The 95,074-nt window shown below is 71.6% G+C and carries 90 protein-coding genes and 1 tRNA gene; 30 read left to right on the top strand and 61 right to left on the bottom strand.

The genetic code is table 11. The annotated features are described in order from the left end of the window. Positions 1–83: 83 nt before the first annotated feature. Complete coding sequence (locus ACFWPT_RS06995; RefSeq protein WP_380480131.1) at positions 84–1,508, bottom strand: choice-of-anchor A family protein; 1,425 nt, start codon at positions 1,506–1,508, stop codon at positions 84–86. A 284-nt stretch (positions 1,509–1,792) separates the two neighbouring features. On the opposite strand from ACFWPT_RS06995, the gene ACFWPT_RS06990 reads away from it, so the two are divergent. The 3 genes from ACFWPT_RS06990 (at position 1,793) to ACFWPT_RS06980 (ending at position 4,098) form a co-directional block, all read left to right on the top strand. Next, a complete protein-coding gene (locus ACFWPT_RS06990) occupies positions 1,793–2,500 on the top strand; it encodes a 4'-phosphopantetheinyl transferase superfamily protein (RefSeq protein ID WP_063347417.1) in 708 nt (235 codons plus the stop codon). Positions 2,501–2,654: 154 nt separating this feature from the next. Further along, positions 2,655–3,137, top strand: coding sequence for a DUF2269 family protein (locus ACFWPT_RS06985; protein WP_063347418.1), 483 nt, complete (start codon positions 2,655–2,657; stop codon positions 3,135–3,137). 124 nt (positions 3,138–3,261) lie between these two features. Beyond that, complete coding sequence (locus tag ACFWPT_RS06980) at positions 3,262–4,098, top strand: helix-turn-helix domain-containing protein (RefSeq protein ID WP_380480129.1); 837 nt, start codon at positions 3,262–3,264, stop codon at positions 4,096–4,098. Between the two features lie 7 nt (positions 4,099–4,105). On the opposite strand, the gene ACFWPT_RS06975 is transcribed toward ACFWPT_RS06980, so the two are convergent. The 6 genes from ACFWPT_RS06975 to ACFWPT_RS06950 form a co-directional block, all read right to left on the bottom strand. Beyond that, a complete protein-coding gene (locus tag ACFWPT_RS06975) occupies positions 4,106–4,549 on the bottom strand; it encodes a hypothetical protein (protein ID WP_380425983.1) in 444 nt (147 codons plus the stop codon). Positions 4,550–4,704: 155 nt separating this feature from the next. Then, positions 4,705–5,589: an amidohydrolase family protein gene (locus tag ACFWPT_RS06970; RefSeq protein WP_380480127.1), complete on the bottom strand. Its 885-nt coding sequence runs from the start codon at positions 5,587–5,589 to the stop codon at positions 4,705–4,707. Continuing rightward, positions 5,586–7,220 (bottom strand): acyl-CoA dehydrogenase family protein, encoded by a 1,635-nt coding sequence (locus tag ACFWPT_RS06965; protein ID WP_380480125.1) that lies wholly within the window; start codon positions 7,218–7,220, stop codon positions 5,586–5,588. Before ACFWPT_RS06965 ends, ACFWPT_RS06970 begins: the two co-directional genes overlap by 4 nt. Then, positions 7,204–7,899: a TetR/AcrR family transcriptional regulator gene (locus ACFWPT_RS06960; protein WP_380480123.1), complete on the bottom strand. Its 696-nt coding sequence runs from the start codon at positions 7,897–7,899 to the stop codon at positions 7,204–7,206. Before ACFWPT_RS06960 ends, ACFWPT_RS06965 begins: the two co-directional genes overlap by 17 nt. Positions 7,900–8,047: 148 nt before the next feature. Continuing rightward, positions 8,048–9,538 (bottom strand): S28 family serine protease, encoded by a 1,491-nt coding sequence (locus ACFWPT_RS06955; RefSeq protein WP_380480121.1) that lies wholly within the window; start codon positions 9,536–9,538, stop codon positions 8,048–8,050. A gap of 243 nt (positions 9,539–9,781) precedes the next feature. Continuing rightward, the gene (locus ACFWPT_RS06950) at positions 9,782–10,696 is read right to left on the bottom strand and encodes a serine protease (RefSeq protein ID WP_380343765.1); all 915 of its coding nucleotides are present in this window, start codon (positions 10,694–10,696) and stop codon (positions 9,782–9,784) included. 225 nt (positions 10,697–10,921) lie between these two features. Here ACFWPT_RS06950 and ACFWPT_RS06945 point away from each other — a divergent pair, with 225 nt between their 5' ends. Further along, positions 10,922–11,797 (top strand): metallophosphoesterase, encoded by an 876-nt coding sequence (locus ACFWPT_RS06945; protein ID WP_063347425.1) that lies wholly within the window; start codon positions 10,922–10,924, stop codon positions 11,795–11,797. Positions 11,798–12,004: 207 nt separating this feature from the next. Here ACFWPT_RS06945 and ACFWPT_RS06940 read toward each other — a convergent pair whose 3' ends face one another. After that, the gene (locus ACFWPT_RS06940; protein ID WP_380480139.1) at positions 12,005–14,512 is read right to left on the bottom strand and encodes an ATP-dependent Clp protease ATP-binding subunit; all 2,508 of its coding nucleotides are present in this window, start codon (positions 14,510–14,512) and stop codon (positions 12,005–12,007) included. A 630-nt stretch (positions 14,513–15,142) separates the two neighbouring features. Here ACFWPT_RS06940 and ACFWPT_RS06935 point away from each other — a divergent pair. Further along, positions 15,143–16,186 carry a DUF4365 domain-containing protein gene (locus tag ACFWPT_RS06935; protein WP_380480119.1) on the top strand — a complete coding sequence of 348 codons (1,044 nt, stop codon included), beginning with the start codon at positions 15,143–15,145 and terminating at the stop codon, positions 16,184–16,186. A gap of 413 nt (positions 16,187–16,599) precedes the next feature. Here the strand turns inward: ACFWPT_RS06935 and ACFWPT_RS06930 are convergent, their stop codons facing one another. After that, positions 16,600–17,751 (bottom strand): hypothetical protein, encoded by a 1,152-nt coding sequence (locus ACFWPT_RS06930; protein ID WP_380480117.1) that lies wholly within the window; start codon positions 17,749–17,751, stop codon positions 16,600–16,602. Between the two features lie 610 nt (positions 17,752–18,361). On the opposite strand from ACFWPT_RS06930, the gene ACFWPT_RS06925 reads away from it, so the two are divergent. Next, a complete protein-coding gene (locus ACFWPT_RS06925) occupies positions 18,362–18,508 on the top strand; it encodes an integrase (protein ID WP_380480115.1) in 147 nt (48 codons plus the stop codon). A gap of 65 nt (positions 18,509–18,573) precedes the next feature. Here the strand turns inward: ACFWPT_RS06925 and ACFWPT_RS06920 are convergent. After that, a tRNA-Val gene (locus tag ACFWPT_RS06920) sits at positions 18,574–18,645 on the bottom strand. 168 nt (positions 18,646–18,813) lie between these two features. Between ACFWPT_RS06920 and ACFWPT_RS06915 the strand changes: the two genes are divergently transcribed. Further along, a complete protein-coding gene (locus tag ACFWPT_RS06915; protein ID WP_380480137.1) occupies positions 18,814–20,175 on the top strand; it encodes a hypothetical protein in 1,362 nt (453 codons plus the stop codon). A 70-nt stretch (positions 20,176–20,245) separates the two neighbouring features. Then, entirely contained in the window at positions 20,246–20,476 is a 231-nt protein-coding gene (locus ACFWPT_RS06910) for a zinc ribbon domain-containing protein (protein ID WP_063347431.1), read from the top strand. 16 nt (positions 20,477–20,492) lie between these two features. On the opposite strand, the gene ACFWPT_RS06905 is transcribed toward ACFWPT_RS06910, so the two are convergent. The 3 genes from ACFWPT_RS06905 to ACFWPT_RS06895 form a co-directional block, all read right to left on the bottom strand. Continuing rightward, a complete protein-coding gene (locus ACFWPT_RS06905) occupies positions 20,493–21,368 on the bottom strand; it encodes an HAD family hydrolase (RefSeq protein WP_380480113.1) in 876 nt (291 codons plus the stop codon). Next, complete coding sequence (locus ACFWPT_RS06900) at positions 21,368–23,830, bottom strand: phosphoribosyltransferase (RefSeq protein ID WP_380480111.1); 2,463 nt, start codon at positions 23,828–23,830, stop codon at positions 21,368–21,370. Before ACFWPT_RS06900 ends, ACFWPT_RS06905 begins: the two co-directional genes overlap by 1 nt. A 164-nt stretch (positions 23,831–23,994) precedes the next feature. Then, the gene (locus tag ACFWPT_RS06895) at positions 23,995–25,191 is read right to left on the bottom strand and encodes an HpcH/HpaI aldolase/citrate lyase family protein (RefSeq protein ID WP_380374934.1); all 1,197 of its coding nucleotides are present in this window, start codon (positions 25,189–25,191) and stop codon (positions 23,995–23,997) included. Between the two features lie 373 nt (positions 25,192–25,564). Between ACFWPT_RS06895 and ACFWPT_RS06890 the strand changes: the two genes are divergently transcribed. Further along, positions 25,565–26,758, top strand: coding sequence for a TerD family protein (locus tag ACFWPT_RS06890; RefSeq protein WP_380480109.1), 1,194 nt, complete (start codon positions 25,565–25,567; stop codon positions 26,756–26,758). Between the two features lie 99 nt (positions 26,759–26,857). Here ACFWPT_RS06890 and ACFWPT_RS06885 read toward each other — a convergent pair whose 3' ends face one another. Beyond that, positions 26,858–27,604, bottom strand: coding sequence for a hypothetical protein (locus ACFWPT_RS06885; protein WP_063347436.1), 747 nt, complete (start codon positions 27,602–27,604; stop codon positions 26,858–26,860). 373 nt (positions 27,605–27,977) lie between these two features. Between ACFWPT_RS06885 and ACFWPT_RS06880 the strand changes: the two genes are divergently transcribed. Then, positions 27,978–29,141, top strand: a complete 1,164-nt coding sequence (locus ACFWPT_RS06880) for a DUF2637 domain-containing protein (protein ID WP_380480107.1) — start codon at positions 27,978–27,980, stop codon at positions 29,139–29,141. A 70-nt stretch (positions 29,142–29,211) separates the two neighbouring features. On the opposite strand, the gene ACFWPT_RS06875 is transcribed toward ACFWPT_RS06880, so the two are convergent. The 5 genes from ACFWPT_RS06875 to ACFWPT_RS06855 all read right to left on the bottom strand — a co-directional run bounded on the left by ACFWPT_RS06875 (position 29,212) and on the right by ACFWPT_RS06855 (position 33,300). Continuing rightward, positions 29,212–30,312, bottom strand: coding sequence for a DUF475 domain-containing protein (locus ACFWPT_RS06875; protein WP_380480105.1), 1,101 nt, complete (start codon positions 30,310–30,312; stop codon positions 29,212–29,214). Positions 30,313–30,469: 157 nt separating this feature from the next. Then, positions 30,470–31,048, bottom strand: coding sequence for a TerD family protein (locus ACFWPT_RS06870; protein ID WP_063347439.1), 579 nt, complete (start codon positions 31,046–31,048; stop codon positions 30,470–30,472). Positions 31,049–31,325: 277 nt separating this feature from the next. Beyond that, complete coding sequence (locus tag ACFWPT_RS06865) at positions 31,326–31,901, bottom strand: TerD family protein (protein ID WP_380374940.1); 576 nt, start codon at positions 31,899–31,901, stop codon at positions 31,326–31,328. A 208-nt stretch (positions 31,902–32,109) separates the two neighbouring features. After that, complete coding sequence (locus ACFWPT_RS06860; protein WP_380430457.1) at positions 32,110–32,568, bottom strand: peroxiredoxin; 459 nt, start codon at positions 32,566–32,568, stop codon at positions 32,110–32,112. Between the two features lie 291 nt (positions 32,569–32,859). Next, complete coding sequence (locus ACFWPT_RS06855; protein WP_063347441.1) at positions 32,860–33,300, bottom strand: DUF3052 domain-containing protein; 441 nt, start codon at positions 33,298–33,300, stop codon at positions 32,860–32,862. Positions 33,301–33,817: 517 nt separating this feature from the next. On the opposite strand from ACFWPT_RS06855, the gene aceE reads away from it, so the two are divergent. Then, on the top strand, positions 33,818–36,568 hold the full coding sequence (gene aceE / locus ACFWPT_RS06850) for a pyruvate dehydrogenase (acetyl-transferring), homodimeric type (RefSeq protein WP_380374941.1): 2,751 nt from the start codon (positions 33,818–33,820) through the stop codon (positions 36,566–36,568). Positions 36,569–36,766: 198 nt separating this feature from the next. Here aceE and ACFWPT_RS06845 read toward each other — a convergent pair whose 3' ends face one another. Next, the gene (locus ACFWPT_RS06845) at positions 36,767–38,371 is read right to left on the bottom strand and encodes an MFS transporter (RefSeq protein WP_380480102.1); all 1,605 of its coding nucleotides are present in this window, start codon (positions 38,369–38,371) and stop codon (positions 36,767–36,769) included. A 215-nt stretch (positions 38,372–38,586) separates the two neighbouring features. On the opposite strand from ACFWPT_RS06845, the gene ACFWPT_RS06840 reads away from it, so the two are divergent. The 9 genes from ACFWPT_RS06840 (at position 38,587) to ACFWPT_RS06800 (ending at position 50,393) form a co-directional block, all read left to right on the top strand. Beyond that, positions 38,587–39,276, top strand: coding sequence for a TetR family transcriptional regulator (locus ACFWPT_RS06840; RefSeq protein ID WP_063347444.1), 690 nt, complete (start codon positions 38,587–38,589; stop codon positions 39,274–39,276). A 187-nt stretch (positions 39,277–39,463) separates the two neighbouring features. Continuing rightward, on the top strand, positions 39,464–40,768 hold the full coding sequence (locus ACFWPT_RS06835) for a sensor histidine kinase (protein WP_380480100.1): 1,305 nt from the start codon (positions 39,464–39,466) through the stop codon (positions 40,766–40,768). Beyond that, positions 40,765–41,439: a response regulator transcription factor gene (locus ACFWPT_RS06830; RefSeq protein ID WP_063347446.1), complete on the top strand. Its 675-nt coding sequence runs from the start codon at positions 40,765–40,767 to the stop codon at positions 41,437–41,439. The genes ACFWPT_RS06835 and ACFWPT_RS06830 overlap by 4 nt, the downstream gene beginning before the upstream one ends. Before the next feature lie 195 nt (positions 41,440–41,634). Next, positions 41,635–42,762 (top strand): alpha/beta hydrolase, encoded by a 1,128-nt coding sequence (locus ACFWPT_RS06825; protein WP_380480098.1) that lies wholly within the window; start codon positions 41,635–41,637, stop codon positions 42,760–42,762. Between the two features lie 39 nt (positions 42,763–42,801). Beyond that, the gene (locus tag ACFWPT_RS06820) at positions 42,802–44,031 is read left to right on the top strand and encodes an acyltransferase (protein ID WP_380343806.1); all 1,230 of its coding nucleotides are present in this window, start codon (positions 42,802–42,804) and stop codon (positions 44,029–44,031) included. Between the two features lie 253 nt (positions 44,032–44,284). Beyond that, positions 44,285–46,216, top strand: coding sequence for a galactose oxidase-like domain-containing protein (locus ACFWPT_RS06815; protein WP_380480095.1), 1,932 nt, complete (start codon positions 44,285–44,287; stop codon positions 46,214–46,216). Between the two features lie 37 nt (positions 46,217–46,253). After that, positions 46,254–48,575 carry a Dyp-type peroxidase gene (locus tag ACFWPT_RS06810; RefSeq protein ID WP_380480093.1) on the top strand — a complete coding sequence of 774 codons (2,322 nt, stop codon included), beginning with the start codon at positions 46,254–46,256 and terminating at the stop codon, positions 48,573–48,575. Between the two features lie 96 nt (positions 48,576–48,671). Next, positions 48,672–49,019, top strand: a complete 348-nt coding sequence (locus ACFWPT_RS06805; protein WP_063347451.1) for an MmcQ/YjbR family DNA-binding protein — start codon at positions 48,672–48,674, stop codon at positions 49,017–49,019. Positions 49,020–49,178: 159 nt separating this feature from the next. Then, on the top strand, positions 49,179–50,393 hold the full coding sequence (locus ACFWPT_RS06800; RefSeq protein ID WP_380480091.1) for an alpha/beta hydrolase: 1,215 nt from the start codon (positions 49,179–49,181) through the stop codon (positions 50,391–50,393). 20 nt (positions 50,394–50,413) lie between these two features. Here ACFWPT_RS06800 and ACFWPT_RS06795 read toward each other — a convergent pair whose 3' ends face one another. After that, a complete protein-coding gene (locus tag ACFWPT_RS06795) occupies positions 50,414–51,397 on the bottom strand; it encodes a helix-turn-helix transcriptional regulator (protein ID WP_380480089.1) in 984 nt (327 codons plus the stop codon). Between the two features lie 101 nt (positions 51,398–51,498). Between ACFWPT_RS06795 and ACFWPT_RS06790 the strand changes: the two genes are divergently transcribed. Further along, the gene (locus ACFWPT_RS06790) at positions 51,499–52,077 is read left to right on the top strand and encodes a TIGR03086 family metal-binding protein (RefSeq protein ID WP_380480087.1); all 579 of its coding nucleotides are present in this window, start codon (positions 51,499–51,501) and stop codon (positions 52,075–52,077) included. Between the two features lie 52 nt (positions 52,078–52,129). On the opposite strand, the gene ACFWPT_RS06785 is transcribed toward ACFWPT_RS06790, so the two are convergent. Both ACFWPT_RS06785 and ACFWPT_RS06780 read right to left on the bottom strand, forming a co-directional pair. After that, the gene (locus ACFWPT_RS06785; protein ID WP_380374956.1) at positions 52,130–53,143 is read right to left on the bottom strand and encodes an aldo/keto reductase; all 1,014 of its coding nucleotides are present in this window, start codon (positions 53,141–53,143) and stop codon (positions 52,130–52,132) included. 101 nt (positions 53,144–53,244) lie between these two features. Then, complete coding sequence (locus ACFWPT_RS06780) at positions 53,245–53,721, bottom strand: MerR family transcriptional regulator (protein ID WP_363370032.1); 477 nt, start codon at positions 53,719–53,721, stop codon at positions 53,245–53,247. A gap of 122 nt (positions 53,722–53,843) precedes the next feature. On the opposite strand from ACFWPT_RS06780, the gene ACFWPT_RS06775 reads away from it, so the two are divergent. Next, positions 53,844–54,677 (top strand): serine hydrolase domain-containing protein, encoded by an 834-nt coding sequence (locus ACFWPT_RS06775; protein WP_380480084.1) that lies wholly within the window; start codon positions 53,844–53,846, stop codon positions 54,675–54,677. A gap of 27 nt (positions 54,678–54,704) precedes the next feature. Here ACFWPT_RS06775 and ACFWPT_RS06770 read toward each other — a convergent pair whose 3' ends face one another. Then, positions 54,705–55,481, bottom strand: coding sequence for a pirin family protein (locus ACFWPT_RS06770; RefSeq protein ID WP_159398417.1), 777 nt, complete (start codon positions 55,479–55,481; stop codon positions 54,705–54,707). 228 nt (positions 55,482–55,709) lie between these two features. Here ACFWPT_RS06770 and ACFWPT_RS06765 point away from each other — a divergent pair, with 228 nt between their 5' ends. From ACFWPT_RS06765 to fabF, 5 genes are all read left to right on the top strand, one after another. Next, complete coding sequence (locus ACFWPT_RS06765) at positions 55,710–56,885, top strand: CdaR family transcriptional regulator (protein ID WP_063347457.1); 1,176 nt, start codon at positions 55,710–55,712, stop codon at positions 56,883–56,885. 90 nt (positions 56,886–56,975) lie between these two features. After that, positions 56,976–57,926, top strand: coding sequence for an ACP S-malonyltransferase (locus tag ACFWPT_RS06760; RefSeq protein WP_380480082.1), 951 nt, complete (start codon positions 56,976–56,978; stop codon positions 57,924–57,926). Further along, entirely contained in the window at positions 57,923–58,954 is a 1,032-nt protein-coding gene (locus tag ACFWPT_RS06755) for a beta-ketoacyl-ACP synthase III (protein ID WP_350878134.1), read from the top strand. The genes ACFWPT_RS06760 and ACFWPT_RS06755 overlap by 4 nt, the downstream gene beginning before the upstream one ends. Before the next feature lie 82 nt (positions 58,955–59,036). Next, complete coding sequence (locus tag ACFWPT_RS06750; RefSeq protein WP_063347460.1) at positions 59,037–59,285, top strand: acyl carrier protein; 249 nt, start codon at positions 59,037–59,039, stop codon at positions 59,283–59,285. Positions 59,286–59,465: 180 nt separating this feature from the next. Continuing rightward, positions 59,466–60,731: a beta-ketoacyl-ACP synthase II gene (gene fabF, locus ACFWPT_RS06745; protein ID WP_063347461.1), complete on the top strand. Its 1,266-nt coding sequence runs from the start codon at positions 59,466–59,468 to the stop codon at positions 60,729–60,731. Between the two features lie 106 nt (positions 60,732–60,837). Here the strand turns inward: fabF and ACFWPT_RS06740 are convergent, their stop codons facing one another. Continuing rightward, a complete protein-coding gene (locus ACFWPT_RS06740) occupies positions 60,838–61,332 on the bottom strand; it encodes a DUF3145 domain-containing protein (protein ID WP_063347462.1) in 495 nt (164 codons plus the stop codon). A gap of 351 nt (positions 61,333–61,683) precedes the next feature. After that, a complete protein-coding gene (locus ACFWPT_RS06735; protein WP_380374965.1) occupies positions 61,684–62,709 on the bottom strand; it encodes an NADP-dependent oxidoreductase in 1,026 nt (341 codons plus the stop codon). A 105-nt stretch (positions 62,710–62,814) separates the two neighbouring features. Here ACFWPT_RS06735 and ACFWPT_RS06730 point away from each other — a divergent pair, with 105 nt between their 5' ends. Continuing rightward, on the top strand, positions 62,815–63,279 hold the full coding sequence (locus ACFWPT_RS06730; RefSeq protein ID WP_380374967.1) for a MarR family winged helix-turn-helix transcriptional regulator: 465 nt from the start codon (positions 62,815–62,817) through the stop codon (positions 63,277–63,279). 138 nt (positions 63,280–63,417) lie between these two features. After that, complete coding sequence (locus ACFWPT_RS06725; protein ID WP_363370020.1) at positions 63,418–64,959, top strand: LCP family protein; 1,542 nt, start codon at positions 63,418–63,420, stop codon at positions 64,957–64,959. Between the two features lie 22 nt (positions 64,960–64,981). Here ACFWPT_RS06725 and ACFWPT_RS06720 read toward each other — a convergent pair whose 3' ends face one another. The 19 genes from ACFWPT_RS06720 to ACFWPT_RS06630 all read right to left on the bottom strand — a co-directional run bounded on the left by ACFWPT_RS06720 (position 64,982) and on the right by ACFWPT_RS06630 (position 81,689). Next, complete coding sequence (locus tag ACFWPT_RS06720) at positions 64,982–65,890, bottom strand: 1-aminocyclopropane-1-carboxylate deaminase/D-cysteine desulfhydrase (RefSeq protein ID WP_380374969.1); 909 nt, start codon at positions 65,888–65,890, stop codon at positions 64,982–64,984. 24 nt (positions 65,891–65,914) lie between these two features. Continuing rightward, positions 65,915–66,565, bottom strand: a complete 651-nt coding sequence (locus ACFWPT_RS06715) for a response regulator transcription factor (protein WP_208869068.1) — start codon at positions 66,563–66,565, stop codon at positions 65,915–65,917. A 4-nt stretch (positions 66,566–66,569) separates the two neighbouring features. After that, the gene (locus ACFWPT_RS06710; protein ID WP_380374982.1) at positions 66,570–67,853 is read right to left on the bottom strand and encodes a sensor histidine kinase; all 1,284 of its coding nucleotides are present in this window, start codon (positions 67,851–67,853) and stop codon (positions 66,570–66,572) included. After that, positions 67,850–68,599: an ABC transporter permease gene (locus ACFWPT_RS06705; protein WP_063347468.1), complete on the bottom strand. Its 750-nt coding sequence runs from the start codon at positions 68,597–68,599 to the stop codon at positions 67,850–67,852. Before ACFWPT_RS06705 ends, ACFWPT_RS06710 begins: the two co-directional genes overlap by 4 nt. A gap of 45 nt (positions 68,600–68,644) precedes the next feature. Continuing rightward, on the bottom strand, positions 68,645–69,547 hold the full coding sequence (locus tag ACFWPT_RS06700) for an ABC transporter ATP-binding protein (protein ID WP_063347469.1): 903 nt from the start codon (positions 69,545–69,547) through the stop codon (positions 68,645–68,647). Positions 69,548–69,780: 233 nt separating this feature from the next. Beyond that, positions 69,781–70,425 (bottom strand): GPP34 family phosphoprotein, encoded by a 645-nt coding sequence (locus ACFWPT_RS06695; protein WP_380374973.1) that lies wholly within the window; start codon positions 70,423–70,425, stop codon positions 69,781–69,783. A 37-nt stretch (positions 70,426–70,462) separates the two neighbouring features. Then, positions 70,463–70,690 carry a hypothetical protein gene (locus tag ACFWPT_RS06690; protein WP_380340998.1) on the bottom strand — a complete coding sequence of 76 codons (228 nt, stop codon included), beginning with the start codon at positions 70,688–70,690 and terminating at the stop codon, positions 70,463–70,465. Between the two features lie 9 nt (positions 70,691–70,699). Beyond that, positions 70,700–71,653 carry an SPFH domain-containing protein gene (locus ACFWPT_RS06685; RefSeq protein WP_063347471.1) on the bottom strand — a complete coding sequence of 318 codons (954 nt, stop codon included), beginning with the start codon at positions 71,651–71,653 and terminating at the stop codon, positions 70,700–70,702. An 830-nt stretch (positions 71,654–72,483) separates the two neighbouring features. Then, complete coding sequence (locus ACFWPT_RS06680) at positions 72,484–72,804, bottom strand: hypothetical protein (protein WP_380480079.1); 321 nt, start codon at positions 72,802–72,804, stop codon at positions 72,484–72,486. 23 nt (positions 72,805–72,827) lie between these two features. Continuing rightward, entirely contained in the window at positions 72,828–73,721 is an 894-nt protein-coding gene (locus ACFWPT_RS06675) for a DUF6349 family protein (RefSeq protein WP_380480077.1), read from the bottom strand. A gap of 9 nt (positions 73,722–73,730) precedes the next feature. Further along, positions 73,731–74,321, bottom strand: coding sequence for a hypothetical protein (locus tag ACFWPT_RS06670; RefSeq protein WP_380480075.1), 591 nt, complete (start codon positions 74,319–74,321; stop codon positions 73,731–73,733). After that, on the bottom strand, positions 74,318–74,878 hold the full coding sequence (locus ACFWPT_RS06665) for a hypothetical protein (protein WP_380480073.1): 561 nt from the start codon (positions 74,876–74,878) through the stop codon (positions 74,318–74,320). Before ACFWPT_RS06665 ends, ACFWPT_RS06670 begins: the two co-directional genes overlap by 4 nt. A 62-nt stretch (positions 74,879–74,940) precedes the next feature. Next, positions 74,941–75,381, bottom strand: a complete 441-nt coding sequence (locus ACFWPT_RS06660) for a hypothetical protein (RefSeq protein WP_380480071.1) — start codon at positions 75,379–75,381, stop codon at positions 74,941–74,943. A 17-nt stretch (positions 75,382–75,398) separates the two neighbouring features. Beyond that, entirely contained in the window at positions 75,399–76,262 is an 864-nt protein-coding gene (locus tag ACFWPT_RS06655) for a hypothetical protein (protein WP_380480069.1), read from the bottom strand. Between the two features lie 58 nt (positions 76,263–76,320). Next, entirely contained in the window at positions 76,321–77,157 is an 837-nt protein-coding gene (locus ACFWPT_RS06650; protein WP_380480067.1) for a hypothetical protein, read from the bottom strand. 324 nt (positions 77,158–77,481) lie between these two features. After that, the gene (locus ACFWPT_RS06645) at positions 77,482–77,877 is read right to left on the bottom strand and encodes a hypothetical protein (RefSeq protein ID WP_380480065.1); all 396 of its coding nucleotides are present in this window, start codon (positions 77,875–77,877) and stop codon (positions 77,482–77,484) included. A gap of 186 nt (positions 77,878–78,063) precedes the next feature. Beyond that, positions 78,064–79,383, bottom strand: a complete 1,320-nt coding sequence (locus ACFWPT_RS06640) for a UDP-glucose dehydrogenase family protein (RefSeq protein ID WP_380480063.1) — start codon at positions 79,381–79,383, stop codon at positions 78,064–78,066. A 73-nt stretch (positions 79,384–79,456) separates the two neighbouring features. Continuing rightward, a complete protein-coding gene (locus ACFWPT_RS06635) occupies positions 79,457–79,894 on the bottom strand; it encodes an NUDIX domain-containing protein (protein WP_380480061.1) in 438 nt (145 codons plus the stop codon). A 28-nt stretch (positions 79,895–79,922) separates the two neighbouring features. Further along, on the bottom strand, positions 79,923–81,689 hold the full coding sequence (locus ACFWPT_RS06630; RefSeq protein ID WP_380480059.1) for an asparagine synthetase B family protein: 1,767 nt from the start codon (positions 81,687–81,689) through the stop codon (positions 79,923–79,925). 329 nt (positions 81,690–82,018) lie between these two features. Between ACFWPT_RS06630 and ACFWPT_RS06625 the strand changes: the two genes are divergently transcribed. Then, positions 82,019–83,413 (top strand): sporulation protein, encoded by a 1,395-nt coding sequence (locus ACFWPT_RS06625; protein ID WP_380480057.1) that lies wholly within the window; start codon positions 82,019–82,021, stop codon positions 83,411–83,413. Between the two features lie 106 nt (positions 83,414–83,519). On the opposite strand, the gene ACFWPT_RS06620 is transcribed toward ACFWPT_RS06625, so the two are convergent. The 16 genes from ACFWPT_RS06620 to ACFWPT_RS06545 all read right to left on the bottom strand — a co-directional run bounded on the left by ACFWPT_RS06620 (position 83,520) and on the right by ACFWPT_RS06545 (position 95,006). Beyond that, positions 83,520–84,098, bottom strand: coding sequence for a DUF6262 family protein (locus ACFWPT_RS06620; RefSeq protein WP_380480055.1), 579 nt, complete (start codon positions 84,096–84,098; stop codon positions 83,520–83,522). Further along, on the bottom strand, positions 84,095–86,605 hold the full coding sequence (locus ACFWPT_RS06615) for a tyrosine-type recombinase/integrase (RefSeq protein WP_380480053.1): 2,511 nt from the start codon (positions 86,603–86,605) through the stop codon (positions 84,095–84,097). The genes ACFWPT_RS06620 and ACFWPT_RS06615 overlap by 4 nt, the downstream gene beginning before the upstream one ends. Beyond that, complete coding sequence (locus tag ACFWPT_RS06610; RefSeq protein ID WP_380480050.1) at positions 86,602–87,693, bottom strand: tyrosine-type recombinase/integrase; 1,092 nt, start codon at positions 87,691–87,693, stop codon at positions 86,602–86,604. The genes ACFWPT_RS06615 and ACFWPT_RS06610 overlap by 4 nt, the downstream gene beginning before the upstream one ends. Positions 87,694–87,826: 133 nt before the next feature. Beyond that, entirely contained in the window at positions 87,827–88,543 is a 717-nt protein-coding gene (locus ACFWPT_RS06605) for a hypothetical protein (RefSeq protein ID WP_380480048.1), read from the bottom strand. Positions 88,544–88,641: 98 nt separating this feature from the next. Beyond that, on the bottom strand, positions 88,642–89,238 hold the full coding sequence (locus ACFWPT_RS06600; RefSeq protein WP_380480046.1) for a hypothetical protein: 597 nt from the start codon (positions 89,236–89,238) through the stop codon (positions 88,642–88,644). Then, entirely contained in the window at positions 89,238–89,891 is a 654-nt protein-coding gene (locus ACFWPT_RS06595; RefSeq protein WP_380480044.1) for a hypothetical protein, read from the bottom strand. The genes ACFWPT_RS06600 and ACFWPT_RS06595 overlap by 1 nt, the downstream gene beginning before the upstream one ends. Positions 89,892–89,916: 25 nt before the next feature. Then, positions 89,917–90,267 carry a hypothetical protein gene (locus ACFWPT_RS06590; protein ID WP_380480042.1) on the bottom strand — a complete coding sequence of 117 codons (351 nt, stop codon included), beginning with the start codon at positions 90,265–90,267 and terminating at the stop codon, positions 89,917–89,919. Positions 90,268–90,341: 74 nt separating this feature from the next. Beyond that, complete coding sequence (locus tag ACFWPT_RS06585; protein ID WP_380480040.1) at positions 90,342–90,689, bottom strand: hypothetical protein; 348 nt, start codon at positions 90,687–90,689, stop codon at positions 90,342–90,344. A gap of 63 nt (positions 90,690–90,752) precedes the next feature. Beyond that, positions 90,753–91,463, bottom strand: coding sequence for a hypothetical protein (locus tag ACFWPT_RS06580; RefSeq protein WP_380480038.1), 711 nt, complete (start codon positions 91,461–91,463; stop codon positions 90,753–90,755). A 55-nt stretch (positions 91,464–91,518) separates the two neighbouring features. Further along, a complete protein-coding gene (locus tag ACFWPT_RS06575) occupies positions 91,519–91,797 on the bottom strand; it encodes a hypothetical protein (RefSeq protein WP_380480036.1) in 279 nt (92 codons plus the stop codon). 129 nt (positions 91,798–91,926) lie between these two features. Next, on the bottom strand, positions 91,927–93,039 hold the full coding sequence (locus tag ACFWPT_RS06570; protein WP_380480034.1) for a PP2C family protein-serine/threonine phosphatase: 1,113 nt from the start codon (positions 93,037–93,039) through the stop codon (positions 91,927–91,929). A 30-nt stretch (positions 93,040–93,069) separates the two neighbouring features. Further along, positions 93,070–93,210 (bottom strand): hypothetical protein, encoded by a 141-nt coding sequence (locus tag ACFWPT_RS06565; protein ID WP_380480032.1) that lies wholly within the window; start codon positions 93,208–93,210, stop codon positions 93,070–93,072. A 26-nt stretch (positions 93,211–93,236) separates the two neighbouring features. Next, positions 93,237–93,710, bottom strand: coding sequence for a hypothetical protein (locus ACFWPT_RS06560; RefSeq protein ID WP_380480030.1), 474 nt, complete (start codon positions 93,708–93,710; stop codon positions 93,237–93,239). Next, positions 93,707–94,162, bottom strand: a complete 456-nt coding sequence (locus ACFWPT_RS06555) for a hypothetical protein (RefSeq protein ID WP_380480028.1) — start codon at positions 94,160–94,162, stop codon at positions 93,707–93,709. Before ACFWPT_RS06555 ends, ACFWPT_RS06560 begins: the two co-directional genes overlap by 4 nt. 160 nt (positions 94,163–94,322) lie before the next feature. After that, positions 94,323–94,625, bottom strand: a complete 303-nt coding sequence (locus tag ACFWPT_RS06550) for a hypothetical protein (protein ID WP_380480026.1) — start codon at positions 94,623–94,625, stop codon at positions 94,323–94,325. Between the two features lie 75 nt (positions 94,626–94,700). Continuing rightward, positions 94,701–95,006 (bottom strand): hypothetical protein, encoded by a 306-nt coding sequence (locus ACFWPT_RS06545; protein WP_380480024.1) that lies wholly within the window; start codon positions 95,004–95,006, stop codon positions 94,701–94,703. Positions 95,007–95,074 lie beyond the last annotated feature (68 nt).

The raw sequence follows: 95,074 nt of genomic DNA, 5'->3' as shown, positions 1-95,074 counted from the left end.
GCCCAGGCCGCCCGGTCGAGGTCGACGCGGGCGGCCTGGGCCGTTGTTGTGGTTGCTCGGGTGTTCCTTGCCCCGGGCAGGGCCTAGCTGTGGCGGCCGCGACGGCGGGCGGCCAGGACGGCGAGACCGCCGAGGCCGAGCAGGCCGACGCCGGCCAGGCCGAAGACCATCGGGGCGTTGCCCGCACCGGTGGAGGGCAACTCACCACCGCCACCGGGGTGGTGGCTGGTCGGGTGCTCGGACGGGTGGTGGCTGGTCGGGGCCGGGCCCGAGCTGGACGGACTGGCCGTGGGCGACGAGGACGGGGACGACGACGGCGAGGAAGACGAGGAGGAAGAGGGCGAAGAGGAGGGCGAGGAAGACGGGGACGACGACGGCGAGGTGGACGGCGAAGAAGACGGGGACGACGACGGCGAGGTGGACGGCGACGGGCTCGGCGTCGTCTGGCAGTCCGGCAGGTCCCCGTCGAACGGGTAGCTGTGGATCTCGTAGCCGCCGGTGCCGGTGTGGATCAGGTTGCCCGCGAGGTACACCCGGCCGTTCATCCCGGGCTGGGCGATGGTCGTGGTGCCGCCCGGGTTGCCGGCCAGGACCGAGCCCTGGAACTGGGCGCTGCCGAGGATCTGCGCCGAGGTCGCGGTCGGGAAGTTGTACATCAGCTTCGACCGCATGTCGGTGGTCTGGTCCCCGGCCAGGCCGGTGCCCGTGTAGGTGTTGATGATCGGGCTGTCCCCGAGCATGTTCACCACGACGGTGGCTCCGGCCGGGATGTTGTCGAAGACCAGTCCGATCTGCCCGCCGCTCGGCGAGGCGAGGTTCTGGGTGACGTTGAAGACCTGCTTCAGGCTGGTCCCGTCGCCGGTGAAGGTCGCCTGGCTGGAGGAGATGTCGACGGTGCCGGTCGCGGTGGCCTTCCCGACGCAGTCGGAGATCTCCTCGATCTGGGTGAGCACCGTCTGGTACGGGGCGGCGGCGTTCGGGTCCTGGATCGCCTGGCCGGTGGGGTCGATGCTGACGGTGCCGGTGACGCTGCCCGCGTGGCGCAGGTTGCCGAAGGCCGGGCCGTGGGAGTCGCTCCCGCCGATCAGGATCGAGTTGCCGGTCACGACGTCGACGTTGCCGCCGGTGGTGACGAAGTCGCTGCCGTTGGGCGGCACGACGCGCGAGCCGACGCCGACGACGCCCATGTTGTAGATGCCGCCGCCGTTCTTCTCGACGGTCAGGTTCCCCAGCGTGACGATCTTGCCCTCGGCCTCCGCGGCGCGACCGGTCACGGTGTAGTTGCCACCGGTGAAGACGTTGATGCTGGCGTCCCGGCCGGGGAAGTCGCCGTTGTTCGGCGGCGGCCAGGTGGCGGGGCAGTCGGGGCCCGTGCAGGCGCCCAGCGGCGGGGCGAGCGGAGCAGCCGAACCGACCGTCAGCACGGCCGCCAGCGGCAGCGCCGCGACGACGGTCGCCACGGCGACCCGGACGGTCCGACGCCTGCGGGTGGCGGGTTCTCTTCTCACGGCGGTCGTTCTGTGATCCGGCGTACCGGTGCCCTGACCCATCGACACATTCCTCCGCGCATAGGAAAAAGAGCAGGCGCGCATAACCTGCCCCGTTCGTACCATCTGCTGGCGATCCCGCAGATCCGGGACATCCAACCTCAAATCGGGCGATTCCTACCCTACAGATCTTCAGATCCGATCCGAAAATCCACCGCGCGGCGCAGCGGTCCCCTCCCACCGGCCCTGCCCGGGCGACCTCCGCGCCGCCCCCGCCCGACGTCCGCGCCCGTTAGGTTGGAGCAATGACCTCCGAGGCCCAGGACCAGAGCACGCCGCTCGTCGCCGTCGCGTCCGCCGACGCCGTACTGCGGCACCCCGAAGCGGGCGAGCACCTGCTCACCCCCCTCGAACGCGAGCGCGCCGCACGCTTCCGGCACGAGTCCGGGCGGATCGACTTCACCGCCGGCCACGTGCTGGTCCGGCTCTGCGCCGCCCGGCTGCTCGACGTCCCGGCGGCCTCGCTCACGCTCGCCCAGCAGTGCCCGGACTGCGGCCTGGCCGACCACGGCAAGCCGTACCTGCCGGACCACCCCGAGGTGCACGTGAGCCTGTCGCACACCCGGGGTGTGGTCGCGGCCGGAGCGGGCCACCAGCCGGTCGGGGTGGACGTCGAGCTGGCCGCGCGCGGCGGATCGCTGGGCGCGGTCGCCCGCCGGGTGCTCTCCCCCGCCGAACTGCGCCTGGTCGAGGCGGCACCGGAACCGGACCAGGCGTTCCTGCGGCTGTGGGTGCGCAAGGAGTCGCTGATCAAGATCGGGCGGGCCACCCTGGACACCCTGGCCTCCGTCGACCTGTCCGACCTGCCCCTGGACGTCCCGCCCGGCGCCCCGCTGCGCAGCCGCCACCAGGACCTGCACCTGCTCGACTGGGCCGACCCGGAGCACGGCGCCGCCGTCGCGGCGGTCAGCACCGCCGCGCCGAGGATCGTCCAGCTGACGACGGCGGGCTGAACAGGGCGGAGCACTGCAGTCCTGCGAAACGAGCACGCCCACCCGCGCGGCGGGCCCCCGGATAAGCGGTGTTAGCGTGCCTGATCGCGGGCGCGCCGCCACCGGACGCCCGTCGCACCAGCTGCCCACCGCCGGATTTAAGGGTGTCCCCGCCATGGCCAAGTTCCTGCTGAGCCTGCACGTCCTCGCGTCGGTCCTGTTCATAGGCCCGGTCGCGGTGGCCGTCAGCATGTTCCCGCGCCGGGCCAAGGCCGCGCTGGCCGGCGGGCCGGACCAGGCCTCGGACGCGGGCGTGCTGCGGATCCTGCACCGGATCACCCAGGTCTACGCCCTGCTGGGGGTCGCGGTGCCGGTGATGGGCATCGGCCTGGCCCAGGTGATGGACGTGCTCGGGCAGTCCTGGATCATCGTCTCGATGGTGCTCACCGCGATCGCCGCGCTCTCGCTGCTGCTCTTCGTCCTGCCCGGGCAGCAGGCCGCGGTGGACGCGCTCGGCGCCGACACCGCACCGGAGCAGCACGCCAAGGCCGTCCAGGGCCTGCGGCTGCTGCCGATGACGGCCGGGGTGTTCAACCTGCTGTGGGCGGTGGTCGTGGTGCTGATGGTCATCCGGCCGGGGTCGAGCACCGGCGTCTGAGCCGGACCCCCGAAGCCGTACCGAACGAAAAGCTCCACCGCCCAGCCGTGCCACCCGAATCCACGCCGACCGGGCCGGAAGGCCCTCTCCCCCGGGGCGGGCCCGGTCCAGTACCGTCCTGGCCATGACGATCATGGCGGGCATGGGCAGCCCGACGGGTACCGGAGTCGGACCGCTGCTGCGCGGCTGGCGCGAACGGCGCCAGCTCAGCCAGCTGCAACTGGCCCTGCGGGCGGACTCCTCGACCCGGCACCTCAGCTTCGTCGAAAACGGCCGGTCCCGCCCGAGCCGGGAGCTGGTGCTGCGGCTCGCCGAACACCTGGACGTCCCGGTCCGCGAGCGCAACACCCTGCTGCTCGCGGCCGGCTACGCCCCGCACTTCCCCGAGACGCCACTGGACGACCCGTCGATGGACGCGCTGCGCGGCGGCCTGGAGCGGCTGCTCGCCGCCCACGACCCGTACCCGGCGCTGGTCGTCGACGGGACCTTCCGGGTGCTGGCGGCCAACCGCTCGCTCGGGCTGCTCCTCGACGGCGTCGCCCCGCACCTGCTGGAGCCGCCGCTCAACGCGATGCGGATCGCCCTGCACCCCGAGGGGCTGGCGCCGCGCATCGTGAACCTGCCGCAGTGGCGGCGGCACCTGCTGGAGCGGGTGGAGCACCGGATCGAGCTGCTGCGCGGCGAGGCGCTGCGGCGGCTGTACGAGGAGGTCGCCGGCTACCCGACGGCGGCGGACGACCCGGGCCCGGGCGGGAAGCAGGCGGACGGCGCCGGGCTGTCCCCGTTCGCGCTGCCGATGCGGATCCGGCACGAGGGGCGGGTGCTGTCCTTCCTGTCCACCATCACGACCTTCAACACGCCGCTGGACGTGACGGTCTCCGAACTGGCCATGGAGACCCTCCTGCCGGCCGACGCGGAGACGGTGCGGTTCCTCCAGGACGCGGTCGGCCCGGAGCGCTGACCCCGGTTCAGGTGCGACGCCCCCCGGTGCCGCCCCCGTCGCGGCGGCGCAGCGCGGTGAACTGGAGGACGGCGAACAGGGCCACCACCGCCGCCTGCACCGGGATCCAGACGGCGCCGGCCGTGGTCGGCTCCAACCAGGCCGCCATCGCCACCAGGCTGAGCACCACCCAGACGGCGTTGAGGTCGATCACCGCCTGCACCGCGAGCCGCGGCGGCCGCCGGCGGGCGGCCAGGGCACCGACCCCGAGGGCGTAGCCGGTGAGGAAGAGCCCGAGGGCGAGCAGGACGCTGCGGCCGACCCCGAGCAGTTCGCCGACCGGGCCGGCGAAGGCCAGGTAGACGAGGCCGTTGCCGCCGGTGACCAGGGCGTCCAGGGCGAGCACGCCGCGCACCGTCCACAGGGGGGAGGCGGAGCCGGGGCGGGCGGGCGTGAGGGCGTTCGCGGACATGGCGGATCAGCCTCCTGACGGGGATGGGGCCCGGCGGCGGTGACGCCGGCCGGGTCCCCCCACCCTGCCCGCCCGGCCGCCGGGCGTCGATTACCCCGCAGGTAAGGGCCCGGGGCCGGGGGCGCTCAGGACCGCGCCCCCGGCGACCGGCCGCCTCAGCCCGCCGGGGCGAGCCCGAAGAGCGCGGCGGCGTTGTCGTGGCAGACGGCCCGCAGCCACTCCTCCCCCAGGCCCATCCCGGCCAGTGCCTCCAGCTGGTGCACGTACCGGTACGGGATGTTGGGGAAGTCGCTGCCGAGCAGGACGCGGTCCTGGAGGCCGCGCAGGCGCGGCAGTTCGGCGCGCGGGAACGGGACGTCGGCCTCGGCGAAGTCCGTGAAGGCGATCGTGGTGTCCAGCCGGACGGCCGGGTGGCGCTCGGCCAGGTCGAGGAAGTCGCGATACTCGGGCATGCCGAGGTGGGCGACCACCAGGACCAGTCCGGGGTGGCGCTTCAGCACCTCGCCGATCGGACCGGGACCGGTGAAGTTGCCCGGCACCGGTCCGGACCCGCAGTGGGTGACCACCGGCGTGCCGGTCTCGGCGAGCAGCCCCCACACCTCGTCCAGCTGCCGGTCCGCCGGGTCGTAGCCGCCGACCTGCACGTGCGCCTTGAACACCCGGGCGCCGTCCTCGATCACGCGGGCCACGTAGCCGGGCGCCTCGGGCTCGGGGAAGAACGTCGCGGTGTGCAGGCACTCCGGGGTGCGGGCGGCGAAGTCGGCCGACCAGGCGTTCAGCCAGTCGGCCATGCCGGGCCTGTGCGGGTAGAGCATCGAGGTGAACGCCCGGACGCCGAATTCCCGCAGCCGCTGGACGCGTTGCTCCTCGGCCTCGCGGTAGGTGATCGGCCAGGGCCGGTTCACCAGCGGGCCGGCCGCGTCGAAGTACGCCCACACCTTGTCGAGGACCTTCTTCGGCATGAAGTGGGTGTGCACGTCGATGAGGCCGGGCAGGCCCAGGGCCTGCCAGAACGCGCGGACCTCCTGGGATTCGCTCACGCCGGCACCGGGCGGGCCCGGTCGATGATCCCGGCGGTGTCGACGCCAGACGGCAGGGTGCCGAAGGCGGAGCCGCGGTCACCGGCGAGGCGGGTGGCGCAGAACGCGTCCGCCACCGCCGGGCTGCCGTGGCGGACCAGCAGCGCGCCCTGGAAGGCCAGCGCCATCGACTCGACCAGTCGGCGCGTCCGGTACTCCAGGTCGGCCTGGTCGGTGAGCTGCTTGCGCAGGTCGGCGACGGCCGCGTCCAGCCGGCGGTCCGCCCCGGCGGCGGCGTCGAGCTCGCCGAGGAAGGCCTCGACCGTCTCCGGGCGCTTGGCCATGGCGCGCAGCGCGTCCAGGGCGGCGACGTTGCCGGAGCCCTCCCAGATCGACACCAGCGGCGCCTCCCGGTAGAGCCGGGGCATCCCGGACTCCTCGACGTAGCCGTTGCCGCCCAGGCACTCCAGCGCCTCGGCGGCGTGCGCCGGGCCGCGCTTGCAGACCCAGTACTTGGCCACCGCCAGTCCCAACCGCCGTACCAGCGCCTCGGGTTCGTCCCCGGCCAGGGCCAGGTCGGTGCTCTGGGCGAGCCGCATCGCGACGGCGGTGGCCGCCTCGGACTCCACCACCAGGTCGGCGAGCACGTTGCGCATCAGCGGCTGGTCCACCAGCGACCGGCCGAACGCCCGCCGGTGCAGGGCGTGGTGGACGGCCCGGGTCGCGCCGTAGCGCATGCCGGAGGCGGCGCCGACGGTGCAGTCCAGGCGGGTCATGTTGACCATCTCGATGATGGTCGCCACCCCCCGCCCCTCCTCGCCGACCAGCCAGCCGACCGCGCCGTCGTACTCCAGCTCGGCGGAGGCGTTGGACTTGTTGCCGAGCTTGTCCTTGAGCCGCATCAGCTGGAGGCGGTTGCGGGTGCCGTCCGGGAGGACGCGCGGCAGCATGAAGCAGCTGAGCCCGCCCGGCGCCTGGGCGAGCGTCAGGAAGAGGTCGGACATCGGCGCCGAGGTGAACCACTTGTGGCCGGTCAGCCGGTAGGTGCCGTCCGGGTGCGGGGTCGCGGTGGTGGTGTTGGTGCGGACGTCCGAGCCGCCCTGCTTCTCGGTCATCGACATGCCGGCGATCAGCCCGCGCTTGGTGCGCGGCTCGCGCAGCCCGAAGTCGTACGTGGTGGCGGCCAGCAGCGGCTCCAACTCGCCCGCCAGGGAGGGGTTCGCGCGCAGGGCCGGGACGGCGGCGTAGGTCATCGAGATCGGGCAGGTGTGGCCGGCCTCGACCTGCCCCCAGACGAAGAACTTGGCGGCCCGGGCGGAGTGGGCGCCGGGCCGCTCGTCCCGCCAGGGCGCGGCGTGCAGGCCGTGGGAGACGGCGGTGCGCATCAGCTCGTGCCAGGCCGGGTGGAACTCGACCTCGTCGACGCGGTGGCCGAAGCGGTCGTGGGTGCGCAGGACGGGCGGGTTCTCGTTGGCCAGCCGGCCCCACTCGGCGGCCTGCTCGGAGCCGGCCAGGCGGCCGAGCTCGTGCAGTTCGGACTCGGCCCAGCCGGCGCCGGCCCGGTGCAGGGCGGCGAGCAGGGTCGGATCGGCGGCGGTGTCGTGTCCGTACGGCAGGGGCACCTGGTTGGTGACCTCATGCGTCGCTGTCATCGCGTCCTCCCAGGGCACGCAGGGTGAAGGAGACCAGGGCGGGGACCACGTCGGTGGTGCCCGCCGGCTTCGTGGGCTCGGCCGTCCGTGTGGGCGCGGCCGTTGCCACAGGCGCAGGCACAGACGCAGGCACAGGCGCGGCCGCGAGCGGGCCGGCCAGTGCCTCGCCGACCGCGCCGACCAGCGCGGCGGCGGTCAGCACCGGGTCCTGCTCGGGGAGTTCGCCGCTCGCCACGGCGGCGGCGATCTCGGTGGCGATCACGTCCCGGAACGCCCGGCGGAACACCAGGCGCTCGCTGTCCACGACCGCGTCGGCCGGCTCGACCAGCAGCGCGTACGCCAGCCGGGGCGCGCGCAGAGCGCGGGCGGCGAAGGTCTCGACGACCGCGGCGATCCGCTGCCGCGGGCCCTCCCGGAGGGCGACGGCCGCGTCGACGGCGGCCATCTCGCGGGTGACCACCCGGCGGAACAACTGCACGGACAACTCGGCCTTGCTGGCGAAGTGCTGGTAGAGGCTTCCGGTGGCGATCCCGGCACGGTCCGCCACGGCGGCCATCGTGCAGCCGCCGTAGCCGCGCTCGGCGAGCAGCAGGACGGCTGCCTGCAGCACGGCCTCGCGCTGGGCGTCCAGCCGGGCTTGGACGGCGGGCGTGCGTCGGTCGGCATTTAATTTTTGCATCCAATTTTTCTGTTCTTAAGTTCGGGCCGGGCCGGTCCGTCGGGGGCGGGCCCCGCCAGAGGGGCTTGGTGGCCGCCCCCGACCGGGGGCGGCCTCCTCCCAAGGCGTCACACAGCGCTACGGCCTGCCGGTTACAGCGGGTGGCGCTTTACAGCGGGTGGCGCTGCGACTCCAGCTTCAGGCCCTCCTCGTCGAGCGGGCCGAACGGCGGGATCTGCTGCTTCTTGCCGAGCGAGCGGGCGGCGTCCTGGTCGCCCAGGCCGGCCCACTCCAGCACCTTGGCGGTCGCCTCCGCCGACTGCGCGGCCGGCAGCTGGCCGATGTTGGAGCCGTGGTTGCCGCCCGGCACGGTGTAGACGTAGCTGTCGTCACTGCCCCGGCCGAGCTTGAACGGCTTGGCGCCCCACGGGTCGTTGCCGCCGTAGACGTAGATGATCCGCTCGGCGTCGTGCTTCACCCAGCGGTCGATGTCCCGCATCGTGTTCGGGTTGAAGGAGATCGGGATGTCCTTCGGCACGTACGACCGGGCCGAGTACAGCTCCTTGTAGTCGTAGTGCAGCACGCCCTTGAGGTGCGAGACGTCGAAGAACGGCGCACCCAGCTCGGTCGCGGCCTGGTAGTAGTACGCGGTGTACTTCGCCAGCGACTGGTCGCTGTTGCCGGTGATGCCGGACTGCGAGTCGAACCACGCGTACAGCGCGTCGTCGGTCGCGGTGGCCGCGGCCGGGACCTTGGCGCAGTCCGCCTCGGTGCTGTACTGCCAGAACGCCCAGACCACGTCGAGCACGCCCGCCTCGTACGCCCGGTCCGGCGTGCCGAGGGTGTTGAAGGTCGAGCCGGCGGCCTTGTTGTCGGCCACGTAGCGGGTCTCCAGGCGGTCGCGGCGCACCAGCAGCTCGCGCTGGGCGGCGTTCAGCGCGGCCCGGCACTCGGGGGTGCCGACGGTGCGGAAGAAGTTGGTGTAGGCCGCGTAGTCGTTGACGTCGGTGTTGTTCGGCGCCACGTACGCGATCGTGCCCGCGACGTCGTCCGGGTAGAAGCGGCGGAAGTAGGTGGAGGACATGCCGCCCTTGCTGGCGCCGGTGGAGAGCCACTCCTGCTGGTAGATCCGCTTGAGCGCGGTCACCAGCCGGTGCGAGTCGGCGGCCTGCTGGCGGATGCCGGCCTTGGACCAGTCCGCCGGCTCGGGGCGCGACGGGGTGAAGTACCGGTACTCGATGGACACCTGGTTGCCGTCCACCAGCCGGGTCGGCTCGGTGCGCGACGGGTTGGTGCCCAGCGTGTAGCCGTTGGTGTAGAAGACGGTCGGGCGGTCGTAGCCCCGGTGCAGCACGCTGAAGCGCTGCTGGAAGGTGCCCAGCCAGGGGCGGAAGTGGTCGATCGGCTGGGTGTAGGTGAGCAGGAAGTAGCGGTGGCCGGTGGTGGTCGGCTTCTCCTCGGTGATCGTCACCCCGGGGATCGCCGCCAGGCGGTCCTTGATGTCGGCATTCGGGTCGTCGGCGGGGCTCCGGCCGTGGGCGGCCTCGGCGGTACCGGCGCCCTGGGCACCGGCGGCCAGCGCCGGGGTCGCCAGGCCGCCGAGCGCGAGCAGCGGTATCAGCAGGACGGAAACCAGCAGCCTTCGCAGCGTGGTGGTCATCAACTCTCCATTGGTCACACGGATATGACTGCCGCCCTGTCGGGACGACAGTGCGGCACGGGTGGTGCGCCGGCCGCCTGGTGGACGGCCGAATGGGCCACCCGCCGTTCGCGGGTGGCCCATCGGGGATCGGTGCTGGTCAGCGGGGTCGCCCCGGTTCCGTCACGACGTGGCGGTCGGGCGCGGGGCGGCGGCCGGGCCAGGTCGGATCAGCTCAGGCCAGGACCGTCGTGACGGTTCAGGTCAGGGCCGGACCAGGGTGCAGCCGGGCAGGGTGAGGTCGAACCGGTTGCCGGCGGCGAAGCAGGCCGGGATGCCGTAGGTCTCCTGGGCGTAGCCGATGCCCTGGTGCACCGTCACCGAGCCGTTCTCGTCGACCTCACACGGGTTGTCGAGGGTGCAGGACTCGCCGTTCTCGTTGATCGTGTTGTTGACCGCGACCACCTGCCCGGTGTTCGCGTCCACCACCGGCGAGCCGGAGGTGCCGCCGATCACGTTGCAGCCGGAGGTGTAGCGGACCGAGTCCTTGAAGGTCCAGTCCGCCTCGTTCAACTGGTAGGCGAAGCCGTCGATCGAGCAGGAGTAGATCTTCTTCCAGTAGCCCGAGACGACCTTGATCGAGGTGCCCTGCGTGGGGTGGGCGGCGGAGATGGTCAACGGGGCGATCCCGTACCGGGACTGGATCGAGGCGTAGCTGGTGTTCAGCTGGTAGATCGACACGTCGGTGTCGGTCATGGCGCCGTAGACCACCTTGGTCGCGCGCAGGGTGCCGAGCCCGCTGCCGCTGGAGCTGAGGAGGGTGAAGGTCCGGCTGGAGGGCTGGTTGAGGATCACCTCGCCGGGGCCGGGCATGCCGGACTCCAGGCAGTGGCCGTTGGACAGGACGAGGGCCGGGTCGCTCGCGGCCGAGCCTGGCATCCGGACCAGCGAACCGGAACAGTTGTTGAGGGCCACCGTCCCGGCGAAGTTGACGGCTCGGGGGGCCGCCTTGGTGTCGGTGACCTGGGCCTGGGCGCTCAGGGACTGGCCGTCCTGGGCCGCGACGGACACGGCGGCGGGGGCCTCCGCGGTGGCGGCCTGGGCCGGGAGGGCGCCGGCGAGGGCGGTTGCTCCGGCGACCAGGACGGTGGCGAGCATGCCTATGAGCGGCTTCTTCATGAGAGACCTCTCGGTGTGGGGGTGCACCAAAGCTGTCGCGGACATGACTCACTGTCAAGAGTCAAGACGACACCAAGAAAGCACTTCGGCCGCAATGGCTCGTTCGCGCGGTGGCGGCGGTCCGCCGGCCCCTCCCTTCGCACGGCCGATCGCGTCAACCCGCCCCACGGCCCCCGTCCGCCACGTACTGTGGCGACATCGGACGGGTGACCACAGGGGGCAGGAGTGACTACCGAGTACCGCAGCGACGCGCCGTCGGAGCCCACGGGGGCGGGCGGGCGGTTGCTCGCCGTGAGCGACCTGCACATCTCCTACCAGGAGAACCGCGACCTGGTGGAGAAGATCCGGCCCACCACCCCCGACGACTGGCTGCTCGTCGCCGGAGACGTCGCCGAACTCACCACCAGCGTCGAGTGGGCGCTCGGACTGCTCGCCGAACGCTTCGCCCGCGTGGTGTGGGCCCCCGGCAACCACGAGCTGTGGACCCACCCCGAGGACCCGGTGCAGCTGCGCGGCGTGGCCCGCTACGACCACTTGGTCGACCTCTGCCGGAACCTCGGCGTGCTCACCCCCGAGGACCCGTACCCGCTCTGGCAGGGCGCCGGCGGGCCGGTCCGCATCGCCCCGCTCTTCCTCCTGTACGACTACTCCTTCCGCGCGCCGGGCACGACCACCAAGGAGGAGTCCCTGGCGGCCGCCTACGAGAGCGGCATCGTCTGCGCGGACGAGCGGATGCTCCACCCGGACCCGTTCCCGGACCGCGACTCCTGGTGCCGCGAGCGCGTCCGGCTGACCGAGCAGCGGCTGGCGGCCTGCGACCCGGACGTACCGCTCGTCCTGGTCAACCACTACCCGCTGGTCCGCCACCCCACCGAGATCCTCTGGTACCCCGAGTTCGCCCAGTGGTGCGGCACCGAACTGACCGCGGACTGGCACCGCCGCTTCAACACCGCGGCGATGATCTACGGCCATCTGCACATCCCCCGCAAGACCAGCTACGACGGCGTCCCGTTCGAGGAGGTCTCGCTCGGCTACCCGCGCGAGTGGCGCAAGCGCGGGCTGCCGGAGCCGCTGCTGCGCGAGGTCTTCCCGCAGGCGTAGGTACGCGCTGCCCCGCCGCCGGACCGTCCGGCGGCGGGGCAGATCTCCGACGGATCAGGCCTGCTGCTCCTCCGCCCCCGCCTTGTCCCGCGTCTCCTCCTGCGCCTTCTCCTGCGCCTACTCCTTCTCCTGCGTCTCCTCCTGCGCCTACTCCTTCTCCTGCGTCTCCTCCTGCGCCTACTCCTTCTCCTGCGTCTCCTCCTGCGCCTACTCCTGCGCCTCCTCGAAGGTCGCCGACGCCTCCGGCCGGGCGAGCGTGACCACCAGGTCGCCGTCGCTCACCTCCGCGATCAGCGTGTCGCCCTCCTGCACCGTGCCGTCCAGCAGCAGGTTGGACACCCGGTTGTCCAGCTCCGACTGGATCGTCCGACGCAGCGGCCGGGCCCCGAACTCCGGCTGGTACCCGCGGTTGACCAGCCACTCCTTGGCCGCCTCGGTGACCTCCAACTGCACGTCCTGCGCCTTGAGCCGACGCCGGCTGCGCTCCAGCAGCAGACCGACCACCGACAGCAGGTCCTTCCGGGTGAGCGCGTGGAAGACGATCACCTCGTCGATCCGGTTCAGGAACTCCGGCCGGAACTGCTGGTGCAGGTCGCGCATCAGGTCGCCACGGATCTCGTCCACGTTCCCGGCGTGGTCGAGGATGCGCTGCGAGCCGATGTTGCTGGTCATGATCACCACGGTGTTGCGGAAGTCGACCGTCCGCCCCTGGGCGTCGGTCAGCCGCCCGTCGTCCAGCACCTGGAGCAGCAGGTTGAAGACGTCCGGGTGCGCCTTCTCCACCTCGTCGAAGAGCAGCACGCTGTACGGCTTGCGGCGGACGGCCTCGGTCAGCTGCCCGGCCTCGTCGTAGCCGACGTACCCGGGCGGGGAGCCGACCAGCCGGGAGACGGTGTGCTTCTCCTGGAACTCGCTCATGTCGAAGCGGATCATCCGGTCCGGGTCGCCGAACAGCAGCGCCGCCAGCGCCTTCGCCAGCTCGGTCTTGCCCACCCCGGTCGGCCCGAGGAAGAGGAAGGAGCCGGTCGGCCGGTCCGGGTCGCCCATCCCGGCCCGGCCGCGGCGCACCGCCTGCGCGACCGCGGTGACCGCCTCGTCCTGGCCGATCACCTTCTCGTGCAGGTGCTCCTCCAGCTTGAGCAGCCGCTCCCGCTCGGTCGCGTTCAACTCCGCGACCGGGATGCCGGTCCGGGACGACAGCACCTGCGCGATGTCGTCGGCGGTCACGTCGACGACCTCCTCGCGGGACTCGGCGACGGCCGCCAACTCGTCCTCGGTCTGCCGCAGCTCGGCCTTCAGGTTGGCCGCCCGCACGAACTCCTCGTCCGCGACGGCCTCGTCCAACTCCCGCTTCAGCTTGGTGATCCGGTCCTGCACCCCGGTCGCCTCGGTCGAGCCGCTCAGGCTGCGCAACCGCACCCGGGCACCGGCCTGGTCCAGCAGGTCGATCGCCTTGTCCGGCAGGAAGCGGTCGCTGACGTACCGGTCGGACAGCGTCGCCGCCGCGTCCAGCGCCTCGTCGGTGAACCGCACCTGGTGGTGCGCCTCGTACGCGTCCCGCAGCCCCCGCAGGATCTCGACCGTCTCCTCGACGCTCGGCTCGGGCACCAGCACCGGCTGGAAGCGGCGCTCCAGCGCGGCGTCCTTCTCCACGTGCTTGCGGTACTCGTCCAGCGTCGTCGCACCGACCACGCTCAGTTCACCGCGCGCCAGCGCCGGCTTGAGGATGTTGCCGGCGTCCATCGAACCCTCGCCGCCGGAACCCGCGCCGACCACGGTGTGCAGCTCGTCCAGGAACAGGATCACGCTCTTCTCGGCCGCCGTGACCTCGTCGATCACCTTCTTCAGCCGCTCCTCGAACTCGCCCCGGTACTTGGAGCCGGCCACCAGGGCGGTCAGGTCGAGGGTGACGACCCGCTTGTCCCGCAGGCTCTGCGGCACGTCCCCGGAGACGATCCGCTGCGCCAGCCCCTCCACGATCGCGGTCTTGCCGACGCCCGGCTCGCCGATCAGCACCGGGTTGTTCTTGGTCCGGCGGGACAGGATCTCGACGGTCTGCTCGATCTCCTCGGCCCGCCCGACCACCGGGTCCAGCCGGCCCGAGCGCGCCGCCTCGGTGAGGTCCAGCCCGTACTCGTCCAGCGTCGGCGTCTCACTCGGGTGCGCGCCCGTGCTGCTGCGCTCCCCGCCGACACCGCGCCCCTCCAGCACCGTCCTCAACGCCTCCTGCGAGGGCGCCGCGTTGCGCAGCGCCGTCCCCGCCCCGGACCGCTCCTGGTCCAGCAGCGCGCCGAGGATGTGCTCCGGCCCGATGTACGAGGCCCCGGCCGCCTGCGAACGGGCATGCGCCGCCAGCAGCGCACGCTTGGCCGACGGCGTCAGCGCGGGCTGCCCGTCCACCGCCGCCGGATCCCCGGACGGCAGCGACCGCTCCAGGTCACCGGCCAGCTGGTCCGGGTCGATCCCCGCCCGCTCCAGCATCCGGCGCGACGGCTCCACCCGGGTGGCCGCCCAGGCCAGGTGCCCGGTGTCGAGATCACTGATCCCGTCCTCGCCGGCCCGGTGCGCGGCCAACCCCAGCAACTCCTGCGAGGACTCGCTCAGCAACCGCCCGATCGGCACCCGCTGCACGGCGGGCGGGGAGGCCATCGGACTCATCCCGAAGAAGCGGCTGAGCAGATCGGAGAACGGATCACTCGATCCGAACGGGGGCATGGTCACGGAGGATCACCTCTCCCAAGCGGTGTGCAGCCACCCAAACACAGCCCACCCCACCCCGCCTCCCGAGCCCCGCCCCCTCCCACCTGACGGCATCCCCGCCTCCCCCGCCCCGCCCGCCGCACCGACCGAGCGGCCCGGGAAACGACGAAGGGCCCGCCCCGGGAGACATGTGCCTCCCGGGACCGGCCCTCCGAACGGTGGTGGGCGCGGACGGTTTCGAACCGCCGACATCTGCTTTGTAAGGCTTGGCGTCCGCCACCCGCCCCGACCTGCACCTCACCCGCCCGTGCCCGTTCCCCGGCCACCGCACCGCCGGCACCCGTGACTGACCGCCACGTACCACCCGTTCTGGCACGCCTGTGGCACGCTCACAAGTCGATGCCGGTAACGCGTTAGCGATGCTACTCCGGTCCGCCACCGGTCCGGATCATGCTCGGACGCCCAGCTGCGGTGGGGGCTGGCCGTCAGCCTGCCATGCGCAGGCCAACTCGCCGGAACGCGCTCTGCTGCATCACATCTACGTCGAGGTCATAGGGCGGCCGGCCATCAGTGCGACGCTTGCCGGGTTCATCCTGTCAGTGGCCTCGCCTAACATGAGCCCAACTTGCTGATGGGGAGGCGGCGATGGCGAAAGTCCTTGGCACCAAGAAGACCGAGCGCGCCGGAGTCAACGAGTTTCGATCACTCATGGAGTCCGCTGGCCACATCGTCCAGGAAATTGATGGCGGAAACGACTACGGCGAGGACTGCTACCTTAGCTTCACCGAACACGGTCGCCGAACCGGCGACATTGTTGCAGTCCAAGTAAAGAGCGGCCTTAAATATCGACGAGCTGTGGGCTATGGCATCCCCTGCAGAGATCACATCGAGGATTGGTCTCTCAGCCGAATCCCTGTAATCGGAGTTGTTTATGACCCAGAAATAAGGAAGCTTTTCTGGGTCAATCTCACCGAGTACCTCCTCTCAGAAATCACAAAGGGGAAGAGGCCTCGCAGCGTGCCGCTGAGCGAGACCTCCATACTTGATCGAAGCACCATCTCTGCCGCTGTCGCAGAGGTCAGGTCATTTATTGCACGGGATGACCATTTCGATCGGCAGACCAGCACTGGACTAAGGGCTCAGATCGGCGAAGCCATTCGACGTCGAAGGCATCGCGACTCGAACCACATCGAGGAACATCCCCTCGGAGGCCACTCGATGCCATCCGCTGTCGCAGAAGTGGAGTTCCATGAGCGCCACCCGAAGCTCCTAGGCAGAAGCATCAAGCTTGGCACATACGCTGTGATGGCTCTAGTACTGGCAATGGAAGGACCCGGTCTGTACCAGGCAGCCGAACGGGAGGACCGTCCGGGCTGGCTTTGGCTTATCTGCTTCTATGGAACAATCATGCATCTCTTGAATCTCGGGAAAGAGGAGAGGCATAAGAAGCGGCGATATGCTCTACGATATGGCGCATATACACTACTCTTCTCAGGCTGGTATGTAGGCATCGGCCACATGGGTAATTCCTGGCCCGTAAATTACACCTTCGAATGGATTTTTGTTGACGAAATGCCAGTAGTGGCCCAAGTTTGCATCTTTCAAATCGGGGCCTTCTACGTGCGCAGGGAGTATTCAAAGCGGCGAAGGTTGCGCAATGCATACGGCGACAGTATCCCCGAAGAGTAACGGACACGTGCATAATCGCTCCTATGCCACCGTGGCTGCTCCAACGTGCCCCCTCGCAGGCCAAATTTACGGGCGGTGGGGCGGTTTTGGCCGGTGTCCTGTCTGGTCTGGGGTCGAGCATGATCCGGGGGGCCTTAAGCTGCTGCGACTCGGTCAGGGCATTTGGGCCTAACCGCATTTGGCCGAGTGGCCCCCAGTCTTGCTCGACACGGGCCCCGGGTCCGGAGAGGTGGGTAAAACCGCAGAGTCGCCCGCCCCAGCCACCCTGCTGCCACTGTCCGGGCGGTCGCCGCCGCCCCTCCCCAGGCGGCCGACGCCGGGCGTGCGGGCTGGCGCCCGGTCCCGGCGCGACGCGTCCAGCGTGGCCAGTCGCACGCATGGCCTGCTGCTCCGCCCCTAGAGCTGAATAGCAACTATTTTTGATCGCCTACCCCACGCCACGCTAGCGACTTACTGACTGCATCTTGCACTCGGTCAGCAACTGGAATTCCGCCAGTTGCGATAGACAATGCCGCCGCGACAATAAGGCTGATGCGGATGCTCGAACTAGCGCCACTAGATGCGATTTGCGGAATCATCGGCAATGCGAAGGCGAATGACGCCAGGACCGCACTTGGCCAAAGACGTTGCCAGATAGAGAACCATCTCCGGGGAACCGATATTTCTGGGGCGTTAGCCGTCAGCCCGCCCCAGTCCTTATCGACCCAGGCAACAAATGCTTGACAGAGCGATGCTTCAACTTTTGAGAATGTCGAGAAATCAAGAGCCATGGCAAGGGGGATTTTGTGAGACCTGATCACAGCCGCAAGCTTTGCCCCCTCGATGCGCACATGCGCGCGAACCTCCCGATCCTCCCTTGGGGTCAGATCCAAAAATGGAGACTTAAACTCGACCGCCCAAGCAATCGTCTCAATCTCTCGCAATATCGACCCGACATGCCTCTTATTCTTCCACAGGTTCCTTTGATTGGAGCGCGCAACCTTCCCAGCCACACGGAGAAGGCCAAGAATCACCACGTCAATATTCGCCTGCGGGAGCCGCCGGCGGGCCTTTCTGATTCTCCACCACCTAGGCAGAGCGAGAGGGATCTGCGCAAGAATCGCAGCGTCATAGAGGATAACGCCGACCTTGAAAATCGCAGGCACCGGCCTGGCGTCATGAGAGTGGGAAGTCAGCCCGAGAATCACCATAACCAAGGGCAGGCTAAATGGATAGCTTCGCCCTGCAAAGTGGGCCAGCAGTTGAGAAAATCGATTCCTTCCATTGCTGACGAAGTATGCCGCAGCGTGAGCCGAGAATAAAGCCGATACCAGAAATAGGACACTTGCAATCGCATAGGCGAACGACTGAGTGCCCACGCTCGAATGGAAGGCAAGAATCGTAAAAGCTGCCCCGGAAGCCAAGCCGCCGAATACTATATCAGGAACCGGTGGATGATTGTCGTAATGCAAGGCCGAACGAGCCGCCGCACGAAATAGGTGTCGCTCAATTCGAGGACGGTCCACGTGCGGGATTTCCTTCAGCGAGGAAAGGTCTATACGACACTGTTCCTTTCGCTTGGCCATGTCAAGTCTTAGACGTGCGGCAGACAGCACCCTACGCTCCACTCCCTGGGCTTCTACGCGATCCTCCCAGGCCTAGAAGTGGAGCGACAGGGATTTCCGGGAACTCGACAGAATCGGATGAAGCAGAGCAGGTCAGATAGCCGTTGCTAGGCGTTCTCTACCGGCCCGATGCGCGCACGGCCCACCCGGCCCCGGAGATATGACTATCAGTCAGGCGATCGCTACTGGGCCATTACCGATCGGATCAGCCCGACCTGACCAACCGCCATTCCAGGACTGCCCGACTCAAAACAGCAGGTCAATAGCCATGCTGGGACAGCGTTTACCGCCCCCGGTGACCCCTACCGCGCCATTCCCCCTCATGGAATCAACGCTCGCCCAACGCGAACAGGTCCTCGGCGACACCCACCCCCAGGCCTTGAACGGCTGCAAGAGCCCCGCCAGAGCGTTATCGGACCCCGGGGCGGCAAGCCCCGCCGGAGCAACTTCCGGGACGACTGGATCAAGGCCCGCACCGCCGCCGCGGGTCAGCGAGGAAACGCACTTCCACGACCTTCACCACACCGGGAACACCCTCGCCTCGCAGAACGGGGCCAGCACCCGGGAGCTCATGACCAGGATGGGTCACAGCAGCACCCGGGCAGCACTGATCTACCAGCGCATGACCAGCGACCGGGACTGGGCCATCGCCGGTCGGATGGGTGAGGCGCTCGGGCAGCAGGGGGCATCTGGCACGCGGGTGGCGCAGGAGGAGTAGGACCCCGGAAACGATCAAGGGCCAGTTCGGGAGAACGTTGCCTCCGAACTGGCCCTTCGCATGGGTGGGCGCGGACGGTTTCGAACCGCCGACATCTGCTTTGTAAGAGCAGCGCTCTACCACTGAGCTACGCGCCCCCTGTCGTGGCCCGGTGGGGGCACGACGACTGCCTAGGGTACCTGGTCCCGGGGGGTGCTGTGGTGCGGGTGGTCGGGGAGTGGGACGGGTGGGGGTGCCGGTGGGGTGGGGTGATCGGGAAGAATGGGGGTGGATCAGCGGGTCGGAGCAGGGAGCGCGCAGTGACGGTGGCCGGCGGGAGCGGGCGGGGGTGGCGTCGGGCGGGGAGTGCGCTGGCCGACGCACTGGTGGTGCCGGTGGTGCTGGCGGGTGCGCTGGGTGCGCTGGGGCTGGCCTCGGCCGGGACGGGCGGCTGGTGGGGTCGGCGCGGCGGGGAGGGTGTGCGGGCGGACGCCAAGGCGGCCCGGGACGCCGCGCAGGAGGCGTTCTACGAGCTGGACTCGACGCAGCGCGAGGTGCAGTTGGCGGTGGAGACCGTCCGGGCGGCCGAGGACGAGGCGACGGCCCGCCGGGCGCTGGCGGACCTGGCGGGGATCACCGGCCGGGTGGACCAGGTCACCGTGAACTACCTGGGCGCGCTGGACGCGTACAACCTGGACGACGAGGCGCTGGACGCCGGCGCCGCGGCGCGGGCCCGGCGCCAGCTGGAGGACGTGAAGGGGCAGCTCGGCTCGGCCCGGGCGGAGCTGAACGACTTCCTCCAGCGGCTGCAGCCGGCCCTCCAGCGCGCCGAGCAGCAGCTGATGCGGGTCACCCCGGCGGTGGAGCAGGCGAAGCGCGCGCTGCTCCAGGCGAGCAACGCGCTGGACGCGGTGCGCGGCGCCGGGCTGCTGGCGGACGACCTGGCGGCCCGGCTGGCCGAACTGGCGCCGGAGCTCGGGCTGCTGAACGAGGGGCCGGCCCGGCACGGGGTGGCGCCGACGCTGCGGCGCGCGGACGACGTCCGGCAGCGCGCCGAGGCGATCGCGGCCGACGCCGGTCAACTGCCGGAGCGGGCGCGGGAGATCGACCGGCGGGTGGCGAGCCTGCGGACCCGGATCCAGGCGCTGGAGACCAAGGCGGAGACGGTCGAGCCGGCGCTGAGCGAACTGCGCCGCCGGTTCAGCTCGGCCTGCTGGCAGGACCTCCAGCGGGTGTCGGAGCAGGTCGCGGAGACCGGGCGGGCGGCGGAGCGCAAGCTCGCCGAGGCCGCCCGGGCCCGGGACGAGCAGCGCTGGGCGGACGCGACGGGCGCGATCGGTACGGTGCGCGCGCTGCTGGACACCGCGGACGGGTCGGTGGTCGCGGTGAACGAGCGGCTGCGGCAGCTGAACGAGGTACAGCACGACCCCCACCGGGAGGTGGAGCGGGCCCGGTTCGCCCTGCGCGACGCGCAGCGGCTGGCGATGACGGGCCGCAGCGCGCCGGACCCGCGGCACGCCGCCCCGCTGGACGAGGCGGTGGCGCGGCTGGACCGGGCCGTGGCCACCCTGGAAGCGGCCGGCCGGCACCCCGACTACTGGCACTTCCTGACCGAGCTGGCGGGCGTGCGGGAGACGGCGGCGCAGGTGATCGGGCTGATCCGCGGCGATCTGGGCGGGCACCGGTAGCACCCCCAGTAGGACGCCAACAGGGCACCGACAGGACGTCGGCAGGGCTCCGCCTGGGTACCCTGCCGGTATGCCACGCTACGACTTCCGCTGCCGCTCCTGCGGCGCCACCTTCGAACTCCGCCGCCCGATGGCGCAGGCCGGCGCCCCCGCCGTCTGCCCGCAGGGCCACGAGGACACCGTGAAGCTGCTGTCCGCCGTCGCCGTCACCGGCTCCGCTTCGGGCGGCGCCCCGCGCCAGGCCCCCTCCGGCAACGGTGGTGGCGGAGGGGGCTGTTGCGGCGGCGGCTGCTGCGGCTGACCGCTGCCGCTTCCGCTCAGGAAGCGACGGGCGCGCCGGGCACGCCGGGCACGACGGGCACGCCGGACGCGGCGGCCACCCGGGCGAGGAAGCGTCGGACGATCTCCTCCCCCGCCGCCACCCCCACCTCGTCGAGGGCGGTGACGCCGGGGGCGGTCCAGCCGCCGTCGGCGAGTTCGCCGTGCCCGGGCCGCCAGGCGGCGTCGGCGGCGAGCAGCAGGTCGGCGTCGAGCAGTGAGTCGCCGGCCGCGAGCACGGTGGACGCGCCGGTGCGCCGGACGGCTTCGGCGAGGGCGGCGCTCTTGCTGAGCGGCGCGGGGACGGCGTAGACCTTGCGGCCCTGGAGCGAGACCGTCCAGCCGCGTCCGGCGCACCAGCCGGTCAGCTCGTCGAGCCAGCCGCCGGGCAGTGCGGCGCGCTCGACGACGAGGTAGGCGAACAGCCCGTCGGCGACGCGGCGCTTGTGCGTCCACTCCGGGTCGGCGCTCAGGGCGAGCTGCCGGACGACCTCCTCCAGCGGGGCCGCACCGGAGGCGAGCCGCGCGGTGATCTCGGTGCGCCAGTCCTGGTCGGGCACGCCGTCGACGAGCAGGTGCCCGCCGTTGCCGCAGATCGCGTACGCGGGGACCCAACCGGGCGTCGGGCCGGGCAGGTTGATCCGCTCGTACTGGGCGAGGGTGCGGGTGGTGGCGGGGACGAACCAGGCCTGCCGGACGAGTTCGACGAGCAGCGCGGCGGCCTGTTCGGTCATGAACGAGAGCGCCTTGCCGTCGTGCACCTCGACGGAGAGCAGCCGGGGCGCGAGCCGGTCGGGGACGTCCAGGGCGAGGGCCCGGTTGGAGTAGACGAGCGTCCGGTCGAGGTCGCTGGCGACGAGGACATCGGCGTTCATCAGGACTCCTTCACCACAACGGTCCTACCGGAGGCCCCGGTCGCTCCCCGACTGTAGCGGGGGTGGATGAGGCCGACGCAGGAGTACGGCAGGCCGTCCACCTCCTCGACCTCGACGCCGCGCTGGGCGGCGAGCAGCCGGACGTGGTCGAGGTCGGCGCCGGCGCCGCGCCGGGCGAGGACCCGCCAGGGGACGCGGCGCAGCAGCACCCGGGTGGTCTCGCCGACGCCGGGCTTGACCAGGTTGACGCTGTCGATGCCGTACTCGGTGCTGATCCGTTCGACGGCGGCCCAGCCGGCCCAGTCGGGCGTGCGGTCCGGGGCGGTGGACAGCCGGTCGGCGGCGGCGACGGCCTCCGGGCGGACGGCGTCGAAGTGGTCGGCCACGGTGTCGAGGAAGGCGGCGGAGACGTCCGCGCCGGCCAGTTCGGCGTAGTGCTTGGCCCCGTGGAAGTCGTCCGGGCCGATCAGGCCGGGCCGCAGCACGGTGCGCGAGACCAGGCCGGAGACGGTGGAGTTGAGGCAGGCGGAGGGGATCAGGAAGTCGTCCCGGGTGCCGTAGGTGCGCGCGCAGCGGCCGGGGTCGGCGAGGACGGCGAGGTCCGGGTCGAAGCCGGTGCCGGCCAGGGCCTCGGCGAGTTCGCGGGTGATCGCGCCCTTGCCGGTCCAGCCGTCGACGAACACGACGTCGCCGGCGCGGTGGTGGGCGGCCAGGTAGCGCAGGGCGACCGGGTCGATGCCGCGGCCGCGGACGATGGAGACGGCGTAGTGCGGGGTGTCGAGGCCGTGGGCGTGGGCGAGCCAGCGGCGGATCAGGATGCCGACGGGCGTGCCGGCCCGGGCCAGCGAGGCGAGCACCAGGCCGGGGCCGCGCTCGCGCAGCAGGGTCTCGGCGACGGTGCCGGCGGCGAGCGCGATGCGGCGGGCGGAGGCGCGCAGCGCCTGGTGGAACAGCTCCTGGTACTCGGGGCTGGGCTGGTACTCGACCGGCAGCGACTCGGCGTAGTGCGCGCCGCCGTTCTGGACGGCCTCCTCGCGCTCCTCGGTGGGGGCTTCGAGCGGGACGCCGGAGAGGTCCTTGAGCAGCCAGGCCACCTCGTCGGGCCGGTAGGAGGAGAACGCCGGGCCGTACAACGGGGACGGCAGGCGGGAAGGCCCGTGGGGCGGCCGATGGGAGGGCAGCCGGACCGGCCGGTGGGAGGGCAGCACCGCGAGCACCACCTGGTCGGTGACCTGCCGCAGCTGGCCGAGCAGGGCGCGCTCGCCCTCGCGCAGGGCGGGGGTGTCGGCGACGTCGTCGACCACCAGCACGACCGCGTCGAAGCGGCGGGCCGGGTCGCTGCCGGGGGCGACGTTGTAGGCGTAGCGCTCGCGCGACGCGTCGTCCTGCGGGTCGTCGTGGGCGGGGAAGGCGAGGCGGGTGCGGATGGCGTAGCCGGGGTCGTCCACGGCGAGGACGGGCGAGCGGGTGGTGGTGGAGTAGCGGACGCGGTCGCCGCCCAGCCGGTCGGCGAGTGCGCCGGCCAGCCGCAGCGGGGCGTACATCAGCTCCTCGAAGCCGAGGACCAGCACGCGCCGCGCCGTGGCGGGCAGTGCGTCGGCCAGCTGTCCGGCCAGGCGGGGCAGGGCGGCGTCCAGTCGGGCGCGGTCGCGGGCGGTGAACCCGTGCCGGCCGCCGTCGGGGAGCCCGGCGGGCCAGTCCAGGTCGACCCGGGCGAGCGGTGCGGGCGTTCCGGGGGGTGCGGCGGGGGCGGGGGCGGCCTCGGCTATCAGCCGCTCGGCGCGGTCCAGGACGTCGGCGGGCAGCTGGACGGCGCCGCTGGCGGTGGCCACCAGGTCGAGCCGGACGCCGAGTTCGGCGGCGGTGTCGGCGAGCCGGCGGCGGTCGGCGGTGGAGCGCAGGTCGACCAGGGCGACGACGACGTAGTGGTCGCGGGGGTGGCGGGCGTGCAGTTCACGGATGGTGTTGAGGACCGTGCGGCCGGTCGAGAACTCGTCGTCGACCAGCACCAACGGGCCGTCACCGGCGAGGAGTTCGGGATCGGCGGGGAGCAGCAGGTGCGAGGTGGCGTGCGAGTGCTCCTCCTCGAAGCCGCCGAGCGGGGGCACGCCGGGCACCGGGCGGCGGGTGGAGTGCAGGTACGGGGCGGCGAGGCCGTCGGCGACGCTGTGGCCGAGGCCGGTGGCCGTCTCCGCGTAGCCGAGGACGACGGCCCGCGCGGCGGCCTCGTCGCCGAGCAACTCGCGTACCTGCCGGCCGAGTTCGAGCCCGGCACCGTGGACGACCGCGGGCCGCTGCGGGACGTGCTTGCCGAGCACGGTGGAGACCAGCAGGTGGGCGCGCTTCGGGTTCTGGGAACGCAGGGCCAGGCCCACGAGTTCGGGGAGGCGGTCCGATCCGGTCAGGGCGATGCCGGCCCGGTCGGCGACCCAACGGCCGGTCCACGTCTGCTGTGCTGTCACTGCTGGTCCTGCCTTCGCATGGTGCGGTGGTGCGGTCTTCGCATGGTGCGGTGGTGCGGTCTTCGCATGGTGCGGTGGTGCGGTCTTCGGATCAGTCGGATAGGTCGGATCGGTCGGATCGGTCGGGCCGTTCAGGCCGGCTGCGGACAGCCCCCTCAGCCCCCTCACTCCCCGCACAGGCAGGCCGCGAGCAGCTCCGCGAAGCTCACGTCCTCCCGGGCCACCCCGAACACCTCCGCCCGCAGCAGCACCCGCTCCGCCCAGGCCCGGTGCGGCCGGGCCTCGTTCATCTTGTTGGTGTACGCCGAGCGCAGGACCCCGCCGCCGTCCTGCTCCTGCCGGAGGATGTCCCGGGCGTCGCAGTACTCCTCGTGCGTGACCACGGAGAGGGCGTGCACGGCGGGGACGTGGCTGGGGTGGATGCAGGTCTTGCCGAGCAGGCCGTTGGCCCGGTCGAGCTCGACCTCCCGGATCAGCCCGTCCAGGTCGTGCTCGATGATCCGCCGGCGGACCTCCTCGCCGGAGGCCCGGGCCGTCCCGGGGGCCTCGGCGAACGGCGTGCGGCGCAGCTGCGGCTTGAACATCCGCTCCTGGACCGGGAAGTACTCCCAGACCGGACCGGTGACGGTGTACCCGGTGCCGTCCGCCCGGCCGAGCACGTTGACCACGTCGCCGATCACCGCCGAGACCAGGGCGACGTCGTACGCGGTGAGGTCGGGCGAGCGGCGCAGGCCGTACGCGGAGCAGAGGTCGGTCACGCCGAGGCGGACGGCGAGCACCCGCTCCCGGTGCCCGGCGAGCAGGTCGGCGATGCCGAAGAGCTGCTGGCGCCTGGTCTCCAGGTGGGCGAGTTCGGGTGACTCCAGGACGGGCATGGCGAACAGCCGGCGCCCGGTGGCGGCCTCGGCGGCGGCCAGGGCGGCCAGGTACGCGCCGCCGGTCTCCGTGGTGAACTTCGGCAGGACGAACCCGTTCAGCAGCTCGACGGCCGGCCCGAGCCGCTCGGCCAGGTCGAGGATCTGGGAGGCGGCTCGAACTCTGATGAAGAGCAGGGGGTGGCTTTGTGTGCAGTCGGTGAAATCCCTGACCAGGTCATTCAACTGCTCGATCAGGTTCCGCTCCCCCGCGTCCACCTCGTGGTCGGCGATCGCGTCCTCCAGGCAGAGCACCATCGACACCACGCCCCGAGCAGCCTGTTTGCGGATGTCGGCGGCCAGCGCGGGCCGGGTGGCGGGGCTGTAGAGGGTGCCGCCGAGGGCGGTGGCCAGCACCGCGGCCTCGCTCCGCGCGGTGAACGGCCGGGGCGGTTCGAGGAAGAGGCGACCGCGTACGTCGTCGGCGAGGTGGCCGAAATGGCGCAAGGTGCTCTCCTCAGAGGTTTGACGGCCGCCGGTCCGTTGCCGGGGCGTTCGGCGGCGCGGGACGACACCGCGATCCAGCGGTGCGACACCATGGTTAACCGGTCCACGGGGCTCCGTGGTTCCCGGACGGACGCCGGCGGGCCCCCCTCCGCCCGACCCCGGCGGGCCCTTGGACCGCCCATCGTACGGACGGATTCCGGCCGTCCCCGGTTCCTCGGCACTGAACTCCCGGAACATCGCCGTCCAGATCACCGATCACCGGTCGAGCACCGGCAAACCCCCGGCAAGCGCAAGTCTTGGCAAAGTCCGACCTGGTTCCGACGGTCCCGGTCACGTTGTCCGAAGGGGTGGCGAACGGGCAGGATGGTCGGCTATGACGCACGTGATGGCCAAGGGCGCCAACATCGCACTGCCGGCTGCGGCGGTCCGCGCCGTGCTGCGCTGGAGCGCCACGCCCGGTGCGCCGGACGTGGACGCGTCCGCGCTGCTGCTCGGCGCCACCGGCAAGGTCCGTTCGGATGCCGACTTCGTCTTCTACAACCAGCCGCGGCACCCCTCCGGCCTGGTGCGCCACCTGCCCAAGCAGCAGACCTCCGGCGGCGCCGAGATCATCGACACGATCGAGGTCGAACTCGCCAAGCTGCCCGCCGACGTCGACCGGGTGGTGCTGGCCGGCTCCTCCGAGGGCGGCTCCTTCCGCACGGTGCCCGGGCTGCGCCTGCTGCTCTTCGACGCCACGGCCGGGGACGTCGCGCCCGCACTCGCCGAGTTCGCGATCTCCGACGGCGAGAACGTCACCGCCCTGGTCGCGGGCGAGCTGTACCGGCGCTCCGGCGCCTGGAAGTTCCGGGCGATCGGCCAGGGCTACACCTCCGGCCTGATCGGCCTGGCCACCGACTTCGGCATCACCGTCGACGACGAGGCGGAGGCCGACGCGGCCCCGGCGGCGGCCTCGACGGCCACCCCCACCGTCACCCCCACCGCCGCCGTCGACCCCCGCAGCACCCCGCTGCCCGCCCCGCGCCCGACCGCCCCGCCCGAGCCCGGCACCTTCACCCTGGCCCCGGCCGTCCCGCAGCCGTCGGCCACCCCCCAGGGCCGGCCCCAGCAGCAGCCCGCCGCGGCCGCCACCGGCGCGGTGCCGCCCCCGCCGACCGCGCCGCCCGCCGTTCCCCCGGCCACTGCGCCGGCCCCGCCCGCACCCCCGACCCACCAGCCCGGCACCGGGTACGGCTACCCGCACCAGCCGCAGCCCCAGCAGCCGCCCGGCACCGGCTACGGCTATCCGCAGCAGCAGCCCGGTACCGGCTACGGGTACCCGCAGCCGACCCCCCAGCCGTACCCGCAGCAGCAGGGCGCCGGCTACGGCTACCCGCACCAGCAGCAGCCCGCCCCGCAGCAGCACCCCGGCAGCTACGGCTACCCGCACGCCGGCACCGGCCAGCAGCCGCCGGCCCAGGCCCCCGCGCAACCACCGGCCCAGGCACCGGCCCAGGCACCGGCCCAGCCGCCCACCGGCGAGGAGTTCGCCCTGCCGCCGCAGGGCCCGCAGTTCCAGCCCCGCTGATCGGTCTGCCCAGAGCATGACCGCCGCCCGGCTCCGACCGGACCGAACAGGGCCGGACCGAACAGGGCCGGGCCGGACAGGGCCCAGGCCGGACAGGGTCTAGTCGGAGCCGCCCTGGCTCTTGTACCCGCGCTGCCACTGCAGCCCGAACCCGTACAGCCGGTCGATGTCCGCCTGGAACCCGTTGACGTACCGCACCTCACGGCGCACCGTCAGCTGGTTGTCCCCCGCGTTCTCGATCAGCACCACCGCGCACGAGCGCGCCGCCCGGGCCCGTTCGTCCAGCTTGATCTCGATCCGCGGCCCGGTCTGCGGCACGATCGTCACCACCGCGTGGGACTGCTCGAAGGCCGGCGTGCCGTCGTAGATGTAGACGAAGATCAGCAGCCGTTTGAACTTGTCCTTCTTCTCCAGGTTGACGTACATCGTCTCGCCGGACGGCGCCCCGTACTGGTCGTCGCCGCTGAGCTTGATGTACGGCGGTTGCCGGAGGTCGCCGAAGTAGCCGCCGAGCGGCTGCACCACGCCGCTGCTCCCGTCGGACAGTTCGTACATGCACGCCAGGTCGAGGTCGACGTTGACCTGCTCGTTCTGCACCGAGTCCGGCTCCAGCGGGCGCAGGATACGGGGGCTGAAGAGGCGCTTGGCGCGTTCCCGGGCACTGGGCCGGACGGCCCCGGAGCGGGTGGTCCAGTGCAGGTTGACGTAGAGGTAGCCGGTGGTGGCCGCGGCCCCGGTGATCGCGTGCTGCGGGGTCGACTTGGTGAGTATGACCTTGTGCTGACCGCCCGGGTTGTCGAAGGTGTAGTTCCGCTCCCCGCGCAGGTACTCCCAGATCGAGACCATCCCGCCCTCTCCCCCTGCTCCCGTCAGGCAATCTGACGGTCCGCCGCTCCATGATCGGGCATCAGCCCGGCCCTCGGATACCCAAACCTCCCCCTCCCCTACCCCGTCGGGCCCCCCGGCGCTCACCGCCGGGTCGACGAGTGGAGCGGTCGGCGGGTCGATTGGCGGGAGGAAGCCCCCCTCCCGTAACATGCCGCCCCTTCGGACGCGATATCGTCTAGCCGCACAGGTGTCCCGTCCGCCCCTGCGCGGGTGCGGCGGGTACGCCGTGCGGCGACGAACGAACCGTCAGGCGCTCCCCGAGTAGCGGGAGCTGACCGCCTGTGTCGCTCTGTGAACCCGTCCCCTGCGGAAACCCGAGGCCCGACCCGCAATGAACCTGACCTCCATACAGCTGGTCTGGACCGTCGTCGGCGGCGCAGCCCTGCTGTTCGTCGCCGTCCTGCTGGCGACGCTGCGTTTCAAGAACACGAAGAAGGAAGAGGCCGGCGACTCCTGGGAGCGCAGCGAGGAGCGTCGGCGGCGCAAGGAGATGATCTACGGCATCTCCTCCTACACGCTGCTGTTCTGCTGCGCCGGTGTCGCGGCCGCGCTGTCCTTCCACGGCCTGGTGGGCTTCGGCAAGGAGAACCTGGGGCTGTCCGGCGGCTGGGAGTACCTCGTCCCGTTCGGCCTCGACGGCGCCGCGATGTTCTGCTCGGTGCTCGCCGTGCGCGAGGCCAGCCACGGTGACGCCGCGCTCGGCTCCCGCCTGCTGGTCTGGGTGTTCGCGATCGCCTCGGCCTGGTTCAACTGGGTGCACGCGCCGCGCGGCGTGACGCACGACGGCGCCCCGCAGTTCTTCTCCGGCATGTCGATCTCGGCGGCGATCCTGTTCGACCGCGCGCTGAAGCAGACCCGCAAGGCCGCGCTGCGCGAGCAGGGGCTCGTGCCGCGCCCGCTGCCGCAGATCCGGATCGTCCGCTGGCTGCGCGCCCCGCGCGAGACCTACGCGGCCTGGTCGCTGATGCTGCTGGAGAACGTCCGCAGCCTGGACGAGGCGGTCGAGGAGGTGCGCGAGGAGCGCCAGGCCAAGCTGGACGCCAAGGTGCGGGCCCGCACGGCCGACCGCCGCGAGCGGGCCGAGCTGAAGGCCATCTCCCGCCAGGGCGGCATGCTCGCCCGGGCCCGCGGCGGCCGCCAGGTGCCCGCGCTCACGGCTGCCGGCGACGGCCAGACCGCTACGGAGCCTGCCCTAGCCGCCGAGTCGGACACCGCCTCCTCGTACCAGGCCGCCTCGGGCCCGCTGGAGCCGGCCGCGCTGGACGCCGGCCGCCGCCCGCGTGCCGCCGTCGGCTCGTCGTACGCGCCGTCCTCGTCGGCGTCCTCCTCGTCCTACTCGTCGTCCTACTCCTCGTCCTCGTCCGTCGGATCGGCCTCGGGCTCGTCCTACCGCAGCTCGGCCATCGACCTGACGGCCGACGACGACACCCTGTCGATGCCCAAGCTGGACTCGCTGGAGCGCAAGCTGCGCGCGATCGAGCAGCAGCTCGGCTGAGCGGGCGCACCGCGACGCGAAACGGCCGCCCCCGGATTCCCGGAGGCGGCCGTTTCGCGTACCCGGCGGGCTACTCGCCGGTACTCGTACTCACCAGTTCCGGTTCGTCCTGCGCGCCCTCGCGCCGGTTGCGCAGGATCGACGAGCCGAGCGCCAGCCCGATGAAGGCGACGCCGATCAGGCCGGTGACGATCTCCGGGATGTGGTACTTGATCCCGACCAGCAGGATCACCGAGAGCGCGCCGATCGCGTAGTGCGCGCCGTGCTCCAGGTAGACGTAGTCGTCCAGGGTGCCCTTGCGGACCAGGAAGACGGTCAGCGAGCGGATGTACATCGCGCCGATGCCCAGGCCCAGGGTGATCTGGAAGATGTCGCTGGAGACGGCGAACGCGCCGACCACGCCGTCGAAGGAGAACGAGGCGTCCAGGACCTCCAGGTAGAGGAAGAGGAAGAACGCGGCCTTGCCGCCGACCTGGAGGATCGACTTGCCGGACTTCTCGGCCGTCTCCTCGCGCTCGGCGTCCTCCTCCAGACCCGATTCGAAGATCGAGGAGAGGCCGCCGACCACGAGATAGGTGATCAGGCCGAGGACACCGGCGAGCAGAACGGTTTCAGCGTGCTCCCCGGCGAAGAAGTTGGAGGCCAGCACCAGCACGACCAGCGCGACGACGCTGGAGAAGGCGTCCAGCTTGCCGACCTTCTCCAGCGGGCGCTCGATCCAGGCCAGCCAGTTGTGCTCCTTCTCGTCGAACACGAAGTCGAGGAAGATCATGAGCAGGAAGACGCCGCCGAAGGCCGCGATGGCGGGGTTGGCCGCCTCCAGGTACTGGCCGTAGGTCAGGCCGTCGTGCGTCTTGTCGGAGTGCAGCGCGAGGTCGATGACCGTCGCGGGGTTGAGCTTCGCGGTGAGGCCGACCACCAGCAGCGGGAAGACCAGCCGCATGCCGAAGACGGCGATGAGCACGCCGACGGTCAGGAAGATCTTCTGCCAGTACGGGTTCATCCGCTTCAACACCGTGGCGTTGACCACCGCGTTGTCGAACGACAGGGAGATCTCCAGGATGGAGAGGATCAGCACGATGCCGAATCCTTGGGCCCCCCAGAGCAGTCCGGCCGCGATCAGGCCTAGGACGGTGATCGCGAACGACCAGCCGAAAGTGCGGAGGAACACGGGACTTGGTTACCTTTCGGGTTTCGGGCCGTGCCGGGGGCGGCCTCGTCCCGAGACGCCCTGACCGGGCCGGGCCCGGTCAGGTCACCCCCGCACTGCCCTCTGTTCTCATGATCGTAGGTTGGGTGCGATTGTTCTTATTTTCGCCTTTTCGCCCTTACTGTACGTTTACGCCGAAGTCGAGGGCGATGCCGCGCAGGCCGGAGGCGTAGCCCTGGCCCACCGCGCGGAACTTCCACTCGCCCGCATAGCGGTACAGCTCGCCGAAGATCATCGCGGTCTCGCTGGACGCGTCCTCGGACAGGTCGTAACGGGCGATCTCCTGGCCGTCGAGGGAGTTGGCGACCCGGATGTAGGCGTTGCGGACCTGCCCGAAGTTCTGCAGCCGCGCCTCGGCGTCGTAGATCGACACCGCGAAGACCACCTTGTCCGCCTGCGCCGGCACCAGGTCCAGGTTGACCAGGACCACCTCGTCGTCGCCGTCGTCCTCGCCGCCGGTGAGGTTGTCACCGGTGTGCTCGACCGAGCCCTCGGGGCTCTTGAGGTTGTTGTAGAAGACGAAGTACTCGTCACCGAGCACCCGGCCGCCACCACAGATCAGGGCGCTCGCATCGAGGTCGAACGGTGCGCCCGTGGTCGAACGGGCGGACCAGCCGAGGCCGATCTGGACCTGCGTCAGGTTCGGCGCGGCCTTGGTGAGCGAGACGTTCCCGCCCTTGGCGAGCGTGACCACCATGACTGTTCTTCCTCCCTTGCCTTCTCCCGGGGCGCGCCTACAAGGTGTAGTCCCCCACGGCCCGGGCCGGCCCCGTTTGGCCGGCTGAACTTCCTGAACTCACATCCTCGCAGCGCACGGAGCCGGCACGAAGCCGGGGCGGCCCCGGACCTCTGAAGGTCCGGGGCCGCCCCGTACAAGGCTCCCGCGCCGGGCGACCGGCCGCCGTCCGGCGCCGTCCCGTGTCGCCCGGTGTCGTCCCGTGTCGTGTCGCCCGGTGTCGCCCGGTGTCGTCCGGTCAGACGTTGACGCCGAAGTCCTGGGCGATGCCGCGCAGGCCGGAGGCGTAGCCCTGGCCGATGGCCCGGAACTTCCACTCGGCGCCGTTGCGGTACAGCTCGCCGAAGACCATCGCGGTCTCGGTGGAGGCGTCCTCGGAGAGGTCGTAGCGGGCCAGCTCCGTGTTGTCGGCCTGGTTCACCACGCGGATGAACGCGTTGCGCACCTGGCCGAAGTTCTGCCCGCGGTTCTCGGCGTCGTAGATCGACACCGGGAAGACGATCTTCTGCACGTCCGCCGGGACGCCGACCAGACTGACCTTGATCGCCTCGTCGTCGCCCTCGCCCTCGCCGGTGCGGTTGTCACCGGTGTGCTCGACGGAGCCGTCCGCGCTCTTCAGGTTGTTGAAGAAGACGAAGTTCCCGTCCGAGGCGACCTTGCCCTGCTCGTTGCAGAGCAGCGCGCTGGCGTCCAGGTCGAAGTCCGTCCCGGTGGTGGTCCGGACGTCCCAGCCCAGGCCGACGACCACGGCCGAAAGCCCCGGGGCCTCCTTGGTGAGCGAGACATTGCCGCCCTTGCTCAGGCTGACACCCACTTGTCCTCCAAGAATCGGGAGGCACGCCCTGGTGCCCCCGTGGTGCGGTTCGAGGCGCCGGCCGGCGAGCGGCTCACGTGCCCCACCCGACCAACGGACCGAGCGTAGTGCGCGGTTCCCGTCCGGACGTGCGAACGGGCCCGGCGCGGCTGTTCGAAGTTCGCGGGACCGGGCCCGCGGCCACCGCCACGGGCCTCCACGCGGGGCCTCAGAGGGCGTCGAGGGCCTTCAGGTACTCCTGCTCGTCCCGGGCGTCCGGGAGGTCGTTGACGACGCTCCAGCGCACCGTGCCCGCCGTGTCGATCACGAAGGTGCCGCGCACGGGGCAGCCCTTCCGCTCGTCGAGGACGCCGTAGGCGCGGGCGACCTCGCCGTGCGGCCAGAAGTCGGCCAGCAGCGGGAACTCCAGGCCCTCGCGGTCGGCGAAGACGCGCTGGGTGAACTGCGAGTCGCAGGAGACGCCGAGCACCTGGACCCGGTCGTTCTGCAGCTGCGCCAGCTCCCGCTGGATGGCGCCGAGCTCGCCGGTGCAGACGCCGGTGAAGGAGAACGGGTAGAAGACCAGGACGACGTTCCGCTCGCCCCGGAAGTCGGAGAGGCGGACCGCTTCGCCGTGCTGGTTGTTGAGCTCGAAGTCCGGAGCCTCGGTGCCGACCTCGATGGCCATGGACGTGACCTTTCTGACGCGACCGTGCCGCGCGGGCGGCGCGGACAGCGCCATCCTCGCATCCGTTCGGGCACGTTCCGCCGAATGGATGAGGGCGGCACCCGCACGCTTCACCGCTTTCGCCCTGGGCGAACGCGTTTCCGGGCCGGCTCCGAGGCCGACGCGACCCCGGGTGAACACGCTCCGTGATGACACGGGCGGGCGCCGCCCCCGGTTCCGGACCCCGGAAAACGATCGGGCCCCGCTGGAGGGATCCTCCAGCGGGGCCCGGTGCGGGGCCTCAGAGCCCGCTCAGCGCTTGCCGCCCGGCTTGGCCGTGGACTTGGTGGCGAGCCGGGTGGCCGCCCAGTCCTTGGCGACCGCGATCGAGCTGGTCTGGGAGAGACCGGCGGTGCGGGCCGCGTCCGCGATGTCGGACGCCTCGACGTGGCCGTCACGCCCGGTCTTGGGCGTCAGCAGCCAGATCAGACCGCCCTCGGCCAGGTACTCCAAGGCATCGACGAGGGAGTCGGTGAGGTCCCCGTCGTCGTCGCGGTGCCACAGCAGAACGGCGTCGGCGACGTCGTCGTAGTCCTCGTCGACGAGATCCGTCCCGGTGAGCTCCTCGATGCCTTCGCGGAGATCCTGGTCAGTGTCGTCGTCGTACCCCAGCTCCTGGATGATCTGGCCTTCTTCGAAGCCGAGACGGGTCGCCGGGTTGGACTTGTCCGCGGGGTCCGCGGTCGCGCTCACGGGAATAACCTCCAGTATTCGGCCCGGCATCCATGCCGAGGCTGTGGCCGTAGTCCACACGGGCGCGGCGGTTCGCGCAAGTACCCGACCCCCGATCCCCCCCAAAGGTTGACGTGCCACAGCGGGGACACGCCGTTCGATGTGTCGGGAATCACACCGATTTGCCCTTCTCTGCATGGGACAAGGATGCTTCGGGTGGTCCCGGCCCACAGGGCGTACGGATGCCCGAGATACGAACGGCATTCGGGTCCGCGCGTGCGCGGGCGTAGAGTCTCCTGTTGGCCCTCACCCCGGCCGCCCGCCATCGGGCGGACGGGACACCAGGTCGGACCACCTCTGTACGTAGCACCCGGGGGTGTGCGGGGCGGGCGAAGTCGCCCGGACCGCGCACCGCCAGACCGTCCCGCCCACCAGGCGGAACGGTTACCGATCGGTAGAGATGACGGATCTCCGAGCGCGGTAGCACGATGGAGGCGGCGCGACACACCTCAGTTTCGACCGACAGTGAAGGAACAGCGTGGCTTCCGGATCCGATCGCAACCCGATCATCATTGGCGGCCTTCCGAGTCAGGTCCCGGACTTCGATCCCGAGGAGACCGCGGAATGGCTGGAGTCGCTTGACGCGGCCATCGACGAGCGGGGGCGCGAGCGCGCCCGCTACCTGATGCTCCGCCTGATCGAGCGCGCCCGCGAGAAGCGTGTCGCCGTGCCCGAGATGCGCAGCACGGACTACGTCAACACCATCGCGACCAAGGACGAGCCGTTCTTCCCCGGCAACGAGGAGATCGAGCGCAAGATCCTCAACGCGACCCGCTGGAACGCGGCCGTGATGGTCTCCCGGGCGCAGCGCCCGGGCATCGGCGTGGGCGGGCACATCGCCACCTTCGCCTCCTCCGCGTCGCTGTACGACGTCGGCTTCAACTACTTCTTCCGCGGCAAGGACGCCGAGGGCGAGTCCGGCGACCAGATCTTCTTCCAGGGCCACGCCTCCCCCGGCATCTACGCCCGCGCGTTCCTGCTGGACCGACTGTCCGAGCGGCAGCTCGACGCGTTCCGCCAGGAGAAGTCGAAGGCCCCGTACGGCCTCTCCAGCTACCCGCACCCGCGGCTGATGCCGGACTTCTGGGAGTTCCCGACCGTGTCCATGGGCCTCGGCCCGCTCGGCGCGATCTACCAGGCCCGGATGAACCGCTACCTGGAGCACCGCGGGATCAAGGACACCTCCGACTCGCAGGTCTACGCCTTCCTCGGCGACGGCGAGATGGACGAGCCGGAGTCGCTGGGCCAGCTGTCGCTGGCCTCGCGCGAGGGCCTCGACAACCTGACCTTCGTGGTCAACTGCAACCTGCAGCGCCTGGACGGCCCGGTCCGCGGCAACGGCAAGATCATCCAGGAGCTGGAGTCCCAGTTCCGGGGCGCCGGCTGGAACGTGATCAAGCTGGTCTGGGACCGCAGCTGGGACCCGCTGCTCGCGCAGGACCGCGACGGCGTCCTGGTCAACAAGCTGAACACCACGGTGGACGGCCAGTTCCAGACCTACGCCACCGAGACCGGCCAGTACATCCGCGAGCACTTCTTCGGCAGCGACCTGCGCCTGCGCAAGATGGTCGAGAGCATGACCGACCAGCAGGTCCAGCACCTGGGTCGCGGCGGCCACGATCACAAGAAGATCTACGCGGCGTTCAAGGCGGCCCGCGAGCACCAGGGCCAGCCGACGGTCATCCTCGCCCAGACGGTCAAGGGCTGGACGCTCGGCCCCAACTTCGAGGGCCGCAACGCCACCCACCAGATGAAGAAGCTGACGGTCGAGGACCTGAAGCGCTTCCGCGACCGGCTGCACCTGCCGATCACCGACAAGCAGCTCGACGAGGGCTACCCGCCCTACTACCACCCGGGCCGCGACTCGGAAGAGATCCAGTACATGCACGACCGCCGCAGCGAGCTGGGCGGCTACGTGCCGACCCGCAAGGTGCGCCCGCGTCAGCTGGAACTGCCCGGCGACGACGCGTACAAGGCGGTCAAGAAGGGCTCCGGCAACCAGACCATCGCCACCACCATGGCGTTCGTCCGGGTGCTCAAGGACCTCATGCGGGACAAGGGCATCGGCAACCGCTTCGTGCCGATCGCGCCCGACGAGTACCGCACCTTCGGCATGGACTCGCTCTTCCCGTCGGCGAAGATCTACAACCCGCTCGGCCAGACCTACGAGTCGGTCGACCGCGACCTGCTGCTGGCCTACAAGGAGTCGCCGACCGGCCAGATGCTGCACGACGGCATCTCCGAGGCCGGCTGCACCGCCTCGCTGATCGCCGCCGGCTCCTCCTACGCCACCCACGGCGAGCCGCTGATCCCGGTGTACGTCTTCTACTCGATGTTCGGGTTCCAGCGCACCGGCGACCAGTTCTGGCAGATGGCCGACCAGCTGGCCCGCGGCTTCGTGATCGGCGCCACCGCCGGCCGCACCACGCTGACCGGCGAGGGCCTCCAGCACGCCGACGGCCACTCGCAGCTGCTGGCCTCGACCAACCCCGGCGTCGTCGCGTACGACCCGGCGTACGGCTTCGAGATCGCGCACATCGTCCAGGACGGTCTGCGGCGGATGTACGGCACCAGTGCCGAGCACCCGCACGGCGAGGACGTGTTCTACTACATGACCGTCTACAACGAGCCGATCAAGATGCCGGCCGAGCCCGAGAACGTGGACGTCGAGGGCATCCTCAAGGGTCTGCACAAGTACGCGCCGGGCACCGCCGGCCAGATCCCGGCCCAGATCCTCGCCTCCGGCGTGGCCGTGCCGTGGGCCCTGGAGGCCCAGCGCATCCTCGCCGAGGAATGGAACGTCAAGGCCGACGTCTGGTCCGCGACCTCCTGGAACGAGCTGCGCCGCGACGCGGTGGAGGCCGAGGAGTTCAACCTGCTGCACCCCGAGGAGCAGCAGCGCGTGCCGTACGTCACCCAGAAGCTCCAGGGTGCCGAGGGCCCGGTCGTCGCCGTGTCCGACTGGATGCGCGCGGTGCCGGACCAGATCTCCCGCTGGGTGCCCGGTCAGTACCAGTCGCTCGGCGCCGACGGGTTCGGCTTCGCCGACACCCGCGGTGCGGCCCGTCGCTTCTTCCACATCGACGCGCAGTCGGTCGTCCTGGCGGTGCTCACCGAGCTCGCCAAGCAGGGCAAGGTCGACCGCAGCGCGCTGAAGGACGCGATCGACCGCTACCAGCTGCTCGACGTGGCCGCAGCCGACCCGGGCGCCGCCGGCGGCGACGCCTGATCACCCGCTAGACCATGAAGGGTCGGGCCTCCGAGCACGGAGGTCCGGCCCTTCGGCGTCCCCGGGTGCACCCGGGCAGTCCCACCCGCCCGCGGCGGCGGATGACGGCACGCAGCGGCCCCGGACTCGGTCGAGTCCGGGGCCGTTGGTCGTTGGCCGCTGGTCACTGATCGCGCGGGGATCAGACGTGGCGCGGGATCAGATGTGGACGGCCGGGCCCGCGTCGACGGTGCCGCGGCGGGTGAGCAGGCCGAGCACGGCGGCGCCGAAGGCCACCACGGCGGCGACCGCGAAGGCGAGCGACATGCCGCTGACGAAGGAGTCGTGCACGGCGCCGGCCATCGCGTCCACCGCCTGCTGCGGGGTGCCGGCCGGGGCCGGCGGGACGATGCCGAGCTGCGCGGCCTGCTTGAGGCCCTCGGCCTCGGCGCCCTGGACCGGCGGCAGGCCGGCCTTGGCCCAGTTGCCGGGCAGCACGTCCCCGACCTTGGCCGCCATCAGCGCGCCGAGCACCGCGGTGCCGAGGCTGCCGCCGACCTGCATCGCGGCCTGCTGGAGGCCGCCGGCCACACCGGACAGCTCCAGCGGGGCGTTGCCGACGATCACCTCGGTGGCGCCGACCATGACCGGGCTGATGCCGAGGCCCATCAGGACGAACCAGAGCGACATCACGCCGGTGCCGGAGCCCGCGTCCAGGGTGGACATGCCGAACATCGCGGTGGTGGTGATCAGCATGCCGGCCACGATCGGGATCCGCGGGCCGAGCTTGCCGATCGCGATGCCCGCCACCGGCGAACCGATGATCATCATGCCGGTCATCGGCAGCAGGTGGACGCCGGCGGACACCGGCGACATCCCGTGCACGTTCTGCAAGTAGAAGGTCACGAAGAAGATCGCGCCGAAGAACGCGAAGGCCATCAGCACCATCAGCAGGGTGCCCGCCGACAGCGGCACCGAACGGAACAGGCTGAGCGGGATCAGCGGCTCCTTCGCCCGGGCCTGCCAGAACGCGAAGAGCACCATCAGGACCACCGCGCCGCCCAGGAACAGCAGCGTGCGGGCGTCGCCCCAGCCCCACTCGGGGGCCTTGATGATGCCGAAGACCAGCGCGAACATCGCCACCGAGAGCAGCGCGATCCCGGGCAGGTCGAAGGACTTGGCGGCCTTCTCGGCCCGTACGTCCTTGAGGATCCACAGGCCGAGGCCGAGCGCGATCAGGCCGACCGGGATGTTGATGAAGAAGACCGACTCCCAGTTGACGTGCTCGACCAGCAGGCCGCCGACGATCGGGCCGGCCGCGGTGGAGGCGCCGATCACACCGCCCCAGATGCCGATCGCCATGTTGAGCTTCTCGGCCGGGAAGGCGCCGCGCAGCAGGCCGAGCGCGGCCGGCTGGAGCAGCGCGCCGAACAGGCCCTGGAGCACCCGGAAGGCGATCACGGTCTGGATGTTGCCGGCGAAGCCGATCGCGGCCGAGGTGGCGGCGAAGCCGACGGCGCCGACCAGGAAGGTGTTCTTGTGGCCGAACCGGTCGCCGATCTTGCCGGCCGTGATCAGGAAGACCGCCAGGGCCAGCAGGTAGCCGCTGGTCACCCACTGGATCTCGGAGGGCGCGGCCTTCAGGTCCGCCTGGATGACGGGGTTGGCGATGGCGACGATCGTGCCGTCCAGGGCGACCATCATCACGCCGACCGCGACGGTCAGCAGGGTCAGCCAGGGGTGCCCCTTGAGCCCTCCCCCGCCCGGTGGCGTGCGCTGCGGCGGGACGTCCGCCTTGGCGTTCTTGACGACGGACTGGCTCATCTGGGGCCCTCCGGGGGCGTGGCAGAGAACGGAACGTGGGCGTGGCGCCGCGACCCACCCGTCCCCACGAGTGCCCGGTCGGCGAGCGCCACTTCCGGCAGATTATGTCAGCCACTGACATTCGGCAAACACTGACTTCTGGCTCTGGCTGACATTTGTCAGAGCGCTAAGGTTGTGCTCCTCACCCCGCCCGCACGCGCTCGGAAGGCCCCGCCATGGCCGCTCGCACCCCCACCCCCACCGCCGCCCCGGGCACCCCCGAACGGCTGCCAGGGCTGCGCGAGCGCAAGAAGCAGCAGACCAGGGACGCCCTCGTCCAGGCCGCCCACGTGCTCTTCCTCGGCCAGGGCTTCGCCCGCACCACCGTCGACGAGATCGCCTCCGCCGTCGAGGTCTCCCAGCGCACCTTCTTCCGCTACTTCGCCAACAAGGACGAGGTCGCGCTCGCCGTGATGGCCGACGCCGAGGACTACTTCATCGAGTGCCTGTGCCGCCGCCCGGCCCACGAGTCCCCGCTCCAGGCCCTGCGCGCCGCGATCGTCCAGTCCTGGCGCGAACTCGGCGCCGAACACCGCAGCGGCCCCCGCTCGATCACCACCGCCCTCGAATTGATGCGGATGATCGAGGAGACCCCCACCCTGCTCGCCACCCACCTGCGCCGGGTCACCGAGCAGGAACGGGTGGTCGTCCGGGTAATCGCCGAACGCGAGGGCCTCGACCCGGCCGAGGACCTGCGGCCCACCGTGCTCGCCGCCGTCTTCGGCAGCGTGCTGCGCGCCGCCCACCTGTCCTGGACCCCCGACCAGGAGCCCGCCGGGCCCGAGGGCATGGTCGCCGTCATCGAGCGCCACTTCGACCAGCTCGGCCCGGCCCTGGCCGGCCACTGGCGCACCGGCCCGCAGTAGCACCGGCCACGCGGTAGTACCGGCCCGCAGCAATACCGGCCCGCAGTAGTACCGCGGGCACCGCTCCCGGCCCCGGAACCGTGCCGGGAGCAGTAGTACCCGGGTAGCACCCCCTACTCCGGTAGCACTCCGATGTTCGACCCCAGTGCGACGACGGGCGGTCGGCACCCTCTTAGGCTGGCCCGCGATGAAGACGATCACCACGACCGAAGTCCGCGCGCAGGCCCTCCGGCTGCTCCGCTCGCTCCGGCACCACCTCACCACCCCGACCGGCGGGTCCACCCCGCTGCTCGGGGACTCGCCCCGGGCCTGGCTGCGCCGACTGCCGTACGTCGTCGCGCTGATCATGCAGGCCTCGCTGATCCCCACCGGGATCGTCGCCCTGGTCGACTTCTACGGCGTCGCCGTGCCCATCGCCGGCGCGCTCACCATCGCCCAGACCGCGCCGCTGCTGCTCGCCATCACCCGGCCGCTGGCCGCCTGGTGGATCAGCGCGGCCACCCTCGTCACCACGGCCTCCATCACCGCCCGGCACCACCAGCTCGGCGGCACCTGGCCGTGGACGGCGCCGATGATCCTGGCGTACGTCTTCCTGCTGATCGCGCTCGCGCTGCGGGAGAGCCGGGCCACCCTGATCGCGGTCTGGATCGCCACGATCCTGCTCACCCTCCTCACCACCACGCTCGGCTTCCCGCACGCCGACGACGGCACCACCATGCTGCTGGTCGCCCTCGGCGGCGCCGCCCTGCTGCTCGGCTGGGCCGTCCAGGACCGCGCCGAGGCCCGCCGGCTGCTCGCCGAACAGGAGCACATCAGCGAGGCCGAACGCGAGCGGCGCACCCTGCTGGAGGAGCGCGCCCGGATCGCGAGGGAACTGCACGACGTGGTCGCCCACCACATGTCGGTGATCGCCGTGCAGGCGGCCAGCGCGCCGTACCGGATCACCGGCGTACCGGCCGCGGCCACCGAGGAGTTCACCGCCATCGCCGGCACCGCCCGCGAGTCGCTGACCGAGATGCGCCGACTGCTCGGCGTGCTGCGCAGCGAGGAGTCCGCCGCCGAGAAGGTGCCGCAGCCCGGGATCGAGCAACTGCCGCAGCTGATCGAGACGGTGGGACGGGCCGGGGTCCCGGCCGAACTGACGGTGGATCCGGGGCTGGCCGAGGCGGTGCCGAAGGCAGTCGCCCTGTCCGCGTACCGGATCGTGCAGGAGGCGCTGGCCAACGTGGTGCGCCACGCGCCCGGCTCGCGGGCCCGGATATCCCTGGTCGACGAGGGCGCCACCCTGCTGCTGACCGTGGTGAACACGCCCCCGCCCCAGCACACCGAGTCGCTGGAGGCCTCCATGGAGGGCACCGGACAGGGGCTGATCGGAATGCGGGAACGCGCCCGGCTGGTCGGTGGCAGGCTGGAGACCGGCCCGATGCCGGACGGCGGCTACAAGGTCGCCGCCGTCCTGCCCCTCGAAACCCCCCGGGAGAAGCCCGCATGACCATCCGCGTGATCATCGTCGACGACCAGGCCATGGTGCGGGCCGGCTTCGCCGCCCTGCTCAACGCCCAGAGCGACATCGACGTGGTGGGGGACGCGGCCGACGGCGCGCAGGCCCTGGAGGTGAGCGGCCGCACCCACCCGGACCTGGTGCTGATGGACGTCCGCATGCCCGTCATGGACGGCCTGGAGGCCGCCCGCCGACTGCTCGACCCCGCCGTCCCCGGCGCGCACCGGCCCAAGGTGATGATGCTGACCACCTTCGACGTGGACGACTACGTGTACGAGGCGCTGCGCGCCGGGGCCAGCGGCTTCCTGCTCAAGGACGCCCCGCCGGCCGACCTGATCTCCGCGGTCCGGGTGGTCTCGGCCGGCGAGGCGCTGCTCGCCCCCTCGGTGACCCGCCGGCTGATCGAGGACTTCGCCCGCAACCGGCCGGCCCGGCGGCGCGACCCCAAACTGCGGCTCAACGGCCTCACCCCGCGTGAGACCGAGGTGCTGGAGCTGATCGCCCGCGGCCTGTCCAACCAGGAGATAGCCGGCCGGCTGGTCCTGGCCGAGCAGACCGTCAAGACCCATATCGGGCGCATCCTCGCCAAGCTCGACCTGCGCGACCGCGCCCAGGCCGTCGTCCTCGCCTACGAGTCCGGCCTCGTGACGCCCGGCCAGTGACGCCGGTCCGGTGACCCTCGGCGGCTCCAGCCCGACGGCTCCGGTCCGGAGACACCCCCCGTGGTACCCCGAGCGATACCCCGAGTAGTACCCCGGTAGCACCCGGGAGTTGGCCCCGCGGTGTGACGTCCGCGGGGCCGTCGCATTTCTACCTTCCTTTCCGTCGAAGTCGAACGGATCAGGGAGGGGCCGGACATGGGGAAGTTTCGGGTCAAGAGAGCCATCGCGGCCAGTACGGTGATGCTGGCCGCGGTGCTCGGTCTCGGCGGCTTCTCCACGGACGCCCAACAGGCCGTCACCGGCCCGCCGCCGGGCAGCGCCGCCTGGGTGGCCGACACCGCGCTCGGCCTCCACCCGCCCGACCCGGCCACCGCCACCCCGGCCGAAGTCGCCGCGTTCTTCGCCGAGTTGACGCCCACCCAGCAGAACGCGCTGGCCGTCCGGCACCCGCTGGTGGTCGGCAACCTGGACGGCGCCCCGGTCCAACTCCGGTACCGGGCCAACACGCTGGCCCTCACCGCGGAGCTCGGCCGCGAACTCGCCCGGGCCACCGACCCGGCGCTCACCCCGCAGGACCACGAGCAGGCCCGCACCCGCGCCGAGCGCTACCGCGCCCTGCTGGACGGCGACCGCCGGATCCTCGTCTTCGACCCGCGCGATCGCGGCGAGGTCGCCGAGGTCTTCGGCGACCTCGCCACCGCCCGCCGCACCGCCGTCGTCGTCCCCGGCTCGGACAACGACCTGGAGAACTTCGACCGCTCCCCCGGCTCGTACGGCACCCCCGCCGGCATGGCCCGCTCGCTCTACCGGGCCACCGACCGGCAGAGCGCCGTGATCGCCTGGACCGGCTACACCACCCCGGTCGGGATCGGCCTGGGCGCCGCCACCGAGGACCTGGCCCGGGCCGGGGCCGCGCGGCTCACCCGGCTGCTCGACGGACTCGCCGTCACCACCCGCCCGCAGGCCCCGGCCACGGTGTTCTGCCACAGCTACGGCTCGGTGGTCTGCGGGCTGGCCCGCCCCGGGCCCGACCAGGCCTCCGGCGTGGTCGTCCTCGGCTCGCCCGGGATGGGCGTCGGCTCGGCCGCCGCCCTCGACCCGCGCGTCCCGCTCTGGGCCACCGCCCGCAACGACTCCGACTGGATCGGCCGGGTCCCCTACGTCTCGGTGCTCGGCCTCGGCCACGGCGCCGACCCGACCGCCCCCGGCTTCGGCGCCCGCCCGCTGCCCGCCACCGGATCCGAGGGCCACGCCGGCTACTTCGCCCCCGGCACCGCCTCGCTCACCGCCTTCGCCGCCATCGCCCTCGGCCTCGACCGCTGACCGCTGACCGCTGACCGCCTCACCGAAAGGAGCACCGCCATGGCCCACCCGCTGACCGCCCTGCGCCGCGCCGCCCACCAGGTCGACGCCCGCACCCCCGAGACCCGCGACCGCGCCCTGGACGGGCTGCGCGCCCTCGCCCTGCTCGCCGTGCCGGTCGGGCACTGGCTGCTCGGCGGCTTCACGCTCTCCGCCGACGGCGCCCTGCACAACGCGAGCCCGCTCTCCTCGCTCGGCGGCCTCGCCCCGATCAGCTGGGTGCTCCAGATGCTCGGGGTGTTCTTCCTGGTCGGCGGCCACTCCTCGGTCCAGTCGCTGGAGCGGGCCCGGGCCAAGGGCGTGACGTACCTGGGCTGGCTGCGCGGCCGGTCGGTGCGGCTGCTGCGCCCGGTGCTGGGGGTGACGGCCGTCTGGGCGCTGCTGATCGCGCTGCTGCCCGCGCTCGGCGTCCCCGGGGACACCGTGCGGACCGGCGCGACGCTGGTGGTGCAGCCGCTCTGGTACATCGCGGTCTACCTGGGGCTGACCGCGCTCACCCCGCTGTGCGTGGCGGCCGGGCGCCGGCTGGGCGGCTGGTCGGCGGGCGTCCTGGTGGCCGCCGTCGCCGCCGTCGACCTGCTGCGGTACGGGCCGTGGGCGGAGGCGGTGCCGTCCTGGGTCGGGCTGTTGAACATCCTGCCGGGCTGGCTGTTCGGCTACCAGCTGGGCGTGCTGTGGGCGCAGGGCCGGCTCGGCCGCCCGGTGGCCCGGGTGCTGCTGGTCGGCGGTGGCGCGCTGTTCGCCACGCTGCTGCTGGCGTTCCACTACCCGGCCAGCATGGTCGGGGTGCCCGGGATGGAGCGGACCAACTCGCACCCGCCGTCCCTGCTGGTGCTGGCCCTGGCGGCGACGCAGTGCGGCGCCGCGGTGCTGCTGCGGGATCGGCTGGGCCGGCTGCTGACCCGCCGTCCGCTGCTGTGGCTGCCGGTGGTGGCGGTCAACCTCTCGGCGATGACGATCTTCTGCTGGCACCAGAGCGCGATGCTCGCGGTGGCGGTGCCCGGCGCGGCCGGCCTGGGCGCCGTGCCGGGGCTGACCACCGCGCCGGACTCGATCGGCTGGGTGGCCGTCCGGGTGGCGCTGCTTCCGCTGTTCGGGGCCGTGCTGGTGGCGATCGGGTGGTTCACCCGGCGGTTCGACGGGCCGTGGACGGCCTTCTCCCGGGCCGGGAAGGCACTGGCCGCGGCGGGTGCGGCGCTGTTCGCCGCGTACGCGCTGGGCATGGTGTGACCTGCGCCGGAGAGTGAGGCACAGGAGGGGCGCGGACCGATCGGTCCGCGCCCCTTCGGCCGTTCCGGGACCGGTCCACGGCCACTCCGGGGCCGCCCGTCGCAGGGGTCCGCAGCGGGATGCATCCGCATGCGAACCACCACGCACTGTGATCTCCTGTGACGGTCGGCGACCATCGCTGGACCGCGCCCGCCCACGGCCCGTCCGTCCGCATTCGCCACCCTCCCCGCCCACCCCCTCCCCGAGGAGATCCATGTCCCCGTCCGCACCGCAGCCACGGCGCCGGGCCCGCCGCCGGCTGTCGGCCACCGCCGTGGTCTGCGCGGTGACCACCGGCACCCTGCTCGCCGCCGTCGGCCCGGCCACCGCCCACGGCGGGCCGGCCACCCCCGGCCAGAACGACCTCACCCCGCACATCGCCTCACCCCGGGTGATGGCCGAGATGCGGGACGACGAGGTCGCCGCGCTCGGCCCCGAGCACGCCGAGGAGCACGCCCGGGCCCGCGCCGCCATCCGCGGCATCGGCGACTACCCGCAGACCACCCGCACCAACCGGTACAACGCGCTGACGGCCTCCCAGGCCAGCACCAACGCCGGCTTCGACCCGGCGGTGTTCGGCACGTTCAAGGAGTACTTCTCCTCCCCCGACTTCGGCGACCACGTCGCGCTGCTGCCGACCGGCAAGGTGCTGCTGTTCTCCTTCGAGCGGATCGAGTCCAACCCGGAGAAGGAACCCGCCCCCACCCAGACCACCGGCAAGGAGAACGCCGGCCGGGCCTTCCTCTGGGACCCGGCCAAGGGCACCGGCAAGGACGCCTTCAAACAGGTCACCCCGCCGGTCTCCGACATGCCGGACGGCCTCAACGAGCCCCGCCCGGTGCCGTTCTTCTGCTCCGGCCACTCCTTCCTGCCCAACGGCATGCTCGGCGTCTTCGGCGGGAACCTCGGCGGCAACGGCGGCACCGGCGCCAAGCTGTCGCTGGTCTTCGACCCGTGGACCGAGACCTGGACCCGCAACCCCGACATGTCGGTCGGCCGCTGGTACCCCTCGGTGGTGACCGGCGCCGACGGCCGGCAGCTGATCATGTCCGGCCAGTCCGAACTCGGCCACGGCACCCCGACCCCGGTGGTCGAGCGCTTCCCCGCCAAGGGCTTCCCCGTCCCCCAGGGCAAGAACGACACCCCGAAGAACACCCCGGTGGAGCGCTTCAAGGCCGACGCCCCGTTCACCACGGACTACCCGCACCTGTTCTCGCTCAACGACGGCAACGTCTACGGCTTCGGCCGCCAGCCCACCGAGCAGTGGAGGTTCGACCCGGTCGCCGAGTCCCGCAGCGACCTCACCGCCCGCCCGGACGGCCGCCCGCGCAACTACGGCTCCGCGGTCATGCTGCCCGGCGGCGTCAACGGCCCGGACTCCGCCCTGATCCTCGGCGGCGACCGCGACAACCCGAGCACCCTGCGCTTCTCCAACGGCAGTTGGACCGCCGAGAAGTCCCGCGCCTTCGGCCGCACCCAGGACGACACCCTCCTGCTGCCCAACGGCCGGCTGATGACCGTCAACGGCGCGTACGACATCCGCGACTACGGCAACGGCCCGTACAACCCCAACGCCGACCTCAAGTACCGCCAGGTCGAACTGCGCGACGACCAGGGCAACTGGAAGCTCGGCCCGGTCCAGCGGCTCCCGCGCGGCTACCACTCCAACGCCGTGGTCCTGCCCGACGGGCGCGTGATGGTGACCGGCGACGAACTCCAGCAGCTCGCCAACAACCCGGACGTCAACGGCACGGTGAGCGGCATCCCCGGCACGACGGGGCCCGTCACCATGAACGGCACCATCGAGATCTACGAGCCCGCCTACCTGAACCAGGGCAGCCGGCCCCAGCTGGACCGGGCGCCGACCACCCCGGTCGGCTACGACAAGAAGTTCACCGTCACCAGCACCACCTCGGGGCTCGCCGCCAAGGCCGTCCTGCTGGCGCCGACCACGTCGACCCACTCGGTCAACACCAGCCAGCGCCACATCGAGCTGCGGCTCACCAGCCGGGCCGGCAACCGGCTGGAGTTCCAGGCCCCGCCGGACGCCAAGGCCGCGCCGCCCGGCTGGTACATGCTCTTCCTGCTCAACGACCAGGGCGTGCCCAGCGTCGCGCAGTGGGTCCAGCTCAGCTCCTCGGCCTGACCCCCGAACCGCCCCCCAGCGAAGGAAAGACCCACCCATGAGCACCCCCACGGCCACCGACCTGCGGCTGCGCCAGAGCGACGAGATCCAGGGCGACATCCTGGCCGGCTTCCGGAAGGACAACGTCAGCGTCCTGTTCCTCAAGTTCGAGGACGCGGCGCGCGCCCGCGACTGGCTGCGCCGGCTGGTCCCGCAGATCGCCACCACCCGCCAGGTCGCCACGTTCAACGAGGCGTTCAGCGAGGCCAGGAGCGCCTCCGGCGGCGACGACCCCAAGTCGCTGACGGCCACCTGGCTGGGCGTCAGCTTCACCTACGAGGGCATGCGGATGCTCTCCGCCACCGACCCGTTCGCGCAGGCCCCGCCGATCGGCAGCGGCCTGGAGGCGTTCAAGGAGGGCTCGGCGCAGCGGGCCGGCGCACTCGGCGACAGCGGCGACAACTCCCCGGAGAACTGGCTGTTCGGCAACGGCAGGAACCAGCCGGTCCACGCGCTGCTGAAGATCTCCGCGGACAGCGAGAAGGACCTCCAGGCGGCCATCGAGGCCCAGCGCATCGCGGCCGCCGAGGCCCGGGTCCTGATCGCCTACCAGCAGAACGCCCAGACCCTGCTGGGCAGCCGCCGCGGCAAGGAGCACTTCGGCTTCAAGGACGGCATCAGCGAGCCCGGCGTGCGCTTCTTCGACCGGCCGGACCCGAACAACCCGGACGAGGTCGAGGGCCACCGGGGCACCCGGATCATCCCGGCCGGCGAGTTCATCTGCGGCGAGGACAACGACCCGTTCAGCTTTCCCAAGGACCAGTACCCGGACTGGACGCGCAACGGCTCCTTCCAGGTGGTCCGCCGGCTCGCCCAGGACGTCCCCGGCTGGTGGTCGCAGGTCTCGGTCAAGCTCCAGGAGCTGCGGCTGGCCAAGGCCGTCCCGGACAACGCCACCACCGAGTGGCTGGCCGCCCGGATGGTCGGCCGCTGGCGCTCCGGCGCCCCGGTCTGCAAGCACCAGGACCGGGACACCCCGAACGACCCGACCTCCTCCAACGACAACGACTTCGACTTCCGGGACGACCTGGAGGGCCTGGTCACGCCGCTCTGGTCGCACCTGCGCAAGACCAGCCCGCGCGCCGCCCTCCAGGAGGACCCGAGCCACCCGCCGTTCGACCCGAACGCCCTCGACGGCCGTCGGATCATGCGCCGCGGCACCCCGTACGGCTCGCCGTTCGACCCGGCCTCGGAGGGCCCGGGCGGCCCCGACGACCCGCGCGGCCTGCTGTTCATCTGCTACCAGGCGGACATCGCCCGGCAGTTCGAGTTCATCCAGGCCGACTGGATGGACCAGCCGGACTTCCCGCCCAAGCGCAACCCGGTGCCCGGCAAGGACCCGGTCACCCAGGAGGCCCCGGACGTCGACTTCGAGAGCCGGGATCCGGACGGCACGGTCAAGCACACCCTGCTGAGCTTCCAGCAGTTCGTCCGGACCACCGGATCGGTGTACGCCTTCATGCCGTCCGTCAGCACCCTGAAGGCGCTCTGCGACGGGCGGCTCACCGGCGGGTCCGGCCAGACCACCGGGCAGACCCAGCAGGGCGGCGGCGGCCAGGCCGCCTCCGGCAAGGCGTACCCCTGCGACGAGTTCCTCGCCGTCCCGGACCAGCAGCGCAGGGGCGGCCAGAGCCAGTACTGGGTGTTCCACGCCGACCGGTGCCGCCGGATCTCGGTGGCCGACGGCTCCGCCCACACCGACCGCGTGGTCGACGGCGACACCGGGCTGACGGCCTGGACGTGTCTGCAGGGCGTCGGGCGGGTCGACTGCGTCCTGCCGATGCCCGACCTCCAGAACCCGGACGGCAAGAGCTGGTACTGGGTGTTCCACAGCACCGCCGGCCGCCAGCAGTACCGGGCCGTCTCGATCACCTGCGGCGGCGGCTCCACGACCAGCGCCGTGGAGCGCCAGGACCGCGACCTCGGCGCCTGGAACTCGCTGGGCGGCGTCGACCGGATGGACTGCTTCCTGCCCGTCCCCGACCAGCAGCGGGTCGGCGGCAAGAGCTGGTACTGGGCGTTCCACACCACCGGCGGCCGCCAGCGCTACCGGCTGATCTCGGTGGCCGACGGCGCCGCGCACACCGACGTGTGCGAGCGCACCGACCGCGAACTCTCCCAGTGGGGCTCGCTGAACGGCCTGAGCCGGGTGGACTGCTTCCTGCCCGTCCCGGACTGCCAGCGGGTCGGCGGCCGGAGCGAGTTCTGGTGCTTCTCCGGCCAGAGCTACCGCCGGATCTCGATCGCCGACGGCAGCGGCCACCCGGACCGGCTGGTCTCCGGCGACCGCTCCTGCGACGCCTGGTCCTCGCTGCTCTGAACCGCCCGGCCCGGGCCACCCGCCCCCACCCGCCCCCCGGTGCGCCCCGCGTGCACCGGGGGGCGCGCTGTCGGTCCCCTGCCCTACGCTGCGGGCATGGTGACGTTCGAGGAGTTCCGCGCGATGGCGCTCGCCCTGCCGGAGGCCGCACAGGAGCCGACCTGGGACATCGAGACCCTGCGGATCCGCGGCCGGATCTTCGCGATGGGCGCGCCCGGGGGCCGTTCCGTCACCGTCAAGGCCTCCCCCGAGGACCAGGCCGAACTGCTCGCCGCCGAGCCCGAGGTGTTCTCCAGCGCGCCGTACGTCGGGCGGCACGGCTGGGTGAGCGTCCAGCTGGACCTGGTCGATCCGGAGGAGCTGCGCGACCTCGTCGTCGAGGCCTGGCGGCGCACGGCGCCCAAGCGGATGGTGCGCGAATTCGACGTGCGGGCCACTCTGTGACGCTGAAACGACACCGCCGGTTCATGTGAGCCATCCCACAGTTTGGGCGGGCGCGTCACCTCTCCGGGCACCCTACGCTTGCGCAGGGAAGCAGGCAGTCTCATCGCACCTCCGGGCACCGCCCGAGAAACGGTGACGGGCCCTAAGGGAGTTGGTGCGGTGCGCAACCGTCGGCGCTGGAAGCGGGTACTGATCGGGGCGTTCGCGGGCTGTGCCGTGCTCGCCGACGCCGGCGCCGCGGCGGCCCAGGCGGCCGCCTCCACCGAGCAGCTGGCGATCTCCACACCCCCGGCCGGCAGCGCCGCCTGGGTCCAGGACCACAGCTTCGACCGCACCCTGCCCGACCCGGCCACCACCACCCCGGCCGCCGCCGCCGCGTTCTTCGCCTCGCTCGCCCCCACCGAGCTGGACCGGCTGATCCGGGACTACCCACTGGTCGTCGGCAACTTCGACGGCGCCCCGCTGGACCTGCGCTACCGCGCCAACAAGATCGCGCTGGCCGCCGAACGCGACAGCGCCCGGGCCCGCGCCGCCGACCGCAAGCTCGACGCCGACACCCGCGAGCTGGCCGTCTCCCGCGCCAACGACGTCGAGCACCTGCTCGGCCCCGACCGGCAGATCCTCGCCTTCGACCCGCGCGGCCGCGGCCTGATCACCGAGGTGTGGGGCGACCTCGCCGACGCCGAGCGGATCTCCGTCGTCGTCCCCGGCTCGGACGCCGACCTCGGCCACTTCGACCAGGCCCCCGAACCGCTGCGCTCCCCGGCCGGCATGGCCCGCGCCCTGCACACCGAGGAGCAGCGGCAGGCGCCGAACACCCGCACCGCGGTGATCGCCTGGACCGGCTACGTCACCCCGTCCGGCCTCGGCCCGGACGCCGTCACCTCCCGGCTCGCCGACGTCGGCGCGCCCCGGCTGCAGCGGCTGCTCGCCGGGCTCAAGGAGACCACCCGGCCGGACGCGCCCCCGGCCCTGCTCTGCCACTCGTACGGCTCCGTGGTCTGCGGCAACGCCGCCCCCGAGATCCCACGCGCGGCCGCCTCGCCCTCCGACACCTCCGGGATCACCGACCTGATGGTGTTCGGCAGCCCCGGCATGGGCGTGCAGAGCACCAGCGAGCTGGGCACCGGCGTGCACGTCTGGGCCACCCGCAACCCCACCGACTGGATCGGCAACGTCCCGTACCTGGAGGTCGGCGGCCTCGGCCACGGCGCCGACCCGACCGCCGGCGGCTTCGGCGCCGAGCAGATCTCCTCGGCCCGCGCGGCCGGCCACAACGGCTACTTCACCGAGGGCACCGACAGCCTGCACAACTTCGCGGCGATCTCGCTCGGCCACTACCAGGACGTCGTCCGCCCCGCCCCGAACTCCTAGAGCCCGACCTACCGCTGGCCCTACTCCTGGTACAGCCGCAGGGCGTCCGCCGCCGCCCGGGCCAGCTCGCGGCGGGCCGCGAGCGGGGCCAGCACCTCGACGTCCGCGCCGAAGGCGAGCAGCGCGCGGACGGCCGCCGGCGCCGGGAAGACCATCGCCACCTCGACCCACTCCTCGGCCGGCCCGGCGCCCGCCTCCGGCGGCGGCGCGGTGACCCGGCCGCCGTGGATGCGGACGAACATGTCCAGCCGCCCGCGCCGCACCCGCACCCGGACCGGCAGCTCCTTCGGCAGCCGCTCCACCTGCTCGCGCAGCACCGCCCAGGCGTCCCCGAGCCCCACCCCGGCGCGGCGGCGCACCGCCTCGTCGGTGGTCTCGGCGGCCAGCACCCGGTCGGCCCGGAACAGCCGGGGCTCGCCGTGCAGATCGGCCACCAGGTACCAGACCGCGGCCTTGCTCACCAGCCCGTACGGGTCCACGGTGTACTCCACCGGCGCCGGCGTGCCGCTGTGCCGGTAGCTCAGCCGCAGCCGCCGGTCGGCGAACACCGCGTACTGCAGCTCGCCCAGTTCGGGGCCGGCCGCGGCGCCGGCCGCCGGGCCGCTCTGCAGCCAGCGGGCCGGGTCGACCAGGATCCGCTCGGTGATCCGCTCGGCGGCCGGGCGGTGCGGGGCCGGCAGCGCGGCCATCACCTTGCGCAGCGCCGAGCCGAGCGCGCCGTCCAGCCCGAGGTCGCTGTGCGCGCCCTGGGCGGAGAGCACGAACAGCGCCCGGGCCTCGTCCGCGGTCAGTCCGGTGACGTCGGTGCGGTAGCCGGGCAGCAGGCTGATGCCGCCGTGGCGGCCGCGTTCGGTGAACACCGGCACGCCGGCGGTGGAGAGCGACTCCACGTCGCGGTAGATGGTGCGGACGGACACCTCCAGGCGCCCGGCCAGTTCGGTGGCGGGCACCCGGCCGCGGGTCTGGAGCAGGAGCAGGATGGAGAGCAGGCGGTCGGCCTTCATGGCAGCAGAATCCCAGCAATCCTGACGGCGGTTGTCAGGTTTTACTGGGAGATTGCCGTTCGAGACCGAAAGCCCGCACCACCCCAGGGAGCTGATTCCACGTGAACTCCGTCCAGGACGCCCGCCCGCAGTACCTGCTCGCCCTCGGCCAGTTGGAGAAGCTGTTCGCCGAGATCACCCCGGACGTCCTCGACCGGCCCACCCCGTGCAGCGCGTTCACGCTGCGGGAGCTGCTGAGCCACGTGGTCGGCGGCATCCACCGGTTCGCCTACCTGGGCGAGGGCGGCCGGGCCGAGGACGTCGTCGCCGCCACCGGGGACCTGGCGGACGACGCCTGGCCGGGCGCGCTGGACCGGGCCCGCGCCCGGGCCGTCGCGGCCTGGGCGGACGACGCCGCGCTGGACCGCCCGGCCCACGCGCCCTGGGGCGTGGTGCCCGGCCGGATCGCGGTCGGCGGCTACCTGATGGAGACGGTCGCGCACACCTGGGACATCTCCCGGGCGCTCGGCTCCCGGCAGCCGCTGGACGACGCCCTGGCGCACGCCGCGCTGGCCGTCGCCCAGGCCGTCCTGTCGGCCGAGCACCGCGGCGGGGCGGTCCCGTTCGGCGAGGTGCGGCCGGTCGCCCCGGACGCCGACGTGCACACCCGGCTGGCCGCCTGGCTCGGCCGGGAGGTCTGAGCAGGCGCCCGGGACGGGGGGAGCGGCCCGGGCGGCCGCTCCCCCACCGCCGCTACTCCCGGCCGACCTGGGTGAAGCGCATGTCCGGGTAGCGGTCCCCGGCCACCTCGCCCGCCACCGGCTCCAGCCGGGCCAGTTCCTCGGCGGTGAGCCGCAGCGTGGCGGCCGCGGTGTTCTCGGCGAGCCGGCTGCGCTTGCGGGTGCCGGGGATCGGCACGACGGTCAGCCCGTGCACCTCGGCCCGCTGGTGCACCCAGGCCAGCGCGACCTGCGCGAGGGTCACCCCGCGGGCCGTCGCGATCTCCCGCAGCGGCGCCAGGAGTTCGGCGTTGGCCGCCGCGTTGGCGCCGGTGAAGCGCGGCTGGGTGCGCCGGACGTCGTCCGCCGCGAGCTGCTCGGCGGCCTGGAACGCCCCGGTCAGGAAGCCCCGGCCGAGCGGTGAGTACGGCACGAAGGCGACGCCCAGTTCGGCCGCGGCCGGCACCGCCGTGCGCTCGACGTCCCGGGCGAACACCGACCACTCGGACTGCAGCGCGGCGATCGGGTGGATCGCGTACGCCTCGCGCAGTTCGGCGCCCGTCACCTCGGACAGCCCCAGTCGGCGCACCTTGCCGGCCCGGACCAGCTCCGCCATGGTGCCGACCGAGTCGGCCAGCGGCACGGCCGGGTCGCGGCGGTGCATGTAGTAGAGGTCGATCTCGTCCACGCCGAGGCGGCGCAGCGAGGCGTCGACGGCGGCCCGGATGTACGCCGGGTCGTTGCGGATGCCGCGGTGACTCGGGTCGTCCTCCTTGCGCTCCACGGCGAACTTGGTGGCGAGCACCACCCGGTCGCGGTTGGCGCGGACGAAGGGGCCGATCAGCTCCTCGTTGCGGCCGAAGCCGTAGGCGTCGGCGGTGTCGAACAGGGTGACGCCGGCTTCCAGGGCGGCGTCCAGGGTGGCGAGCGCCTCGGGCCGGTCGGTCGGGCCGTAGAAGTCGCTCATGCCCATGCAGCCGAGGCCCTGGACGCCCACGAACGGGCCGTCGGTGCCGAGTCGGGCGGTGGGGAGGACGGGAACGGTCATCGCTCTGCTTCTTCCTCTGCGTGCGGCGCATGCGTGCGGCGTACTCCACGTGCGGCGTACTCCACGTGCGGCGTGCTCCGCGTGCGGCGTGCTGATGGCGGCTACTCGTGGCGGCGGACGGCCGGTTCGTCGGACGCGGCGATCCGGCCGGAGTACAGGTCGATCTTGTAGTCGAGGACGGCGAGGGTGGCCTGGAGGTCGGCGACCCGTTGGCGGACCTCCTCGCGCTGGTCGACCAGCAGTTGGCGCCGCGCCTCGTAGGTCCGCTCACCCTCGCGGGCCAGCTCCACGTAGCGGAGCATGTCGGCGATCGGCATGCCGGTCAGCCGCAGCCGGCCCAGGAAGGCCAGCCGGTGCAGGTCGGCGTCGCAGTAGCGGCGCTGGCCGCTGGCGGAGCGGTCGACCGGGTCGAGCAGACCGATCCGCTCGTACCAGCGCAGGGTGTGCGCGGTGAGCCCGCTGGCCACGGCGACCTCGCTGATGGTGTGCCGCGGGGTCCGGTCCGGATCGCCGACCGGGCGCTGGTACACGTCGGCGCAGGTCCGCAGGTCGAGCTGGACGGGTGCGAGCGTGGCCATGATCGGTTACCCCCTGTGGTGAGCGGTGACGACGACGCTATCGAGTTGGAGTGCACTCCAAGCAAGCCTCGCACCCGGGTGCTCCCGCCACCCGTTTTCGGGCCTTCGTTAGAGTCGGGCGCATGGAGAGCTTGCGGATGATCGAGAACTGGCCGGTGCCCCACGCCGCGGCGGCGGTGGTCCGGGGGGCGGACGGCGCGGTGCTGGGCACGTACGGGCCGCAGCAGCACCTGTTCCCGCTGGCGTCGGTGACCAAGCTGCTCACCTCGTACGCGGTGCTGGTCGCGGTCGAGGAGGGCGTCTTCGAGCTGGACGACCCGGCCGGGCCGGCCGGCTCGACCGTCCGCCACCTGCTCGCGCACACCTCCGGCCTCGGCTTCGACGAGGACCGGGTGTTCGCCGAGCCCGGCAACCGCCGGCTGTACTCCAACGCGGGCTTCGACGCGCTGGCGCGGGCGCTGTCCGACGCCGCCGGGATCGAGTTCTCCCGGTACGCCGCCGAGGCGGTGTTCGAGCCGCTGGGCATGCACGACACCCTGCTGAACACCGCGCACAAGTCCCCGGCCGGCGCCGGCGGCCTGTCCACCGTCGCGGACCTGGTCCGGTTCGCCGCAGAGCTCCAGTCCCCGAAGCTGCTGGACCCGTCCACCGTCCGGCAGGCCACCCGCGAGGTCGCCTTCCCGGGCACCAGCGGCGTGCTGCCCGGCTACGGCCACCGCCGGCCGAACGACTGGGGTCTCGGCTTCGAGATCCGCGACGGCAAGGCCCCGCACTGGACGGGCACCGCCAACTCGCCCGCCACCTTCGGCCACTTCGGCCAGTCCGGCACCTTCCTGTGGGTCGACCCGGAGGCCGGCGTGGCCTGCGTCGCGCTCACCGACCGGGACTTCGGCCCGTGGGCCGCCGAGGTCTGGCCGGCCTGCTCGGACGCGGTCCTGGCCGAACTGAACAGCTGAACGACTGAAAGGCTGAAAGGCCAGGACCTAGCCGTACGAGACCGGCGAGTGCATCTCCCAGAGCAGGAGTTCGGCGCCGGTCTCGCCGGCCGTCGGGTCGGCGAAGGCGTCGCCGGTGATCCGCACGCTGTCGCCCGGGGCCATCGAGCGGCCGCCGCCCTTGGGCCCCGGGATCGTCCGGTAGCCGAGCGAGCCGGCGGTCAGGTGCGCGTACCGCCAGGCGGCCTCGGGCAGTGCGGGCAGCGGCTGCCACGGCCCCGCCGTCGCCAGCCAGAGCGCGGCGTCGCCGCGGCGCAGCCGCAGGGCGTCCGTCCCGGCGTCGCGCTCCAGCCCGGAGGCGAGCAGCGTCAACCCGCCGTCGGCCGGTTCCACCTTGCGCAGCCCGTACGCCGGGGGCGCGTCGAACACGTCCGGCTGGAGCCACATCTGGACGAAGCGGACCGGGCCGGCGGCCCCGCCGACGTTGCGCTCGGTGTGGGTGACGCCGGAGCCCGCGCCGAGGTGCTGGACCATCCCCGGGCGGACCACCCCGCCGTGCCCCTGGGAGTCCCGGTGCGCCAGCGCGCCCTCCAGCACCCAGGTGAGGATCTCGGTGTCCCGGTGCTTGTGCTCCTCGTACCCGGCGCCGGGGGCGAGGAGTTCCTCGTTGCACGCGAGCAGCGCGCCGAAGTGCGTGTTCTTCGGGTCGTAGTGGCCGGAGAAGGAGAACGCGTGTCGGGTCTCGACGCCCTCGGCCGGGGTGGAGAGGTAGCGCTCGGCGGTGCGGCGCAGGTCGGCGCGGGGGCGGGCGGCGTCGTCTGTCACGGGCCCCACGGTAGTGGGTGTGACCGGCACCACCGTGCCGCTGCACCGGGGGGTGTGCACGAGCAGTCACCCACGTGAGGCAGTCTTGTCCTTGTGCCAGCCGCTTCCGCGAACTCCAAGAGCGAACCCAGTCCCACGGCCGAGCCGACCGGGAAGAGCCCGGCCCCCAGGGCCGGCCGCGACCGCCCCGGCCGGGCGGCGCCCCGCCTGACCGCGCAGGAGCGCAGAATGGCCGCCGAGCGGGCCGAGCGCCGGGCCGCGACGCTCAAGCGGCTGGAGAAGTCCTCGGGCAAGCTGGCCACCGCCGCGATCTCCCGGATGGACGACCAGCTCGGCTGGTACCGGCGGATGCCGCCGGAGCACCGTTCCTGGATCGGCCTGGTCGCCCAGGCCGGCATCGCCGCCTTCACCGAGTGGTACCGCCACCCGGACGCCGCCCAGGCGATCTCCACGGACGTCTTCGGCACCGCCCCGCGCGAGCTGACCAGGGCGATCACCCTGCGCCAGACCGTCGAGCTGATCCGCACCACGATCGAGGTGATGGAGGAGGCCATCGAGGAGGTGGCCGCCCCCGGCGACGAGGCGGACATGCGCGAGTCGGTGCTGGTCTACGCCCGGGAGATCGCCTTCGCGACCGCCCAGGTGTACGCCCAGGCGGCCGAGGCGCGCGGCGCCTGGGACGCCCGGCTGGAGGCGCTGGTGGTCAACTCGCTGCTGTCCGGCGACGCGGACGAGGGCGTGCTGTCGCGGGCCGCGGCGCTCGGCTGGGGCCAGCCCAGCCAGGTCCGGGTGGTGATGGGCAGCGCCCCGGACGGCGACAGCGAGCTGGTGGTCGAGGCGATCCGCCGGGCCGCCCGGTACGCCAAGCTGCACGTGCTGACCGGGGTGCTGGGCAAGCGCCTGGTGGTCGTGGTCGGCGGCGACAAGGAGCCGGTGCACGCGGCCCGGGCGCTGATCGGCCAGTTCGCGCCGGGCCCGGTGGTGGTCGGCCCGACCGTGCCGGACCTGCTCTCGGCGACCCGCTCGGCGCACGCCGCCGCGGCCGGCCTGCGTGCCTGCGCCGCCTGGCCGGACGCGCCCCGCCCGGTGCTGGCCGACGACCTGCTGCCCGAGCGCGCGCTGGCCGGCGACCAGGCCGCCCGCCGCCAGCTGGTGGAGGAGATCTACACACCGCTGGACGAAGCCGGCTCGGCGCTGCTGGAAACGCTGAGCGTCTACCTGGAGCAGGCCTCTTCGCTGGAGGGCGCCGCCCGGATGCTCTTCGTCCACCCCAATACGGTGCGCTACCGGCTACGACGTGTGACCGACGTCACGGGGTACGCCCCGTCCGACGTGCGTTCGGCGTTCACGCTGCGGATCGCACTCGCCCTCGGCCGACTCACCGCGGCCGGGGAGCCGAGCTGAACCGCCTGTAGGGACCTTACAATCCCGGATGGTTTTCTTCGTTACCGTCGCCTACCCGCCCCTGGGCGCCTGGCGAGAGAGGGTTGAACCGTGCTCGTAATCGTCGCCCCTGGACAGGGTGCCCAGTCCCCCGGTTTCCTCAGCCCCTGGCTGGAGCTGGACGGTGTCGCCGACCGCCTCCGCGGCTGGTCGGAGGTCGCCGGGCTCGACCTGGTGCACGCCGGGACCGAGGCCTCCGCAGAGGAGATCAAGGACACCGCCGTCGCCCAGCCGCTGCTGGTCGCGGCCGGTCTGATGACCGCCCGTGAGCTGTTCCCGGACGAGGACGTCGCCCGCAAGCTGGTCGGCGCCGTGGCCGGCCACAGCGTCGGCGAGATCACCGCCGCCGTCGGCGCCGGGGTGCTGAGCGCGCACGACGCGCTGACCTTCGTCCGCGAGCGCGGCCGGGCGATGGCCGCGGCCGCCGCCGTCACCGAGACCGGCATGATCGCCGTGCTCGGCGGCGACCCGGAGGTCGTCGCGGCGAAGCTGGCCGAGCACGGCCTGACCGCGGCCAACAACAACGGCGGCGGCCAGATCGTCGCCGCCGGCACGCTGGCCCAGCTGGAGACGCTGAAGGCGGACCCGCCGGCCGGTGCCAAGCTGGTCGCCCTGAAGGTGGCCGGCGCCTTCCACACCGAGCACATGGCCCCGGGTGTCGAGCGGCTGGCCGCGCTGGCCCCGACGCTGACCGTGGCCGACCCGCAGGTCCGCTACGTCTCCAACAAGGACGGCGAGGTCGTGGCCTCCGGCGCCGAGGTGCTCACCCGCCTGGTGTCGCAGGTCTCCAACCCGGTCCGCTGGGACCTCTGCATGGAGACCCTCGGGCAGCTGGGTGCGACCGCCGTCATCGAGCTGTCCCCCGCGGGCACCCTCACCGGACTGGTCAAGCGCAACCTCAAGGGTGTGGCGACGCTTGCCCTCAAGACCCCCGCCGACCTGGACAAGGCCCGCGCACTCGTCGCGGAGCACGGCGGTCAGGATCAGGAGACCCAGGCATGACGAAGCCGCAGATCCGCCCGTCCGAGGGCGCGCAGTACGCGCGCATCCTCGGCGTGGGCGGCTACCGCCCGGTCCGGGTGATCCCCAACGCCGAGGTGCTGGAGTGGATCGACTCCTCGGACGAGTGGATCCGCACCCGCAGCGGGATCGCCGAGCGCCGCTGGGCCGGCCCGGAGGAGAGCGTCGCCGAGATGTCGGTGCAGGCCTCCGGCAAGGCCATCGCCCAGGCCGGGATCACCCCGGACCAGATCGGCGGCGTGATCGTCGCGACCGTCTCGCACCTCAAGCAGACCCCGGCGATCGCCACCGAGATCGCCGAGCGGCTCGGCTGCGGCACCGCCCCGGCCTTCGACATCTCGGCCGCCTGCGCGGGCTTCGGCTACGGCCTGGGCCTGGCCGACGGCATGATCCGCGGCGGCAGCGCCGAGTACGTGCTGGTGATCGGCGTCGAGCGGCTGAGCGACCTGACCGACCAGTCGGACCGCTCGACCGCGTTCATCTTCGGCGACGGCGCCGGCGCCGCGATCGTCGGCCCGTCCGACACGCCCGGTATCGGCAAGCTGATCTGGGGCTCGGACGGCTCGCAGTCCGACGTCATCTCGCAGACCCAGGCCTGGGACACCGCCTTCGCCAAGCCCGACGCCGTCAACGGCGTGGGCGAGGAGGCCAAGTGGCCGGCCCTGCGGATGGACGGCCAGCCGGTCTTCCGCTGGGCGGTGTGGGAGATGGCCAAGGTGGCCCAGCAGGCGCTGGACGCCGCCGGGGTCACCGCCGACCAGCTCGGCGCGTTCATCCCGCACCAGGCCAACATGCGCATCACCGACGCCATGATCAAGGCGCTCAAGCTGCCCGACTCGGTGCCGGTCGCCCGCGACATCGCCGAGACCGGCAACACCTCCGCGGCCTCCATCCCGCTGGCGATGGAGCGCATGCTGGAGAGCGGCGAGGCCCGCAGCGGCGACCTCGCACTGATCATCGGCTTCGGGGCGGGTCTCGTGTACGCCGCGGCAGTCGTTACGCTCCCCTAGGCGCGTTTCGCCCCACTCATTCCGCAAAGCCTGTGTCCGGCCGCCGGTCGGACGCGTTCAACACCGAAGAGGAGCAGCCAGTATGGCTACCAAGGACGAGGTTCTGGAAGGTCTCGCCGAGATCGTCAACGAGATCGCCGGTATCCCGACCGAGGACGTCGAGCTCGAGAAGTCCTTCACGGACGACCTGGACGTCGACTCGCTGTCCATGGTCGAGGTCGTCGTGGCCGCCGAGGAGCGCTTCGACGTCAAGATCCCGGACGACGAGGTCAAGAACCTGAAGACCGTCGGCGACGCGGTGAACTACATCCTCACCAACGCCGCCGCCTGAGCGATCGACCCGTTCGATCCCTCCAGCACGTCCGGCGTTCTCGACGCCTCGGACGGCTGACTCGTCGGCCCGGCTCCCCCGAGCCTGGCCGACCCGCCGGCCGGGACGCCCCACCGGGCGCCCGGCCGGGCCCTTCCTCGGCTCGCCGCCGACCCCACGATCGTGAGAGAAGAAGAACCAGTGACCGCTGAAAACCGTACCGTGGTCGTCACGGGTATCGGCGCCTTCACGCCGCTGGGCGGCGACGCCGCCACCACCTGGGAGAACCTGGTCGCAGGACGCTCCGGAGTGGCGGCCCTGACCGAGGAGTGGGCCGCCGAGCTGCCCGTCAAGATCGCCGCCCGCACGGCCGTCGAGCCGGGCGAGATCCTCCCCCGGCCGCTGGCCCGCAAGCTGGACCGCTCGGCCCAGTTCGCGCTGATCGCCGCCCGTGAGGCCTGGGCCGACGCCGGCTACGAGACGCCGGCCACCGACGACTCCTCCAAGCTCGCCCCCGAGCGCCTCGGCACCGTCATCGCCTCCGGCATCGGCGGCGTGACCACCCTGCTCGACCAGTACGACGTGCTGAAGGAGAAGGGCGCCCGCAAGGTCTCCCCGCACACCGTCCCGATGCTGATGCCCAACTCCCCGGCGGCCAACGTCGGGCTGGAGGTCGGCGCCCGCGCGGGTGTGCACACCCCCGTCTCCGCCTGCGCCTCCGGCGCCGAGGCGATCGGCTACGCGATCGAGATGATCCGCACCGGCCGCGCCGACGTCGTGGTGGCCGGCGGCACCGAGGCGGCGATCCACCCGCTGCCGATCGCCGCGTTCGCCAACATGATGGCGATGTCCAAGAACAACGACGACCCCGAGGGCGCCTCCCGCCCGTACGACAAGGGCCGGGACGGCTTCGTGCTGGGCGAGGGCGCCGGCGTGGTCGTGCTGGAGTCGGTCGAGCACGCCGAGGCGCGCGGCGCCCGGATCTACTGCGAGGCCGTGGGCCAGGGCCTGTCCTCGGACGCCCACCACATCGCCCAGCCCGAGCCGACCGGCGCCGGCGTGGCCCGCGCGCTGGCCGACCTGTTCGACCGCAACACCCTGGACAAGGCCGAGATCGTGCACGTCAACGCGCACGCCACCTCGACCCCGCAGGGTGACACCGCCGAGCTGAAGGCGCTGCGCAAGGAGCTCGGCGACGACCTCGACCACATCGCCATCTCGGCCACCAAGTCGATGACCGGCCACCTGCTGGGCGGCGCCGGCGGCATCGAGACCGTCGCCACCGTGCTGGCCCTGTACCACCGGATCGCCCCGCCGACCATCAACGTCGACGAGCTGGACGACGACGTGGACGCGGACATCGTGCGCGGCGAGGCCCGCCCGCTGCCCGAGGGCCGGATCGCGGCGCTGAACAACTCGTTCGGCTTCGGCGGCCACAACGTGGTGCTGGCCTTCCGCTCCCGCTAGTCCGCACACCGACCCGGTACGCACCGACTCGGTACGCACCTGGTCCGAACGCACCGAGAGGGGCCGGCGCTCGCCGGCCCCTCTCGTGCGTCGTGCGCCCGCCGGCTCAGACCACCTGGTGCAGCCAGCGCACCGGTGCCCCCTCGCCCGCGTAGCGGAACGGCTCCAGTTCGTCGTCCCAGGGCTTGCCCAGCAGCCGGGAGATCTCGGCCTCCAGGTCGGCCCCCTCGCTGCGGGCCCGCAGCAGGACGGCGCGCAGCCGGTCCTCGGGGATCAGGATGTCGCCGTGGATGCCCGTGACGGCGTGGAAGATGCCGAGCGAGGGCGTGCTGCTGTACCGCTCCCCCTCCGCCGTGGCGCAGGGCTCACTGGTGACCTCGTACCGCATCAGCTGCCAGCCGCGCAGTGCGGAGGCGACCTTCGAGGCCGTACCGGGCTCCCCTTGCCAGGAAAGCTCGGCACGCCAGTGTCCGGGCGAGGCCGGCTGGCGGATCCAGTCCAGGCTCACCCGTACACCCAGCACCCCCGCGACGGCCCACTCGACGTGCGGGCACAGCGCGCGGGGCGCGGAGTGGATGTAGAGAACTCCACGTGTCGTCACCGGGACCTCCAGGCTGTGGACGAGGGTCGCCTTCCCCAGCTGCCTCGTGCCTGCAGTTGATCCACAGTTACCCACGCTAGCCGACATTAAGCTACTAAATTGAGCAAAACGGACAGGCTTTCGCTCAATGCTAGTCGAATCCTCAACGAGGTCTACCCCTCGGCCGGATCTCTCCCCCGAACGGCCCCATCGCCAGGCGGGACCCACCGTACCGCGCCGCCCCGCACCGTGGATGACGCACTTTCGGATCCGGCCGGAATGCGGTAGTGCGACCGATTCCCCTGCGCCCGTACGCAAACCGCCCCGCGCGCCCGGTGGGGGCGGCGGGGCGGTCAGCGAGCTGACTGAGGGTCAGCCGTCCAGGCGGACCACCATCTTGCCGGTGTTGACGCCGCGCAGCAGGTCGAGGAAGGCGTCCGCGGTGCGCTCGAAGCCGTCCACCACGGTCTCCTCGTGGCGCAGTTCGCCGGACGTCAGCCAGCCGGCCACGTCGGCGACGAACTGCGACTGCAGCGCCGCGTGGTCGCTGACCAGCATGCCCTCCAGGCGCAGCCGCTTGCCGATCGCGAGCGCCAGGTTGCGCGGGGCGGCGGGGGCGGTGGTGTCGTTGTACTGGGCGATCGCGCCGCAGAGCACGGCGCGGCCGTGCACGGTGAGCGCGCCGATCGCGGCCTCCAGGTGGTCCCCGCCGACGTTGTCGAAGTAGAGGTCGATGCCGTCGGGGGCGGCCTGCGCCAGCTGCTCGTGGACCGGGGCGTCCTTGTAGTTGAAGGCGGCGTCGTAGCCGTAGACGTCCACCAGCTTGGCGACCTTCTCCGCCGAGCCGGCCGAACCGACCACCAGCGAGGCGCCCTTGAGCTTGGCGATCTGGCCGACCATGCTGCCGACCGCGCCGGCCGCGCCGGAGACGAAGACCTTGTCGCCCTTCTTGAGGCCGCCGACGGCGAGCAGCCCGGCGTAGGCGGTCAGGCCGGGCATGCCGAGCACGCCGAGGTAGGCGGAGAGCGGGGCGGCGGCCGGGTCGACCTTGACTGCGTGGCGGGCGTCCAGGGTGGCGTACTCGCGCCAGCCGAGGCCGTGCAGCACGGCGTCACCCGGGGCGAAGCCCTCGGCCCCGGAGGCGACCACGTAGCCGACCGCGCCGCCCTCCATGGCCTCGCCGAGCCGGAACGGCGGGGCGTAGGACTTCACGTCGTTCATCCGGCCCCGCATGTACGGGTCCACCGAGAGGAAGGCGTTGCGGACCAGGATCTCGCCCAGGCCCGGGGTCCGGACCGGGGCCTCGACCAGGGCGAAGTCGGTCGGCACCGGCCAGCCCTGGGGTCGGGCGGCGAGGTGCCATTCACGGGCGGTCGCGGGTGCGGCCTGCTCTGCCATGGGAGGCGCTCCTTAGGTGGTTCCGATGCATGAAAGGTTGAGCTACTGAAGTAACGATGGGCATGAAAGGTTCATGTTGTCAACTTTTCAGGTAGACTCTCGGACATGGACACCCAGTCGACCCGGGCCGCCACGCCGCAGTCCGACGAGATCACCCGCGAGGTCGTCGATCTGATGGCCAACCTGGTCGCGCTGTTCCATCGCGAGTACGAGGAGGCCGCCGCCGCCCGCTCGCTCACCGGCGCCCAGGCCAAGGTGCTCGCCCTGCTGCGCCGCGGCCCCATGCCGATGCGCCAGATCGCCCAGACGCTCAGCTGCGAGCCGTCCAACATCACCGGCATCGTCGACCGGCTCGAAGCCCGCGGCTTCGTCACCCGGGAGGCCGACCGGCAGGACCGCCGGGTCAAGCTGGTCGCCGCCACCGGCACCGGCGCCACCGCCTCCGAGGAACTGCGCGAATCGCTGAACTTCGCCCGCGAGCCGCTGGCCGCCCTCGGCCACGACGAGCGGGCCGTCCTGCGCGACCTGCTCCGCCGGATGCTCACCGGCGCCGCCGGCCCCGGAGCGTGACCGGCATCCGGGGCGTGATCAGCATCACAGCCCCGGAGCGAAATCCGGGCCGCCGGCAGAGGTAACCGAACAGCCCGTCGAAACGTCTAATGTTCGAACATCGAACACGAGAGACGGAAAGACGGGGGGACACGGAGGATGGGCAGCAGCACGCGCAGGCGCCGCTACCTGCGGACAGCCATCGGCCTGGCCGCCGTCCTGGTGCTGTCCGTCGTGGGCGCCGGGGCCTGGTTCTACCACCGGCTGGACAACAACATCACCACCTTCGACCCGGGCGGCGTCGCCACCGAGCGCCCGCCCGCGCCCGCCCCGGTCACCCCCGGCGCCCAACTGCCGGTGAACATCCTGGTGCTCGGCTCGGACACCCGCGACGACGGCAACAGCGCGATCGGCGGCGGCGACGAGGGCGTCGGCCACTCCGACACCGCGATGCTGGTGCACGTCTACGCCGACCACAAGCACGCCGTCGGCGTCTCCATACCCCGGGACACCCTGGTCACCATCCCGTCCTGCAAGCTGCCGAGCGGCACCTGGACCACGCCCCGGAACAACCAGATGTTCAACTCGGCCTTCACCATCGGCGAGTTCCCCAAGGGCAACCCGGCCTGCACGCAGAACACCGTCGAGACGCTCACCGGCCTGCGGATCGACCACACCATCGTGGTCGACTTCAAGGGCGCCGCCGCGATGGCCGACGCCATCAACGGCGTGGACGTCTGCGTCCCCAACAACGTCGACTCGCACGGCATACACCTCCGCAAGGGCATGCAGAAGCTCTCCGGCCAGCCCGCCGTGGACTACCTGCGGGCCCGCTACGGCTTCGGCGACAACTCCGACATCGGGCGGATGAAGCGCCAGCAGGCCTTCGTCTCCTCGATGATCAAGAAGGTGCAGGGCCAGGGCTTCTCCCTGCCCACGCTGCTCCCGCTCGCCGACGCGGCCACCCGCTCGCTCACCGTGGACGAGGGGCTGGGCACCGCGATGAAGCTGGTGGACTTCGCCCGCTCGCTCCAGGACATCAAGCTGTCCGACATCACCTTCGTGACCGCGCCCTGGCGCTTCGCCGGCGAGCGCGTCCAGCTCGTCCAGCCGGACGCCAACACGCTGTGGCGGCTGCTGCGCGAGGACCGCACCCTGGACGGCCAGAGCACCTCCGGCACCGACACCCCGGCGCCCTCCCCCACCGCCCCCGGCCCCGACGGCGCGACCCCGGGAGCCTCGGCCGGCCCGTCCGCACCGCTCACGCCCGAACAGGCCGCGGCCCCCGTACTCGTGGTCAACGGCGTCGGCACCCCCGGCCTGTCCACCTCCGGCGGGGAGGCGCTGCGGGCCCGGGGCTTCCAGAACGTCACGCTCGGCAAGCCCGCCGGCGGACGGATGCAGACCGAGATCAGCTACGACCCGGCCCTGAAGGCCGCCGCCGACCAGGTGGCCGCGCTCTTCCCGGGGGCGCGCGCGGTCGAGGAGCCGGGCTCCGAGGGCATCACCGTCACCCTGGGCCGCGACTACCGGCCCAGCCCCGCCACCAAGCTGGACGCGGTCGGCAGCGGCCCCGGCGCCAAGTCCTCCGCCCCCGCCACCGCCGACCCGAGCGGCGTGCCCAGCGGGGTGCCCACCGGCATAGCGGAGAACACCCGCGGCGCCGACACCGACCCGTGCGCCGACCTGACCTTCGGATGAGCCGTTCCGGCCCGATCCGGGTCTACTCCGGGTCGGGCAGGCCGGTGACGACGGCGGTGAGCCGGGTGCCGCGGGGGAAGGCTCCGGCGGCGGCCAGGCCGGTCAGCGCGGCCAGCAGCTTGGCCACGTAGCGGCGTTCCAGCGGGATGCCGTGGCGGGCTTCGAACCGCTCGGCGAAGGCGGCCAGTTCGGCCGGGACCTTGCCGTAGCCGCCGCCGTGGTGCGCGTGGTCGATCCGCCAGTTGTCGAACTCCCGGCCGTAGGCGGCCCGGTGGAGCCGGGTGACCTCGCCCTCCAGGTAGCCCTCGCCGCCGCGCAGCACGGCCACGCCAAGCGCCCGCGCGCCCGGCGGCAGGCCGGCCGCGATGCCCGCCAGGGTGCCGCCGGTGCCGACCGGGCAGCAGACCACGTCGTGCCCGCCCAGGTCGGGCAGTTCGGCCGGGATCGCCGCCGCGCCGGTCACGGCCAGCGCGTTGGAGCCGCCCTCCGGGAGCACCAGGCAGGGGCCCCAGCGCCCCTGCGGACCGGCCGTGGTGCCGGCGGCGGCGCGGCCGGTGGCCTCCCGGTACTCGGCGCGGGTCAGGAACTCCAGCCGCATCCCGGCCCGTTCGGCCGCCCGCAGCGACCAGTTGCGCGGCCGGTCGGCCAGTTCCTCGCCGCGGACCAGCCCGACGCTCTCCAGGCCGAGCGCCGCGGCGGCCGCCGCGACCGCCCGCAGGTGGGTGGAGTACGCCCCGCCGAAGGTCAGCAGCCGGGTGTGGCCCTGGGCGACGGCGGCCGCCAGGTTGGGCGCGAGCTTGCGCCACTTGTTGCCCGGGACGCTCGGGTGCAGCAGGTCGTCCCGTTTGAGCCGCAGCTCCACCCCGGCCCGCGCGAACACCTCGTCGGTGCAGTCCACCAGCGGGGTCGGCAGCAGGGCGGGTTCGAGCATCCGGCCAGCTTAGACCGGTCGGTCTTACGGCCGGCCGGTCGGGGTGAGCAGCCCCAGGTTGTAGGCGGCGGCGACGGCGGAGGCGCGGTCCTTGACGTCGAGCTTGGCGTAGACGTGGATCAGATGGGTCTTCACGGTGGCCTCGCTGATGAACAGCCGGGCGGCGGCCTCCCGGTTGGTGGCCCCGGACGCGACCAGTTCCAGCACCTCCAGCTCGCGCGGGCTGAGCGGCTCCCGCACGGGCGCGCGGACCTGGCCGAGCAGCTTGGCGGCGACGGTCGGCGCGATCACCGAGGCGCCGCGGGCGGCCTCCCGGACGGCGTGGAACAGCTCCTCCCGGGCGGCGTCCTTGAGCAGGTAGCCGGTGGCGCCGGCCCGGACGGCGGGCAGCACGTCGGCGTCGGTGTCGTAGGTGGTGAGCACCAGGACCCGCCCGGGCAGGCCTCGTTCGGCCATCTCGCGGATCGCGGTGACGCCGTCCATCCGCGGCATCCGCAGGTCCATCAGCACCACGTCCGGGCGCAGCGCGGCGACCAGGACCAGCGCCTCGGCGCCGTCCCCGGCCTCGCCGACCACCTCGAATCCGGGGGCGGCGGTGAACATCCCGCGCAGCCCGTCCCGCACCACCGGGTGGTCGTCCACCAACAGCAGTCTGATCGTCGTCGCGTCGCTCACGGTGCTACTCCTCCATGCTGATCGCCGGCAGGGTCGCGGACACGGTCGTGCCGGCGCCCGGTGCGGTCTCCAGGTCGAGCCGCCCGGCCAGGCGCTGCACGCGGCGGCGCATCACGTCCAGACCGTAGCCGCCGCCGGCGGCCCGGGAGGCGGGCTCGGCGGCCGGGTCGAAGCCGACGCCGTCGTCCCGGACGTCCAGGGTGACCAGGCCGGGCATGTACGAGAGGGTGACGCCGACCCGGGAGGCCCGCGCGTACTTGGCGGCGTTGGCCAGCGACTCCTGGGCGATCCGCAGCAGGGTCACCTCGACCTCGGGGTGCAGCGGGCGGGCCTCGCCGGTGACGGTCAGCCCGGCGGCCGCGTCGTTGCGCTCCCGCCACTGCTCGACCAGCTCCGCCAGCGCCTCCGGCAGCGCGGCCCGCTCCAGTTCGATCGGGCGCAGCGCGTGGACGGCCCGGCGGGCCTGGGTCAGGCTCTCCCGGGCGAGGGCCGCCGCGTTCGCCTGGTGCCGCTCGGCGGCCGCGGCGTCCTGGGCGCGGGTCTGGTCGGCGGCCTGGAGCTGGGTGACGATCCCGGCCAGGCCCTGGGCGACGGTGTCGTGGATCTCCCGGGCGAGCCGGCGGCGCTCGTCCGCGGCCCCGGCCTCCCGGGCCTGGACGAGGAGTTGGGCGTGCAGTCCGGCGTTCTCGGCGAGCGTCTCGGTGAGCAGCCGGTTGGCCTCGGCGAGTTCGGCGTTGGCGGCCTTGCGGCGGGCGCTCAGCCGGTCGGCCGCCTCGCTGAGCGCGAACATCAGCCCGACCACCATCAGGTTGAAGGCGACGACGGCCAGCAGTCCGCCGACCTTCGCCGGGCTGTCGGGCAGGACTCCGCCGACCTGGGAGAGCGAGGTGGGGACGGTGCCCACGGCCGCACCCGCCATCCGGGCCCGGCCCCGCAGGTACTGGGCGGCGTGCAGGTAGCCGGTGAAGGCGAAGAAGCCGAAGATCGGGTTGTCCAGCACCAGGACGGTGATCAGCGCCAGCAGGACGGCGAAGTGGGCGCCGGCGTACCGGGCGCGGCCGTCCGGGCCCGGCCTGCGGTCGAGCACCGAGCGCAGGACCAGCCACAGGAACGCGGCGGCCGCCGCCGGGAGGACGGCGGCGGCGGGACGCGCGTTCGGGACGGGGATCAGCAGGGCCAGGGCGGTGGCGATCAGCAGGGCGACGTAGCAGAGCGGGCCGATCAGCCGGTCCAGCCGGTCCTGCCAGTCGCCGAGCGCGTTCTCGTCGGCCGACGGCCGCATGATCATTCCCACCGGAACAGCCTGGCAGCCGCGGCCCCCGCGAGCACCGCGTACGCCGCGAGTGTGAGCAGGCCCACGGCGTGCGGGAAGTGCCCGGACCAGGCGTCCTGCAAGGTCTGGACGGCGGCGCCGCTGGGGGTGAAGTCCCCGATCCGGTTGAGCAGGGCCGGCGAGAACTCGCGCGGCAGCCAGATCCCGGAGAAGAACATCATCGGGAAGAAGGCCAGCGCGCCGACCGCGTTGCCGGCCTTGGCGGACGGGACGACCGCGGCGAGCAGCAGGCCGATCGACAGCAGCGCGGCGGCAGCCAGCAGGAAGGCCAGCAGGAACCCCAGCGGCCGGCGCGGCAGCGACACCCCGAGCAGGGGCCCGGCCGCCACCACCAGCAGCACCGAGACGACGGCGACGCCCAGGTACAGCGGCAGCAGCGCGCCGAACAGCAGCGCCGGGCGGACGGGGCTGGCCGACATCCGGCGCAGCACGCCGCGTTCGCGGTAGGCGGCGAGCAGCGAGGGCAGGCCGTTGAGGCCGAGCAGCAGCAGGGTGAAGACGGCCAGGATCGGCGCGTACAGCTGGATGGTGCTCATGCCGTGCATGTCGGGCGAGGTCTTGCGCAGGGCCGGGACGGAGCCGAGGACGAGGAACAGCACGACGGGGAAGGCGAGGCCGAAGAAGGCGGTCAGCGGGTCGCGGAGGAACAGGCGGGCCTCGGCGACGGCCAGGCGGCGGACGGCGTGGGCGGTGTGGTTCACGGTGGTGGTCCCCTCGGGCGTGGTGATGGGCGCGGTGATGGAGGGTCAGGCGTCGTGGCGGGTCAGGGCGAGGTAGGCGTCGTCCAGGCTGTGCTCGCGGATCCGCAGCCCGGTGACGACGATCCCCTCGCGGGCGAGCAGGCCGGTGACCTCGTCGGCGAAGTCCCCGACGCCGGAGACCTCGACCCGGCCGTCCCGCTCCTCGACCCCGGTGACCCCCGGCAGGGCCGCCAGCCGGGCGGTGTCCAGCGGCCCGGTGGGGCGGAAGCCGAGCGTGCCGCCGGTGCCGGAGCGGGCGATCAGCTCCGCGGGGGTGCCGGTGGCGACGATCCGTCCGCCGTCGAGGACGGCGGCCCGGTCGCAGAGCGCCTCGACCTCGTCCATGAAGTGCGAGACCAGGACCACCGTCACGCCCTCGTCGCGGATCCGCCGGATCAGCTCCCAGGTGTCGCGGCGGCCCTGCGGGTCGAGCGCGGTGGTCAGCTCGTCCAGGAAGGCCACCTCGGGGTTGCCGATCAGGGCGAGGGCGATGAACAGCCGCTGGCGCTGGCCGCCGGAGAGCTTGTCGAACGGGGTCCGGCGCTGGTCGGCGAGCCCCCACTCGTCCAGCAGCTCGCGCCAGTCCCGGGGGTTCGGGTAGAGCGCGGCGTACAGTTCCAGCGCCTCGCCGACCCGCAGTGCGCCCTGCAACTGGGCCTGCTGGAGCTGGATGCCGATCCTCGGCCGCAGCCGGTGGGCGTCCTTCACCGGGTCCAGGCCGAGGACGCGGACCGTCCCCGCGTCGGCCCGGCGCAGGCCCTCGCAGCACTCCACGGCGGTCGTCTTGCCCGCGCCGTTCGGCCCCAGCAGGCCGAACACCTCGCCGCGCTCCACGCCGAAGGAGACCTCCTCCAGCACCTGGCGCCGCCCGTAGGCCTTGCGCAGCCCCGCCACCTCGATCACGGCCATCGCGCCGCTCCCTCCCGCTCGTCCCCGCTGGTCCGGCCGGTTCCTCCGGCCTGCAACGAGCTTCCCGCGCGGGGCCCCGGCCGCGGATCGACCGGACGGTCAGAGCTGCGGGCGGGCGCGGTGGACGGCGGATCAACCGATCGGTGGATGGGGCACGGGCGCGGGCCCGGAACGCGGGAAGCCCGGCCGCCGTGTCGGCGACCGGGCCTGTCTTGCGGATCACACCGGGTGGGTCAGACCAACGCGACATCGGAGTTGCGGGTGCTGATGGCCCGGCGCAGGGCGCGCGGGACGGGGCCCGCGGCGGGGGCCAGCTTGTCGATCCGGGTGCGGAACTCGCGGCTCTGGCGCCACGTCAGGACGGCTCCGAGCCGGGCAGCGTCGACCAGCGCGACCAGCGCGGCGTCCGCCGGGTCGACCCGGCTGAGCGGCGCCTTCAGCGCCGAACCCACCGATGCCACGAGCGACTTGCGCAGCCGCTGCTCCGGCAGGACGACCCGGGTGGACGGGAACAGTCCGAGCGTGCGGCGCTGTTCGAGGCGGATCCGCCCGGCCGTCGCCAGCCCGTCCCGGACCACCCGCGCGGCGCGGGCCGCCGGGCCCTGGCGGCGGCCGACCCAGCTCTGCCAGCTGCGCCGCCGGCCCTGCCGGATCTGCTCCAGCATCGCGGCGGAGAGCGGGTCGAGGCCGTCGGCCGACGCGCCGTCGACGGCGGCCGGGTGCCGGCCGTCGTCGCGGATCAGCGCGCGCCGCAGGAGTTCGGCGAGCGCGGCGGCCCGCAGCACCAGGTCGAGCCTGGCGGTGGCGGTGAGCCGCTCGCGCTCGGGGTGGTAGGCGAGCAGGTAGAGCTTCTCCGGCAGGGTGATGGGCAGGTCCACGATGGACTCCAAGCAGATGGACGGTGGATGGGCCCGTTCATCCGGCGTCGGAACCGCCGGTCTGCGGGTTCTCCTTGGGCGGTCGGCCGCGCCGGGGAAGACGGGCCGCGTCGCCGGGCATCCGGCCCGCGTCGCTGAGGGCACGGCGAAGGAGGAACTCGATCTGCGCGTTGGCACTGCGCAGCTCGTCCGCGGCCCACCGGGCCAGTGCGTCGTGGACCGCCGGGTCCAGTCGCAGCAGGATCTTCTTCCGCTCCGTCGCCAACGCCGCGCCTTACTGGTAGAGGGAGCCCGTGTTCACGACGGGCTGGGCGCCCCGGTCGCCGCAGAGCACCACCAGGAGGTTGCTCACCATGGCGGCCTTGCGCTCCTCGTCCAGTTCGACGACGTCACGCTCGGCGAGCCGGTCCAGCGCCTCCTCGACCATACCGACGGCGCCCTCGACGATCAGCCGCCGTGCCGCGACCACGGCCCCGGCCTGCTGACGCTGGAGCATCACCTGGGCAACCTCGGGCGCGTAGGCGAGCCGGGTGATCCGGGACTCGACGACCCGCACCCCGGCCGAGACGACCCGGGCCGCGATCTCGGCGGAGAGCATCCGGCTGATCTCCTCCGCGCCGTCGCGCAGCGACAACTGGCCCTCGCGGTGGGCGTCGTACGGGTAGCTGCTGGCGATGTGCCGGACGGCGGTCTCGGTCTGGATGGCGACGAAGTCGCTGTAGTCGTCCACCTCGAACACGGCCTTGGCGGTGTCCTCGACCTGCCAGACCACCACGGCGGCCATCTCGATCGGGTTGCCGTCCGCGTCGTTGACCTTGTTGGTCTCGGTCTCGTGGTTGCGGATCCGGGTGGATATCCGGCGGCGGCTGGTGAACGGGTTCAGCCAGGTCAGGCCCTCGGCACGGATGGTGCCGCGGTAGCGGCCGAGCAGCTGGACCACCCGCGCCTGGCCGGGCGAGACCACGGTCAGCCCGCACAGCAGCAGCAGTGCGCCCAGGACGGCCAGCGGCCCGGCGGTCAGCAGGGTGATCCCCAACGCCTTGGACCCGCCGGCCAGTTGGATGCCGCCGACGATGGTCGCCCCGATCCCCGCGAGCAGGCCGAGCAGCGTCCCTCCGAGCACCGGCAGCCCCGCGGCACCGGTGATGACCCGCTCGGTGATCTTGGGTGCCGGAAGGTCGAGGACGGGGCCGTCTTCGACGTCGACGGCAGAACGCGGTGTGGCCATGAGACCAGCTCCTCCAGCGAGTTTTTCCGATCCAGCTGTCAAAGTGATATCACTTTTTGCGCCGACGGCGCCAGGGACCGGACCGCATTCGTCTGGGGGTGGGGCAAACCGGCCCACCCCGGCCATGTCCACTGGTGGGTGAATCTCAGCGCGCCGAGCCCTGAGCGGCTGGCCGATGCTCTACAGTTCCGACCGGAACTGGAGCCGTTCTGCCAGATCAAGCCACTGTTTTGTCTGATGATCGATCCAACGATCGATCAGTGGCTGAGGTGGGGCGGGTGGGACTCGAACCCACGACCAAGGGATTATGAGACCCATCAGCAGTTCGATCGGCCTTCTTCGCCCTTCACTGCCCTTACCTGTTTTTCCAGGTCAGAGGCCCTTTGGCCTCTTGGGCGGCCTTCGGTCTTCACCGGCTTTCACCGGCCTTCACCACCGCCCATTCCCCACAGGTTCCTCAAAGTCCCCGGACTGAGTGAGCAGACGCCAGCGGCCGGGCGGCTGACCTGCGCCGACTCCCTTGGCGAGAACCAGCCCCCAAGGGACTGCCTTACCGCACCAGCACCCTCCTGCGCCTCCTATCCGACGGTATGAGGGACCCCGCCAGATATTTGGTACAGCGAGATTATCGCAACGGCTACGCACTCGGAATGCTTCGCGTTCGACAGGCCAGCCGTCACAGGGGGTTACCGGCCAGCAGGCTCCGTCGGGACCAAGGATGCCGGGGCAGAAGTTGCCGATCTTGGTGTAGTCGTCTCATCGGTCGAGCCGGGTGCTGCCGAGCGAGCGGAGGTGGCCAGCGAGCGCCTGTTGACGGGTCAGAGGATGGTCTACTGCTGGCAAGCTTGGTTGACGCCGGTACGGGCCCTGGTCTGGGCGAGTTCTTGGTGGTCGACTGGGGCGCTGATGCCCATGGCGGCGTGGATCTGTTCGTAGAGGCCGTTCTCCACGGCGGTCATGGGCACCTGCTTCCAGTTGGCCGGGCCGATGAGCAAGGTGATCTTGGTGATTCGTGTCGCGAGCGCGTCGCATTCCATTGACCACGTGCCGTCGAGGGCTCGGTCGGTGGCGTTCAGGAGGTCTCCCCACAGCAGCTCTAGTTCCTCGCGGAGTGCTGCACGGAGGGTTTCGAGTTCAGGGGTGTCGGTCATGTCGGCTGCTTTCGCGTTCGGGTTCAGAGCAGACTGAGCTGCTGTGGCGTGTCTTCGGGGCGTCTGGGCTGGTGGACCTTGACAAGGTAGCCGCCGCCGGGGGCTTTACCGGCTTCGTGCCGGTCGTTGGCTGTGGTGGTGAGGACCTTGCTGGGGCCGCCGTTGTCGAACCAGCCGGACGGGTAGGTGGCGTCGCGGTGGGCTCGGAGTTGGGCGCCGCTCTTTCTGGTGGCGGTCTGGGGTAGTACGGGGAGATCTCGCCAGCCGGGGTGGGTGTGGTCGAGTGCGTCTTCGATCGCGTGGTTGTGGCGGCGGCGGATAGGCCCCTCCCAGGGGCAGGCGAGGCAGGCGCCGCGGCGTTCGCCTCTGTCGTCGGGCCAGCGGTCGAGGCGGGTGGCGGTGTGTCGGCCGGTGGGGGTGGCGGGTCGGATGCCGTTATAGCCGGGGTGTCCGTAGCTGAGTTGCCATGTGGCTCGGCGTGCGTTTCGTGGGGTGGTCCTTGGTAGGGCCAGGTGGGCGTTGTGCCGGGCGACGGCGCCGGTCGCGGTGTGTGCGGCGGTCCAGGCGGTGATCGCTTTGACGCAGGCGGCCGTGTCGGCTGTGAGACCGCGGCGGTCGGCGCCTTCGTAGATCAGGTGGTAGGCGCCGGGTTCGTTGGGGTCGTAGAGGTGGATGGCGGTCCAGGATTCGTGGTCGTCGGGCGGGTGGGTGATGTCGGCCTGCTCGGTGATCCAGATGCCGGTGTTGTCGGGTAGGTCGAGGGTGATCGCGCGTCCGGCACTTCGGTCGTGGACGGCGGGGGTGTGGCCGGCGGCGACCATGGCGTGCCACAGGACTTGCCCGGCGGTGGCTGGCGGCCCGGGTTGGGTGTCGAGTGGGGTCGCGAGGCGTCGGCGGAGGTCGTCAAGGTTGAGCACGGTGGCGGTTCACCTTTGCCGGTGGTCTGCGGGTTGGGCGGGTTCACGAGGTATGGCGTCGGTGGGGCTGGTGGGGAGTATCTGGGCGCCCAGGATGAGGCAGAGGTGCCGGACGCGGGTAGGTGCGTCGTCGGGCCGGGTGTTGGGCCACGGCTTGGCGGTCGGCTTCGCGGTGGGATGGTGGTAGATCGCCCAGTTGAGGGTGTCGGTCATGACGACGGCGAGCTGCTGGTAGCGGTGCCGGCCTCGGCGGAGGTGGAGCAGGGCGCAGGGGGTGCCGTCGGGGAGGTGGTGGAGGTGGGCGGGCAGTGCGGCGGCGGTGAGCGCGGTGACGATCGCTTCGGCGAGTTGTTGGCGGTGGTCGGGGTGTACGTGCCAGTCGGTGGTGGTGCCCCATTCGGCGGTGGTGAGTTGGCGGGGGCCGTGGGTGTGGGGGTTGGCGAGGAGGAGTCGGACGGCGGGGCGGGTGGGTGTCTCGAAGTGGATGGGGGTGACGGCGAGGATCGGGGCGTTGGTGACGTGGGGGCCGGGGAACCAGTCGTCGTTGGTGCGGTAGTCGGTGGGGCCGGTGTAGGTGTGGCGGGTTGGTGGGGTGGTCATGGCTGCTCCGGGGTGGTGGGCGGGGTGAAGAGGCGGTGTTCGTCGGTGATGGGGGTGCAGTCGGCTGGGCAGTGGGTGTACTTCCAGGGCCGTCCGTCGGGGTAGCGGTGCTGTTCGTGGTGGCGGTCGGGGTCGTCGCGGGTGCAGCGGACGGGGGTTCGGCCGCGTGAGCCGCAGTGGGGGCAGAGGTTGAGGGGGTCGGTGTTGTCGGGGGTGACGGGGTGTGGGTATGGGCGGGCGGAGTGGTGTACGGGGCGGCCGGTGTCGGGGTTGAACTGGTAGTACGACGATCGGGAGTGGATGGGGATGGACCACCAGCGGTGGGTGGGGTCGTTGGTGAGGATGTGGCGGCTGTTGTGAATGGTGCGGCCGTTGTGGTTGATGTGGGTCCAGCGGACGTAGGCCCAGCCGTTGCCGTGGTGGCGGTGGTGGATGCGGGTGGCGTCGCGGGCGTGCGCTTCGGGGATGGCGGGGGCTGCTTGTTCGAGCTCGCGGCGGGTGCTGGCGATGATGACGGGGACGAGGTCGAGGGGCAGGTTGGTGAGGTCGATCTCCACGGTGGTGGTTTCCTCCGGGCGGCCGGGGCCGGGCAGGTGGCGTGCCTGCCCGGCCGGGGTGGTCAGGTGCTGGGCTTGCCGGAATCCGGTGGGAGGCGGCGGAGGAGGATGCCTTGGCTGTCGCCGATCAGGGCGGCGAGGTGGGCTCCGTCGGGGTGTCCGGTCCAGGTGACGGTCCGGCCCTTCTCCGGGGTGGTGATGGTGAACTCGGTGTCGGGGAACAGGTCGGCGAGCCGCTGGGCGAGGTCGGTGTCTGCGAGTCGGGCGCTGTAGGTGCCGGGGGTTCCGGTACAGCCGACGTGCCGGCGGTTGTGTCCTCGGCTGGCGCGCAGGTGGCTGTAGAAGAGGTAGCCGGTCCAGTCGCAGCCGGTTCGGCCGCACCGCAGGTGCCAGTGGACGTCGCTGCCGGGGTAGGGGCCGAGGGGGGTGAGTTCGAGTTCTTCGACGCGTGCGAGTGCCCTGCGGGCGGAGGCGGCGTTGCGGGGAGTGGCGAGGTCGAGCATCAGCGGTTCCCTGGGGGTCAGTTTGCGGCGGGCTGGTGGGCGGGTATGCCGCTGCGCAGGAAGGAGTCTTCGGTGAACAGGCGCAGGATCGTTTCGTCGCTGGCCGGTTGGGTGTGGGGGCTGCGGATGTGGTTGAACCAGCCGCCGTCGATGCGCTCCCAGATCACGTCGCCGTGAACGACGTGATCACCGTCGGCGAAGCTGGCGGGCACGGGCGGGTAAGGGATCCTGGGGAGCGTGTCGGGGTCGACGTGGCGGTGCGCGGCGACGGGCACGAGGGTGCTTCCGCTGTGGCGCAGGGTGGTGGGGAACTGCCACCAGGTGGTGGGCAGGCTGGTCATGGGGCCGCGTGTGGCCGGGGTGATGGTGCGGGCGGTGCGTTTGTACTCGCCTCGGCCGAGGTGTCGGGCGGTGGTGACGACGGATTCGTGGCCGGTGGCGGTGTGGACGATGACGTCGCCGCGGCGTAGAAGCCTGGTCGGGAGGTTCATGATGCCGTTGGTGACGCGGCGCTCCGGGTGGCGGGCTGCCGGGCTGTTCGGCCAGTTGGTGACGTAGGTGGCGATGGTGTCGACCATGTCGGCGAGGGCCTTGGCCCTGTTGCTTCTGCGGTCGAGCTTGTGGTCGAAGAGGGTGATCTCTTCGCTGGGCTGGGCGTCGTACGGGTCGCCGAGGTGGTGGATCGCTGAGAGTCCGTGGGCTTCGGCGAGGCTGGTGTCGACGCTGCCGTCGTGGTCGGACGTCCAGATGGCGGTGCCGTCGGGCAGGTTGATGGTGAGCCAGCTGCGCTTGCCGCCGAGGTCGTCTCCGTCCTGGGTTGCGGTGACAGCGCGCCGGTGGAGACCGGTGGTGATCAGTTCGTGCAGGGTGGTGGAGTTCATCGCGGTTCCTTGGCTGGCCCGGGGGAGTTTTCGGCCCTTTCCCGGGGCTGGTTGCTGGTTAGGCGGTGGTCTTGGTGCTGCGCCGGGTGCGCGTTGTGGTCTTGGCCGGGGTGTCCGCTGTGGCGGTGGTGGTCTTGGCCGTCGCTTTGCGGGTGCGGGTGGTCTTGGTGGCGGTGGTCTTGGTGGCGGTGGTCTTGGTGGCGGTCTTGGGGGTGCGGGGGGTCTTGTCGGCCGGGGTCTGCCGGGCTCGGGGGGTGCTGGCGGTGCGCTTGCGAGTCGCTTTGGCTTTCGGCGTGGGGGTGTTGGCGGGGGTGGCCGGTTGCGCGGGCTCGTCGGCGGCCGGGGCGGCCTCGTCGGCCGGGGGCGTGTCGGGGTCGGAGGTGTCTGCCGTGGTGTCGGTCTGCTCAGTGGCGGTGTCGGCTTCGACCAGTGGGGCGGTCACGTGCGGGCCGGGGTTGGCGTCCGGGGTGGGCGGGGTGGTGTCCGCCGGCTGGTCGTCGGCGCCGCTGGTGGCGGCCTCCCAGGGGCGGTGACCGATGCACAACGGCTTGGTGTCGAAGGCGGGCAGGAGGTCTCGGGTGAGGGCGCTGTGGATCAGCTGGGCTGGGTCGCCGTCGAGGCCGTGGAGGTGCATGACGGTGTGGTAGCTGCGGCCGGGCTGGAGGGGGCCGGATCGGATGGGGCGCGGCTCGCCCGGGCGGATGCCGGGGGCGGTGATCCACAGTTGGAGGGTCATGCTCTCGATGCGGGTGCGGGCGCCGATGGTGCGGCCGTCGGTGTTGGTGAGGCGCTGGACGTTGGGGTCGTCGTCGGGCCGGGGGGTGGGGGTGTAGCCGTCGAGGTGGGTGGCGAGGTGTTCGAAGGCGGTGGCGAGGGTGGATGCGGTGAGGATCATGGTGGGTTCCTTGGTGGGCGGGTCGGGGTTTCCCAACCCACCCAATCATTAGATTTAATACTCACTTTTGGCATGGAGGGCCACTTGGGGCGACAGGCCGGGTCGACAGCCTCGACAGTCGAGGGCCACTCTCGCGCCCGAAGGGGCGGAAGCAGGCGACCGCGAACCGGAGTTCAGTGAAGACCTGTCCAAAGAGGCGATGCCGGAGGGCGTGGCGGCTGCCACGGGAGGCTCCCCCCGCTGGGCCCAATCACCCGGACCCCTCTTCCTTGTAATTAGATTCTATACTCATAAAGGTTGGGTGTCTACTCGATTTCCCCCGGATCAGGCCGCCTGGTCCGCCACCGCTCCGGCCATCATCGCCTCGGCCCTGCCGATGGCGGCGATCATCGTCACGCCGCCCAGCAGGCTGTCGCGGTGCTTGAAGATCGCGGCCTTCTCCTCCAGGGCGCGGCGCTCGGTGTCGCCCTGGGCGAGAACGTCCCCGCGCCAGACCGTGGTGTTCGGCCCGAGGCCCCACAGGATCATGTTGACGGCAGCTCCCGCCGCGGCGATCGGGTCGATGTCGTTCAGGTGCCAGCGCATCGCCGCCGGGTCGATCTGGTGCTCGCGCAGGATCTGGGCGGCGGCGCGAGTCATCCCGCCGGTGCCGCCGGCGGGGTCGCAGAAGGCGTAGCCGGGCTTGACGTCGGAGCAGTCGCCGAGTTGCATGCGGGCCATGAGGTCGCAGACGACCGTTATCTAGGGTAGTCAAGTTTTGGTGCAGCTGAGCGGCCTGACGATGCTTAAGGGACGTGAGGGACGGGCGGGCTGAATTGCGCGTCGCGTGCGGCTGGACAGACGTGTGAAGGAGCCGTCGCCGAATCGGCGACGGCTCCTTCAGGGTGAATTCTGCGGACGGTTTGGTCAGGCGCGACCGAGGCTTCGGGTGATCCAGCCGGATTCGCGCCACTGGTCGGTGTTGAGGGTCCCGCGGGCGTCGATGACCTTGGGGGTGGTGGTGCGGGTGGCGAGCCGCTTGGGGTCGATGGTGGTGAAGTGGTGCCACTCGGTGAGGTGGAGGAGGAGGTCCGCGTTATCGACGGCGGCCATGGGGTCTTCGACGTAGTCGAGTTCGGGGTGGAGCTTGCGGGCGTTGTCGAGGGCCTTGGGGTCGGTGACGGTCACGGCGGCGCCGAGGTCGTGGAGGGCCTGAGCGACGGCGAGGGCGGGCGAGTCGCGGATGTCGTCGGTCTCGGGCTTGAAGGCGGCGCCCCAGACCGTGACCCGCTTGCCCCGGAGGTCGCCTCCGAGTTCTTCGCGGGCGAGGTCGATGACGCGCTGGCGGCGGCGGGCGTTGACGGCGGCGGCTTCGCGGAGGATGCCAACGGCCGGGCCGGCGTCGAGGTCGTCGGCGCGGTTGATGAATCCGGCGAGGTCCTTGGGCAGGCATCCGCCGCCGAAGCCGAGGCCGGGCCGCATGCCGTGGCGGCCGATGCGGTGGTCGTGGCCGAGGATGTCGGCGAGCTCGGCGACGTTGGCGCCGGAGGCTTCGCAGACCTCGGCCATCGCGTTGATGAAGGAGATCTTGGTGCCGAGGAAGGAGTTCGCGGCGCCCTTGGCGAGCTCGGCGGTGGCCCAGTCCGTGACGATGGTGGGCGTCCCCGACTCGATGATCTTCTCGAACGCCTGCCGCAGCAGGGCCTCGGCCCAGGAGTGGGTGGTGTTGAAGCCGAGGACGAGCCGGTCGGGGCGGAGGGTGTCGTCGACCGCGAAGGACTCGCGGAGGAACTCGGGGTTCCAGGCGACCTCGACGAGGTCCTTGGCGGGGGCGTACTCACGCAGGATCTCGGCGACGCGGGGTGCGGTGCCGACCGGAACGGTGGACTTCACCGCGACGACGGCCGGGGTCGTCAGGCCGGCGGCCAGGCGGCGGACGGCGTCGAACAGGTGGGTGAGGTCGTAGGCGTCACTGCCGGCCTGCGGCGGGGTGCCCACCCCGATGAAGTGCAGGTCGGCGAAGTCGGCGGCCTCGCCGTAGGAGGCGGTGAACTTCAGTCGGCCGGAGGCGGTGTGCTTGGCGAGGAGGCCGTCGAGGTCGCGTTCGAAGAACGGGGCCCGGCCGGAGTTGAGGGTGTGGACCTTGTCGATGTCGGAGTCCATGCCCAGGACCTCGTGGCCGAGTTCGGCCATGCAGGCGGCGTGGGTGGCGCCGAGGTAGCCGCATCCGATGACGGTCATCTTCATGCTCGGGGTCGTCCCTTCGGGTGGGGCCGCCGCTGGCGGCCCCACCGTTGCCCCGCCCGGAAGGGCGGGGTGGTCAGGAGGGCCCGGCGGCCAGATAGCGGTGGATCCCGTCCCGGATGAACGGCGGGATCGTGAGGATGTCGAGGTGCTCGGGGGCGAAGAACTGGAGCTTGACGCCCTCGGAGAGCGGGAGGCGGGTCTCGTCGCCGTCCCAGGTGGCGGCGAAGAAGGTGATGATCTGACCGGAGCCGCGGTGGTCGGTGATCTCGAACAGCTCGGTCAGCGAGTCGGCGGCCAGGCCGGCTTCTTCGTCGAGTTCGCGGACGATCGCGGTGGCCGGGGCCTCGCCGGGGTCGCAGCCGCCTCCCAGCAGGCTCCAGTGGGCGGGCCAGGCGATGTGGGGGAGGTCGTCGCGGAGGTGGAGGAGGAGTTCGCCGCGGCGGTTGGTGATGATCGCGACGGCTCCGCGGGCGGCGGCCGGCTCCTCGATGGCGGTGTTCTCGGAGTGCATCCCCTCACCGTAGTAACGGCGTTGGGGATCATGCGGCAGCCCTCACCGTCTGGTCCGAAAACCAGGCGGCTGCCATGAGGGCCTGCATGCGGGTGCGGTCGAAGCGGTCGCCGGGCTTCAAACCCCCCTCGAGGAGGGGGCGGAATCCCGGCGGGGCGTCCGTGAGGGCCATGCGGATCTGGGAGTCGGCCCAGGCCGCGAGGTTGTCGTTGAGCCAGGACGGGACCGGGGAGGCGAAGCCGAGCTTGTCCCGGCTGGCCCAGACCTCGCGGGGCAGTCCCAGTGCCTTGGCCGCGTCCCGCAGGATCCGCTTGCCCTGGGCCGGGTCGGTGATCTTGTGCTCGACCGGCAGGCGGTAGGACAGCTCGACCAGGTCGCGGGCCAGGTAGGGGGACCGGCGTTCGAGCGCGTAGGCGGAGGCGAGCTTGTCGCTGGTCATCACCAGCGGCCTCCAGGCCGTCGCCAGGTCCGCCAGGGTCAGGCCGCGGGCCAGGTCCCCGCCCGCGCGGGCCATCGCGTCGGCCACCATGTCCCGGAGGCGGCCGTCGGGGTCCGGGCCGCGAAGGATGAGCCGGGTGACGGCCTCCGCCGGGTCGAGGGGTTCGCCAGCGGTGTGCATGAGCTTGGCGGCCAGCGGCCGGTAGGCGTCGAGCCCGGCGTTCAGGACGGCGTCGGGGCCGAAGAGGACCAGGGCCTGGCGGACGTAGCCCATCAGGAACTCGTCCGGCCCCAGCCCGCCGATCACGACCCGCAGGCCCAGGTCGGCGATCTTCCGGTAGGCCATGTGCTCGGAGAACGTGGACGCGTTCCCCATCGGGTAGTCCAGGGCTCGCATCATGTGCGGCAGTGCCTGCGTGAAGTCGTGGTGGTCGGGCTCGACCACCACCAGCTCGGCCCCGATGTCCCGGGCGATCACGGCGGCCGTGGAGGACTCGTCCAGGCGGTCCTGGCCCGGGTAGCGGACCGTGACGCAGACCGGGGGCCGCATCAGGTAGGCCAGCACCGCCGAGTCCAGCCCGCCGGAGAGGAGGAGGGCGAAGTCGCAGGCCGGAGACCTGAGCGGGATCTGCTCGGCCAGGATCGTGGAGAACCTGGCCAGGGCCTCGTCGTAGGTGCCGGTGAACGGGGCCCGGTCCTCCAGGTGCCACCAGGTCATCTGGTCGATCGACCCGGTGGTGACGTCGAACGTCAGCAGCGTGGCCGGGGCCAGCAGCTGGATGCCCTGGAACGGGGTGTCCACTCCGACGGGGGTCTCGATCGCGGTGACCTCGGGCCGTAAGACCAGCGGGGCCGGCCCGTAGCCGGTCAGTGTGGTGACCTCGGAGGCGAACGCGAGCCGGCCGCCGTCCAGGCGCCAGTAGAGCGGCTTCTCCCCGAGCCGGTCGCGGGCCAGGAACAGCTTCGCGGTCCGCGGGTCATAGACGGAGATGGCGAACATGCCGTCCAGTCCGTCCAGGCAGGACGGGCCGATCTTGGCCCAGGCCCGCAGCAGGAAGTGGGCGTCCGACTCCCGCTCGCTGATCTCGATGCCCCAGGCGGCGGCCTGGCTCCGCCAGTTGTAGATCTCCCCGTTGAAGGCCAGCAGGATCCCGGTGTCCCGGTCCAGGTAGGGGCCGGGCATGGCCTGTGGGTCGACGATCAGGAGGGTGTTCATGGCCAGCACCGCCCGCCCGTCCCGGGCTGCGGCGTGCATGGTGCCGTCCGGGCCGCGGTAGTGCTGCGAGTCGCCCATCGCGGCGACGGTCTTCTCGTGCCGGAGAGCGTCGCCTCCGGCCAGTCCTGCGATTCCGCACATCTGGTTCACCCCCGAGCGTGAAGTCGTGGTGCCTGACGGCGGTCGCCGCCGGGAGCCCCTTCCTGGCGTCCCGGCGGCGGCCTGTGCCCTCATCACACCCGCCGGGCCCTCATGCCTGGCAGGGCTCGCAGGGGGGCTCACAACTCGCAAAGCAGGTTCACTCAGGGTCCCCAGGGCAATACCCTCAGTGCCTCAAGACGCGGGAAGCGCGTGCGGCTTCCCGTGCCCAGCCGGAATGCGCCGACCGGAAATGCCCTGTCGAGCATCCGGCCCCGTGGCGTTTCCTCGTCAGCAACATCGTTGCTGACCTGGTGGAAAAGGGGATTCGGGTGGCGTCGACCAGCCGCCGGAAGCGTCCGCCGAACGCGGACCTGGACCGGCTCATCGAGACCAGCGGCGCGAGCCACAAGTCTCTGGCCCTGCGGGTCAACCAGCTCGCCAAGCAGGCCGGGCTGGCGACGGACTACTCGCATACCTCCATCGCGAACTGGTGCCAGCGGGGCATGATCCCCAAGTGGCCGGTGCCCACGTTCCTCGCGCAGGCGATCTCCGAACGGCTCGGCCGTCCGGTGTCTCTGTCTGAAATCGGTATGGGCGATGCGGAGACACCGGACGCGGATGTGGGGTTGGATTTCCCGCGGGACCGTGCTGATGCGGTCCGAGTGGCCACGTCGTTCTGGAGTTTCGTGAACCGCCGCGACTTCTTAACCGGATCCGGCTTCGCCGTTTCCGCGTTCAGCACCCCCGTGACCCGCTGGCTGGTCACCCCCGCCGACGAGGCGGCCGACGTCGCCGGCGGCAAGAAGCAGGTCGGCCGGGCCGATCTGGAAGAACTCCGGGACGCGGCCGACGAGGCCCGCCGCTGGGACTCCAAATACGGCGGCGGGAACTGGAAGGCCAACTCCGTCACCGTCTGCCTCCAGGAACGGGCCGCCCCGCTGCTGCGGGGCTCCTTCACCGACGCAGTCGGGCGGGACCTGTTCTCCGTGACCTCCGAGCTGTCCCGCCTGGCCGGGTGGACGGCCTTCGACGTCGGCCAGCACGACGTTGCCCAGCGGCACTTCATCCAGGCCCTTCGCCTGGCCCGCGCGGGCGGGGACGTCGAGCTCGGCTGCTATGTCCTGACCACCATGGCCATGCAGTCGCTGCTGCGGGGCTTCGGCTCCGAGGCCGTCGATATGGCCCAGGGGGCCTTCGAACGCGCGAAGGGTCAGGCCGCCCCACGGGTTCTTGCGTTCACCAAGCTCATCGAGGCCCGTGCCCATGCCCGCGAGAGGGACGCCAGGGCCGCCTCACGGGCCTTGGCGGCCTCCGAGGACCTCCTGGGCCAGGCGGACGCTGCCAGCGGCTCAGAGCCCGCCTGGATCGACTTCTATCACCACGCGAGGCTGTCGGCGGACGCCGCCGAGGTCTTCCGGGACCTGAAGAACCCCAAGGCCGCCCTGGCCTGGAACCAGCGGGCCGCCGCGATGCCGTCCGGGGTGTTCACCCGCTCGGTCGGGATGCGGCTGGCGATCGTGGGGACCGCCCACCTCCAGGCCCGCGACCTCGACCACGGCCTGGACCTGGGCAACCGGTCCGTGGACATCCTCGCCCGCGTCCAGTCGAGCCGGGCCAAGGACTACGTCCGCGAGTTCAACACCGCCCTCGCCCCCTGGCGGCGCGAGCCGGCCGTCCGCGATTTCCTCCACCGCACCCGCACCGAACTCGGCATCGCGGCCTGATCACGCTTCGCCGTACTTCCCCCCGTCCTCGAGGGGGGGGAAGTACCGGCGAACGTCCCCAGCGGCGTACGACTTCCTCGTGCACCACGGCGTACGGACTTCTGGCTCAGGCCAGGGCCGGACCGCTGTTCTCGGCCCGGATCATCCGCCGCAGGCTGCTGCGTGCGGCGGCGAGGTCGTCTTCCAGTTCCTCCACCTTGGCCTCCAGCTCGGACTTCACCAGATGCAGGTCACCCAGCTCCGAGGCCAGTTCCGCGTTCTGCCGGGTCAGTTCCTCGACCCGCGCGATCAGGTCGGCGGAGCCGATCTGATCGAGCTGCTGGCCCAGCTGCCGCTGCAAGGCGGCCTTGAGGCGGTCTCGCTCGCCCCGCAGGGCGGTGACTTCCTGCCGGGAGAGTTCCAGGTCCGTCCGCAGGCTCGCCGCACTCGGTGACAGCCCTTCTTGACGGTCCCGGCGGCCCTTCCCGGCCTGCTGTGTGCGGGCGGTCTCGATGTGCTCGCGCACTCCTTCGGCATAGACGAGCCAGTTCGAGACCCCGGCGGTCTTGGCGACGGAGGCGAAGGTGACCGCGTCGCCGCGGGCGATCATCTGCTCCACCACGGCCAGCACCTTGGCCCGTTTCTCGCGGCTGTCCTTGCGGCGGGCGTCCGCCAGCACCTCGCTCGGGCGTCGTTTGGCCGTCATGCCGGGGACTCCTTGCGGTTGATCACCGTCAGCGGCAGCATGGCCCGGCCCGCCGCCGCCCGGGTCTTCCTCAAGATCTTCACCGACTCCATCAGGGCCTCTCGTTCGTCGGCGGGCAGCTTCTCGATCTGCTCGCGCATGGTCGTGGCGACCTTCTTGAAGGAGTCGATCTGGTCCTGAAGGTTGCGGATGACGTACTCAGCCGCGTCCATGGCCACGGCGGTCTCCTTGTCCGCCTTCAGGTCCCGGATCTGGTCCTCGATCGAGGCCAGGTAGGACGGGTCGGGACGGTAGAAGCCGCAGCCAGCACATTGGAAGCGGATCGGGCAGGCTTGCCCGCCGGCCTTGACGTTGGACGGCTCCGTGCAGCCGCCGAACGGGACCGCCACCGACCTCAGCTCGTAGGCCCGGTTCGAGGCCATCGGCGCCGGGTTCCCGTGCCGGTCCACGACATGCAGCCGCATCTTCTTCACGGCCTCCTGCTTCCGCTTCAGGGACACCTTGTAGTACCGGGCCGTGGTTTCGGCACTTCGGTGATCCATCAGCTCCTTGAGCACGTCAATGGCCACTCCGCCGTCTGCGTGACGCTGAGCGTAGGAGTGCCGGAAGGCATAGGCGTAGATCTTCTCCCGGTCGAACGGGATCGGGTTCCCGTCCTGCCCGGTGCCCTCCGAGTGGATCTCCGGGATCTCGGTGACCCACTTGCGCATGGCCCGCGCGAAGTTGCCCGTGGTTAGGTGCGGGTCGCGGTTGACGTCGCTGATGGCCGGGAACAGGAAGGCAGCACTGCCGGACGGTGCGAGCTTCAGCTCGCTCCGGCGCCCGTCCCACTCCTGGATGATCTGTGCCGTCTCCATGGTGATCGGCAGACGTCTCCGCAGCCGCTTGCCCTTGTAGTTGTTCCAGATCAACAAGCAGTCACTGCCGGTGAACTCCAGGCAGTCACGCCGCAGGCTCAGCACCTCCCTGGGCCGTCGGCCGGTGTCACGCAGGACCTGGTAGGCCGTCTGGAACATGGCCATCACGTCCTCCTCGGCGGCCCACGGGCCGTAGGAGATGCCCTGACCCAAGAGCCCGAGCTGGGCATCAAGCTGGCGGATCACCGACTCCGGCACGGCCTTGCCGATCTCGTCCTCGTTCGACTCGTCCACCACGATCCGGTGCGACTTGTGCCGGCCGAAGCTGCCCGAGAGGGTCGCCAGGATGCCCGCGCTGCGGCCGAAGTCCAGCACGGTGAACAACCCGGCAAGCAAGTCCCGGCGATACCTGTTGCTGCGAGGTTCACCATCGTCGTCCGTCAGCATGCGGAAGTCCTCGACCACCGCGGTCATGTCACCGAACCGCAAGGCGACCGGGTCCATGCCGCCGCCCGGCAGCCTCCCCAGCGCCTTCGACGCGACCAGGCAAGCCGACACGTGGTGCCGGAACCGCTTGCTGTTGGGCCGGGTCGAGCGAGCCCACTCCATCACCGCCTCGCGAAGCCACATCTGCTTGATCGTGGAGAAGTCGACCTTGGTCGACCGAACGCCGGGAGGCCCCGCCTTGCGGTAGGCGGACTGATGGCCGACAGCCGTCATGTCCCAGACGAGTTTGTCCGTGGGCTCGATACCGAGGAACCGCTCGTGGCCCCGCTCGACAACCCAGACGAGTTCCCGCAGGTGGGCCGACTGATTGGACGCCTTCCACCCTGCCGGGTCGACGCGGTCACGGTCCGCCGTCAAGACGCTCTCGATCCCCGCGAGCCGCTGGATCACTGGGCGAATCGCTGACGGCTCGATCTTCTGATTCCGGGCCTCCCGCTGCTGGAGCATGTAGAGCACCTCCAGCCGAGCCACCGGCCCCAGCGGCGCCAACGAGAACTGGTGCATGGCCAGGTAGGGCGTCTCGTGCTCCACCCAACGAGCAAGATCAGCCGTCTCTCGGTGGTCCTTCCACCTCCGGGTGTGGATGCGACACAGCCCCTGACCAGGCGAGCCCTCCAGTTCACATCCCCTGACCAGGCATCGTGCCCACTCGTCGAAGGGCGGAGCCACGTCCCGGATCCACTCTTCGAGCGTGCCGGCGAACAGCTTCTTGTTCGTGCGGCTGGCCGCCATCCACCGGGTCGCGTGGCTTCGGCAGAGCCCCCACGTGGACCGCTCGCGAGCACACCGCTTCCCGTCCCGCTCCACCACACACCGCTCAACCTCGGTGTAGCGGCGGTTGACGGTCGGCACGAACGTCTTGTGGAACTCGTCCGCACTCATTCCGCTGGCCTGGAAAGCCCGGTCGCACGTTTTGCAGCGGCGGTTGCGGACCTTTTCAATCGAGCCGCATGCCTCGGTGAGGCATCGCCAGGCGATCGTGTTCGGATTCTCGAAGTCCCCTGTGAACAGCAGGTTTTCGCTGTCCCACTCGCCCGGCCGCCAGTCCTCCGCCAGCTGTGTGCGAAGCCATTCGGCCCACGGACCGAGATCGATTCCTTCGTCCTCGCCGATGGGGAGGACGATCGCAAGATTCCCGGTCATGCCTGGCTCCTGCGGATCGCCGCCACCCGTTCCACGGCTTCGCGTTTGTCCGTGTCCGTAGCGTGGATGTACGGCTCCATCGACGACGGCGAGACGTGGCCCAGCAGGTTCTGCACCACATCCCGCGGCGTGTCCGAGCGGATCCAGGTGGTCGCCGCCGTGTGCCGCAGCATGTGCGGCCGGGCCGGGAAACCGGCCTTGGCCGCCAGGCGGTCGAAGAGATCCTTGGCGTTGTGATAGGTCATCGCCTTGCCCAACGGGGCCCGGAACAGGTTCACGAAGACCATGTCGCTGTCGGCGGCCTCGGCCACCGCGTCGCGCTCGTGGACGTACTCGGAGTAGGCCGTCACCAGCTCAGCCGTCACCGGGATCCAGCGGGGAGAGCGGGCCTTGGCCAGGGCGCCGTTGACGTTTTTCCGGCGCCGGACGTGGACGTGCGGGCCGGCCACCTGGCAGTTCAGGGCCGAGGAGTTCGACAGGAAGTGCATGTCTTCCCGGCGCAGGCCCAGGGCTTCACCGATCCGCATGCCGGTGCCGCCCAGCAGTACGACCAGGAAGCGGTCACGGGCCCGTGTCGTCAACGCGACCAGCTCCGCGAACTGCTCTGCATTCAGCCATTCGTAGCCCTCGACGGCCACGGAGAACTTGATCGCCTTGGCCCTGACAGTCCGGAACTGGCCGTCCTCGCCCGCGTCGTAGCCGGGCGGCATGTAGCCCAGGTACTTCTGCTCGGAAAGCTGGCCGATCGTCTCGGACGACACCCAGCCCTGCTGGCCGCAGAACTGAAGGAACCCGCAGATGGTGGTCATGATCTGGTTCGCGGTCGCCTTGGAGCGGAATCGCGGCTCCAGGCCGGGCTTCCGCCCCTTCGAAGGCGTCGGGTCCTCCACCAGCCAGTACAGAAACCGGGCCAGCGCGGGCAGCCCCGGCTTCTTCCAGTCCAATCCGTGCGTCGCGCAGTACGACAAGTACAACGCGACCCGGCCCGCATAGACCCGTTCCGTGTTGACCGACCGGTCCACCCTCCGAAGAGAGGCGAGGAAGGCGCAAGCCTCCATGTGCAACTCGTAGGCGGCCGAGATCACCACCCACCGGGCCGCTTCTGTCTTGGGGTCAACCGCACGTTCCGCCGTGTACGGAGGGGCTATGTCATCAGACGTAACAGAGGTGCCAGACACCTAGTGGATACCTTTCAGAGACATGGGAATCGACGCTCAGCACTCACGTGCCAGAGATCTGTTGAGGACTAGAGATAATCTCCGGCGGGGTGTGGTATTCCCCCAGGCCCTTCGTCGCGCCCCTGCTGCGCAGGCCGGTGATCATCCAGGACATCAGGTCGAACTCGGCGTGGTCGTAGGGGTCGCTGGAGCCGGTGAGGTCGAGCAGGCCGTTGGTGATGGCGGCGTGGGCGACGGCCTTCACGCAGGCGAGTTCGTGTTTGCCCAGGGGCTCCTCCGTCCAGGTGGCGATCGGCGCGGCCCGCTGTACAAGGTCGGGGCGGCACATCCACCAGTGGGCCCAGCACTCACGCATCATCTGGACGAGGTCCTTGGTATCGAGGCCGAGCATCCAGTCGGCCTGCTTCGGGGCGTCGGGGCCCTTGAGCGGCCACAGGGAGAGGGCGGCGACCACGCCGACGGGTATCTCCATCCGGCTGCCGCCGTGGTGGCGGTGCCAGGCGTCGGCGGCGGCCTCGGCTATGAGGTGCGCGGCTTCGTGCGGGCGGGTTCCGAACGGCACCAGGATGGTGCGGGCCTTCGGCTTCAGCTTCGTCGGCGGTGCGGGCGGGGCCGTGTCCACGGCGGGGACGGTGGCGGACGCCGGGACGGCGGTCAGCACCGGGCGCGGCCGGGGCTCCGCCTTCTGCTGGAAGAAGTCGAGCTCGTCGTCCTCGTCGGGGCGCGGGGCGAACAGGTCCATCTGCTGAGACCGCTTCATGACGGTTTGTCCTTTATTTCTGGGCATGAAAAAGGCCCGGCCGGTGGCGGACTGCGACCGGCCGGGCCGCGTGGACGTGCGAGGAAGAGAGGAGGGGGTCAGTCGGCGGACTTGTCCCGTGCACCGTCTCCGAGGTGCTGCGCCTGCGTCTCGACGAGGTGACGGGCGACGGCCACGGCGTAGGTACTGCCGATCAACCCGCCGCCGGCGAGCCGGGAGGCGATCGCGAGGGTCATGGTGTCGGCCCGCCCGTAGTCGAAGCCGTTCAGGTACTCGGCGGCGTCGCGCACCTCAGCTTCGAGGCCGGGCATGATGTCGGCCAGGCCCGGTTCCGCATGGAAGACGCCGCCGCGGGGCCACCCGATCCGGGCGCGTGGCCGACCCGCCGGCGCGGCGGGCGGGCCGGACGGCGGAACGGCCAGCGCGCGGTCCAGGGTGTGGAGGACGTGGGCGGCGGCGCGCGCGTACTGGCCGGACAGATGCAACGCGGTGTACGTGTAGACCGCCACGACGGCCTCGTCTGTGAGCTGGGCCTCGTACTGTTCCGGGCTCAGCGCCTGCTTCTCCTCCGGCCGATGGTCGTAGGCACTGGCGAGCACGATGTCCAGCGCGGCGCGGGCGGCTCGCTCGATCTGCGGGTTCAGGCGCAGCCGGGTGCTCTCTGCGCGCAGGGCCTCGTCGGTGGTGCTGTTCATCAGTGCCCGCTCCCGGTGGTGGCCTCGCTGTCCACCAGGTGGTGGTCGGGGATGTCCGTGCCGTGGTCCAAGAGGTCGTCGAGGACGGCCACGGCCCGTTCGTGGGCCGACGGCAGGGAGTAGGCCCACACGACGAAGACCGCGTTGCCGGCGTCGCCGATGGCGCGCGCCTCGGCCTTGCTGAGGACTCCCTGTCGGATCTGCGCGATCTCCGCGTGCTCGTCGAGGACGACCGTCCACTGCGGCGCGGTCGGCAGGTCGCCGTGGACGCCGCAGTGTTCGCAGCCCCGGTGGGGGCGGTGGTACTCGCGGGCCAGCTCGGCGAGGTGCTGCGCGACGGGCTCGGGGGCGCCGGGCGCGCCCTCGACGGTCTGTGCCCATGCGTGGGGGCGGCTTTCGTTGGCCGTCCCGGAGTCGACGACGTGGAGGTGCAGGCGCGGCTCGTCCGGGTTGAAGCGGACCTCGGCGTGCGCGACACGGCGGCCTTCGAGGTAGCCGTGGATCTTGGTGCGGCCGGTCAGGACGTCGCGGTTGACGATCAGGTCGAGGCGGGCGGGCTCGTCCTGCAGTGCGGCCTGCATCGCACCGAGGCCGGTGAGGGTGGTCATGGCGTTGGCCAGAGCGGCGGCGACGGTGGGTTCGGGCGTGGTCATGGTGTGCTCCGTTCGGCTGTGCTGGTCAGCGCCGCAGGTAGGGGTTGCCTTCGAGGACGGTCTCGACGACTGCGGCGAGGGCGCTGACGCTGCGGAGGTCGCCGTCGAGGTCCAGGGCCGCGTGGAACAGCACGTCGTAGTGGAAGTGCCGTGCCGTGTCGAGGTAGCGGCCCAGGTCGAGGCCGCGCATGACGGGCGGGCGGCGGGCCCAGGCGACGGTGACGGCGCGGTCGACCAGGTCGGGGCTCGCGCTGTGGCCAATGATCAGGGAGGCGACGCGGGTCACGTGCTGCTCGGGGACGAAGGCCAGTTCCTCGGCGGCGGTTCGGGGCGGGGTCATGGTGGCGGTGATCGAGATGGTGATGGTCACGGTCATGGTCGTCAGGCCTTTCGTGGTGGTAGGAGGCTGGAGGCCGGGCCGCCGGCGGGCGGCCCGGCCCGGCGGGTCGATCAGAGGTTGAGCTGCGGGTCGGTCAGGAGCGCGACGGAGATGTCCGAGGCGACCTCGGCGATCCGGTCGAAGCCGGCGTTCAGGGCGAGGGCCTGGCGGTAGAGGTCGGCGTAGTAGCGGTCGCGGACGAGCTCGTGGAACTGGGTGAACGTGAGGGCGTGGGTGCTGTCGGGGCGGATGGCCCAGCCGATGGTGACGGCGTGTTCGACCAGGCTGAAGGCGCCGCGGACGGCGCCGATGTTGGTCGGGTCGGTCGAGGTGATGGCGTCGAGGATGGTGAGCTGGTGGTGCTCGGGGCCTCGGATCTCGACTCCCACGACGGAGACGGAGGCGATGTCGGTGGTCAAGGTGTTCTCCGGTTGGTGGTGGTGATCGCCCCGGGGTGTTCGTCCCGGGGCTGGGTGGTGTGGTCAGCGGGTGAGCTGCGGGTCGAGGAGCAGCGCGGTGTTGATCTCGGCGGCGAGGTCGCCGGTGTGGTCGGCGTGGCCGAGGTCGAAGGCTCGCGCGAGGAGGGCGGCGAAGTGGGCGGCGCGTACTAGCTGCCGGTACTGGGGGAAGGTGAGCGCGTGGAGGCCTGCGGGGCGCTGCGCCCAGGCGACGGCTACGGCGTCGTCGAGGAGTTGGTGGGCGGTGCGGGCCGTATCGGGGCCTTCGTCGAGGTGTGCTCGGATGGTTGTGGCGGCGGCGCGCTGGTGGTGGTGGGGCGCGGTGACGGCCGCGTCGGCCGGGAAGGTGGCGCCGGCCGGGTATCGGGACCTCAGGTCGCGTATGGCGGCGGTGGCCTGTCCGGCTGTCTCGGCGAGGGTGGTGTCGAAGCTCGGGAGCAGGAGGCGACTTGTCGTCGCCAGGTCGCCCCAGACGCAGGCCTTCATGGCCAGCGGGTCGATGTCGTCCCAGCAGTCGGGTGGGATCGGCTCGAAGGTGACGGTGAAGCCGTCCGCGCGGTCTCGGATGGCCGTCAGACGTTTGTCGAGGTCGAGGGCCCGGGCGGTGTCCTGGGTGAGGCGTTCGGCGTGCCAGGTGGGGCCGAGCAGTCCTGCGGTGTACTCGGCCAGGTCGCTCAGGTCGAAGTCGACGCGTTCGCCGGTCAGGGGCCGGGTGTGAGTGGGGGTGGTGGGCATCGCGTTCTCCATCTACTGGGGCCCGGCCGGTGGCCGGGCCCCAGGGCGGGTTGGGTCAGGCGGTGAGGTAGTCGAGGACGGCGAGGGAGAAGCCGCCGGGGAGTGCGCCGGGGCCGGCGTCGTGGCTGGTGGCGTAGTTCTCGGCGATGGCGAGGTTGTCGAGGACGGCGCTCTCGCGGTCGGGGCGGTTCAGGAGTCGGGCGACGGAGTCGAGGGCGAGGGCGGCGACGGAGAGGGTGAGGCGGTGGATCTCCTGCTCGGCGCGGGCGGCGCGGGAGCGGGCGAGGCAGGCGTAGTAGCGGGCTTCGTCGGCGGCGGCGGTGAGCGCGTTCACGGTGGTTCCCTCCCTGGCGGGTGGGGGCCTCTCCCCCTCCCTTTACAGTTAGATTCTATACTCATTCTAGATAGGGGTCCACTCCCCCGGGAAGATCTCAAAGGGCGGACCCCGCCGCCTTTTGGCAGGTCAGCGCGCCGGGAGAGCCACCATGAGGGCGCTGGCGTTGTCGGCCAGCTCCCCACTCCCCTTGCGGAAGTCACTCACCGCCCGCTCCACGGCATCGCTGACCAGTTCCCCGGCCGTGGACTTGATCAGGGAGTGTTCGAGGGTCACGTACGCGTACCAGTCGATGGCGGTTCTCACGCTGCCGTCCTTATCCAGAGGGTGGTAGGCGCCGTCCGTGCACAGCAGCAGCGTGTCGACGGCGTCCCGGTGAACGGTCCGCTCCCCGATGTCCCCGTACCCGACGTCGGACAACAGGAGGTTGTGGTCCCACCGGTGCAGCGGCTTGCCGCACCGCAGCTTCACTGCGGCCAGGTTGTGGTCCGCGGTGGCCTGCTCACGGCGCCCCGACGGGCTGAACACGTAAGCCCGGGAGTCACCGGACCAGGCGATGCGCACCTCGTCCCAGTCGGGATGCCAGGTCGCCGCCACCGCCGTCGAAGTGGGCTCGCCCTCCAGGCCGGAGCGCCGGTGCCAGTCGGGCAGTTCGGCCCGGACCGTGCGGATCGCGTCGCCGGGAGATCCCGTCCGCGAGGCGACGCGCGCCAGGCGCGGGGTGACGTGCTGCACGAACGCGGCCGTAGCCTCGGTGTCACCGACGCCGTCGCAGACCACGAACGACCACACCCCACTGGCCCGGTCCCGGTGCACGGCGAGGGCGTCGCACTGCTTGTCCCGCTGGCCCTGCAGCTGCGCCCCGCTGATGACGAGACCGCCCGGGCGCGCCCACTGACGGGAGTTCGCGGCCTCGGAGAGGCGGTCGAGGTCGACCCGGTCGAGCGGCAGGTACGTGCCGTCGGGGCGCCGGCGGCCGGTGATCCACACGGCGCCCCGGAAGAACGGGGCCCGTCCGCCGCCCGCGAGCCTGGTCCACATCTGCTGCCCGTACCGGTTGGCCTCCTCGGCGTTCGAGCGGGTTCCGCAGTGCACGGTGTACCCGCCGATCGGCAGCGACGAGTAGCCCGCGCCGAGGTTCCGGGACAGCAGTTCCAACTGTTCGACGCCATACGACGGCTGGAACATCTCGTCCTGGGTTCCGTCCGGGTCGACGGCGAGCGCGAAAGTACTGTTGGGCATGGTTCAGCCCTCCTTCTCTGATGGGCCCCTTCAGAGCCCGGTGGTGGCCCACTGGTGGGCGTAGGTGCAGTCCTCGCAGCACAGCTCGCCGTCGATCAGGCCGACAGGGTCGCCGGGTTCGACGGTGAACGTGCACCGCGGGCAGGTGATGGATTGCAGGGCGACGAGCAACGGTCCTGCCTTCGCGCCGTGGTGAGCTAGCAGGGGACGCGGCGCCGACGTTCTGGGTGCGTGCGCCAGTGGTTGTCGTAGACCTGCTCCCACGGGCGGGTGAGGGTCATGACCGCGTGGGCGTCTGCGAGCAAGGACATGCCGACCAGTCCTTCGACCGCGATGCGGGCCAGGTCCTCCCGGGCCTTTCCCGGTGGCACCGTGTGCCCGCTGATGTACGGGCCTGGGTGTTCACGCCAGGCGATCCAGTCGGCCGCCGGGCACTCCGCCCTCCACAGGGTGCGGATCTCCACCGCGCCGAGGATGTCCTGTTCTTCGGTCCATCCGGGCAGGGCCCGCAGAAAGGCAGGGCAGCCGTCCTCCCCGAAGTGCGGGATACAGTCGCGGGCGTCACTGATGTACCAGCATGCGTCTCTCGCGGCGTCCCCCGGGTCAGCGCCCGCCTCGTCGGCCCACCGTTCGGCGTCGAGGCCGATGTGAAGGTCGATGCGGATCCTCACGTCTCGGTCGGGATGCGGAGTTCGGCCCGCAAGACGCTCATCAGCTGTTCGAGGGCGACGCGCTGCCGGCTGTGAAGGTCCGTGGGCGCCCCGTCCTTACCAGCGGGACCCATGAGCAGGGCAGGGCCCTTCAGTGTGCGGGGGGCGTCGTGCCGGAGCACGTTGAAGGCGAGGCTGGCGTAGTAGTTCACCGGCATGCCGTCACTGTCCTCCAGGACAGCGAGGCTGACCACGGGCGTGTCGTGCGGGCATGTGGCGGTGTAGTGGGTGCACTCCGCCTTTCCGCCGAGGTGCTGCTCGACCGCGGCGAGCCAGGCGGCCGGATCGACCGGCAGGTTCACCGGCACGGCGTCGCCGGCGGGGGTGACGAGCAGCGCGTTGGGCGGAGCAGCGGTGAGCTCGTGCGGCCAGTAGGCCAGGGGCCCACGGGCCGTGTCGCCGTCGAGGGTCACGGCCCAGGGGCCGTACGGGCCTATCTCGTCGGTGATGGTGCCGAGACAGTCTGCGCTTCCACCAGCGGTGATACGAACTCGACGGTCAGAGCGTGGCGCGCTCACGGGCATGGCAGTACTCCCTGTAGTTGCGGGCCGGGCCACTCGGCCCAGGGGATGTTCAGCAGTCGGCTGCGGGCGGAGCCTCGTCCGGCGAGGGCTCGGCGTGCGTGTCGTAGAGGTAGCGGACCCTGGCGGCCGCGTCCGCCCCGGTCGGGGCGATCACCCCGTAGGACTCGAATCCGTCGACGAGCAGGGACTCGGTGAGGTTGTTGCTGGTGCTCGCACACAGGGGTTCGGGCATGATCCGGGCGATGCTCATCCCGGGGCCCTGGATGTGGATGACGACGCGCCATCCGACAGGCTGCGCAGCAACCGGGGCCGGGGCTATGAGGGCGGCGGCGATCATCACGCGAAGGAGCACGGTTTTCTCCGGGTCGTCATGGCAGGGGATTGGGCCCGGGGACCGCCGGCGTGCGGCCCCCGGGCCTACGAGGCCTCAGGCGACCGGCGTGTACCAGAGTTCGATCACGTCGAAGAGCGTGTTGTGCAGCTGCTTAGTCGCGTTCGCGATCGAGGTGACGTCGCACTCGCCGCTGGAGGTGTCGAGGGAGGCCTTCCTCACGTCGAGCAGCGTGAAGTCGACCCGCACCCAGCCGGCAGTGGAGCCCGGGGTGAACGTGATCTTCACGGTGCGCTCGTCGTCCGGGGTGACGTCCACGTACACGGAGTTGAGGATGGCGCGGGCCTGAATGCCGGGGTTGTGGATGAGCTTGGCGGTGTCCTGGGCGAGCTGCGTGAACATGTGAAGTTCCTTTCGATGGAGGGGAGGCCATTCCCCCCCTTCGCCATGCTTAGATTCTATACTCATTA

The sequence above is a fragment of the Kitasatospora sp. NPDC058478 genome (genome assembly GCF_042720345.1).
Classification (GTDB): domain Bacteria; phylum Actinomycetota; class Actinomycetes; order Streptomycetales; family Streptomycetaceae; genus Kitasatospora.
Note: the sequence above shows the minus strand (reverse complement) of the source record. Positions and strands in the feature narration are given on the sequence as shown.

Excerpts from the sequence above, each read along its gene's own strand:
- ACFWPT_RS06990 (WP_063347417.1), top strand. The coding sequence starts at position 1,793 with ATGACCTCCGAGGCCCAGGACCAGAGCACGCCGCTCGTCGCCGTCGCG.
- ACFWPT_RS06985 (WP_063347418.1), top strand. The coding sequence starts at position 2,655 with ATGGCCAAGTTCCTGCTGAGCCTGCACGTCCTCGCGTCGGTCCTGTTC.
- ACFWPT_RS06980 (WP_380480129.1), top strand. The coding sequence starts at position 3,262 with ATGACGATCATGGCGGGCATGGGCAGCCCGACGGGTACCGGAGTCGGA.
- ACFWPT_RS06975 (WP_380425983.1), bottom strand. The coding sequence starts at position 4,549 with ATGTCCGCGAACGCCCTCACGCCCGCCCGCCCCGGCTCCGCCTCCCCC.
- ACFWPT_RS06965 (WP_380480125.1), bottom strand. The coding sequence starts at position 7,220 with ATGACAGCGACGCATGAGGTCACCAACCAGGTGCCCCTGCCGTACGGA.
- ACFWPT_RS06960 (WP_380480123.1), bottom strand. The coding sequence starts at position 7,899 with ATGCAAAAATTAAATGCCGACCGACGCACGCCCGCCGTCCAAGCCCGG.
- ACFWPT_RS06955 (WP_380480121.1), bottom strand. The coding sequence starts at position 9,538 with ATGACCACCACGCTGCGAAGGCTGCTGGTTTCCGTCCTGCTGATACCG.
- ACFWPT_RS06950 (WP_380343765.1), bottom strand. The coding sequence starts at position 10,696 with ATGAAGAAGCCGCTCATAGGCATGCTCGCCACCGTCCTGGTCGCCGGA.
- ACFWPT_RS06940 (WP_380480139.1), bottom strand. The coding sequence starts at position 14,512 with ATGCCCCCGTTCGGATCGAGTGATCCGTTCTCCGATCTGCTCAGCCGC.
- ACFWPT_RS06935 (WP_380480119.1), top strand. The coding sequence starts at position 15,143 with ATGGCGAAAGTCCTTGGCACCAAGAAGACCGAGCGCGCCGGAGTCAAC.
- ACFWPT_RS06930 (WP_380480117.1), bottom strand. The coding sequence starts at position 17,751 with ATGGCCAAGCGAAAGGAACAGTGTCGTATAGACCTTTCCTCGCTGAAG.
- ACFWPT_RS06925 (WP_380480115.1), top strand. The coding sequence starts at position 18,362 with ATGACCAGGATGGGTCACAGCAGCACCCGGGCAGCACTGATCTACCAG.
- ACFWPT_RS06910 (WP_063347431.1), top strand. The coding sequence starts at position 20,246 with ATGCCACGCTACGACTTCCGCTGCCGCTCCTGCGGCGCCACCTTCGAA.
- ACFWPT_RS06905 (WP_380480113.1), bottom strand. The coding sequence starts at position 21,368 with ATGAACGCCGATGTCCTCGTCGCCAGCGACCTCGACCGGACGCTCGTC.
- ACFWPT_RS06890 (WP_380480109.1), top strand. The coding sequence starts at position 25,565 with ATGACGCACGTGATGGCCAAGGGCGCCAACATCGCACTGCCGGCTGCG.
- ACFWPT_RS06885 (WP_063347436.1), bottom strand. The coding sequence starts at position 27,604 with ATGGTCTCGATCTGGGAGTACCTGCGCGGGGAGCGGAACTACACCTTC.
- ACFWPT_RS06880 (WP_380480107.1), top strand. The coding sequence starts at position 27,978 with ATGAACCTGACCTCCATACAGCTGGTCTGGACCGTCGTCGGCGGCGCA.
- ACFWPT_RS06870 (WP_063347439.1), bottom strand. The coding sequence starts at position 31,048 with ATGGTGGTCACGCTCGCCAAGGGCGGGAACGTCTCGCTCACCAAGGCC.
- ACFWPT_RS06860 (WP_380430457.1), bottom strand. The coding sequence starts at position 32,568 with ATGGCCATCGAGGTCGGCACCGAGGCTCCGGACTTCGAGCTCAACAAC.
- ACFWPT_RS06845 (WP_380480102.1), bottom strand. The coding sequence starts at position 38,371 with ATGAGCCAGTCCGTCGTCAAGAACGCCAAGGCGGACGTCCCGCCGCAG.
- ACFWPT_RS06840 (WP_063347444.1), top strand. The coding sequence starts at position 38,587 with ATGGCCGCTCGCACCCCCACCCCCACCGCCGCCCCGGGCACCCCCGAA.
- ACFWPT_RS06835 (WP_380480100.1), top strand. The coding sequence starts at position 39,464 with ATGAAGACGATCACCACGACCGAAGTCCGCGCGCAGGCCCTCCGGCTG.
- ACFWPT_RS06830 (WP_063347446.1), top strand. The coding sequence starts at position 40,765 with ATGACCATCCGCGTGATCATCGTCGACGACCAGGCCATGGTGCGGGCC.
- ACFWPT_RS06825 (WP_380480098.1), top strand. The coding sequence starts at position 41,635 with ATGGGGAAGTTTCGGGTCAAGAGAGCCATCGCGGCCAGTACGGTGATG.
- ACFWPT_RS06820 (WP_380343806.1), top strand. The coding sequence starts at position 42,802 with ATGGCCCACCCGCTGACCGCCCTGCGCCGCGCCGCCCACCAGGTCGAC.
- ACFWPT_RS06815 (WP_380480095.1), top strand. The coding sequence starts at position 44,285 with ATGTCCCCGTCCGCACCGCAGCCACGGCGCCGGGCCCGCCGCCGGCTG.
- ACFWPT_RS06810 (WP_380480093.1), top strand. The coding sequence starts at position 46,254 with ATGAGCACCCCCACGGCCACCGACCTGCGGCTGCGCCAGAGCGACGAG.
- ACFWPT_RS06805 (WP_063347451.1), top strand. The coding sequence starts at position 48,672 with ATGGTGACGTTCGAGGAGTTCCGCGCGATGGCGCTCGCCCTGCCGGAG.
- ACFWPT_RS06795 (WP_380480089.1), bottom strand. The coding sequence starts at position 51,397 with ATGAAGGCCGACCGCCTGCTCTCCATCCTGCTCCTGCTCCAGACCCGC.
- ACFWPT_RS06785 (WP_380374956.1), bottom strand. The coding sequence starts at position 53,143 with ATGACCGTTCCCGTCCTCCCCACCGCCCGACTCGGCACCGACGGCCCG.
- ACFWPT_RS06780 (WP_363370032.1), bottom strand. The coding sequence starts at position 53,721 with ATGGCCACGCTCGCACCCGTCCAGCTCGACCTGCGGACCTGCGCCGAC.
- ACFWPT_RS06775 (WP_380480084.1), top strand. The coding sequence starts at position 53,844 with ATGGAGAGCTTGCGGATGATCGAGAACTGGCCGGTGCCCCACGCCGCG.
- ACFWPT_RS06765 (WP_063347457.1), top strand. The coding sequence starts at position 55,710 with ATGGCCGCCGAGCGGGCCGAGCGCCGGGCCGCGACGCTCAAGCGGCTG.
- ACFWPT_RS06755 (WP_350878134.1), top strand. The coding sequence starts at position 57,923 with ATGACGAAGCCGCAGATCCGCCCGTCCGAGGGCGCGCAGTACGCGCGC.
- ACFWPT_RS06750 (WP_063347460.1), top strand. The coding sequence starts at position 59,037 with ATGGCTACCAAGGACGAGGTTCTGGAAGGTCTCGCCGAGATCGTCAAC.
- ACFWPT_RS06735 (WP_380374965.1), bottom strand. The coding sequence starts at position 62,709 with ATGGCAGAGCAGGCCGCACCCGCGACCGCCCGTGAATGGCACCTCGCC.
- ACFWPT_RS06730 (WP_380374967.1), top strand. The coding sequence starts at position 62,815 with ATGGACACCCAGTCGACCCGGGCCGCCACGCCGCAGTCCGACGAGATC.
- ACFWPT_RS06725 (WP_363370020.1), top strand. The coding sequence starts at position 63,418 with ATGGGCAGCAGCACGCGCAGGCGCCGCTACCTGCGGACAGCCATCGGC.
- ACFWPT_RS06720 (WP_380374969.1), bottom strand. The coding sequence starts at position 65,890 with ATGCTCGAACCCGCCCTGCTGCCGACCCCGCTGGTGGACTGCACCGAC.
- ACFWPT_RS06710 (WP_380374982.1), bottom strand. The coding sequence starts at position 67,853 with ATGATCATGCGGCCGTCGGCCGACGAGAACGCGCTCGGCGACTGGCAG.
- ACFWPT_RS06700 (WP_063347469.1), bottom strand. The coding sequence starts at position 69,547 with ATGGCCGTGATCGAGGTGGCGGGGCTGCGCAAGGCCTACGGGCGGCGC.
- ACFWPT_RS06685 (WP_063347471.1), bottom strand. The coding sequence starts at position 71,653 with ATGGCCACACCGCGTTCTGCCGTCGACGTCGAAGACGGCCCCGTCCTC.
- ACFWPT_RS06680 (WP_380480079.1), bottom strand. The coding sequence starts at position 72,804 with ATGACCGACACCCCTGAACTCGAAACCCTCCGTGCAGCACTCCGCGAG.
- ACFWPT_RS06670 (WP_380480075.1), bottom strand. The coding sequence starts at position 74,321 with ATGACCACCCCACCAACCCGCCACACCTACACCGGCCCCACCGACTAC.
- ACFWPT_RS06660 (WP_380480071.1), bottom strand. The coding sequence starts at position 75,381 with ATGCTCGACCTCGCCACTCCCCGCAACGCCGCCTCCGCCCGCAGGGCA.
- ACFWPT_RS06655 (WP_380480069.1), bottom strand. The coding sequence starts at position 76,262 with ATGAACTCCACCACCCTGCACGAACTGATCACCACCGGTCTCCACCGG.
- ACFWPT_RS06650 (WP_380480067.1), bottom strand. The coding sequence starts at position 77,157 with ATGATCCTCACCGCATCCACCCTCGCCACCGCCTTCGAACACCTCGCC.
- ACFWPT_RS06645 (WP_380480065.1), bottom strand. The coding sequence starts at position 77,877 with ATGGCCCGCATGCAACTCGGCGACTGCTCCGACGTCAAGCCCGGCTAC.
- ACFWPT_RS06640 (WP_380480063.1), bottom strand. The coding sequence starts at position 79,383 with ATGAAGATGACCGTCATCGGATGCGGCTACCTCGGCGCCACCCACGCC.
- ACFWPT_RS06635 (WP_380480061.1), bottom strand. The coding sequence starts at position 79,894 with ATGCACTCCGAGAACACCGCCATCGAGGAGCCGGCCGCCGCCCGCGGA.
- ACFWPT_RS06630 (WP_380480059.1), bottom strand. The coding sequence starts at position 81,689 with ATGTGCGGAATCGCAGGACTGGCCGGAGGCGACGCTCTCCGGCACGAG.
- ACFWPT_RS06620 (WP_380480055.1), bottom strand. The coding sequence starts at position 84,098 with ATGACGGCCAAACGACGCCCGAGCGAGGTGCTGGCGGACGCCCGCCGC.
- ACFWPT_RS06615 (WP_380480053.1), bottom strand. The coding sequence starts at position 86,605 with ATGACCGGGAATCTTGCGATCGTCCTCCCCATCGGCGAGGACGAAGGA.
- ACFWPT_RS06605 (WP_380480048.1), bottom strand. The coding sequence starts at position 88,543 with ATGAAGCGGTCTCAGCAGATGGACCTGTTCGCCCCGCGCCCCGACGAG.
- ACFWPT_RS06600 (WP_380480046.1), bottom strand. The coding sequence starts at position 89,238 with ATGAACAGCACCACCGACGAGGCCCTGCGCGCAGAGAGCACCCGGCTG.
- ACFWPT_RS06595 (WP_380480044.1), bottom strand. The coding sequence starts at position 89,891 with ATGACCACGCCCGAACCCACCGTCGCCGCCGCTCTGGCCAACGCCATG.
- ACFWPT_RS06590 (WP_380480042.1), bottom strand. The coding sequence starts at position 90,267 with ATGACCGTGACCATCACCATCTCGATCACCGCCACCATGACCCCGCCC.
- ACFWPT_RS06580 (WP_380480038.1), bottom strand. The coding sequence starts at position 91,463 with ATGCCCACCACCCCCACTCACACCCGGCCCCTGACCGGCGAACGCGTC.
- ACFWPT_RS06570 (WP_380480034.1), bottom strand. The coding sequence starts at position 93,039 with ATGCCCAACAGTACTTTCGCGCTCGCCGTCGACCCGGACGGAACCCAG.
- ACFWPT_RS06545 (WP_380480024.1), bottom strand. The coding sequence starts at position 95,006 with ATGTTCACGCAGCTCGCCCAGGACACCGCCAAGCTCATCCACAACCCC.